Below are 115,343 nucleotides of genomic sequence, written 5' to 3'. Positions count from 1 at the left end.
CTGTAACCGAATAGATACTACTTTGCATCCAAATATATATCTGATCCATAATCTCTGTAACTGGATGGAGATAATCACTATAAACCTCCGCGTAATGACGAGAAAAATTTTCTTAGTAGGTTATTTTTAAAATCATTATTTTTCATGCCTCCCTTAAATTATCAAACTCAGCAAAAAAACTTTCTTATTGTCTTGAGCGATAACCTTCCCTATAGCTTTGAAGTTCAATCCACTTTCATTTAAGATTTGTTTTTATTAAAAATCATAAAACACTCACATCGGTTATCCACGCTTAGGATAACCTGATAGTAACAACATTTATCTACTCGATTTGAGATATCTTTCTCTTTGAGAAAATTGATTACTAAAAACCCTGCATTTATTATTAAAAAGCAAGCTTAGCCTTCTCAATTCATATTAGCAACCAGATCTACCCATAGAAATAATCATAAAAGGCATTGAAATTATCCTTCCCTATTATTGGGGAGATATTTAACTTTAGACTCTCGATAAACTCAGGTTTTATTTCATCATTATTATCTGCAATATCAAAAATTTCATAAGAACCATATACTAGATCAATTAATCTTGTTATCGACACAATAAAATCGCAGAAATTATCTGCTATTTTAAATGGTTCTCCAACGTCATAGTTAGCATAAATAGGTGTGTTTTCAATATCTACAACAGCAATTATTGGCTTCCCCCCACCTAAGTCATCACCGATGATCAGAAACTCATCAGGATACCCCTCGTAACCAATCTTTCCTTTTCCTAAATCAGTAACAGAATAAATTTTTATTGGTGTAAAGCCGGTCTCAATTTTCAATCCTGTTGGATTATAATTTTTATAAAAAAAATTCAGCTCAGCAGATTTTGACATGCTAGCCGTGAATGATTTAGCCAAATCATCAACCGTATCAAAATTTCCAGGAATGGAGTATTTATTACAAACCGTTACGAAGTCATTTAGTACATTTTCAATATTTCTCATGATCTACCTCACATAATTTTGACTTATGGACAACTTATCAGGTTCTTACGGGTGCGACTACGGTCTATTAATCGTCCTCTGCCTGGATTCTCATAGCTGCCACGATGTCCTTGATTTCCATTTAAATGTTCATCATAACCACTAGGATGATTAGCATTCTGGAGGAAAACGATATTCCTTGGATCACCTTGCCACTTTCCACCCAGGGCACCATTACCCTTAACACTATTAATATGGTGCCCAGTATATCCCATCTCGGACATTACCGATGAAAGTTGGCGATTGTTCTTTGTACTAAGAATTACTTCACGTTCGGCAGCATTCCATTCTCTGCTCCCTCCCCCAGCAGCAACCAACTCTCTTTCTTCACCCCATGCACGGCTAATTGCAGTCGCTCTCGCCCCTGGCTCGGCACTTAGAGTAGGAGCTGGTTTGTATCGAACTAAATCATCAGCAGCCAACCCCAACGGATCCACCCACCCCAGCGGATTCGGCGCATACTGGTACAGGTTCAGCCCGCCGTTTAACCCTATCGGATCCTGAGTGGTAAAACGTCCCACGCCCGGGTCGTAGTAGCGGAACAGGTTGTAGTGTAGACCTGTTTCACTATCGGCGTACTGCCCGGCATAGCGCAGCGGCTGGTTGATGGTCGGTTTGCCCTGCCGCAGCGCCCAGCTTTCCGCCGTCTGGTGGCTGACTTCGCCAAAGCTGCCGTACTGGCCGCTCCAGCGCACGGCGCCATCGGCGTCGGTGACTTCCAGCGGCGCGCCGTTAAGATCGGCAGTAAACCAGTAGCATTCCCCGTCCTGTGCCTGAGCAGGGTGATCGACCCGCGCCAGCGGACTCCAGGTTTCGTTCGGATCGTACAGATAAGTGGCGCATCGCTCCCCTTCCCGGCTTTGCAGCAGACGCCAGCCTTCCCACAGGAAACGGGTTTCCACCGTGCCGCACCGGGTGGTGATCGTTTTCACAATGCACCCGACTGCTGCTGATACAGGCCGTGACGGAGCTGAATCAGATTGCCGTGCACAGTATAGAGCTGCTGATCCAGAATAATTAAGTGAGATTACCCAGCGTAATTAACCCCCCATGCAATAGTCTCATACTAAGTTTAACTACGCCTAAACGTATTAAAACCTTATCCCCATGCTTCATCTTCTGTAATGATTTTAGAGAGAAAGCTATTCAGTGTATTATCTAAAAAAATGAGTTCATCAGACTCAATGTTCGCAAAGTAAATCTGTTCATTTACTTTAGATATACAAAAAGGGAACCCCCCATTAGTAATGGCGAATGGTATATAACCTTCCGGAATTATTTTTTTCCTCTCGACAAAAGAAAAATAGGCATGTTCAACAGTAAGATCCCCATCGAAACGAGGGTAGGTTATAGGAAGAAAATATTTTACATCTAATTCCATGCCATCATCAGATATGTAAATACAACGTTCATCAGATAACTCGCCACCATTCCCTGACAGATAAAACATTTTTATTTCGTTTGAGAATCTAACATTGACCACCCGTTCAAATTCATTATAAACTTTATCAGTCAATGCTTTTGATGTATTTACTGTTAAAAATTCCATATGATGCTCCGAAATTCATGGACATGTTTTAGGAAGTCGGCCCTTCAACCACCCTTTGCTATGTGATACTTTAATTGCTTCAGGCGTCTCATACTTAACACCAAAATGCTGTTCAAATTGAGATACAGATCCCCTATGAGGAAATGACTCAACATGAGTTTGTGTTTTTACCAACTGCATAGTGGTTTTCCCCGTTTCCGGATCGAAGTCATCCACATGATGCCAGGTATATGAAGCTGCATCAGATTTTTTAATTCCAGCAGTTTTATAAGCAACCGTAAAATCTCGTCCCCGACTTCCTTGCATCATAATCTGAACAATATTCCTCTGCCCATCCTTCACAGGAAATAAATCAGGGCTGCCAGCAAAATCCACCCCCGTTAACGTTAAGCCCATGGGGTCGATCCACCCCAGCGGATTCGGCGCATACTGATACAGGTTCAGCCCGCCGTTTAACCCTATCGGATCCTGAGTGGTAAAACGCCCCACGCCCGGGTCGTAGTAGCGGAACAGGTTGTAGTGCAGACCGGTTTCACTATCAGCGTACTGCCCGGCATAGCGCAGCGGCTGGTTGATGGTCGGTTTGCCCTGCCGCAGCGCCCAGCTTTCCGCCGTCTGGTGGCTGACTTCGCCAAAGCTGCCGTACTGGCCGCTCCAGCGCACGGCGCCATCGGCGTCGGTGACTTCCAGCGGCGCGCCGTTAAGATCGGCAGTAAACCAGTAGCATTCCCCGTCCTGTGCCTGAGCAGGGTGATCGACCCGCGCCAGCGGACTCCAGGTTTCGTTCGGATCGTACAGATAAGTGGCGCATCGCTCCCCTTCCCGGCTTTGTAGCAGACGCCAGCCTTCCCACAGGAAACGGGTTTCCACCGTGCCGCGTTGGGTGGTAACCGCTTTCGCAATACGGCGCCCCAGGGCATCGTAGCGGTAACGGGCAGTGAATTTTCCTTCCGGCCCGGTGCCGCTGGCAGAAATCAGTCGGTTATCGGCATCATAGCTATAGTGCTGCTGATGCAGACCGTGACGACGCTGAATCAGATTGCCGAGCGCGTCATAACGGAAGAACAGGTTTTGCCACTGGCCCAGCCGGGTATTGCTTACCGGCTATGACGTTGCACTCCAGAATATGTACAAGGTCGGCTATGTCAGTATCCGCCATGAGAGCCGCAGGGATATCACCGCCCCCCTCTATTCACGCAGCCCCAGCCTGCACCTCAAGGGGGACTGGCTCAGGGAAGCGGGGTTTGAGACCGGATGTCCGGTGACGGTAAAGATCGAAGCGGGTTGCCTGATCCCGGCGACGGAGCAGGCAACGGACGGCTAAAACAAAAAACCGGAAGGATCGGGGCTCTCGCCGGCTTAATGCGATCAGGAACGGTTTAATTCAATTATCCATTCTTTAAAATCCTCCTCAGTATATAAATAATTTCTATCTGAGGATGGTAAATCTACCGCGCCTAATATCTCCAGGTAGTTAGAGATCACTGGATCAGATATTCTTAAAGAATCATCATTATAAATATCAAACGCCCAATCAGATACAGCCTTCCTATCTTCAAGTCCTGATAGTAAATTTTGTATCTTTTTGATTAAGTCACTTTTTCCAGGGATTTCTCTCATATTTACCTTCGCCCCATATATTCACCATTCGAACCAAATCGGAATACCACCTTAATTGCTCAAAAAACCACCACATTAGTTAGTGACTGGTTTCACCGAAACAGCATGCTGAGCACTGGAGCACTCCAATCCATTAACGAAAAGCCCTTCCCACCTTAACTGGTCAAGAGCAACTAATACAGGTTCATTCCATCACTGTCACTTCTATCTAATATCAGAAACGCTAATATTATCGATAACTAAAGCCAGCATTCGACCCGATTATATAAAAATCACCCCCATCGCTCGTCGATATATGGCTCAATGCTTTCTATTGTTAAAAATTTAGAGCGGCAGTATAATTCAAGATCGTTTTCATTTACTATGATCTCAGAAAAATCGCTCATCGAACTTATTTTTGGAGAACAAAAGAAACCAACTTTTGAACCTGATAATTTTAATTCAACCATATCACCAAAAGTAATGATAAAACTAAGTGCATTATACCCTTTCCCATCCCATTTTTCTGGGTGATTTTGGGGTAGCCCCTTGTGAAAAAAGTTAATTTTCAAATCTGAAAACCTTTCCAGAGTAATACTACCCAATTCTATATTCTTAATATCAAAATCACCACCAAACATAAATCTTATTTTGTCCCCACCCATTGCATTTTGAAACCACATATCAACCTCCATTTTTAGAAATTATAATGACCGTGCGTTCCCGGCACACTACCGGTATTTATATTTTCAGGCGGCCTAATATTAAAATGAGGCTCAAACCCATGGCCGATGGTCGCCTTAGCATGCCCCAAACTATGCTCCTGGATAAAAACAGTCTTGCCATTTTCATCAGTAAATTCATACTGTCTAGTTTTTACTGGTAGCCCCTTATCATCTAATATTTTCTTACCACTGCCATCTAATAAATCAGGCCTTGTAATCGCACTTGGTTGTTGTCTCATAGGTATTCCTGCATCACGCTTAGCCTGCCTAAATGCATCTCTTCGACTCGTACCTTCATACGTTGTTTTCTTATTTGGACTACACGCAGCCAACCCCAACGGATCCACCCACCCCAGCGGATTCGGCGCATACTGGTACAGGTTCAGCCCGCCCTGCAGCCCTATCGGATCCTGAGTGGTAAAGCGTCCCACGCCCGGGTCGTAGTAGCGGAACAGGTTGTAGTGCAGACCCGTTTCGCTATCAGCGTACTGCCCGGCATAGCGCAGCGGCTGGTTGATGGTCGGTTTGCCCTGCCGCAGCGCCCAGCTTTCCGCCGTCTGGTGGCTGACTTCGCCAAAGCTGCCGTACTGGCCGCTCCAGCGCACGGCGCCATCAGCGTCGGTGACTTCCAGCGGCGCGCCGTTAAGATCGGCAGTAAACCAGTAGCATTCCCCGTCCTGTGCCTGAGCAGGGTGATCGACCCGCGCCAGCGGACTCCAGGTTTCGTTCGGATCGTACAGATAAGTGGCGCATCGCTCCCCTTCCCGGCTTTGTAGCAGACGCCAGCCTTCCCACAGGAAACGGGTTTCCACCGTGCCGCGTTGGGTGGTAACCGCTTTCGCAATACGGCGCCCCAGGGCATCGTAGCGGTAACGGGCAGTGAATTTTCCTTCCGGCCCGGTGCCGCTGGCAGAAATCAGTCGGTTATCGGCATCGTAGCTATAGTGCTGCTGATGCAGACCGTGACGACGCTGAATCAGATTGCCGCGCGCGTCATAACGAAAGAACAGGTTTTGCCACTGGCCCAGCCGGTTATTGCTTACCGGCTGCGGCGGCATCATGGCGTCACGCTCCAGCAGATTGTCAGCGTCGTCATAGCTAAATTTCAACACCGTCAGCCCCTGACGCGGCTCGTTATGTTTCAGCAGCCGCCCTTCGGCATCGTACCCGAAATGGAGTTCGCCGCGTAGCCGGTCGCTGACGCTTGTCAGCTCGCCGCGGCCGCTGTAACGGTACAGACGCTCCAGTAGCTGCTGTTCCGGCAGTGTGACTTCTCCGGTGAGCTGACTACGCTGGCTGGTCCTGCGCCCAAGGGCATCGTAGCCGCGGGTCTGCAATCGGGCGCCCTGGCTGCGGCTCAGTTCACGGTGCAGACGGTCACGGGTAAATTCACTGACCAGCCGCTGGCCAAATTTAACCGCGCTGACGTGGCCGGAGCCATAGCGCAGCCAGCTTAGCTGCTGACCTTCCGGCAAGGTCAGGACGCTGAGGTTGCCAAGCACGTCATAGTCGTAACCCAGCGCCCCTCCGGCACCCGCCTCTTCGCACAGGTTCCCCGCTTTATCATAACGTAGCGTCACGCTATCGAACTCAATGCCCAGCGCCGCACCGGCATCAGTGGGGCGTCGCTCTACCCCAATCAACCGGCCAAGCTCGTCACGGGTGTAGTGGAATCCGGCATGATCGTGAGCGCGCCAGATCAGTTGACCCGCAGCATCATGACGATAGAGATGCACCTCTACCGGCTGTTCGCCGTCGGCGTCCGGCTGGCCGCCATGGCGCACCATGCTGAGCCAGCCTGCTTCGTCGTAGCTGAACTGGCGCGAGGTTTCATCCGGGCGGATCTCACGCTGGGGGCGCCCCAGCGGATCGTATTCAAAGCGGTAGTCGGCACCGTTGCCATTTTCCAGGCGAATCAGGTTACCGCGTGGATCGTAATGCCAGCGTCGGGTGCGGTTCAGGCGATCGGTCATACTGACCGGCTGCCCCAGCGCGTTCCAGCGCAGCCGGACTTCGCTTTCCAGCGCATCGCGCCAGCGCTCTATCTGACCGTGGGCGTTCCAGCGCAGAGTTTCACGGCTACCGTCCGGCAGTTCGATGGCGACTAACTGCCCGGCAGCGTTCCATTCGCGGCGGGTGGTGTTGCCTTCGGCATCGGTGGAGGACAGTAGCTGCCCAAAGCGGTCATAGTCGAAGGTGGTCACGCTGCCGGAACAGTCGGTACGTTGGGTAACCAGCCCCTGGCGATTCCAGCGAAGCTGCACTTCGCCGCCAAGCGGGTCGGTGATACGTTCAGGCAGGCTGGTCTCAGCATTCGGATAGTGATAACGGGTGATCGCGCCTGCGGCATCAGTTTCGCTGATCAGCCGCAGCCGTTCGTCCCACTGCGCACTTTCGCTGGCGCCGTCCGGCCCGGTAATGCGTGCCATCCGGTCGCTCTGGCGGTGCCATTGATACAGGGTGGTATGCTCCAGCTCGTCGGTTTCACTGAGCATACGGCCGTAGTCATCCCACTGGCTTTTACGCATGGCGCCGCCGGGCAGCAGTACCGCGTTCAGTTCCCCCTGTTCATACAGCAGGTGGGTCTGACGCCCGTCAAAGTCGGTATAGCAGGCGACGTTATCATCGTCGTCCACCAGCCAGGCCGCGCGCGCGCCGTCTTCACGCTCCACGCTGCGCACCCCGGTTTCAAAGTTGTAGCTAAAGTTCAGGCGTTCACCGGCGCTGTTGCTGTAAACCACCACCCGGGGCAGAGAGTCTATCTCCTGCCACTGGTAGTCGCTGCGCAGGCCGTTGCCGTCTTCGTGGCTGATCATCAGCCCGTCGGCCCAACCAAAGCGGCGGAGCACGCTACCGCCGCGGCCCGTTACCGTGATGAGTTGCCCTTCGCCGTCATAATCATAGCCTGCCAGACAAATTTCATCGTCCAGCCAGGCGCCGCTCAGACGTCCGTCGCGATAGCGGCAAATCACCCGCTGCCCGGCGCTGTCGGTCAGAGCCTGTAGGCGTCCGTCGTCGCGCCATTCAAAATCGGTGCGATTACCGCAGGGATCGGCGATATGGGTCAGCGTAGCGCGCCCTTCGCCAGAAAGGGCCGAATAGTGCCAGACTTCACCGCTGATGTCATACACCGTCCAGTGGCCGTCCCGGTGGTGCTCCAGCCAGCGTTTTTCCGGCTGGCACCAGGTCCGATGCCCCTTTTCCACCAGCGGAAACGAAATATAGTCACCTTCTGGCGAACGCCAGACCAGCCCCTCTTCATGGCGTTCGAGCGACGTTTCCCAGAACAGATTCCAGCCGCGGCCCAGTACGCTGTCGCCGGGATTACCGCTGCGCCAGTAGCGCTGCCAGCGTACCGGCAGCGCGGAAGGCAGCACGAAATCGAGCTCATCGTCGTCGCTCAGGAATTTTTGCCCGGAGATAATCTCTACCGGACGCGCGACAATCCCCACCGCCGTGGCGCCAATCAGCAGCGAGCTACCGCGGCAGAGAATGCGCGACAGCTTGCCGATGCCCGGCATTTTCTGGATAAGCTTCGCCAGCTTACCGGCGGCGGCACCCGCACCGCCAAAGCCTGCCAGACTGGCGAAAAACAGCGTCAGATCGGAGGCTTTATACCAGTTTTCAGAGACCTCCGGGGTAATGGGCAGCGTGGTGACCGCTTCCCCGCCGATAATGACATTCGCAGAGCCTTCCATTACCTGCGCGTCGCAGTTGGTTTTATCCCCCTTACGGGAAGCAGGCATATCGTTAATGATCACCTTCGAGGAGCCCTGCGCCATCTGCATACTGGGGCCATCGCGCCCGCAGGCCACCATGCTGGTCGTGGCGATGGCGGCAGGTTTATCGTTGATGAAGACGTCGCGGGCGCCGGTGACGATCGGCCCTTCCGGACTGAGACTGTCGGCACCGGACTGGGCCATACTGTCACGAGCCGAGGTGCCCAGTTCAAGCGACGCCCACCCCACCAGCAGAGCAGCCCCAACCAGCAGAAGGCCCACGCCAAGGCAGGAGGCCCCCATTCCGGCTATCAGCAGCGCCCGGGACGCGAACCCTCCTGCCGCGGCAAGTAACCCGCCAACGATAGTGCCGCCGATCAAGCCGGCCAGGGCATGGGAGTGTCCGATTTGATCGTCGACGCGCGCCGCTTCAAACATTCAGGGGATCCTTACTTCTGTGGGTGTGAGTGAAAACTGGCGAGCAGCTCGCTGAAGGCTTTTTCATCCTGAGCGCTCAGTTCGGTATTTTTCGAGAGCGTAAAGACCAGCACCTTATCGGGCCCGGTTAAAAATACCGCCTGACGCTGCCAGATTCGCTCGGCGCCGCGCAGATAGCTGGCGTGCAGGCATTCTCCCTGCGGCCCATCATGGCCCAGCCTGACCGCTTCACGCGCCAGGGTTTTCCAGCCTTTAAGATGCGTCTTCATCAGCCCAAGCTGGCGTTCGATATAGTCAGCCAGTGCCTCGTTGGGTTCCGGAGTATCGCGTGAGATATTGAATGCCGCATCACCCGCCGCGGGCGGAGGAAAGATGTTGACCGTGCGATCCTGGTAGCCTTCAGGAAGCGCCACGCTCCCTTCGCTGAACAGGCAGCGCGCTGTTTCTGAAGTCATAAGGTATGGCTGTCCCTGTTAGTTATGAACAAGGGCATCAGATTGCCACAAACTTTTAACATTTTCTACTGCGGGCTGATGGTGCGGGGCCTGACGGGAAAACGGGGGGGTAAAAAACAGCAAATGCGCCATACAGCGGGCGCATGAATCCGGCAGCATCGGAACAGGTCCGGTGAGCTGAAAGCGAGAACAGCCCCGCCGCCGCGTACCGATGCCAGAGCACCCGTACGCGGCGCAGGAAAAAGGCCGCAGTGCGGCCTTTTTAGTCAGGACTGAGTTAGTCGTTTTTCGGCGTTGCGTTCTCGACGCGACTCTTAAGCTTCTGCCCGGGGCGGAAGGTCACCACACGGCGTGCCGTAATGGGGATATCTTCACCGGTTTTCGGATTACGTCCGGGCCGTTGGTTCTTGTCGCGCAAGTCAAAATTACCAAAGCCAGAGAGCTTCACCTGCTCACCGTTCTCCAGTGCGCGGCGGATCTCTTCGAAAAACAGCTCCACCAGCTCTTTGGCATCCCGTTTGCTAAGCCCAAGCTTATCAAACAGATACTCTGACATTTCAGCTTTTGTAAGCGCCATAGGTTCAATCCCTCAATGATGCCTGGAATCGCTCTTTTAATGCCGCTACGCATTTAGCTACGGTGGCGGCAATCTCCTCTTCCTCGAGTGTACGGGTGGTATCCTGAAGGATCAGGCTAATGGCCAGGCTCTTATCACCTTCGGCTACGCCCTTACCGCGGTACACGTCAAACAAGTTTACGCCAACTACCTGATTTACGCCAACTTTCTTACACTCATTGAGAACATCTGCTGCGGGGACGCTTTCAGACACCACAACGGCGATGTCACGACGGTTCGCCGGGAAGCGCGAAACCTCCTGCGCCTGCGGTATGCGACGGTTTGCGATCCGCTCCTGAAGCAGCTCAAACACCAGCGTGCGGCCGTTCAGATCCAGCTTACGTTCCAGCTCCGGGTGGACAACGCCAATGAAACCAATGCGTTCGCCTTTTAAATAAATGGCAGCACTTTGGCCAGGATGCAAGGCCGGATTAGCTTCTGCGCGGAATTCAATTTCAGACAAATCTCCGGTAAGTTCCAGAACCGACTCCAGATCGCCTTTCAAATCGTAGAAATCAACGCTGCCTTTCGCCAGGTCCCAGTGCTCTTCATAGCGGTTACCGCAGATAACGCCAGCCAGCATAAGATCCTGACGAATCCCCAGGTCTGCCTGAGTATCAGGCACAAAGCGCAGGCCGCTTTCAAACAGACGCACCCGGCTCTGCTGACGATTCTGGTTATACACCACCGCACCCAGCAGGCCGGTCCACAGCGACAGGCGCATCACCGACATTTCGCTGGAGATCGGGCTCGGTAGCATCAGCGCCTCTTCGCCCGGATGCAGCAACTGCTGAATTTTCGGGTCGACGAAGCTGTAGGTGATAACTTCCTGGTAGCCTTTGTCTACCAACATCCCTTTCATACGCTTCAGGGAAAGATCGGCCTCACGATGATTGCCCATCACGAGGGAAGCCTGGACCGGCCTGTCAGGAATATTGTTGTAGCCATAGATACGGGCCACCTCTTCCACCAGATCCTCTTCGATTGAAATATCGAAACGCCAGGACGGCGCTACCGCGTACCACTCCCCTTCGCCTTCGGTTACCTCACAGCCAAGATGACGCAGGATATCGCCAACCTGAGCGTCAGGAATCGGGTGACCGATCAGGCGATCCAGCTTACTGCGACGCAGGCAGATAGTGGACGGCTTCGGCAGATGCGCTTCATGGGTCACGTCGATAATCGGGCCCGCTTCACCGCCGCAGATATCCGTCAGCAGACGGGTGGCGCGCTCCATGGCTTTATACTGCAGCTGGTAGTCCACGCCGCGCTCATAGCGGTGCGAAGCATCGGTGTGCAGACCGTGACGGCGAGCGCGGCCGGTAATCGCCAGCGGATTGAAGAAGGCGCTCTCCAGCAGCACGTTACGGGTTTCGCCATTCACACCAGAGTGTTCACCACCGAAGATACCGCCCATAGCCAGGGCCTGTTGGTGGTCGGCAATCACCAGAGTGTCAGCACTGAGCTGAACTTCGTTACCATCCAGCAGGGTCAGTTTCTCGCCCTCTTTCGCCATACGCACCACAATACCGCCTTCGATCCTGTCTTTATCGAATGCATGCATCGGCTGGCCCAGTTCGAGCAGCACGTAGTTGGTCACGTCCACGACCGCATCAATGGAACGAATGCCGCAGCGGCGCAGCTTCTCTTTCATCCACATCGGGGTCGGCGCGGTCACGTCGATACCTTTGACTACCCGGCCAAGATAACGCGGGCAGGCTTCGGCGGCATCTACCTGAATCGGCAGAGTCTCATCGGTGGCGGCCGCGACGGGGGCGATTTCCGGCTCGACCAGCGGCTGCTGATTCAGCACCGCCACATCGCGCGCCACGCCCATAATGCCAAGGCAGTCAGCGCGGTTTGGGGTCACGCTGATTTCGATGGTGGTGTCGTTCAGCTTCAGATAGTCGCGGATATCGGTGCCGATGGGAGCATCGGCCGGCAGTTCGATAATGCCGCTGTGATCGTCGGAGATCCCCAGTTCGGAGAAGGAGCAGAGCATCCCTTCTGAAGGCTCGCCGCGCAGCTTCGCCGCTTTGATTTTAAAGTTACCCGGCAGTACCGCGCCCACGGTCGCCACCGCCACCTTCAGGCCTTTGCGGCAGTTAGGGGCGCCGCAGACGATATCAAGCAGACGATCGCCGCCCACGTTCACCTTAGTGACCCGCAGCTTGTCAGCGTTAGGATGCTGTGCGCACTCCATCACTTCACCGACTACCACACCGGTAAATTCGCCCGCCACCGGCTCTACGCCGTCCACTTCCAGACCGGCCATGGTGATCTGTCCGGCCAGCTGTTCGCTGTCCAGAGCCGGGTTCACCCATTCGCGTAACCAGAGTTCACTGAATTTCATTAGCCAGTCCCGCCTTATTTAAACTGTTTGAGGAAACGTAAGTCATTTTCGAAGAAGGCGCGCAGATCGGTGACGCCGTAGCGCAGCATGGTCAGACGTTCCATCCCCATGCCGAAGGCAAAGCCGGAATAGACTTCAGGATCGATCCCCACGTTGCGCAGTACATTAGGATGCACCATACCGCAGCCCAACACTTCCAGCCATTTGCCGTTTTTACCCATCACATCCACTTCGGCGGAAGGCTCAGTAAACGGGAAGTAGGAAGGACGGAAACGCACCTGCAGATCTTCTTCAAAGAAGTTGCGCAGGAAGTCGTGCAGCGTCCCTTTCAGGTTGGTGAAGTTGATATCTTTATCGACGATCAGCCCTTCCATCTGATGGAACATCGGGGTGTGGGTCTGGTCGTAATCGTTACGATAGACGCGGCCGGGAGCGATAATGCGGATCGGCGGCTGCTGTTGCTTCATGGTGCGGATCTGCACTCCGGAAGTCTGAGTACGCAGCAGGCGAGTGGCGTCGAACCAGAAGGTATCATGGTCGGCACGCGCCGGGTGGTGACCCGGAATATTCAGGGCATCGAAGTTGTGGTAGTCATCTTCAATCTCCGGGCCGGTCGCCACGGTAAAGCCCAGTTCGCCAAAAAAGTGTTCAATCCTGTCAATGGTACGGGTCACCGGATGCAGGCCGCCGTTCTCAATGCGGCGCCCCGGCAGGGAAACATCGATGGTTTCCGCCGCCAGACGGGCATTCAGCAACGCACTTTCGAGCGTCTCTTTGCGGGCATTCAGCGCCTGCTGGACCTGCTCTTTGGCCTGGTTGATCACCGCACCGGCCGCCGGACGGTCAGCAGGCGGCAGGTCACGCAGGGTGGTCATCTGAAGGGTCAACTGCCCTTTCTTCCCCAGGTATTCAACGCGAACGTTATCTAACGCCGCAATGTCCTGGGCCTCGTTTATGGCCGCCTTCGCATTGGCAACCAGCTCTGCGAGATGTGACATGGTTTTCCTCTTATGCCGGCGGAGCCCGCCGGAGTCATGGGTCTGAGTGCGAATAATCTGTAAAAAAAAAGCCTCCATTCAGGAGGCCTTTTAGCGTACTTTCCGTTTCTTTTCTTACGCGTAAAGCCCCCCTGAGTCAGGCGCTAAAGTAAAAAAAGAAGCGGAAAATAGCAGCGTTCATGCTTGCAGTTACCTTGTCATAAACTGTCTTACCGCGCCTATTGAACGGCTTGCGGTATGAAATGTCAATGAATTGATTCGCTTAGAGACGAAAAGAGGGAGACAGGCTCCCTCATCTCACTGGACTTATGCCAGCGCTGCTTTCGCTTTTTCGACCAGGGCGGTGAAAGCCACTTTGTCGAATACGGCGATGTCAGCCAGGATCTTACGGTCGATCTCAACAGACGCCTTCTTCAGGCCGTTGATGAACTTGCTGTAAGAAATACCGTTCTGACGGGCTGCAGCGTTGATACGTGCAATCCACAGCTGGCGGAACTGACGCTTACGCTGACGACGGTCGCGGTAAGCATACTGACCAGCCTTGATAACAGCCTGGAAGGCAACGCGGTATACACGAGAACGTGCACCGTAGTAGCCTTTGGCCTGCTTCAAGATTTTTTTATGACGTGCACGTGCAATCACACCACGTTTTACGCGAGCCATGTGCTCTCTCCTGTATCTATATTCTTAAAAAAGTTAAACGTTAACGGCTTATGCGTACGGCAGGCACGCGATTACCAGACCCAGATCGCCTTTGGAAACCATGGCTTTCGGGCGCAGGTGACGTTTACGCTTGGTCGCTTTTTTGGTCAGAATATGACGCAGGTTAGCGTGCTTGTGCTTAAAACCACCTTTACCGGTTTTTTTGAAGCGCTTAGCAGCACCGCGTACGGTTTTGATTTTTGGCATCTTATTGACTTCCACTTCGCATTGTTAATAAACGAAATACAGGCGAACTAATCCTGCGAAACCCGAAGGTTTCACAGGATTAAATTACTTGAAGGCCCGTTATTTCTTCCTGGGGGCGAGCACCATGATCATCTGGCGGCCTTCGATCTTCGATGGGAAGGACTCAACGACTGCCAGTTCACTCAGATCTTCTTTCACGCGATTAAGCACTTCAATACCGATCTGTTGGTGGGCCATTTCACGCCCGCGGAAACGCAGGGTGATTTTGGCCTTATCGCCATCTTCGAGAAAGCGAGTCAGGCTGCGGAGTTTTACCTGATAATCGCCTTCATCAGTACCAGGGCGGAATTTGACTTCCTTCACCTGGATGACTTTCTGCTTTTTCTTCTGTTCTTTAGAAGACTTGCTCTTTTCATAGAGGAACTTGCCGTAGTCCATAATACGGCATACGGGCGGTTCGGCGTTAGGGCTGATCTCAACCAGATCTACCCCGGCTTCTTCAGCCTGTTCAAGAGCTTCTCTGAGGCTGACAATACCTATCTGCTCGCCTTCCAGACCTGTTAAGCGAACCTCTTGAGCGCGGATTTCGCCATTGATGCGATTCGGACGCGCGGTTTGAACTCGTTTTCCGCCTTTAATACCTTATTCCTCCAGTTGATGAAGACTGCGGCTGCGAATCTCTTGCTGCAGCTTTTCTATTACGTCGTTCACAATCAGGCTACCGAGGTCTTTACCCCGGCGGGTACGCACCGCTACTTTGCCAGCCTCGACTTCTTTGTCACCGCAGACCAGCATGTAAGGAACACGACGCAATGTATGCTCGCGGATTTTAAAGCCTATCTTCTCGTTTCTCAAGTCCGCTTTTACACGGATGCCCGCATTCTGCAATTTACGGGTCAATTCATTCACATATTCGGACTGCGCATCGGTGATATTCATCACCACAACCTGCACCGGCGCCAGCCATGTCGGGAAGAAACCAGCGAACTCTTCGGTCAGGATACCAATGAAGCGCTCCATAGAGCCCAGGATGGCGCGGTGAATCATCACCGGTACCTGACGCTCGTTGTTTTCGCCGATGTAAGAGGCGCTCAGGCGCGACGGCAGCGAGAAGTCGAGCTGCACGGTACCGCACTGCCAGGCGCGATCCAGGCAATCATAGAGCGTAAATTCGATCTTCGGCCCGTAGAAGGCGCCCTCGCCCGGCTGGTATTCGAACGGAATATTGTTCTCTTCCAGCGCCACTGCCAGATCCGCTTCGGCGCGATCCCACATTTCGTCGGTACCGATACGCTTCTCGGGGCGGGTGGACAGTTTCACCACGATCTTTTCAAAACCGAAGGTGCTGTACATATCGTAGACCATACGAATGCAGCTGTTCACTTCATCGCGCACCTGATCTTCAGTACAGAAGACGTGCGCATCGTCCTGGGTGAAGCCGCGCACGCGCATCAGGCCATGCAGCGCGCCCGAAGGTTCGTTACGGTGGCAGCTACCGAATTCCGCCATACGCAGCGGCAGATCGCGATAGGACTTCAGCCCCTGGTTGAAGATCTGCACGTGGCCCGGGCAGTTCATCGGCTTGATGCAGTATTCACGGTTCTCGGACGAGGTGGTGAACATGGCATCTTTGTAGTTGTCCCAGTGACCGGTTTTTTCCCACAGGACGCGGTCCATCATAAAGGGACCCTTCACTTCCTGATACTGGTACTCTTTCAGTTTGGTGCGGACAAAGGTTTCCAGTTCGCGGAAGATGGTCCAGCCGTCGTTGTGCCAGAACACCATACCCGGTGCCTCTTCCTGCATATGATAGAGGTCAAGCTGCTTACCAATCTTACGATGGTCACGCTTTGCGGCCTCTTCCAGACGCTGCAGGTAGGATTTCAACTGTTTCTTGTCCGCCCATGCGGTGCCGTAAATGCGCTGCAACATCTTATTGTTGCTGTCGCCGCGCCAGTACGCCCCTGCGGTTTTCATCAGTTTAAAGTGATGGCAGAAGCGCATATTGGGCACGTGGGGCCCACGGCACATATCTACGTACTCTTCATGATGATAAAGACCCGGCTTATCATCATGGCTGATGTTCTCGTCAAGAATGGCAACCTTATAGCTTTCACCGCGCTCAACAAAAGTGCGGCGCGCCTCTTCCCAGCTCACCTTGTTCTTAACGACGTCGTAATTGGTCTCTGCCAGCTCGTGCATACGCTTTTCGAGCTTGTCGAGATCTTCCTGGGTCAGAGTGTGATCGAGCTCCACATCATAGTAGAAACCATTGTCGATCACCGGGCCGATAGCCATTTTGGTTTTTGGCCACAGTTGCTTGATGGCATGACCAAGCAGGTGCGCGCAGGAGTGGCGGATAATCTCCAGACCCTCTTCATCCTTCGCGGTGATGATCGCAAGTTTTGCGTCCTTCTCAATAGGATCGCAGGCGTCTACCAACTGGCCGTCTACGCGACCGGCAATGCAGGCTTTAGCCAGTCCAGGACCGATATCCTGCGCCACATCCATTACGCTGACCGCATGGTCATAGGCGCGCTGGCTACCATCAGGAAGAGTAATAACAGGCATTCATAAATCCTTATTTGCAGTGGTGAGCCACACGCAAGCTCACATACAAAGTTTGCTGAAACGAAAAACGCCGCGCATCCGTCTCGCCAACTATTGCGAGGACGGCCTGGCGGCCGAATTACCCGCGCCCCCGAATTCCCCGGGCCGGCGCGTCATCGATAGTAACACTTCTGAGCGCGGCTGTCGCGCCAGCTCACTAAAATGGGGATGAAAAAGAATAGCTAAATGAAGGTGATGGCCGGCTGTTTTACACGACTCAATAAAAAAACCGGACGCAGTACAGGCCCGGTTTTATTTATCGATGATAAGATTATTATTAATTCGCCGATACTGCAAAACTCGTGAATCGCCAATAACCATGGTTATGACCAGTCGCCAGCGACCAGGGTATGGACATCAAATGCCTGATCCATTGTCTGACCGGTAGATAACGCGCCGGGCATAATATTTGAGCCCGCTTCAACGTCACTTGCGCGCTGGGCGGTCAGGGTCTGATCGGCTACTGGCTGTGCAGGCTGCGCGGCAAACGCCCCAAAGGAAAGGGCCGAAAGTACGATTGCCGTTGCGGTTGTCTTAATCATTTTCATATGCTTTTTCTCTTATTCTTTGGTATCAAACAAAATAACTGGCCTCGGTTTCAATACTAGATCCAGATCACACTTTTGACCAGTCAAATTATTTGCTTGTTGACATCAAATTTATTGACCCTGAAGTCTGACAGACAATTAAGGAGGAAGAATGAAGGGATACCGCGGAATATAAGTTCGGGCAGTGAAAGATCGCACATTAAATTAAAAAACGCCATTTTTGTAAAAACGGGCCGGGGGTCCCCCGGCCTGTAATTACAGCTTATACCCTAACGAAATAGAGGTGCGGGTATCGGTATGTTCCGGCGCGCTGGACGGCGGATCTGAGTTCCAGGTAACGTTATAGGCCAGCTTCAACCCAAAGTGCTCGTTAATCGCCACATTCAGGGCGGTTTCCGAGTTAACAGTGGTGTCCTCGCTCCCCAGAACCGAGACTCCCTGAGTAAAGGTGGCGGTGTCTGTCATCTTCCACGCCCAGGTGCCGGATGCATAGCCCAGCGGCTGGGTTTTATCGCCACCGTCGGTGTACTCGTCGTAACGTACCCCAGGGCCGACTTCCAGCCGCAGCTTATGCGTCGGTCCATTCAGCAGTTGGCGCCCGTAACCGGTCGCCAGGACATCTCGCTGGCGATAGCCGTTATAGCGGTCTGACAGCCAGCTTGCCTGGCCAAACAGGTAATCATGAGAGCTCAGGTTATAGCGACTACGCCCGCCCAGCGAATACTTTTCGGACGAACGCTCATCGTTAGAGGAGGTGTTGCTGGCATTGCCCCACAGCGACCAGGCGGTACTGGTCTGATACCAGGTCAGGGTCGAGTCGGCCGTCAGCGATGAGTTGCGGCTGTTACCAGACTGGGCCAGGTAGCCCGCATTTACATTGCCTTCGAAAGGTTTCGTCGCACTGGCCGGATCGTCCATCACGGTAAACACCGAGTCGTCGGCCATCACCAGCGACGGAAAGATAAAACTCCCCGTCAGCGCCAGCGCGACAGGAGTACGCGTTAATAAATTCATTATATCCGAATATCCATACAACAAAGAAAAACCCAAATAGCGCTAAAGTAACCTGCGAATCATACGCCGAATTTATCAGAACAAAAGCCCGTCAAAGGTTACTAATTATAAAAAATGAGCGCTGACAGCGTAATAAATAACCATTTAATTTAATGAATAAGAGGCCTCTTAAAAGGCATTTAAATTCAGATAGATAGAGTCTTCACATTTTGCAGGGTAACGCCAGGATTATCCCTGATTTTAATATGACAATCTTTTTTAACGCTGCTAATCTTTTAGGGTTAAACGGAATAACCGCAGCGGCAATAAGATAAATATATAGGTTGACTTTCGCGCCCATCGGGATAGCGCCAGCCGGTTATCAAACGTTAATCGCTGATCCCTTATTGCGAGGAATCGGGAGCTTCCCGGGGAATCAGCTATGCTGAAAGCTCTTATACTTCAGAGAGGTGAACCATGAGCGGCGACATTAACCGCTATATTGTAACCATCAGCCACCAGGTCAGCGGCCTGACGCCGGTCAATGAGCTCAATAATGAGATGACCCGCGCAGGCTTTTCTCTCACGATCTCTGACGAAGAGGGCAAACTTCACGAGACTGGCCCGGGCAGTTGGGGCATGACCACTCCACTATCGCCTGAAGAGGTCACGGAGCTGGCCCGGGGCTTAAGCAAGCTGGCACTCGGCGAAGAGCCGGAGATCGAACTCGTCACGCTGGAATCATGGTTACAGGCACGCGAGCATCCCGAATAACGTAACGACAACTTCCGTCCGGGGTTGTGCAGCAGGTCTGGTTTTTAACCCCGGTATCAGCGCTAAGCTAATGATTGATCTGGAGCATCAGGCAACGGGGGACCGTCTATGTGGCAAGCTATCAGCCGTCTGTTAAGCGAGCAGTTTGGTGAGGGAGAGATTGAACAGCGCGCGGAACTTCCGGGTGGAGAAGTCCATTCCGCCTGGCGCATCCGTTTTGCCGGCCATGATATCTTCGTGAAAAGCGACCGGCGCGATATGCTGCCCTGCTTTACCGCGGAGTCGGATCAGCTGGCGTTACTGGCGCGCAGCGGCACAGTCAAAGTGCCGAAAGTACGCGGCGTGGCCAGTACTCGCGACTACAGTTTCCTGCTGCTGGACTATCTGGCGCCGCGTCCGCTGGATGCGCACAACGCCTTCCTGCTGGGTCAGCAGCTGGCCCATCTGCACCAGTGGAGCGATCAGCCTCAGTTCGGCCTCGATTTTGACAATCATCTTTCCACCACGCCGCAGCCCAACCAGTGGCAGCGGCGCTGGGCCACCTTTTTCGCCGAGCAACGCATCGGTTGGCAGCTGGAGCTGGCAGCCGAAAAAGGGCTGGAATTTGGCGATATCGATAAGATTGTCGAGGCGGTACAGCGGCGGCTGGTTAACCATCAGCCCCAGCCTTCTCTGCTGCACGGCGATCTGTGGTCGGGAAACTGCGCGCTGGGACCGGACGGCCCCTTCCTGTTTGATCCCGCCTGTTACTGGGGCGACAGAGAGTGCGATCTGGCCATGTTGCCGCTACACAGCGAACAGCCGCCGCAAATCTACGACGGTTATCAATCCGTCTCCCCCCTGCCCGTCGATTTCCTGGATCGCCAGCCGGTCTACCAACTCTATACCCTGCTGAACCGGGCTAACCTTTTTGGCGGTAAACACCTTACAGAAGCCCAGCGCACTCTGGAGCTGGTACTGGCGGTCTGATACCCTCCACAACCCCAAAAAACGCCCCGTGGGGCGTTTTTTGGGGCGCGGAAAAGCGCTACAGAAAGCCGAGCAGTTTAAAGAAGAAGTAGCCCAGTACAATCAGGATAATCGGCAGAATATACAGCGGGAAGAACTGCAGAAAAATGGTGTGGCGCGGCACCACCACCCGGGCGTCAAGCTGCGCGCGGCTCAACCCTTCGTCACCCTTTGCCTGTTCCAGTATGAGCTGGTCTTCCACCCCTTCACGCAGAAAGCGCGCCTGGCGCGCCATACGGGCACCGCTGGCCTGCAGCGCCATGCCAACAAAAATCAGCGCATAGATAATCCAGAATCCCGGATTCATTTGCTGATGAAAGTCGGGTAGCGGCGAGTTGTGCCAGAAAAAGTTCAGAAACGGCGTATTAAAGCGCACCATATCGATCATCACATGCGCAAAATCCATCATCACCGCATCAATGCCCGGTCGCTTCTCGCTGTGCTCATACATAAACTTAAGCAGCGATATCACGGTAGATACCAGCGCCGGAATAAAAATCACCCAACCGGCGACGCGTTTTAACAGCGCAACGCGCCCAGCTTGTTGATACGTCATCCTCTCCCCTTGTGCTTATGAGGCTATCCTGAATCCTGATTCTAACCCGTCCGCCGGTTTTTCGCCTGATTTTTGCCGTGAGTTCGGGTAAATCACTGGTAAGCCCCGCCGTTCCAGGCTATTGATATGCAGAACTTTCGTTATATTTGCCGTTAACAGGAGTGGTAACCATGCCGAACCAACGTCGGGTACTCGCCGCAATTTTTGATATGGATGGATTGCTGATCGATTCCGAGCCGCTATGGGATCGGGCCGAACTGGAAGTCATGGCCGGGTTGGGCGTTGATATTACCAGGCGCGGCGAGCTGCCGGATATTCTGGGACTACGCATCGATATGGTGGTGGATCTCTGGTACGCCCAACAGCCCTGGCAGGGCATCTCTAAAGCACAAGCCACCGCGCAGATCATCGAGCGCGCTATCGCACTGGTCGAAGAAGAACGCCCCCTGCTGCCCGGCGCACGCGAAGCCGTGGCGCAGTGTAGAGCGATGGGGCTAAAAGTAGGGCTCGCCTCAGCCTCGCCAATGCGCATGCTGGAGCGGGTATTAGCCATGTTCGAACTGCGCGATCAGTTTGATGCCCTGGCCTCCGCCGAAGGGCTACCGTTTAGTAAACCTCATCCCCAGGTTTATCTGGATGCCGCCAGTAAGCTGGATGTGGCGCCAGTTAACTGCGTATCGCTGGAAGATTCGGTCAATGGGATGATCGCCTGTAAAGCGGCGCGTATGCGTTCAATCGTGGTACCGGCCATTGAAAATCGCGGCGACCCACGCTGGGCGCTGGCCGACGTGCGCCTGGAGTCGCTTAACGCCCTGGCTCCCCACCATCTTCGCCCCTGATAGCCCACCGGGTGTGGGAAACGCCCGGTTGCATAATTTTTGAAACATAATTTCATTTTATTTGTTATTTCCCTTTCCCACGCCTATGATTGATCCCATCAGAGCAGAACCAAATCCATGCCAGACAGGAGCAATCTATGATTCTCGATGCATTTTCTCTTCAGGGCAAAGTGGCGATCGTCACCGGCGGCGACACCGGGTTAGGCCAGGGAATGACCCTGGCACTGGCAGAAGCTGGCTGTGACATCGTGGGCGTCAGCCGTAAAGATCCCATTGAGACACGTGAGAAAGTGACCGCGCTGGGCCGTAAATTTATGGCTATTCAGGCCGACCTTAGCACCACCGATGCCATTGAGGATATCGTCAGCCGCACCGTCACAGAGATGGGTCACATCGATATTCTGGTCAATAACGCCGGAACCATCCGCCGCGCCGACTCGCTGGAATTCAGTGAAAAGGCGTGGGACGAGGTGATGAACCTGAACCTGAAATCGCTATTCTTCCTTTCCCAGGCCGTGGCCCGCCAGTTTATCCGCCAGGGGAGTGGCGGCAAGATTATCAATATCGCCTCCATGCTGTCGTACCAGGGCGGCATCAGGGTTCCCTCTTATACCGCATCGAAAAGCGGCGTTCTGGGGCTGACCCGACTGCTGGCTAACGAGTGGGCGCCTCACGGTATTAACGTTAACGGCATCGCGCCTGGCTATATGGCCACCGACAATACCCAGGCGCTGCGCGATGATGAAAACCGCAGCCAGGAGATTCTGGAGCGTATTCCGGCCGGTCGCTGGGGCACGCCGGAGGATCTGCGCGGCCCGGCTGTATTTCTGGCCTCTTCGGCTTCTGACTATGTCAACGGCTTCACGCTGGCGGTCGATGGCGGATGGCTCGCCCGTTAATCCCTGTTACTACAGTGACGTTGTGATAAAGTGTTACAACGTCACCACTTCCTTCTACTGTATAAAAACCCTATACTGGATGAATTGACAGTTACCCCAGGTTTTATCATGACGGCGGAAGGCCACCTCCTCTTTTCCATCGCCTGCGCAGTATTTGCAAAAAATGTGGAGCTGACGCCGGTCCTGGCCCAGGGTGACTGGTGGCATATTGTGCCCGCTGCGGTGCTGAGCTGTCTGATGCCGGATATCGACCACCCTAAATCCTTCCTGGGGCAACGCATTCCCTGGGTGTCGCGTCCGGTGGCCAGAGCCTTTGGTCACCGGGGATTCACCCACAGCCTGCTGGCGGTTTTCGCGGCGCTGACGCTGTTCTATCTGAAGGTGCCTGAAAGCTGGGTGATTCCCGCCGACGCCATTCAGGGTATGGTGCTGGGCTATCTGAGCCATATTCTGGCCGATATGCTGACCCCGGCTGGCGTACCGCTGCTCTGGCCCTGCCGCTGGCGTTTCCGTCTGCCCATCGTCCGGCCGCAAAAAGGCAATCAACTGGAGCGTGCGCTGTGCATTCTGTTTTTCTGCTATGCGCTGTGGCTGCCCCAGTCGGCTCCGGATAATGAAGCGGTACGCTGGTCATCCTGGGTCATTTCCAGTCTGCAGACAGGCTTCGACCGTTTTATTAATCACCAGATGGGCCAATAACCCCGCACGTTATTCCATTTAAGAATATTCAATTCCTTTTGGGTATAATCTCCCGTTTTTTAGTGCTGTTACACTTGGCGCCATACCTATAAGGCCGCGCAGTTATACGCGGTCATAGACAAAACTCAGGAGTAAACGGGGATGAACTTTCCACTTATAGCGAACGTTGTGGTGTTCGCTATTCTGCTGCTGGCGCTGGCGCAAACGCGGCACCGTCAGTGGAGTCTGGCGAAAAAAGTGCTGGTCGGTCTGGTTCTGGGCGTGCTGTTTGGCCTGGGCCTGCATCTGGTCTACGGTGCCGACAACCCGGTAATGAAGCAGTCGATTGAGTGGTTTAATGTGGTCGGTAATGGCTATGTCAAACTGTTGCAGATGATCGTCATGCCGCTGGTCTTTGCCTGTATCCTCAGTGCCGTGGCCCGCCTGCATAATGCCTCTTCGCTGGGCAAAATTAGCGTACTGACCATCGGCCTGCTGCTGCTGACCACCCTGATCGCCGCCCTGGTCGGTGTGCTGGTCACCAATCTGTTCGGTTTGAGTGCCGAAGGGCTGGTTCAGGGCAGCGCTGAAACCGCACGCCTGAACGCTATCCAGAGCAACTATGCCGGTAAGGTCGCCGACCTGTCGGTACCGGAACTGCTGCTGTCGTTCGTACCGAAAAATCCGTTCGCCGATATGACCGGCGCCAGCCCCACGTCAATTATTAGCGTGGTGATTTTCGCCGCCTTCCTGGGCGTGGCCGCGCTGAAGCTGCTGAAAGATGACGCCCCTAAAGGCGAGCGGGTATTGATCGCCATCGATACTCTGCAAAGCTGGGTAATGAAGCTGGTACGCCTGGTGATGCAGCTGACGCCTTACGGCGTGCTGGCCCTGATGACCAAAGTCGTCGCCAGCTCTAATCTGAATGACATCGTGAAACTGGGTAGCTTCGTGGTGGCTTCCTATCTGGGCCTGGCCATTATGTTTGTGGTGCACGCTCTGCTGCTGTCGCTGGCTGGCGTCAGCCCGCTGCGCTTCTTCCGCAAGGTGTGGCCGGTACTGACCTTCGCCTTTACCAGCCGCTCCAGCGCCGCCAGCATTCCGCTGAGCGTTGAAGCACAGACTCAGCGTCTGGGCATTCCGGAATCTATTGCCAGCTTTGCCGCTTCCTTTGGGGCAACCATTGGTCAGAACGGCTGCGCCGGACTTTACCCGGCGATGCTGGCGGTCATGGTCGCGCCGACCGTGGGGATTAATCCGTTGGATCCGATGTGGATTGCCACCCTGGTGGGTATTGTTACCGTCAGCTCCGCCGGTGTGGCGGGCGTGGGCGGCGGCGCGACCTTCGCCGCGCTTATCGTCCTGCCAGCCATGGGGCTTCCGGTGACCCTTGTGGCCCTACTGATCTCGGTAGAGCCGCTGATTGATATGGGTCGTACCGCCCTGAACGTGAATGGCTCTATGACGGCAGGCACCATCACCAGCCAGCTACTGCGTCAGACCGATAAAGCAGTGCTTAACAGCGACGAGGAAGCCGAACTGGCTCACCGCTAACCTCCTCCGCGCTAAATAAAAAACCCGGTACTTTTTCAGTACCGGGTTTTTTTATACCTCCTCCTGACGCAGCTGGTCGGCCCAGCGCTGCGCCGCCTGAGGCATATCAAATGCAGGGGAACGCCGAAAGGCATTCTCCACCAGCACAAACGCCACATACTTGCCACGCAGCACCCAGACATCGCGATACTCTTCAAGACGTCTGGCATGTTCCGGCGGCGCCGGCTCATGCCTGGGGGTGTAGCTAATAACCGGGCGATTCTGATGACGAAGAGGTTTCATAAGCGCTGTTTAATCGATCCGTTACGAAAACTGGCAAACCGTTATGATAGCGGATTTGTCGCGGCCGCGTCGCGCATCCCGTGCGCGACGCGGCTGTCCGGTGAGTGTTCCGGGAAAACGGGGCGAGGCCGACGCAAAACCTCGCGGTGGCCTGGAACACCCCTTTTATCCATAAAAAAACCGCCGTTTACCGGCGGTTTTGAGGATCCGTCAGGATGCAATTACAGCACTTTTTTCTGCGGAGACTGCGGATCGGTATCGTATTCGGCACAGGTCTGATAGCCGGAGTTAATCACGTGGCCGGTCTCATTCAACGCCACAAAGTAGGTTTCGATCTTGTTGCCGCGCTGGCCCAGGATATAGGTCTGGCAGGTACCTTTGGCGTGAACCATAGAGACCTCAGAAGAGGGCTGACCTGCTATCTGGCGAACCTGCTCGCGGGTCATCCCCTTTTTCACATCCTTAACCACCGGCTGAGTAAACTGATCGGCGGTACGATCATAAGCCGTACAACCTGCCAGCATGGTTAAAACAGCTGCTGCGCCTAAAAATCCTGTGAACTTGTTCATTTTTCATCCTCTGTTTTATCTCGGCGAGTCCAATAATCCTGGAATATAAAACAATTTTTTTCAAGTTGTTAACAGGCGACGCGCACTTTAAGAAAACTCTAAATAGAAATGCAACCCACTGATCTGCCGAAAAACGCGCCATTTACCCGCCCCCTCGCCCCCCCTCTCTTGTCGTTTGGCGTCCAACGGGTTAGTTTAAAGCAGCATTTTTTTGCATCCGCCGTCGCGGATGATTCATTTTTATGGAGGGGGAGATGGGCCTACAGCAAGAGATTATTAAGGCACTTGGCGTAAAACCGGTAATCGACGCCAGGCAGGAAATTCGCCGCAGCGTCGATTTTCTGAAGTCTTATCTGCAGCGCTATCCGTTTCTGAAAACCCTGGTTCTCGGTATCAGCGGCGGGCAGGATTCCACCCTGACCGGCAAGCTGTGCCAGACCGCCATCAGCGAACTGCGTAAGGAAACCGGCAACGACGAATACCAGTTTATCGCCGTACGTCTGCCGTTTGGCACCCAGGCCGATGAACAGGACTGCCAGGACGCCATCACCTTTATCCAACCGGATCGGGTACTGACCGTCAATATTAAGGCCGCGGTACTGGCCAGCGAGCAGACGCTGCGCGAGGCAGGTATCGAACTAAGCGACTTCGTGCGCGGTAACGAGAAAGCCCGCGAGCGCATGAAAGCCCAGTACAGTATTGCCGGCATGACCCACGGCGTGGTCGTCGGTACCGATCACGCCGCCGAAGCGGTAACGGGCTTCTTCACCAAATACGGCGACGGCGGCACCGACATTAACCCGCTGTTCCGTCTGAATAAACGCCAGGGCAAGCTGCTGCTTAAAACCCTGGGCTGCCCGGAACATCTGTATCTGAAATCCCCAACCGCGGATCTGGAAGACTCCCGTCCCGCCCTGCCAGATGAAATCGCCCTGGGCGTTACCTACGATCAGATCGACGACTATCTGGAAGGGAAAACGGTCGGCTCTGAAGCGGCACAGATTATTGAGAACTGGTATCAGAAAACCGAACATAAGCGTCGCCCGCCCATTACCGTCTTTGACGACTTCTGGCACCGATAACTTTCAGCGCCCGCCATTCGTGCGGGCGCCCTTCCTCACCCCTTTTTCTGGATTAATGACAGGCGCCATGATGGCGAATTTTTGACAATGGACGTAATCACCCGGCGCGCGACCCTGTTTGGGCTACTCGCTATACTGCTGTGGAGCACCTCGGTCGGACTGCTGCGCAGCATCAGTGAACACTTTGGTCCTGGCGGCGGCGCGGCACTCATCTACACCCTGAGCGCATGTCTGCTGTGTCTGACCCAGGGACTGCCCCGCCCGACGGCGCTGACGCGCCGCTATCTGCTCATCGGCGGGGGACTGTTTGTCTTCTACGAAATCGCCCTGGCGCTGGCGATCGGTCTGGCCCATACCCGAACTCAGGCGCTGGAGCTTGGAATGATCAACTACCTGTGGCCGGGACTGACGGTGGCCCTGGCGCTGCTGCTTAACGGCCAGCGCGCGTCGTGGTGGCTGTGGCCCGGACTGCTGCTGGCGGTAGCCGGTGTGGGGCGGGTGATGAGCGGCGATGGCGCCTGGAGCCCGGTGCCGCTGTGGCGAAACGTGCAGGACAATCCGCTGGCCTATGGCCTGGCCTTTAGCGCCGCCGCCGTCTGGGCACTGTACTGTAACCTCACCCGCCGCTGGGGCGGCGGCAAAAGCGGCGTGCCGCTGTTTTTCTGCGCTACCGCGCTGATTCTGTGGATAAAATACAGTCTGGGCGACGAGCCGCCGCTGCGTTTTGCGCTTTCCCCGGTGCTGCAACTGCTGTTTATGGGCGGCTCTACGGCGCTGGCCTACGCCGCATGGAACTTCGGGATCCAACGCGGCAATATGACGCTGCTGGCTACCGCCTCTTACTTTACCCCGGTACTTTCCGCGCTGATCGCCAGCCTGTGGCTGGGTCTGATGCCCGGCTGGCCTTTCTGGCAGGGGGTGATGATGGTGGTAGGCGGTTCGCTGCTGTGCTGGCTGGCGATCCGTCGCTATTAATAATAATAATGACAATGACAAAATGGCCCGGCACCTTCCTTCCGGGCCATTGCCATCATCCCCAATTTTTTTACGCCTTTAACTAAAATACTTTATTTATACATTCATATTAGTATTAAAAATAATGCGTTTAAGTATGAACCTATACAATATAAATTACATTTAATTGTGTGGTAAACATCACTAAAAAAAGCCTACCAATCTCGCCACATAATCATTATTTTAAATCACCATATTCTCAACACTCAATATTCCCCAGTCATATTTCGCCTGGGAATTATTTCTTACTGTCATTTTAATACCGGCCCGTGCCAGGGATAATAACTATGTACGACTTAATCGTTAAAGATGCGCTGTTAGTATTAACAGAGGGCACTTTTCACACCGATATCGCCGTCGATAAGGGGAGCGTCGCTGCATTACTGACCCCAGGCTCGACGGCGCCAGCCCGGCGGATCATCGACGCCCGCCACCATAAGGTGTTACCCGGCTTGATCGATGCCCATATGCATGTGCAGGCGCCTTTTCAGGGCATCACCGGCAGACTCTCTTTTTATCAACAAAGCCTCTGCGCCGCTTTTGGTGGCGTAACCACCCTGTTCGATTTTACCAATACCCGACGACAACAATCGGTATTGCAGGCACTACATGAAAGGCGGGAAGAAATGGCGGAGTGCGCGGTGGATTACGCCGTACACGGTAAATTTATCGAGGCATCTGCCCGCCATTGTGCAGAAATTCCCGCGCTTATTCGCGCCGGCTGTCCAACGTTTAAGTTATTTATGACCTATAGCAGGGAAGGCGTCATGGCCAACGACGCGACGCTGGTCCGAATTTTCACTTTGGCCCGCCAGCACCCCATTTTGCCGATGGTCCATGCCGAGTCCGATGCGCTCGTCGAGCATTTTTACCAACATAAGGTTGCAGCGGGACAGCTCACATGGCGCGACTTCGCCGAACATAAACCGAAGCTTTGTGAAAGCGAAGCCTTCCAGCGCGCCGTATCGCTGGCTACCGGGCTGGGGAGCCCGCTATTGATCGTGCACACCACCCACGGCGAGTGTCTTGATATCGCCGCACGGGCGCAGCGCCGCGGTTTTCCCATTTATGTCGAGACCTGCCCCCACTATCTGACCCGGTTTGACGATCTGTATCAGGATCCCGCAAATGGCCATCTCGCTATTTGTTCTCCTCCACTGCGACGACCTGAGGATGCGGCGGCGTTATGGCAGGGGATCCAGCAGCGGGTCATCTCCGTCACCGGTTCAGATGACTGCGCATTTAGCCGCGAAGAGAAAGAGCGCCAGCTACAGCGCGATGCCCGGGGCAATTTGATTCAGGACTTTCGTCTGGTCGTCAACGGCGTGGCAGGAATGGAAACTCGTCTGCCCATTCTGTTAACCGAAGGCGTTGCTGCCGGACGCATCACCCTTAACCAACTGGTGGCTATCACCAGCACCAACGTCGCCCGACTGATGGGCTGCTACCCGCGGAAGGGTACCCTACTCCCCGGCAGCGATGCCGATATGGTGATTCTTGACGATAGCGAACACTGGACTCTGCGTCAGCAGGATCTGCATAACGGCTGTGATTACAGCCTGTATGAAGGGTTCCAGGCGACAGGCAGGGTTATCGCCACCCTGTTACGTGGTGAAACCATCGTTCATCGGGGCCAGTTTCTTGGCAACCACGGGCAGGGCCAGTACCTGCACCGCAGCCTTGATACCGCGATCATTCGCCACTTTTACCCTTTTGCCTGATCGGGCGCCGCCTGGCCCACGCTGACCGGGTTCGGCAAGTACACATCTTTTAGTCAGGGAGCAGACCATGAATAACAGAATGAGTCCGGAGCTACTACCCAGCACGGCACAGCAAAGAACCCTTACCACCTTCGATCTCGCCATCCTGTGCGCCGCCATGGTGGTGAACGTTGTCGGATTGATTATTCCCACCCAGATCTTTTTTGCCGGAACGCTCAGTCCGCTGGCAATTTTACTCTGTGCGCTACTCGGGTTTTCACTGGTCGCCTGCCTGATTACCCTTACCGGCGATATTGGTACCCGTTATGGCGTCCCCTTCACCCTGTTTATCCGCGACTGCTTTGGACTGCGGGGCGCCATTGTCGGTTCGCTGGCCCGCGCCGCCGTTTGTGTCACCTGGTGTGGCATCATCACCTGGCTGGGAGCGAGCGCGATTAATACCATCCTGGAAACCTGGCTCGGTTTTTCCCACTTTTGGATAGTCTTCGCCATTTTCGCTGGCTGCCAAATCGTTAATGCCAGCCGGGGGGTCAAATCCATGTCGCGATTTGGCTGGCTGGCTATCCCGCTACTGGCACTGATGCTGTGTGCCATGGTGCTGTGGCTGCTGAAAACGCACGATATTACGGTGCTGACGGTTTTTGAACGTCCCCCAGAACCGCCAACGCCGGACAGTTTCACCTTATTTGGCGCAATTTCCGTTTTCGCGGGCGGCTGGCTTTCCGAAGCCCTGAACGGCAGCGATCTGTCACGTAAATTACGGTTAGCACCCAATGGTCCTGAAGCCTCATTTTTCATGCGCAACCGCGCGATGATTATCGCCTTTTTTACAGGGTTTATTATCAGCGGTCTGGTGTTGTCGGGTACCGGTCTTATCTCCGGCGTACTGAGTGGCCACTACGATCCGGTAGAGATGATGAAGGTCTCCTTCAGAGAACAACCGCTAATACTGGTCATCGGCTGTCTGACACTGGTGGTTGCCCAGTGGAGCACCAACACCTGCGCCAATATCTTTCCCGCAACCCTTGTGCTGCTGAATCTGTGTCCGCGCCTCTCCTTTGCCGCTGCGACCTGGATTGTAGGCCTGCTCAGTATTCTGCTGATGCCCTGGTTGCTGATGGCGCATCTGGCATGGGTGCAGATTCTGTTTTCCGCCTGCCTGGCCCCGATTCTGGGCATTATGCTGGTGCACTATTATATTATCTTACGCGGTCATGTTGATGTCACCGCACTCTATGACAGTGGACAGCGTCGCTGGCGGGTCAACGGGATGCTCGCCCTGGCGATTGGCATTATCAGCGGCATCGTTTTTCGCGATCAGGCTTTTTTTGTCGCCTTTCCGGTAGCCAGCCTCAGCTACGGATTACTGGTACGCATCAGAGGGCGTGAACGATAAACGGCAAAAACCGCCGGCGAACTTCGCACGGCGGTTTTTATTATGATGGCCAAAGGGGCATCGTCGTTTATTCAGCAGCCGCTTTATTCATGCGATCCTGCTTTTTGGTCAGGTGCTTTTCAAAATTGGCGTTGTACTGCTTTTTCTGCTCCGGAGTCAGCACATTATAAATCTTGTTCTGGGTTTCCATCATCGACAGCATGCGCTGCTGATTCTGTTTCTCCCCTTTTTCAATCATCTGCTCAGCTTTGGCCCGGTCAAAGGTATCGCTGGCGACCAGGTTGTGCATGGCGCGGCGCTCATCCAGATTCGGGCGCGGCATTTTCTGACGCTCGGCCTTCATAATGTCGCGAACCTGCTGCTTCTGGGCATCGGTCAGGTTAAGGTCTTTAAACATCATCATATGATGCGGACCACGCGGGCCTTTATGATGATGCATCTTCACTGCGTCTTCCTTTGCGGAGGTCGTGGACGTATCGGCTGCATGTGCCAGATTCGCCGCGCCCAGAGCCAGAGATGAAGCAACAATAATCGCAGTTAATTTACGCATAGTATCTTATCCTTATTCAGTTATTCGGCGACGTTACTTTGTCGCGTTGACGGAAATGAGTTTAGGGCTTTCGGAGTCAAGTAACCACAGGTGTCGTAAAGTAATGAAAGCCTGATTGCGAAATTTTCGCCAATTATGAAGGAAATAAGGAGAACAGATGCAGACTGGTAACAAAAAATAAAATTCCGGGGAATCGCCAGAAATTATGGAGAAAGGGTAACCGATTTATTTGGTGAAATAAAGCCCGACATCAGGAACAGTCTGAATATTTAATATTTTGCGGTTAACTGAATAAATTCCGGCCACTCGGGCCGGAATGTTACTCCGCATCTATCAGCATCAAACCGGCACGTAACCCCGGCGCCACTCGGGGGTTGGGAAACAGCACATACTCGGTAGGATACCTGGCCAGATAGCGCCTTCCCGACTCTTCCGCCAGTAGGTCACCGGCGTGAAAGGCGGTAAAATTAGGCGTCTGGTCCGCCATATGCAGCACAAACGCCTCGCTCTGTTTAGTCAACTGACGCACCACCCGATAGCGCCGGGGCGGTCGCTCAGGCATCACGGGCGTCTCACCACGTAGCAGCGCACGCAGGGCCATATCCGCCAGCCTGAACTGCGTCAGGTCATTGTCACCCAATGGCCGGGCCTTACCCAGCTCCAGGGTGGCGCTCAGGGCGCCGCAGCAGGCGTGGCTGAAGTGACTGAAGGTGCCCGCTGGCGACTGATGGAATACCAGCGCCTCCAGCCCCGCGGCCCCCAGCCAGGCCAGAAATCCTTCATCCCACGGAGTCTGACTGGCGGGCAGCACTCCAAAGCGCGAATGCAGCGATTCTCGCAGCGCGGTGTGTAGATCCAGATGCCAGCGCCGCGGCGCGCGATAAAATTCCGTCAGCCGCTGCTCCAGCAGCCTGGCGCGCTCCCTCTCCGTCCCCTCAGGAAAGCGCTGCCAGCCTTGCGAAAACAGACGGTTGAGATCCTGAGCCTGGTAGCGACGCCCGGCGCGCAGGGCACCGGGATTGCCCAGGAGAACCAGCAGTCGCCAGCGCAGCGGCAATTCCCCCGCCGCCAGGGCCTGGATAATGGCATCCAGTAACTCTACCGGCGCGGTCTCGTTACCGTGGATCGCCGCAGAGATGACCAGATCGCCCACCGGTTCGGCATCTGGCGTTATGCTCAGGATCCCCTCCTCCCGCCACTGCCACGAAAAACCGCCCTGCTCGCCGCATTGCGCTTGCGGCGCCCTGCCGTTTAGCGTCCGGGCCAGAAAATCCCTCATGCCGTTACCTCCCGCTGAAAATCGTATAGCGCCCCAAGGCTGAGGATGCCGGTCAGCTCATCCAGCGCCGTTCTGCTCTCTTCCAGCAGTTGCGGATCCCGTAAATCATCGGCGATCAAACGGTCCCGGTAGTGGCGCTCAATCCAGGCGTCGAGGCGGTTAAACAGCGCCTCGTTCATCCAGACCCCGGGATTGACCGCCGACTGCTCCGCCTCGTTCAGCACCACTCTTAGCCTCAGACAGGCCGGGCCACCGCCGTTAGCCATGCTTTCACGCAGATCGAACACCCGCAGCCGGGTGATCGGGTTATCCTCCGCCAGCAGCTCATTCAGATACTCCCACACGCCCGCATGACGTCGGGCCTCTTCAGGCAGCACCAGCGTCATTCCGCCATCGGACGTCGTTAGCAACTGGCTGTTAAACAGGTAGGTCTGCACCGCATCCGCCACTGATACCCGACGCTCCGGCACCTCGATGAGCTGAAAACCGGGCAGCCGCTCGCCCAGCGCCTGCCACAGCGGCTCCGCCTCCACAAAGGCCCGCTCATGACACAGCATCAACTGCTGGTTGCTGACGGCAATCACATCGTTATGAAACACGCCGCAGTCAATAACCTCTGGATTCTGACGCACAAAATGCGCCTGATGTGACGCCACCCGATTCAGTCGGGCCACCGCCTGACTGGCCGCCAGCGTCTGGCGGGCCGGGTAGCGCTTCGGTCCCTCGCCCGGTTCGCCATCGCCCCGCCCCCAGACAAAAATCTGGATGCCTGGCGCGCCGTGAGCCACGGCGAGTCGATTATGGTTGGCGGCGCCTTCATCGGCGAAAGCGGCCACCTGCGGCAGCGCGTTATGAATCTCAAAGTAACGGGTATCCCCAAAGATGGCGCGCAGCGCTCGCCCGGTGACGCGAGCTTCGACAGCCCGGTGAAACTTGCTGTTCAGATTTGCCACCGTAAAGTGCACCCGCCCATCCTGACTGTCCGCTGACGGCGATACCGTGGCGGCATTGGCAACCCACATGGCCGAAGCCGAACTGGCCGCTTCCAGTAACCCCGGCGCCTGACGCCAGACCTGCTCCAGCACCGCGCCGTCATTGCCGCTGAATCCCAACTGGCGCAGGAGCGCCACGCCGGGGCGCTCCTGAGGTGGGATGACCCCCTGAAGGAAACCGGCATCCGCCAGCGCCTTCATCTTGAGCAATCCCTGACGTGCCGCCAGCCGCGGGTTAGCGACCCGATGACGGTGACGCATCGAAGCCTCATTGCCCAGCGACAGTCCTGCGTAATGATGAGTGGGCCCCACCAGCCCATCAAAGTTGGCTTCACGGGCGTTCATCGTCACCTCCGGAAAAGTCCAGCCCCGGACTGAGCTGTTGCGGCAGCGGACAGCGCTCGCTCTCCAGGCTCGCCATCGGCCAGGCACAGGCATCTGCCATATACCAGGCTCCCGGGCGATGGTTACCCGACGCCCCCATGCCGCCAAAGGGCGCCGTGCTGGCGGCGCCGGTCAACGGCCGGTTCCAGTTGACGATACCGGCTCGCGCTTCCAGCAACAGACGGTCAAACAACGCCCGATCCGGTGAAATCAGCCCCGCCGACAAACCGTAGCGGGTCGCATTCGCCAGAGCGATAGCCTCATCGAAGTTGTCATAGCGCCAGACGCCCAGCAGTGGGCCGAAGACCTCCTCGTCCGGAACCCCGGTCACGCCGGTCAGTTCCACTATCCCCGGCGCGACAAGCGAACTGTGCTCATCCAGCAGTGCCGGAGCCAGTAACGGTCGACCGCCCCGCGCCAGATGCTGGCGCCAGGCCGTCATCACCCGCTGTGCCGCATCACGGCTAATGACGCCGCCCATAAAGGGTTGGGGCTCGGCATACCAGGCCGCCGGACGCAGCCGCTCTGCCACCGTCACCAGCCGTTCAAGAAAGCGATCCCCCGCCGCGCCGCGTTTAACCAGCAGGCGGCGTGCGCAGGTGCAGCGCTGCCCGGCGGTAATAAAGGCCGACTGAATGGTCAGATGCACCGCGCCATCGATATCGTCGGGCTGGTCGACAATCAGTGGATTATTGCCCCCCATCTCCAGTGCCAGAATCTTTTCCGGCTGACCGGCCAGTTGACGATGTAACTGATAGCCGGTGGCGGCGCTGCCGGTAAACAGCAGGCCATCGATACCCGGATGTCCCGCCAGCGCCTGACCGGTTTCTGACCCGCCCTGCACCAGATTCAGCGCCCCGGGCGGCAGACCCGCCTGCTGCCAGAGTTTCACCATTTCGGCGCCGCTGCCCGGCGTCAGCTCGCTGGGCTTAAATACCACGCAGTTGCCCGCCAGCAGCGCGGGAACAATCTGACCATTCGGCAGATGACAGGGGAAGTTATAGGGGCCGAACACTGCCAGCACCCCGTGCGGCCGGTGACGCAGGCTGGCCGCTGTGTCGTCACCCAGCAGCGTACGCTGTTCGCCGGTGCGGGCATGCCAGGCTTTTAGCGAAATGGCAATTTTATTAACCGCAGCCGTCACTTCGGTGAGCGCCTCCCAGCGGGGTTTCCCCGTCTCCCGGGCGATGGTCTGGGCCAGTGCATCTCTTTGCTGCTCCATCAGCGCGGCAAAGCGTTCCAGAATCGCAAAGCGGGTTTCCAGCGGACGGCGGGCCCAGTCGGGAAAGGCGGCCCGCGCCGCATTGCAGGCCGCTTCCACCTCTGGCGGACTGGCGCCGTTTCCCTGCCACAGCGTCTCTCCCGTTACCGGGTTCGTTTTGTGAAATGGCGTGCCGCTACCCGGCAGCCAGCGACCGTTAATCCAGTGTGTCATCCGCGTTTCTCCTGTGGGACGAGACGGACCAGGCGCACCCGGTCACCGCTACTGCATTTCAGGGCATCGGCCGTTGCGCCATCCAGTACGATGCGCGACGCCCGGGGATTAGCCGCCACCAGCAGGGCACGAAAATGGTGATAGTTTTCATTCGCCACCAGGCACAGCGGCTGGGAATCGCGGGCGGGCTGACCGACCGCCACTTCCACCATCCGGCTGTCGCGGATGGCCCTCACCTGATCCAGGTCGCACTCCAGCGTTGGCCCGCCGTCGAAGATGTCGATGTAGTGGCGATAGCGGAACCCTTCAGCCTCCAGCACCGACCGGGCCGGTGCCGTCTGAGGATGCACTTCGCCAATAACCGCCCGCGCTTCGGGGGAGAGAAAGTCGGTATAGATTGGATGCTTCGGCATCAGTTCAGCGATAAACGCTTTCTGTCCGGTTCCGCACAGATAATCCGCCTTAACGAAATCCATAGCGAAAAAGCGGCTGCCAAGGCTATCCCAGAACGGTGACTGGCCCTGCTCGCTACTGACGCCGCGCATTTCCGCCACCAGCTTGCTGCTGAAATGCTCCGGAAATGCGGCCATAAACAGAAAGCGGCATTTAGAGAGCAGATAGCCGTTGCCCGCATGGCGCCATTTCGGATCGAGAAACAGTGAACAGAGCTCGCTGCTGCCGGTGTGATCGTTACTGAGAAACAGGGTCGGCAGCGCTTTATAAACGTTAAGCTCTTTCGAGGCGTGCACCAGAGTCCCCACCCGGTAGTTATACCAGGGCTCGGTCAGCCCCACGGCGACTTCTATGCCGCAGATCCCTACCGGTTTACCGCTCTCCAGCTCTTCAAGGATAAAAACATAGCCCTGCTCCCCACGCGGCAGCTCGCCGCGCCAGGTCTGGAGCGAACGTTCGATACGCGCCGCGATGGTCTCTTCATGGGCGGGAAGCGATGTCAGGCCGCTACCGGCACTGCCCAGCATCGCTATTAACCCGCCCAGATCGGCATGGGTGGCGGGACGGATCGCTATCACAGGCGGCCCTCCCCAACCACGTTGCGGCAGGCATGCTCAAAACGTTCCAGCCCTTCGTCGATATCCTGTTCGTCGATAATCAGCGATGGGGCAAAGCGCAGCACATCCGGACCAGCCACCAGCATCATCAGACCTTCTGCGGCAGCGGCCCGCAGAATCGTCTTCGCCTGACCGGCATATTCCGGTCGCAGTTCGCAGCCAATCAGCAGCCCCAGTCCGCGGATCTCGCGAAACAGCGCCAGTCGGGCATTGATGGCCTGCAACCGGGTGATAAAGTGCTGGTGGCGCTGTCTGACGCCCTCCAGCAGCTCCGGCGTGTTTACCAGTTCCAGCACCCGACCGCCCACCGCTCCCGCCAGCGGATTACCGCCCCAGGTGGTGCCGTGGGTGCCCACTCCCAGCGTGCGGCCGATAACGTCGGTGGTCAGCATCGCTCCCACCGGGAAACCGCCGCCCAGTGCCTTGGCGCTGGTTAAGACATCCGGCGTCACGCCGTAGTGCATATAGGCGTACAGCGAACCGGTACGCCCAACGCCGGTCTGAACTTCATCAAAAATCAGCAGCGCATCGTGGCGATCGCACCGCTCGCGCAGCCCCGCCAGGAATTCACGCCGCGCCGGTATCACGCCCCCTTCCCCCTGGACCGGCTCCACAATCACCGCGCAGGTCCGGTCATCGATAAGCTTCGCCGCCGCCTCTAAATCGTTATAAGGCACATGGTGGATATCAGGCGGCAGCGGCGCAAAATCACGGGACCAGGCAGGCTGACCACCCGCAGATACGGTAAACAGGGTACGGCCATGAAAAGCGCGATCGAAGGCGAGGATCGCGCTCTTTTCCGGGCCACCGCGATCGTGACCATACTTGCGCGCCAGCTTCAGGGCAGCTTCGTTAGCTTCAGCCCCGGAGTTACAGAAAAAGGCCCGTTCCGCAAAGGTGGCGTCAATCAACTGCTTCGCCAGACGCAGAATGGGTTCGTTGGTGTAGCCATTCCCGGTGTGCCACAGTTTTGCGGCCTGCTGTTCCAGCGCCTGACGCAGCGCCGGATGGGCGTGCCCCAAAGCATTCGCGGCAATGCCGCCCGCAAAATCGATATACTCTTTTCCTTCTTTGTCCCACAGCCGTGAGCCGAAGCCCCGGTCAGGAATAAACGGGGCCGGCGCGTAAAGGGGAACCATCCAGGTATCAAAGTCTTCGCGGGTAACGGACTGGGTCATAGTGGCCTCGTGAAATATTAGTTTGGATATTGTTAATAAAAAGTATCAACTCACCTTCTGACTGTAGATTGCAGACTTTATGCCAGCCAGCCGAAAAAGTGCATAAACCCCAGGCGACAACGGAAAATCAATAAGTTAAACGCCGGTGATATGCATATAAAGCGCATAAAAAGTGCATAAAATAATGAAGAGAGCTATTTGTAGAATGATGGGAAAGAGAAGTTATGCATTTTCGGAGCATTATTCTGTAATTGTGATCAGCAATAGAATTTCAGATTGGTTAATGCGTTTTTTTGGCGCAGCCTGCACCAGCAAGTGGCAGATTCAGGTATCTGCCACTTGCTGACACTTAGCGCTGTTTACCTACATCGTCCAGCGCCTCCAGCATCGGGCTCAGCAGGTAGCTCAGTAGCGTTCTCTTACCGGTTTTAATCTCGGCGCTGACCGACATCCCCGGTTCCAGTTTTTTTAACGCTCCGTCTATGGTCAGTTCATCACTATCAAGCTCAATCACGGCCCTATAAATCAACCCGTTTTCCCGGTCTTCGGTGGCATCGGCCGCCAGATAGATAAGCCGCCCCTTTACCCAGCCATAGCGCGTAAAATCGAAAGTATCGAGCTTAACCGTGACCAATTGTCCGATACGTAAAAAACCGACATCCTGATTACTGACCCACACCTCTGCGCCAATTTTTTCGCCTTCCGGTACGATCTTCAGAACCTCCTGCGCCGCCTCGACGGCCCCTCCCGCATCTCTGAATGCCAGGGCATCCACTTTACCGCCGACGGGTGCCTTCAGCGTATACTGGGCCAGCAGTGCATCTAACTGCTTCAACTGCATCCGCAGCAAGGCATTTTCATTCAGGCGTTCGCTGCGTTCCTCTTCGGCTTTGCGCACATTTCCAGCCGTCCGGGCGGCCTGCTCCGCCACTTGCTGCTCATATCCCGAGCGGGACTCTCGCACCTTCGCTTCCATGGTGCTGACGTTATATCGGGACTCCAGCCAGGTCTTACGTAACTCAAGCAGACTGTCATCGCTGGTCATTTTCTTTTTATTGAGCTGCTCCATAGCCTGATACTGTCGATGATGGATAGGCAGCAACGCCTGCGCCATCTGATGCTGCTGCTGATACGAATCCAGTTGCGCCTCAAGCGTTGTCAGCGTGGTACGATCGATACGTTTTTGCTGCCTGTCGGCCTCTATTTCTGCCGCAAGACGAGCCTGTACCGCCAGCACTTCCGGCGATTTGTCTTGCTGCAATTCAGCCGGCAGCACCGCTTCACCGTTATCCTTCGTATACTGACCAATCAGTACATCAAGCCGGGCGATATGCAGGCGATTAAGGCGCTGGCGTAACAGGTTCTCCTGATGCTGGGCCTGCAGTGACGCATCGTTAAGTTTTACCAGCGCCTGCCCTTTGTTGACCCGCTCCCCTTCACGAACCAGTACCGCGGCAATATCGGCCGTGACGGCGGCATGAACGGGCCGCGAGAGCCGGGTTACCGCCAGCTTACCCCGGGTCACCGCAACGATATCCACCTCATTAAAGGCGGCCCAGCAGACCGAGGTAGTCATCAGTGCTATCACCACCCAGATTATCAACCTGCCAAGCGGTGAAGGCGGTGTCTCCTGAACTTCCAGCACGGCGGGTAAAAAGTCGTGATGTTCACTCTTCATACGCGATCGCCTCACTCTGTAACCGATACAGATGGCTGTACGTTCCCTGCTGCATTAAAAGCTGCTGGTGCGTGCCCTGTTCGATAATATTCCCTTTATCCATCACCACGATCCGGCTGGCATGTCGCACGGTAGAGAGGCGATGGGCGATGATAAACACCGTCCTTCCCTGGCAGATTCGCGCCATATTTTGCTGAACCACCCTTTCAGATTCATAGTCAAGCGCACTGGTCGCTTCATCAAAAATCAGAATGGCAGGGCGAGCCATTAGCGCACGCGCAATACCGATGCGCTGCTTCTGTCCCCCTGACAGCTGGCCCCCATGCTCACCTACCGGGGTGTCATAGCCGAGGGGAAACTCACTGATAAACTCATGAGCGCCTGCAAGCTCCGCCGCCGCGATAACCTGTTCAAGCGACGCATCCGGTATCGTGAGCGCAATATTTTCCCGCACAGTACCGTTAAATAGCTGCGTCTCCTGCAACACCACGCCAATCTGCCTGCGCAACCACTGCGGATCGATATGGGCAATATCGATACCGTCGATAAAAATCTGCCCCTCGGTGGGGACATAAAGCCGTTGAATAAGACGGGTAAGCGTGCTTTTACCCGACCCGGAGCGCCCAACAATACCGATAACCTCTGCCGGTCTGACCGACAGATCCACGCTATTCACCACCCGGGCGGCATCCTGCCGGTAGCTAAAAGCCACGCCGGAAAAACGAACCGCGCCCTTAATTTCCGCCAGGGTATTACCGCTGCTCTGCTGATGTTCCGGCACCACATTGAGAATATCGCCCAATCGCTTTACCGAAATGGATACCTGCTGAAAGTCCTGCCACAACTGTACCAGGCGTAATACCGGTGCGGTTACCTGCCCGGCAAACATATTAAAGGCGATGAGCGCTCCGACAGTGAGATCACCGTTAATGACCAGTTGCGCGCCGTACCACAGAATAGCCACACTGGTAACCTTACTGACCATCTGTGATATTTGTCCGGCGATATTACCCAGATTCTGCGTTTTAAAACTGCTGGTCACAAAGGCGGCAATCTGTTCATCCCAGCGGCGGGTCATATGATTTTCCACCGCCATCGCTTTTACTGGCTCAATACCGGTAATACTTTCCACCAGGAACGCCTGGTTTTTGGCTCCCTGATGAAACTGTTCATCCAGCCGCTTTCGAAGAATCGGCGTAATAAAGATGGATAGCAGGATATAAGGTACCAGCGAAACCACCACAATCAGCGTCAGCGGAATGCTGTAAAAAGCCATTACGACAAAAAAGACCAGAGTAAACAGAATATCCAGACACAGCGTTAACGCACTACCGGTCAGAAACTCGCGCACCGTTTTCAGCTCATGAACCCGGGCAACGGTAATTCCCGTCTGACGCTGTTTAAAATAAGCCAGCGGCAACGCGAGAAGGTGCTTATAGAGTAACGAACTTAGCGTAACATCAATACGCTGTGAGGTATGCGCCAGCAGATAATTACGTAATCCACCGAGGACAACGTCGAAAAGAGCGATAAACAACATACCCAACGCCAGCACATCCAGGGTACTCAGACTCTGGTGTGCCAGAACCTTATCCACCACTACCTGAAAAAACAGTGGTGACACCAGCGCCAGTATCTGCATGAAAAACGAGGCCATCAGAACTTCACCGACCAGTTTTTTATAACGCAAAAAAGCCCGGGCAAACCACTGTATGTTAAATTCCCGCTCCAGAGATTCCAGCGATAAACGGCGGGTGAATAAAAACGCGGGATATACGGTTCCTGGATCAATAGTGATAGCTTCGGGCTGTCTGGCACCCGGCTGTTGAATTAGCCATTGTTGATCTTTTATGGCTGCCAGGACTACATAGCCTCTGTCTGGCAGGTAAACCACGGCGGGAAGCGGTATTTTTCGCCGTAGTGCATTGATATTCTTTATATGACGACACTTCAGGCCGCTACTACGTACTGCACGAATAAATTGAGTCTGGCTGTCATGTCGTTTATCGACATAGAACTGTTGCTGTAAGCTGTCAATATTTACTGACACTTCCCAGTATTGAGCAATTAACTCGAACGACTGCCATAATCCATTCTGCTCCACGGACATCCTTATTCCTTTTTTGGTCCTGTAAAACGTAAGGAAACACTCCCTTTAATAAAAGGGAGTGTTCCTGGTTCAGATGACTAAATTAGATCAGATGAAAGCCTGCGCTCTGCCTACGGGTAGCGTCTGCGCTGCGGCCAGCATCAGCTCCCCTCCGGACTCAGCAACATCACCGTCATCGTCCCCCGCAAAAGTGCTCATCGCCTGGCGCAGCAGGCTGACGCTATCCTCCTGCGAGGCGACCGGCAGTGGAATCCCCTCTTCAAGGTGACTGCGGATATCCTCGAACAGCCAGTTTGATCCATCGGCGAAGGTGATTTTATCCAGACGGTAACTTTGCTTGTAGAAATAGTAATTAACCGTTACCCTGTCCGTGCTGTCGGCAAAGTGGATAACCAGATGATCGCCACTGCGTGACAGTCTGACCTGCTCCGCCGCAACATCCTCGCCAAACTTCAGCACGTCCTGCCGGTTACTGCTGCTGTCGTAGTTATAAATCACATCCTGACCGTCACCGCGGTTAAACAGGTAGGTGTCGTTGCCCGAGTAGCCTTCCAGATAGTCATTGCCCGTTCCACCGGCCAGTACGTCGTTACCGTTACCGCCGTACAGGGAATCGTTGCCCGCACCGCCTTCCAGCACATCGTTACCGTTATCACCACGCAGGGTATCGTTGCCCTCGTCACCGTAAAGCCGGTCTTCCCCCTTGCCGCCGTACAGCACGTCATTACCGCCGCCGGCGTGAATTTCACTGCCTTCTTTATAGGCCCGCAGCGTCTGGGCGACCTCTGTCCCCTCCAGCAGCTTCGCCTTGATCTCCGCCAGGCTCCACACCGTGCCGTCGGCAAACACAATCTGCTCCAGCTGCCGCGCGCTGCTGCTAAAAAAGCTCTTAATGGTCATACGATCGTCACTGCCAGCCAGCCCGATAACCAGACTGTCTGTACCGTACAGGCCTGTGGTCACCTGACGCGCCAGCCACACCTGCTCTGCCGTGATATCCGGCCCCAGCTGCAGCGTATCGCTACCGCCGACTTCATAAATCGTATCGCTGCCGTCTCCGCGGTTAAACAGGTAGGTGTCGTTGCCCAGGCCGCCTTCCAGATAGTCATTGCCCGTTCCACCGGCCAGTACGTCGTTACCGTTACCGCCGTACAGGGAATCGTTACCTGCACCGCCTTCCAGCACATCGTTACCGTTATCACCACGCAGGGTATCGTTGCCCTCGTCACCGTACAGCCGGTCTTCCCCCTTGCCGCCGTACAGCACGTCATTACCTCCACCGGCGTGGATTTCACTGCCTTCCTCATAGGCCCGCAGCGTCTGGGCGGCTTCTGTTCCCTCCAGCAGCTTCGCCTTGATGGTCTCCAGACTCCACACCGTGCCGTCGGCAAACACTATCTGCTCCAGCTGCCGCGCGCTGCTGCTAAAAAAGTTCTGAATGGTGATGCGATCGTCACTGCCAGCCAGCCCGATAACCAGACTGTCTGAGTCTGTACCGTACAGGCCTGTGGTCACCTGGCGCGCCAGCCACACCTGGTCTGCCGTGATATCCGGCCCCAGTTGCAGGGTATCGTTACCACCGATTTCATAAATCGTATCGCTGCCGTCACCCCGGTTAAACAGGTAGGTGTCGTTACCGTAACCGCCTTCCAGATAGTCATTACCTGCCCCGCCGGACAGCACATCATTGCCGCTACCGCCATACAGGGAGTCGTTGCCCTCATCACCGTACAGCCGGTCTTCCCCCTTACCGCCGTACAGCACATCATTCCCCCTACCGGCGTGGATTTCACTGCCTTCCTCATAGGCCCGCAGCGTCTGGGCGGCTTCTGTTCCCTCCAGCAGCTTCGCCTTGATGGTCTCCAGACTCCACACCGTGCCATCTGCAAACACTATCTGCTCCAGCTGCCGCGCGCTGCTGCTAAAAAAGTTCTGAATGGTGATGCGATCGTCACTGCCAGCCAGCCCGATAACCAGACTGTCTGAGTCTGTACCGTACAGGCCTGTGGTCACCTGGCGCGCCAGCCACACCTGGTCTGCCGTGATATCCGGCCCCAGTTGCAGGGTATCGTTACCACCGATTTCATAAATCGTATCGCTGCCGTCACCCCGGTTAAACAGGTAGGTGTCGTTACCGTAACCGCCTTCCAGATAGTCATTACCTGCCCCGCCGGACAGCACATCATTGCCGCTACCGCCATACAGGGAGTCGTTGCCCTCATCACCGTACAGCCGGTCTGCCCCTTTGCCGCCATACAGCACGTCATTGCCGCCACCGGCGTGGATTTCACTGCCTTCCTCATAGGCCCGCAGCGTCTGGGCGGCTTCTGTTCCCTCCAGCAGCTTCGCCTTGATGGTCTCCAGACTCCACACCGTGCCGTCGGCAAACACAATCTGCTCCAGCTGCCGCGCGCTGCTGCTAAAAAAGTTCTGAATGGTGATGCGATCGTCACTGCCAGCCAGCCCGATAACCAGACTGTCTGAGTCTGTACCGTACAGGCCTGTGGTCACCTGGCGCGCCAGCCACACCTGCTCTGCCGTGATATCCGGCCCCAGTTGCAGGGTATCGCTACCGCCGATTTCATAAATCGTATCGCTGCCATCACCGCAGTTAAACAGGTAGGTGTCGTTGCCTGAGCCGCCTTCCAGATAGTCATTACCTGTTCCGCCGGACAGCATATCGTCACCGCTACCGCCATACAGCACATCATTACCGCCACCGGCGTGGATTTCACTGCCTTCCTCATAGGCCCGCAGCGTCTGGGCGGCTTCTGTTCCCTCCAGCAGCTTCGCCTTGATGGTCTCCAGACTCCACACCGTGCCATCTGCAAACACTATCTGCTCCAGCTGCCGCGCGCTGCTGCTAAAAAAGCTCTTAATGGTGATGCGATCGTCACTGCCAGCCAGGCCGATAACCAGACTGTCTGTACCGTACAACCCTGTGGTCACCTGACGCGCCAGCCACACCTGGTCTGCCGTGATATCCGGCCCCAGTTGCAGGGTATCGTTACCACCGATTTCATAAATCGTATCGCTGCCGTCACCCCGGTTAAACAGGTAGGTGTCGTTGCCTGAGCCGCCTTCCAGATAGTCATTACCTGTTCCACCGACCAGTACGTCGTTACCGTTACCGCCATACAGGGAGTCGTTGCCCTCATCGCCGAAAAGAACATCATTACCAGCACTCCCTCGCAGTACATCATTTACGCGGCTACCAATAAATGTATTCTCTGCTGGTATTCCAAGGTTTTGTCGGACATCGTTTAATGAGGGGCTATATTCAAGGTATCCATAGAATACGTTGCTTAACTGTAAATAACGGACCATATCCGTATTTTTCAGCGAAGCAAGGTGTGCCTCAAAGTCGTCAAAATTGATTTTCACTCCACTAAGGTCATCTTTTAGCTCAAAATGAATTAACTCAAATTCATTTTCAAACTGCGTCTGCGCCAGTAACTGAGCCTCAATATAACCGGCAAACTGGCTAAACTCTTTCTTGAGTAACAATGCCGCATTTGCTAGTGGGTTTTGACCGTTATATTTATTATTATAGCCCTCACCGGTAGCTGTTTCCAACACGGCTAACTGACGCGCATCAATAGCATTACCGCGACTCTTCGGATCCATATCAGACACACCTGCCCAGGCGTAAATAATATCCTGAATCAGTGATGACTGTGGTTCTGACACATACATTTCGATGAGCTTCTGCAATTCTGAGTTTTGACTCATCGCAATATGCAGATCGGCCAGATTACCAAATCCACGAATATAGGGGAGTTCGCGAAGAGCTTCCGGGATATAAACTTCACCAATATAGCGTGAGTTGCCTTTATTACTGTTAAACCAGACATCAGCGCTTTGCCCCGTCGAACCATCCTGCCAGGTGATTTTACCGGTCTGCTTATGGGTATTGCTCTGATTATCGATATATTTAGAGTTTGTATAATCCGTACCAATACTGGCAATACCAGTTTCATCCAGCGAAAGCAGCTCTCCTTCATCAACCTGACCATTGCTGTTACTATCCTGCCAGATTTGCAACTTTTGCCAGGCAGAATCCAGATGGTCAATCACACCATCCTGGTTTTCATCCAGCTCCTTTAGCGCCTGGTAACCATTCGCTGCCCGCTCTCCACTCTGCAAAAGCGTATTGTTACCAAACAGTTCCCTGCCTGAATCAATAACGCCATCACCATTGCGGTCATGTACCAGCAGTCCGTCATCTGGCGCTACCCAACCGGTACTCTCGGCAAAGCGGTTACCATCATGATCGAAAAATACGCCATGGTTAATGGCAACCGTTTCGACCCCATCACCATCAAGATCGATAATAATCGGACTGGACTCTGCCTCGGCACCTGATTTATCCGGTCCGCATCCCTCTGTTGAGGCAGGGTCATCAGGATCGGGGCCATCAAGGGGATAATTGGGGGGTAACAAAACCTGCCCTGTTGTAGGGTCGACAATACCATTATTTATTATCGCATTGAGGATCTTATCACCCCATTCTTTGCCAACTTCAGAGGTAGCAAAAGAAGCAAGCCCTAATGCAACCCCAACCCCTGCAATAATAGGATTACCAGTATAGCCCGCCAATAGAATAGCCGAATCGGAACCCACTGCAAGCCAGTCACTAATAGAGTCAGTTCCATTTTTATATTTATAGGCAAGGTTTGCTAAAGAAGTAACGGCACCCAATTTACCACTAATAACTCGTAAAAATTGCTTATTATTCTTGCCAAATTTAGTTGTATAACCCATGGCAGTCAGAGCCATCTGAATGCCATTTGCCACCCCATTCGCAAACCCAACATCCTTACCCTTATCTCTTTCAGCCATTTATATAACCTCTACATTAATTAAATTAACAATATAAAAATCATTACAAAAAAGGCATGGTCAAATAATATAAATTTGATAATACTATCAGCAAAGCAGAGAGCCAAAATTCAACCCCCTCCCAAAAACCCTCTTCCCTGCGCAATGCATCGTCAGGAACATCCTCCCTCCCATACTCTTCCTTAAGAATACCCGGAAAATATCGCATAAATACCGCAAAAGAAAAATTTGCTAATGCAAAAATACATAAAATAGCGGCCAGATAACTCAGCCAGGGATTTATGGGAATGAATTTCACTTCATGGATAACGAAGACAAGTACATCTAAAACAAAAAAGGTGATCAAATATCTAATTTTCTTCCTGTCACACTCCTCGATCAAATCCGCTGTCGTTCTGTTCTCAATATTTTTTATCCTTACCACGTCGTTCTCTCCCTGGGCAGACTCCAGGCTATGCCTGCCATGTACAGTGCGTACAATAAGCCCATCCAATAAATCAAAGCTCACAGATATACAAGCTTACCTCATTAATAGCCATGAAAATCATTTTACTACCAACAAGTTAATTATCAGGATGCAATTCCATAAATCAGATTGATATAAGATATTTCAAGAGGAATTACACATCAAACATCGACAAAATCACTATTCAGCCCATGACAATATTTAAGAATAACATTCATTTTTCTATGTAAAATCCTAATGAATATCAGTCATGAAGCAAAGCGCTACCCTTAACATCCCCCTGGCGCATTATCTGACGTTTTCTGCTAACATCCCTGCCACATTCACCTGACTGCGGCAGCGATTTATGAAATTTGTCTCTTTTAATATCAACGGACTGCGCGCCCGCCCCCATCAGCTGGCGGCGATTGTCGAACAGCACCAGCCGGACGTTATCGGCCTGCAAGAGACCAAAGTACACGACGATATGTTCCCCCTGGAAGAGGTGGCGAAGCTCGGGTACAACGTGTTTTACCACGGCCAGAAGGGCCATTACGGCGTTGCGCTCCTCACCAAAGCCTCGCCGCTGGCGGTACGCCGCGGCTTTCCGGGTGACGGGGAAGAGGCCCAGCGCCGTATTATTATGGCGGATATCCCCTCACCGCTCGGCACGCTGACGGTGATCAACGGTTACTTTCCCCAGGGCGAAAGCCGCGACCACCCGCTGAAGTTCCCGGCTAAACAGAAGTTCTACCAGGATCTGCAAAATTATCTGGAAAGCGAGCTCAGCAACCAGAATCCGGTGCTGATTATGGGCGATATGAATATCAGCGCCACGGACCTCGATATCGGTATTGGCGAAGAGAACCGCAAGCGCTGGCTGCGTACCGGTAAGTGCTCCTTCCTGCCGGAAGAGCGTGAATGGATGGAAAGGCTGCTGGGCTGGGGACTGGTGGATACCTGGCGCGCCGCCCATCCGGAGACCCAGGATCAGTTCTCGTGGTTCGACTATCGCTCTAAAGGGTTTGATGATAACCGCGGGCTGCGTATCGATCTGCTGCTGGCCACGTCGCCGCTGGCCGAACGCTGCACAGAGACCGGCATCGATTATGAAATTCGCGCCATGGAGAAGCCCTCCGACCATGCGCCAATCTGGGTGAAATTCGATCTGTAATCCGATGAATACCCTGGATGTGGTGGCAGCCATTATTCACCGTCGCGGCGAGATTCTACTGGCGCAGCGTCCACTGGGCGGCGATCAGCCGGGGCTGTGGGAGTTTCCCGGCGGCAAGGTGGAACCGGGTGAAAGCCAGCCTCAGGCGCTGGCGCGTGAACTGTGGGAAGAGCTGGGGATCCGGGCGACGGTGGGCGACTATATCGCCAGCCAGCGTCAGCAGGTGACTGGCCGTATTATCCACCTGCACGCCTGGACGGTGCCGGACTACCAGGGCGAAATCCAGCTTCTGAACCACAGTGCCCTGGTCTGGTGCCGACCGGAAACCGCCAGGGATTATCCCCTTGCCCCGGCGGATATTCCGCTACTGGCGGCCTTTATGGCTTCACCCGCCGCCAGACCAGCGGATTAGTACCGACCGCTCCCTGTTCACGCTGGCACTGTAGCAGTATCCCTTCGCTTTTAATCACCGCCCCTTCACTGTAGTTGCGATCCTCAAACAGGCAGCAGCGGCTACAGTTCGCTGTTCGATCCCGGGTGCGCTCCAGGCTTTGCGCGGGGATTTTCACCTCAACATCGGGGGCCGGGCGGGCCCCTGCGGGCAGTACCACGACCATCGCAAACGCGGCGAATAACAGTCGGCTTTTCATACCTCTACACTCCGTTCCGGTATTTTCATTGCGGGTATTCTGGCCCCAGCAACGCATGACGGCAAGCCCTGTTTATTTTGGCCCGGGCGGTGATATAGTCAAAAAATAACCATAATCCCGCCTGCGGGCTTTTCCTTTATTTCTAATGACAGGAGTCACTCTATGACCACAATCCCTTCCCTGGAGACCTTTCTTGACCGCGTGCTGCAACGCGACCCCCACCAGCCGGAATTCGCCCAGGCAATGCGGGAGGTATTCGCCACCCTGTGGCCCTTTCTGCAACAGCATCCCGACTATTTTGACAATGCCCTGCTGGAGCGCCTGGCAGAGCCGGAACGCGTCATTCAGTTCCGGGTCGCCTGGACCGATGACAGCGGCCAGGTTCAGGTCAACCGCGCCTGGCGGGTACAGTTTAACTCCGCCATCGGTCCCTATAAGGGCGGTATGCGCTTCCACCCTTCGGTCAATCTGTCGATCCTGAAGTTCCTGGGCTTCGAGCAGACCTTTAAAAATGCCCTGACCACCCTGCCGATGGGCGGCGGTAAAGGCGGTAGCGACTTCGATCCCAAAGGCAAGAGCGACGGCGAGATCATGCGTTTCTGCCAGGCGCTGATGAGCGAGCTGTGGCGCCACCTGGGGCCGGATACCGATGTTCCCGCTGGCGATATCGGCGTCGGCGGTCGGGAGGTGGGTTATATGGCCGGGATGATGCGTAAGCTGAGCAACGCCAACAGCTGCTCCTTTACCGGCAAAGGATTAAGCTTCGGCGGCAGCCTGATTCGCCCGGAAGCCACCGGCTACGGTTTGATCTACTTTACCGACGCCATGCTCAGGCAGCACGGTATGGCGCTGGAAGGCATGCGGGTCGCGGTCTCCGGCGCCGGTAACGTAGCGCAGTACGCCATTGAAAAAGCGCTGGAGTACGGCGCCCGGGTCATCACCGCTTCAGATTCCGCTGGCACCGTGGTGGATGAAGCCGGTTTTACCCCTGAGAAACTGGCGCGACTGAAAGCGATTAAGGCCAGCCATAACGGTCGGCTGGTGGATTACGCCCGGGAGTTCTCGCTCCCCTGGCACGAAGGCGCCAGGCCGTGGCAGGTGGCGGTCGATATCGCCCTGCCGTGCGCCACCCAGAACGAGCTGGATGTCGATGACGCCCGGCAGCTTATCGCCAGCGGCGTCCGGGCGGTGGCGGAAGGCGCCAATATGCCGACCACTCTGGAGGCGACCATGCTGTTCCAGCAGGCTGGGGTACTGTTTGCGCCAGGCAAAGCGGCCAACGCCGGCGGCGTGGCAACGTCGGGACTGGAGATGGCTCAGAACGCGGCGCGCCTGAGCTGGGACAGTGAAGAGGTCGACGGGCGGCTGCATGCCATTATGGAAAAAATCCACGCCGACTGCGTCACCTGGGGCAGCGACGACGCCGCGCAGGTAGATTACGTGCGCGGCGCCAATATCGCAGGCTTTGTCAAAGTGGCCGATGCCATGCGCCATCAGGGCGTTATCTGAGTCAGACGCCGGTGGCGGCCTCTTTACCGCCGCCTTTACCCCGGCGTTTCCCCTTCATCGCGCCGCCTTTACGGGCGGCGCGTTTTTCCGACTGGGGCTCGGGAGCCGCCAGACCGCGAAACTGGCGCACCGGGGCACTGCGCGCCAGGCCGATCAACTCATGCAGGGTGTCCACCAGCGGATGCATAAAATCCTGATAGCGGCACTGCTTTTCGCTGATGCGGGTCAGCGTCGATTCCCAGTGGGCGGTCATATCTGGCCGTCCGGCAATCTCCGGCAGCGAGTGAATCAGCGCCCTGCCGGGGTCCGAAGAGTGAATATAGCGCCCCTTCTTAACCAGAAAACCGCGCCGGAACAGCAGCTCGATAATTCCGGCCCGGGTGGCTTCGGTACCCAGTCCGTCGGTCGCGCGCAGGATCTTCTTTAAATCTTTATCCTGCACAAAGCGCGCGATACCGGTCATGGCCGACAGCAGCGTAGCATCGGTAAAATGGCGCGGCGGCTGGGTCTGACGCTCCACCACCTCACCCTTTTCGCACAGCAGCTCGTCACCCTTCGCCACCACCGGCAGCGGCGTACCGTCGTTATCTTCATCGCGCTCTTTGGCCCCCAGCAGGGTGCGCCATCCGGCTTCCGCCAGAAAACGCGCCTTGGCCACAAAGCGGCCACCGGCAATATCGAGATCGATAACGCACTTACGGAATACGGCATCCGGACAGAACTGCATCAAATACTGGCGGGCAACCAGCTCGTAGACCCGGCTCTCGTTTTCGGTCAGCTTCACGGCGCTGCCGCGGGCGGTCGGGATGATGGCATGGTGGGCATCCACCTTTTTGTCATCCCAGCAGCGGTTGCGGATTTCGGGATCCACCACCGGCTGCGGCAGTAGATCCGGCGCGTGAACACCGATAGCGTTAAGCACCGAATGACGCCCGGCGTAGTGCTCTTCCGGCAGATAGCGGCAGTCAGAACGGGGATAGGTAATCAGCTTATGGGTTTCATAGAGCTTCTGGCAGGTGTCCAGCACCATCTGGGCACTCAGGCCGAAGCGTTTTGCCGCCTCAATCTGCAGGCTGGAAAGCGAAAACGGCAGCGGCGCCGTCTCTGACTCGCGCTTATCGTTATAAGCCGTTACCGTGGCTGGCTGACCGTTAATACGTTTAACCACATGCTCCGCCAGCCCCCGGTGCAACAACCGCCCCTCTTCATCCTGATAAGGCTCGCAGGAATCGCTGGGCTGCCAGACCGCCACAAAGCGTTCATCCTTCGGGGTGACGATATGGGCGCGCACCTCAAAAAAGTCACGCGGGACAAAGTTTTCGATCTCTTCGTCACGGCGCACCACCAGCCCCAGTACCGGGGTCTGTACCCGCCCGACCGAAAGCACTCCCTGATACCCGGCGTTACGCCCCAGTAGGGTCCAGGCCCGGGTCATATTGATGCCGTACAGCCAGTCGGCGCGGGCACGAGCCAGCGCGGAAACGCACAGCGGCACAAATTCGCTGTTGGCGCGCAGCCTTGCAATGGCGCGCTCCACCGCCTGCGGGTTGAGATCGTTGATCAAACAGCGCTGAACCTGGCGCCGCTTTTCCGGCGCCAGTTCCAGGTAGTCGAGCACCTCATCCACCAGCAGTTGCCCTTCGCGATCCGGGTCACCGGCGTGCACCACTTCGCTGGCCTGCTCCAGCAGCTTACGGATGACGTTAAGCTGTTTGGCGACCGACGGCCGCGGCTGTAGCCGCCACTTTTCCGGGACGATGGGCAGATCGGCCAGATTCCAGCGCGCGTAACGCCCGTCGTAGACATCCGGCTGAGCCTGTTCCAGCAGGTGGCCCACGCACCAGGTCACCACCTGGCCGTTGCCACACTCTATGTAGCCATCGCCGCGGCGATGGGGTTTGGGCAGCACATCGGCAATGGCTCGCCCAAGGCTTGGCTTTTCCGCGATAAACAGCCGCATGGAATCAGCGCACCTCGATCATCGGGCGCCCGCCCCGGGCCTCGCGCAACTCGCCGATGGCCGTTAATTCCAGCCCCAGCTCAGCCGCCTGTGCCAGCACTTGGGCTTCGGCTTCCGGCGTCACCGCCAGCAGCAGACCGCCAGAAGTCTGGGGATCGCACAGCAAATCGCGCCACGCCTGCGGCATTTCGCCCATCAGGTGGCCGTAGCTGGCAAAGTTACGGGCGGTGCCGCCAGGCACGCAGCCCTGGTCGATATAGGCCTCGACGCCGGGCAGTTTCGGTATCCGGTCGAACCAGACTTCGGCCTGAACGCCTGCGCCCTGGCACATTTCGCTCAGGTGTCCCAACAGACCAAAACCGGTGACGTCGGTCATCGCCTTCACGCCGTCGAGCTGCGCCAGCACCGCGCCCGGCTTATTCATTCGGCACATCACTTCGGTGGCCAGTCCCTGGTGTTCCGGCAGCAGACGCGATTTTTTCTCGGCCGTGGTCAGAACGCCAATGCCCAGCGGCTTGGTAAGGTAGAGTTTGCAGCCCGCCTGTGCCGTACTGTTTTTCTTGATCCGTTCGGTGGGCACCACGCCGGTCACCGCCAGACCGAAAATCGGCTCAGGGGCGTCGATGGAATGGCCGCCCGCCAGGGCGATTTCCGCCTGACGGCAGGCTTCACGCCCCCCTTCGGTAACCTGACGGGCAATTTCCGGGGCCAGTTTATCCAGCGGCCAGCCCAGGATGGCTATCGCCATAATCGGCTTACCGCCCATCGCGTAGATATCGCTAATAGCGTTAGTGGCGGCAATGCGGCCAAAGTCGAAGGGATCGTCGACAATCGGCATAAAAAAATCGGTGGTACTGATAATGCTGGTGCCGTTCCCCAGATCGTAAACGGCCGCATCATCGCGAGTCTCATTGCCCACCAGCAGGTTCGGGTCGATAAACTTCGCCTGTTCGCTGTGCAGGATGGTTTCCAGCACCTTCGGGGATATTTTGCAGCCGCAACCAGCTCCGTGGCTATATTGCGTCAAACGAATAGCTTGCTCACTCATGGACCTCTCCTGTCATTGGCAATGGCCCATATGGTAGCGCCAGAATGCGGGAGTGGTAAGAGTGGCCATCCGAATTGCGCTGCTTTTGCTCACAATCCGGACAGCTGAGGGGAAGTTTCAGAATCGTTGCACGAATGGCGTGATGTCCGGCACGCTGATGGAGGTGGCGGCTTTGAGCTGGGGCGTGCCCAGATAGAGGAAGCCGACAATCTGATCCTGCTCGCGACACTGGAAGGCGGCGCGAACGGCCTGGTCGCCGGTCCAGGGGCCGCTGCGCCAGATGCCGTTAAAGCCCTGGGCCTGGGCCGCCATCTGCATCGCCATCACCGCGCAACCCGCAGAACAGAGCTGCTCCCAGTGCGGTACCTTCGGATGATCGCTGCAGTGGGCCACCACGGCGATAATCAGCGGCGCGCGAAACGGCGAGGCGCGCGACTTTTCAATCGCCTTTTCGTCCAGCCCTTTGGCCTTCGCCGCCTCTTCCAGCAACAGGCTGAAGCGCGCGCGGCCTTCCCCTTCAATCAGGAAAAAACGCCAGGGTTGCAGACCGCCGTGATCCGGCGCTCGCATTCCGGCCTGCAGAATATTCTGCAACGCCTCGCCTTCCGGTGCAGGCTCCGCCAGGCGGGAAGCGCTGCGTCGGTTGATTAACAGTTCTAATGCATCCATTTATTAACTCCAGTAACGATGCCTGCTCAAGAAATTAACACAGCATGGCAGATTGTTACAGTACAGTGCCGATTCCTGCTGACAATCCGGCCCCGGATATTTAGGATAAACAGCATGACTTGCTGCCACCGGATCGCTGGCGGTGATATTTATCTGGTTATGGAGAAGACATGCACACCCTTTGGCGAATCTTTGCCGGCTTTTTTAAATGGAGCTGGCGTCTGCTGAATTTCATCAGGGAACTGGTACTTAACCTGTTCTTTATCTTCCTGGTTCTGGTTGGGGTAGGCATCTGGATGCAGTTCAGCAGCCTGACATCCGACACTAACCGCCCGGCCGAACGTGGCGCGCTGCTGCTGGATATCACCGGTGTCGTGGTCGATAAGCCTTCGGTCAACAATAAGCTGGGTATGCTGAGCCGCCAGCTGTTTGGCGCCAGCTCCGATCGGTTACAGGAAAACTCGCTGTTCGATATTGTCGATGCCATTCGCCAGGCGAAAGGTGACACCAATATCACCGGCATCGTGCTCGATCTGAAAAACTTTGCCGGCGCCGACCAGCCTTCAATGCGCTATATCGGCAAGGCATTACAGGAGTTCCGCGCCAGCGGTAAGCCGGTTTATGCCCGGGGCGCCAGCTACAGCCAGGGACAGTACCTGCTGGCGAGCTTCGCCAACAAGATCTGGCTCTCTCCGCAGGGCGTGGTGGATATGCACGGCTTTGCCACCAACGGCATGTACTATAAATCACTGCTGGAGAAGCTTAAGGTCAACACCCACGTGTTCCGTGTAGGAACCTACAAATCTGCGGTAGAGCCGTTTATCCGCGATGATATGTCCGATGCCGCCCGCGAAGCCGACGGCCGCTGGATTGGCGAGCTGTGGGGCAACTATCTCGACACCATCGCCGCTAACCGTAAGATCCCGGCCAGCCAGGTCTTCCCCGGCGCCCAGGGTCTGCTGACGCAACTTACCGCGCTCAAAGGCGATACCGCGCAGTATGCCCTGAAGAACAAGCTGGTAGATGAACTGGCAACCTCAGACGTGGTTGACCAGGCGCTGGGCAAGCAGTTCGGCTGGGACAACAAGCAGAAAACCTATAAAGCCACCAGCATCTACGATTACAGCGTGAAGCCCGCCCCGCAGCAAGGCGGCGCCATCGCAGTCATTCTGGCGAGCGGCGCCATTATGGACGGTGAAGATTCTGCCGGTAATATGGGCGGCGATACCACTGCGGCGCGCATTCGCGAAGCCCGACTCGACCCCAACGTGAAAGCGATTGTGCTGCGGGTCAATAGCCCCGGCGGTAGCGTCAGCGCCTCTGAGGTGATTCGTGAAGAGCTGGCCGCGGCCAAAGCTCAGGGCAAACCGATCGTGGTTTCAATGGGCGGAATGGCGGCCTCGGGTGGTTACTGGATCTCGACGCCAGCGAACTACATCGTGGCTTCCCCCTCCACGCTCACCGGCTCTATCGGTATCTTTGGGGTTATCACTACCCTGGAAGAGAGCCTGAAGAGCGTGGGTGTGAATACTGATGGCGTGGCAACCTCGCCGCTGGCGGATGTCTCCAGCACCAAAGCGCTGCCGCCGGAAGTACAGCAGATGATGCAACTGAGCATCGAGAGCGGCTATCAGCGCTTTATTAATCTGGTGGCGAAGTCGCGCAACAAGACGCCGGAGCAGATTGATCAGATTGCTCAGGGCCACGTCTGGACCGGCCAGGACGCCAAACAGAACGGCCTGGTAGACAGCCTTGGCGACTTCGATGACGCCGTGAATAAAGCAGCCGAACTGGCGAAGCTGAAGCAGTGGCACCTGAAGTTCCAGCTGGATGAGCCGGGTCTGTTCGACCAGTTGCTGAATCAGATGGGCGCCTCGGTCCAGGCCTCGTTACCTGACGCGCTACAGGCTTATCTGCCAGCACCGCTGGCGCAGGCCACCAGCGAATTGAAGGCTCAGGGCGACAAATGGCAGTCGCTCAACGATCCTCAAAACCGCTACGCGTTATGCCTCACCTGTGGTGATGTGAAGTAACACCTCCCCCAACAGCCCGGCGCCTGCCGGGCTGTTTTTTTCCCGGATCCCTGGCTATATTGCGGCTGTTTATTTCAGCCCAGAGTCCTCTGATGCAAAAGAAATCGATTTATGTCGCTTACACCGGCGGTACCATTGGTATGCAACGCTCCGAGCAGGGGTATATTCCGGTTTCCGGCCACCTGCAGCGTCAGCTGGCGCTGATGCCGGAATTTCATCGCCCGGAGATGCCGGACTTTACCATCCACGAATACCAGCCGCTGATGGACTCTTCGGATATGACGCCGGAAGACTGGCAGCATATCGCCGATGATATTAAGGCCCACTACGACGACTATGACGGCTTTGTGATCCTGCATGGTACCGACACCATGGCCTTTACCGCTTCGGCGCTCTCCTTCATGCTGGAGAATCTGGGTAAACCGGTGATTGTGACAGGGTCACAAATCCCGCTGGCGGAATTGCGTTCAGACGGACAGACCAACCTGCTGAATGCGCTTTATGTGGCGGCCAACTACCCGGTTAATGAGGTCTCGCTGTTTTTTAATAACCGCCTGTACCGCGGCAACCGCACCACCAAGGCCCATGCCGACGGCTTCGATGCCTTCGCCTCCCCCAACCTGGCGCCGCTGCTGGAGGCCGGTATCCATATCCGGCGTCTGAATACTCCGGCGGCCCCCACTGGTCACGGCGAACTGATCGTTCACACCATTACGCCACAGCCGATTGGGGTAGTGACCATCTACCCGGGCATTTCTGCGGATGTGGTAAGTAACTTTCTGCGTCAGCCGGTGCGGGCGCTGATACTGCGCTCTTACGGCGTGGGCAATGCGCCCCAGCATGCCGACTTTCTGGCGGAACTGCGGGCAGCCAGCGAGCGCGGTATCGTGGTGGTTAACCTGACCCAGTGCATGTCGGGGCGCGTCAATATGGGCGGCTATGCCACCGGTAACGCCCTCGCCCATGCCGGCGTGGTCGGCGGCGCCGATATGACGGTAGAAGCGACCCTGACCAAGCTACACTGGCTGTTAAGTCAGGGACTGGAAGCCCCTGCCATTCGCGCGGCGATGGCGCAAAACCTGCGCGGTGAACTGACCCCGGACCACGAAGGAGCAATCTGATGACCCAAAGCGCACTGTTACTGATCGACCTTCAGAATGATTTCTGCGCCGATGGCGCCCTTGCGGTACCGGACGGCGATAGCGTGATTGCCGTCGCCAACCGGCTGATTGATGCCTGCAAGACCAGGGGGATCGCAGTGTTGGCCAGCCAGGACTGGCACCCGGCGAATCACGGCAGCTTTGCCAGCCAGCAGGGAGAGCCGCCTTACACTCAGGGTGAACTGGCGGGCCTGCCCCAGACCTGGTGGCCGGATCACTGCGTGCAGAACAGTCCGGGCGCAGCGCTGCATCCGGAGCTCCATCAGCAGGCCATCGATGCGCTGTTTTATAAGGGGGAAGATCCGCTGGTAGACAGCTACAGCGCCTTCTTCGACAACGGCCAGCGTCGCCAGACCGAACTGGACGGCTGGCTGCGTCATCATGAAGTCACCGAACTGATTGTAATGGGGCTGGCGACCGACTACTGCGTGAAATTCACGGTAATGGACGCTCTGAAGCTGGGCTACCGCGTCACCCTGGTCACCGACGGCTGCCGCGGCGTGAATCTTTCCCCCCAGGACAGCGAGCGGGCACTGGCGGAAATGGCGGCGGCAGGCGCCACTCTTAGCACTGAAGCTGAAGCGCTTCAGTAAGTGCATGACGGCCCGGGAAATCCCGGGCCACCGGTTACTGCTGCTCCGGCTTCAATGTAACGAAAGGCGCCGGTTCAATACCGAACTCCTGCTTCAGCTGCTGCTTGCTCTTCATCACGATCTGACCGTCGGTGCCCAGCGACATATGCTCGGGCTGATGGTTATTGCGCGACTGCCACAGCATCACCAGCTGTAAGGTGTTCTCTTTCTGCTCCGGCGTCAGCGCCACGCCATCGGGCCATTTCCCCAGCTCTACCGCCGTAACAAGACGCTGGTACACTTCCGGCGTCATAGCGGCAAGAATCTGCTCTATCTCCATACTCATAGTTATTACACTCCCTGGGAAGGTAGCTGAATCGATTTATCAACCTTTGGTGCGTTCATCGCTGCTGCCATCGCTAAAGCTCAGGGAAGCAGAGTTAACGCAGTAGCGTTCACCGGTGGGCTGCGGACCGTCCGGAAATACGTGCCCCAGATGGGCATTGCAGTTACCGCAGCGGATCTCAATACGCTCCATACCGTGGGTGAAATCCTTCAGATAGTGGATGGCGTCTTCGCTGACCGGCTGGTAAAAGCTGGGCCAGCCGCAGCCGGAATCGTACTTGGTACCGGCATTAAACAGCGGCGCATCGCAGACCAGACAGTGGTAGATGCCGTCGCTCTTGTTATGCAGCAAACGCCCGCTAAATGGCGGCTCAGTGCCCTGTTGCTGGGTCACGTAGTACTGCATTTCAGTCAGGGATTGTTTCAATTCTTCAGTCGATTTTGAGTTAGCCATAAACAGCGCTCTCTGTGTGCGTATCGGGGGAGTTCCTCAGTTCAGATTCTAACAAAACATTAACAGCGAGGATGCCGGTTTTGTTCTAAACTCAGCCCATAATGGCGGATGCCCCCTCATTTGTGATCAAATTCACACTTTTGTATCCAGGGCGCTTTAAAATCTGCCGCATCACCCCCATATGGGTGGCAGCAGAATGGAAACGTGGAGGCAAATCTGCCCCTCAGCGGTTTGATTTGTCGCAATGATTGACACGATTCCGCTTGACGCTGCGTAAGGTTTTTGTAATTTTACAACCAACCTTTTATTCACTAACAAATAGCTGGTGGAATATATGACTATCAAAGTAGGTATCAACGGTTTTGGCCGCATTGGCCGCATTGTTTTCCGTGCCGCTCAGGAACGTTCTGACATCGAGATCGTGGCTATCAACGATCTGCTGGACGCGGAATACATGGCTTACATGCTGAAGTACGACTCCACTCACGGCCGTTTCAACGGTACCGTAGAAGTGAAGGACGGCCATCTGGTTGTTAACGGTAAAACCATCCGTGTTACCGCTGAAAGAGACCCGGCTAACCTGAAGTGGAACGAAGTTGGCGTTGACGTTGTTGCTGAAGCAACCGGTATCTTCCTGACCGACGAAACTGCACGTAAGCACATCACCGCTGGCGCGAAAAAAGTGGTTCTGACTGGTCCGTCTAAAGATAACACCCCGATGTTCGTTCGCGGTGCCAACTTTGAAACCTACGCTGGCCAGGATATCGTTTCCAACGCTTCCTGCACCACCAACTGCCTGGCGCCGCTGGCTAAAGTCATCAACGACAACTTCGGTATCGTTGAAGGCCTGATGACCACCGTTCACGCCACCACCGCTACCCAGAAAACCGTTGACGGCCCGTCTCACAAAGACTGGCGCGGCGGCCGTGGCGCGGCTCAGAACATCATCCCGTCCTCTACCGGTGCTGCTAAAGCGGTCGGTAAAGTACTGCCGGAACTGAACGGCAAACTGACCGGTATGGCATTCCGCGTTCCGACTCCGAACGTATCCGTTGTTGACCTGACCGTTCGTCTGGAAAAAGCCGCTTCTTACGAAGACATCAAGAAAGCGATCAAAGCCGCTTCTGAAGGTCCGATGAAAGGCGTTCTGGGCTACACCGAAGATGACGTGGTTTCCACCGACTTCAACGGCGAAGTTTGCACTTCCGTGTTCGATGCCAAAGCCGGTATCGCCCTGAACGACAACTTCGTGAAACTGGTTTCCTGGTACGACAACGAAACTGGCTACTCCAACAAGGTACTGGACCTGATCGCTCACATCTCTAAATAAGGTGTGTTGAATCAGCGTTCTGCAAAAGGCCCCCACGGGGCCTTTTTTATTGGATCAGACAAGGAGATACCTATGAGTGCCGATATCTATACGCTGTCCGTCGTTAATCAGATAAGCGATGCTGTCTCCCGCCGTAAGCTGGACGAACTGGACCTGATTGTGGTGGATCACCCCAGGGCGCGCGCCGCCTTTGCGCTGCAGGGCGCTCACCTGCTCTCCTGGCAGCCCGCCGGAGAAGAAGAAGTCATCTGGCTGAGCAGCAATACCCCGTTTACCACCGGTAGCGCGCTGCGCGGCGGCGTACCTGTCTGCTGGCCCTGGTTTGGCCCGTCGGCGCAGCCGGGATTCCCGTCCCACGGTTTTGCCCGCAACCTGCCGTGGCAGCTTAAAGAGCACCAGCAGGATACCGATGGCGTTAATCTCACCTTCGAACTGCTGAGTAGCGACGAAACCCGCCGCTTCTGGCCCCACGACTTCCAGTTGCTGGCGCACTTCCGGCTGGGCGCCGAATGTGAAATGGCGCTGGAAGCGCACGGCGATTTCGAGACCACCGCGGCGCTGCACAGCTACTTCCGGGTGGGCGATATCGCACAGGTGCGCGTTGCCGGTCTGGGCGAGAGCTATCTCGATAAGGTGAATAACGGCGAGGAAGGCCGGCTTTCCGACGGCGTACAGACCTTTTCGGACCGGACCGATCGGGTCTATCTGGCACCGGAAGCCAGCAGTCTGATTGAAGATGGTAAACTGGGCCGCACCATTGAGGTGGCACACCGTTACAACAGTAACGTCGTTGGCTGGAATCCGGGCCCTGCCCTTTCCGTTAGCATGGCCGATATGCCGGATGACGGATACCGGACCATGGTTTGCATCGAAACCGCGGCCGTTACCGTACCTCAGCGCGCCCGCCCCGGTCAGCCTTCGCGTCTGGCCTGCACCCTGAAAGTGCTGAAAGGTTAAAGTCCCTGTTCGGGCGCCGCCACGCAGCGGCGCCCGGTATCATCGTCAGACAATATCCAGCGGCGTCTTGCGCGTCGGGGCCGGGAAAGCCTTATCAAGGCGCTCGAGCAGCGTATCGCTCAGAGAGATCTCCAGCGCGGCGGCATTATCCCGCACATGAGCCAGGGTCGCGCTTTTGGGGATGGCAATCACCCCGGGACGACGAATCACCCATGCCAGCAGCAGCTGCGCCACGCTAATACCCAGCGACTTAGCCTCTTCCACCAGCAGCGGATGCTGCATCAGCCCCCGACGCTGTCTTCCTGCCTGGGCCAGCGGGCAGTAGGCCATCACCGGAATCTCCCTTTCCTGACACCAGGGCAGGAGATCCGTTTCGATACCGCGCGATGCCAGATGATACAACACCTGATCGGTCGCGCAGGCTTCCCCACCCGCCAGGGTCCACAGCTCGTGCATCTCATCGATATCCAGATTAGAGACGCCCCAGTGGCCAATCTTGCCCTGACGCTGAAGCCCGGTCATCAATTCCAGCGTCTGTTCCAGCGGGATATCGCCAGACCAGTGCAGCAAATAAAGGTCGATATAGTCGGTGCCTAACCGCTTCAGACTGGCTTCACAGGCCGCCATACCGAGTGCGCCGCCGGCATTCCACGGATAAACCTTCGATACCACAAACACCTGTTCGCGTCGCCCGCGAATGGCTTCTCCCACCACCTGTTCCGCTCCGCCCTCGGCGTACATCTCGGCGGTATCGATAAGCCGCAGGCCAAGGTCGATACCCGCCTGTAACGCGGCCACTTCCTGGCGCCGCTGGCCGGGGTCTTCCCCCATATACCAGGTTCCCTGTCCCAGGGCTGGCAGCGTTTGTCCGGCCAGATTGATGCTTTTACCCATATCATGCCTCCCTATCGCAGATAAGCGAACGGGGTGCCTGAGCACCCCGCGAGACTGATGACAAACCAGGGCCGAATGTATTCGGCCCTGAATCACCAGGAAAATAAACACGGAAAATCAATCTATTGATTTTCGGCCGATTGCCACAAAGAGGGAAAAACCACGTTTTTTCCCTCTTTGTCATCAACCTGACGGGGTGCCTGAGCACCCCGCTATTGACCCTGATGCCGCTTTAATTAACCTCAGAAGCGGTAGTTAACGCCGGTGAGCAGCATACCCATCCAGCTGCGATCCACCATCGGGCTGTCTTTCACTTCATCGCCAAAGCGAATATAGCGGCCCATTCCGTAGATGCTCCAGTTATCGGTCAGGTTATAGTTAACCGACAGCTCCACGTACGGGTTCCAGTCGCTATCCGCGTTGTAGTGACGAATGCCGCTACGCGACGACTCGCTGCGACGTACGCCATAGTAATACTGGTTCTGATTTTCACTGTTCCAGGTAGCGCCGATACCCGGGGTGATGGTCAGACGGCCATTGGTATAGCGGTACAGCCACGCCAGATCCCAGGTCACGCCGTTGCTTTCACCCAGGACATCGCCACCCAGCCAGGTACGCAGGTAGCCGTACTGAGTGTAGTGGGCATAATTCAGCCCGGCCATCATCGTGGACTTACGATAGTCCAGACGACGCATTTGATGATCGCCGCTATCCTTGGGGCGGAAATGCAGCGGTGAATACCATGCGGCGATCGACAGCTTATCGGTCTTATCATTCCACAGGTAGTAGCCGCCGTTAAAGCCGCGCAGATAGAAGTTTTTGCCTTCATACCCCACCATCGGCGCCGGACGGGTCTCGGTATTGGTGCCTTTATAAGGGCTGTTCTGAATATAGGCCGCCGCCCCCAGCGACCAGATCCCCTCGTCGGCGAACGCGGTGTTAGCGGTAGCCGCCGCCAGGACTGCCACTGCAAGAAGTTTGAATTTGGTCACAGTATTTTAATCCTTTCATCTTGTGTTCCCGCGGGAAGTGTACCTGCACGTTGAGCCGAACCAAAACATTTTCACAACCCCCATCGCACAATAAGAAAACATCACAGCATCACCTGGTTAGATGACATTGTGCTGACAGCGGGATGAAGGAGATGCGAATAGCGCATCGGGCTTTCAGACGTCAATAAAGCGATATCAGATGAGTTATTGATATGTCGTTGAAATTTACTCAGGTCCCAATGCAAGTTTCCCAAATGCATCTACGCTTAAATTTTAGAAGGTGGATAACCCTGAAACGCAGTAGCACAGTTACCGGACTGATGAGATCGCCGGTATCGGGGTTGCAGTTATCAGATTACGTCTTCCGGAGCCTCCATTATTCATACCAACGGCTCTTATCACCTGTGCTAAAAAACGAAAGGACGGCATGCCATGAATATATTCGATCACTATCGCCAGCGCTATGAAGCTGCCAAGGACGAAGAGTTCACACTGCAGGAGTTTCTTACCACTTGCCGGCAAGATCGCAGTGCCTATGCCAACGCGGCGGAGCGGCTATTGATGGCTATCGGTGAGCCTGAAATGGTCGATACCGCCCAGGATCCACGGCTGTCCCGTCTCTTTTCGAATCGGGTGGTTGCACGCTACCCGGCTTTTGAAGAGTTTTACGGCATGGAGGAGGCTATCGAGCAGATTGTCTCTTATCTGAAACACGCCGCCCAGGGACTGGAGGAGAAGAAACAGATCCTCTATCTGCTGGGGCCGGTCGGCGGTGGTAAATCCTCCCTTGCCGAACGCCTGAAAGCATTAATGCAGAAGGTGCCCATCTATGTGTTAAGCGCCAACGGCGAACGCAGCCCGGTGAATGACCACCCGCTGTGCCTGTTTAATCCCCAGGAGGATGCCCAGATTCTGGAGAAAGAGTATGGCATCCCCAACCGCTATCTCGGCACCATTATGTCGCCCTGGGCCGCCAAGCGGCTGCGCGAATTCGGCGGCGATATCACTAAATTCCGGGTGGTGAAGGTCTGGCCGTCGATTCTGGAACAGCTGGCGATTGCCAAAACCGAACCCGGCGATGAGAACAATCAGGATATTTCAGCGCTGGTGGGTAAGGTGGATATCCGCAAGCTGGAAGATCACGCTCAAAACGATCCGGATGCCTATGGCTACTCCGGCGCCCTGTGCCGCGCCAACCAGGGGATTATGGAGTTCGTGGAGATGTTTAAAGCGCCCATTAAGGTGCTGCATCCGCTGCTGACGGCCACCCAGGAGGGGAATTACAACGGTACCGAAGGGATCTCCGCCCTGCCCTTTAGCGGCATCATCCTTGCCCACTCCAACGAATCGGAATGGGTACAGTTCCGTAATAACAAAAACAATGAGGCCTTCCTCGATCGCGTTTATATCGTGAAGGTGCCTTATTGCCTGCGAATCTCCGAAGAGATCCGCATCTACGAAAAACTGCTTAACCACAGTGAGCTGACCCACGCGCCCTGCGCCCCCGGAACCCTGGAAACGCTGTCGCGCTTTTCGGTACTGTCACGCCTTAAAGAGCCGGAAAACTCCAGCATCTATTCGAAAATGCGGGTCTATGACGGCGAAAGCCTGAAGGATACCGACCCGAAAGCGAAGTCCTACCAGGAGTATCGCGACTATTCCGGCGTCGACGAAGGCATGAACGGTCTTTCCACCCGCTTCGCGTTTAAGATCCTCTCCCGGGTCTTCAACTTCGATCACGCCGAAGTGGCGGCTAACCCGGTGCATCTGTTCTTCGTGCTGGAACAGCAAATCGAGCGCGAGCAGTTCCCTCAGGAGCAGGCAGAGCGCTATCTGGAACATCTGAAGGGCTATCTGATCCCCAAATATGCCGAGTTTATCGGCAAAGAGATTCAGACCGCCTATCTGGAATCCTATTCGGAGTACGGTCAGAACATCTTCGATCGCTACGTGACCTACGCCGACTTCTGGATTCAGGATCAGGAGTATCGCGATCCGGACACCGGCCAGCTGTTTGACCGCGAAGCGCTGAACGCAGAGCTTGAGAAAATCGAAAAACCGGCGGGGATCAGCAACCCCAAAGACTTCCGTAATGAGATAGTCAACTTCGTGCTGCGCGCCAGAGCCAACAACAATGGCCGCAACCCTAACTGGACCAGCTATGAGAAGCTGCGCACGGTTATAGAGAAGAAGATGTTCTCCAATACCGAAGAGCTGTTGCCGGTCATTTCGTTTAACGCCAAAACCTCGACCGACGAGCAGAAGAAACACGATGACTTTGTCGATCGCATGATGGAAAAGGGCTACACCCGCAAGCAGGTGCGTTTGCTGTGCGAATGGTATCTGCGAGTACGTAAGTCCTCTTAACGGCCTGCCGGTCGCGGTGTGATGCCGCGGCCTTTACCTGTTTTATGACAGACGAAGTCAGGGGGACCTATGACCTGGTTTATTGACCGACGCCTGAACGGTAAAAACAAGAGCATGGTAAACCGCCAGCGCTTCCTGCGTCGCTATAAGTCGCAAATCAAGCAGTCGATCTCCGAGGCCATCAATAAGCGTTCGGTCACGGATGTGGAGAGCGGCGAGTCGGTATCCATTCCGACAGACGATATCAACGAACCGATGTTTCATCAGGGGCGCGGCGGTCAGCGTCAGCGCGTCCATCCCGGTAATGACCACTTTGTGCAGAAAGATCGCATCGAACGCCCCCAGGGCGGCGGCGGCGGTTCCGGTAGCGGCCAGGGCCAGGCCAGCCCCGAAGGCGAAGGTCAGGACGAATTTGTCTTTCAGATCTCCAAAGACGAATACCTGGATCTGCTGTTCGAGGATCTGGCGCTGCCCAATCTGAAGAAGAATCAACAACGCCAGCTAAATGAGTTTAAAACTCACCGCGCCGGATACACCGCCAACGGCGTACCGGCTAATATCAGCGTGGTGCGTTCGCTCCAGAACTCGCTGGCGCGCCGTACCGCCATGAACGCCGGTAAGCGCCGCCAGCTACGGGAACTGGAAGCCAGCCTGGAACAGGTGCAGCACAGCGAACCGGCCATGCTGCTGGAAGAAGAGCGCCTGAAGCGTGAAATCGAAGCGCTGCGCGAACGCATTGCCAGGGTGCCCTTTATCGACACCTTCGATCTGCGCTACCGCAATTACGAGAAGCGCCCTGAGCCTTCCAGCCAGGCAGTGATGTTCTGCCTGATGGACGTCTCCGGATCGATGGATCAGGCCACCAAGGATATGGCCAAGCGTTTTTACATCCTGCTCTATCTGTTCCTGAGCCGGACCTATAAAAACGTGGAGGTGGTCTATATTCGCCACCATACCCAGGCCAAAGAGGTGGACGAGCACGAATTCTTCTATTCCCAGGAGACCGGCGGCACCATTGTCTCCAGCGCCCTGAAGCTAATGGATGAGGTCGTGAAGGCGCGCTATGACCCGGCCCAGTGGAATATCTACGCCGCTCAGGCTTCGGATGGCGATAACTGGGCCGACGACTCCCCGCTGTGTCACGAACTGCTGGCGAAAAAGATTCTGCCGGTGGTGCGTTATTACAGCTATATCGAGATCACCAGGCGCGCCCATCAGACCCTGTGGCGCGAATATGAGCACCTGCAAACGATGTTTGATAACTTCGCCATGCAGCACATCCGCGACCAGGAGGATATCTACCCGGTGTTCCGTGAACTGTTTCATAAGCAGAGCAGCGAAAGTCACAGTTGATATCAAAAAACAGCCAGCAGAGCGCCTCCTGCTGGCTTTCTTTACCCGTTTGATTCCATCTCCAGACGCCATACCGGAAAACTGAGCGATTTCGCAATGTGGTCAGATCCGCCCCTTGACGAGGTCTGTCGCGAAAGGCACTCTCTTTCCCCTTAATTCATTCCCTTAGCGATTCCGGAGACCTTCACAATGCGCAAAACCACCCTTATTCTGATCCTCGTCGCCATCGTGGCCTGGGTGGGGAGCTATCTGGGCTGGTGGTAACCGTCATTTTAAGGAGAACGCCATGACCGTAGCCCCCCCGCTTAACGATATTCATCAGCGCCTGGTCGCATTGCTCACTGCAGAAGCGGCAGACTTTCGGGTCATGTCCCACGAAGCGGTCGGCAAATGCGAGGCGGTCTCTGAACTGCGCGGCACCGCGCTGGGCCAGGGCGCCAAAGCGCTGGTCTGTAAGGTAAAAGGCAACGGATTAAATCAGCACGTACTGGCGGTACTGGCCGCAGACCAGCAGGCGGATCTCGCCATTCTGGCGCAGCGCATCGGTGGTCTGCGCGCCTCGCTGGCAAGCCCGGTGGAAGTCGAACAGCTCACCGGCTGCGTGTTTGGCGCCATCCCGCCCTTCAGTTTTCACCCGGCCCTGAAGCTGGTGGCCGATCCGCTGCTTTTTGAACGTTTTGACGAGATCGCCTTTAACGCCGGACGGCTCGATCGCTCCATGGTGCTCAATAGCGCGGATTATCTGCGTATTGCCAGGCCGGAACTGGTCGAGTTCCGTCGTATGGCCCCATGATTCGGGCAGTTGCCCAACGCAAAATTCTCCCCTGACGGCCATGAGCCATGTAGAGTAATGGTTTTGTAACTTTTATTCCGGCAGGGGAAGGACCGTCCCGATGTTTGATAGTACGCTTATTATCCTGGTGGCGCTGGCCGCACTGGGCCTGGTTAGCCACAACACCACCGTGACCATCTCCATTCTGGTGCTGATTGCGATTAAGATAACGCCCCTTAACCACTACTTCCCCTGGATTGAAAAACAGGGACTCACGCTGGGGATTATTATCCTGACTATCGGCGTGATGGCGCCAATCGCCAGCGGCTCGCTCCCCTCATCCACCCTGATCCACTCCTTTATGAACTGGAAGTCGCTGCTGGCGGTAGCGGTTGGCGTTTTTGTCTCCTGGCTGGGCGGGCGCGGCGTCAGCCTGATGAGCAGCCAGCCAACGCTGGTAGGCGGACTGCTGGTAGGCACCGTCCTGGGTGTGGCGCTGTTCCGCGGCGTGCCGGTGGGCCCGCTAATTGCCGCCGGATTGATTTCGCTGGTGGTGGGTAAACAGTAGGGATTTTTAATAACCGATCGTTCTATGGGCCATCGCGGCCCGTAACACCAGAAAGCTATACAGCAAAAAGCCTTTTCAGTCCACATTTTTAGAATTTTATCCATGAAGATACTATCCAGATTATCTTAAGTAATTGTACGATTTATGCACTCAAAAATAGATTGGGTGGTGATAATGGCTCTACATGGAAGGTTTATAATCAATAATGCTGACTACTCACCTTTAACTCTCGATGGTATCGGGGTTTTCCTGGCCTTTTCTGGTAATGGCATTTACCGTAACCGTGGAGGGTGTGGAATGATTCCAGGAAAAGGGCCAATCCCAGCAGGTAAATATTGGATTGTTGATCGCCCCCCAGGTGGACTTAGATCACAGATTAATGCAGGTATCAGCGACATATACAATCACTACGCCAGTGGAGCTACATTTAAACATTCGGAATGGTTTGCACTATACCGTGATGACCTGAGGATTGACGATTACACATGGATTGAAGGCGTTAAACGCGGTAACTTTCGTTTGCATCCTGGTGTTTTATCAGAGGGTTGCATCACACTCCCACATAATTCAGATTTTGCTGCATTGCGCAATGCACTGTTAAGAACCCAAAAAATCAATGTTCCTTGCATGAAGAAATTACAGGCATACGGCTCGATTGAGGTGATTATAAATGGCAAAACCTGCCCTTAGCTTGTTCATCAAAATAATACTGTTTACTGTAGTTATGCTGGTTGTTGCTAAAACTGTCCCTTATGATAGATTGATTAATTCTATTACAGGGCTTTTCGATTTCCAGAATGCCATAAAATTTACCAGCTTTATTTTGGGCGAGCCCGATTTAGAAGTTTGGGAATCGTTACGCAATTACTTCAGCATCCTAATCAACACTCTGATCAGCATACCTATCCTCAGTGCAGTTACTACTACTTTCGATACAATTATACGCAAAATACATCCTGCCGGGATTCTAAAAGAATGGACTTCTTCCACACTACGACGGTTTGCGAAGATATTCGGTTTCACTTTCCTGTTTTGGGGGCTGTTCCGCTTCCTACCTTATCAATCTGTTTTCCCGGACGGAGAAACGTATTCAAATTTTACTATAGCGGCAGTTATAGTTTTCAATCTGCTATTAACAATTGCTTGCTATTGGAGCATCACAAAGAACATTACAACCAAAAGGAGCGAGTAAAATGCCTATTCCTTTATATATGTGGCTTAAAGATGATGGTGGTGCAGACATCAAAGGTTCTGTAGATGTCCAGGACCGTGAAGGAAGTATTGAGATCATTGGGATGAGTCATGGTCTGAATCTCCCTGTAGACCCTTTGAATGGGAAGATTACTGGAACCCGCTCACATTCCCCGTTCAACTTTGAGAAAGAAGTGGATTCATCCAGCCCGTACTTGTACAAAGCCGCAGCGACTGGTCAGACACTTAAAAGTGCTGAAATTCGCTTTTACCACATCAACGATGCAGGGCAAGAGGTTTGTTATTACGTTATTTTGATGGAAAACGTCAGGATTACAGGCGTCAATGCAGGTATGCCGAATGTAAAACTGGCTGAAAATTTAAAACTAAATCACGTAGAGAACGTCAGCCTGCAATACGAAAAAATCACCTGGCGTATTGTTGACGGAAACATCCAGTACACCGATGCATGGAATGAAAGAGCGACAGCATAATAAAAAACGCCCCTGTAGCCTTATTCAGGATACATCGACGCCAGATAACGCCCCGGCGTCTGCCCCAGCCCCTTTTTAAACATGGTGATAAAGGCGGTCGTGGAGTCATAGCCCAGCGCACCCGCCACCTGCTGTACCGTCTGGCCGCCAATCAGCAGGCGCAATGCCTGGATCAGCTGCAGCTGCTGACGCCAGCGCCGGAAGCTGAGCCCGGTTTCCCGCAACACCAGGCGCGCCAGGCTGCGTTCGCTCATGGCAAGCTCCGTCGCCCATTCCGCCAGCGTGCGGCGCGAGCCCGGCTCCTGCACCATAGACGCCACCATCGAACGAATCCGGGGATGCTCAGAGACCGGCAGACAAAACTGCTGCTCCGGCTGTCCCGGTAGCTCATCGAACAGCACCTGGATCAAACGTCGGGTGGCCTCCTCCTCCAGTTGCTCCATCGGACGGCGAGCCAGCGCCAGGATAAGCTCCCGCACCAGCGGAGAAATGCGCAGCGTACAGCAACGATCCGGCATGAGCACCGCACCGGGCTCGATAAACAGAAAGCAGAGACGGGCACTGGCGGTGGCCCGGTTGCTGTGGGGCATGCCCCCCGGGATCCACACGGCGGAAGTCGGCGGCACCATCCACATCGCCTGCGCCACTTCGCAGGTAATACCGCCGTGCAGCGCCAGAATCAGCTGGCCCTTACGGTGGTGGTGGAACGGAATCTCGCGATCGCTCTCCTGTACCCGAATATGAAACGCCACAGCGGGATCGCGGCGACTGTCCGGGTTATATCCTGCCAGCCCCAGGTCTCTTTCCATCATTTTGTCCGAATTTAGCGATAATCTGTCATTTTAGCCTGTTTCATCACTGTGAAGTACGGCGTACCCTGTGCAACCGGTAAATTATCTGAGATTCGAATAATGACATCCTCCCGCACCTCCGGAAACTGGCGGCTTTTGCTGACCATTCTGGTGACCGCGATGACGCTGCGCGTTAGCTTCACCGCCGTGGCTCCGCTGCTTGGCCCAATCGGCGACAGCTTCCAGCTTTCTACCACCGCCGGAGGATTGTTAACGACCCTGCCTCTGCTGGCTTTTGCCGTGGTCTCGCCGCTGGCTGCCAGCCTGGCGCGTCGGCTGGGTATGGAGCGCAGCCTGGGGCTCGCGATGCTGATTATCACCCTGGGCATTGCGCTGCGATCGTCCGGCGCTGAAAGCCTGTTATGGCTGGGCACCCTGATTATCGGTGGCGGTATAGCGCTGGGTAATGTGCTGCTGCCGGGGCTTATCAAGCGCGATTTTCCGGGCAAGGTTGCTAAGCTGACCGGCGCCTATTCGCTGACCATGGGCGTGGCGGCAGCCTGCGGCTCGGCGCTGGTGGTGCCGGTGGCGCTTATGGGCTGGGGCTGGCAGGGTGCGCTGCTGGCGCTGGCGCTGTTCCCCCTGCTGGCTGTACTGCTGTGGTTGCCGCATCTGCGCCAGCACCAGAGCGCAAACGTAAGCAGCGGGCCAGGTTCCATGGCGCGTAGCCTGTGGCGCTCGCCGCTGGCCTGGCAGGTGACCCTGTTCCTGGGGCTAAATTCGCTGATCTACTATGTGGTGGTGGGGTGGCTACCGGCGATTCTGGTGAGTCACGGCTTTAGCCCTCGCCAGGCGGGCTCCCTGCATGGCCTGATGCAACTGGCTACCGCAGCACCGGGGCTGTTTATCGGTCTGGTGCTGGCGCGGATGAAAGATCAGCGCATTATCGCTCTGCTGGTGGCCCTGCTGTGCGCGCTCAGTAGCCTCGGCCTGTGGCTGGTGCCGACTCTGGCCTCGCTGTGGGTGGTGCTGTTCGGCTTCGGCTCTGGCGCTACCATGATTCTTGGCCTGAGCTTTATCGGCCTGCGCGCCAGCTCCGCCCATCAGGCCGCCGCCCTGTCGGGTATGGCTCAGAGCGTCGGTTACCTGCTGGCGGCCTGCGGGCCGCCGCTGATGGGGAAACTGCACGATATCTCCGCCAGTTGGGCTCTGCCGTTACTGGTCTGTACCCTGCTGGCCAGCACTATGGCGCTGTTTGGTTTGTGCGCAGGGCGCGATCGCGAAATCGACGAACTGCCTCAGCGCGCAACCGCCCGCAGTAGTTCATGAACCAGCGGTACCGGGCGACCCGATAACGCTGCCCGCTCCGGCTGGAACAGCGTGGCGACGAAGAAGGGATGTTCGGGGATCTCCAGAATCCTCGGCGCCCCCTCTTCATCCCAGCCGCTGACCTTCAGCGGTTGGTCCGCCAACGCATCGATAAATGAAGGCGCAATCTGATAGCTGCAGTTATAGAGAGCCACAATCTCCGTTTTCCCCCAGGCTCTGGCGGCAACAGTATGGGGCCGAAGCTCCACCACCTGCTCCACATTATTTAACGGGCAGACCGCAGGCGCAATAACCACCCTCCCCTGGTCAGAAACCTCCGCATGGGCCGCATCCGGCCATTCCAGAACATGGCGGGCATACTCCAGTACCGCATACTGAAAGCCGGCACAGGTTCCCAAAAACGGCAGCGCATTCTCCCGGGCGTAACGGATAGCCATCAGCGCTCCCTGCATATTCTGGTACGGGCTGTGAGGCACCGCCCAAATGGCGTCGAACGACTCCAGGCTTTCCCCTTCGGCAATCGCCGTGGTAGCCAGCCAGCGATATTCCAGCGTCAAATCCAGGACCGCCGCCGCATCATCCAGCGCCAGTGGAATCGCCTGATGAGCGGGAATATCCGGGTTGCGATCGCCGACCAGTGCAATACGAAAAACGCGTTGTGACATAGAGCCTCCTGTGTGCAAAGCGCCATAGCATGGACCGGCCGTGCGCGAAGATCAACTCACGTGCCCCCCGGCTTTGCCAGACGGCCAGCGCGGGTGTAGGGTGAATACCGGAAGCCATGACTGGAGGGAGTATGATTCAGTGTAAACGAGTCTATGAAGATGTCAGCAAGAGTGACGGGTATCGGGTGCTGGTAGACAGACTCTGGCCACGGGGCGTGAAAAAAAGCGAACTGCAATACGATGAGTGGTGTAAAGCCATTACGCCCTCGCCGGAGCTGCGTAAGGCGTTCCATAGCGAGGTGATCGACTTCGCGACCTTTAGCCAGCGCTACCGCACCGAGCTGGCGCAGGAGCCAGAAGATACCCGGCGGCTGGCGGAAATCGCCCGCAAGGGGCCGCTCACCCTGCTCTATGCCGCAAAGGATACGGCGCAGAATCACGCCCTGGTGCTGGCCGACTATCTGCGCGGTCTGCCCGATTAATTCAGGGCGTCGGCCAGTGACTGCGACGGAGCCGGCTCGCCATCCAACGGCATCAGAAACTCAGGGCGCACAAAAGCAAAACCGGGCTGGCCGTCGAAAGCGACCACATCCCCGGTGACCAGCCACAGCGGACGGGCGCCGGGCGGGAGCTCAGTCACCACGCCGTTAACCGGGTTAATAAAGCGCTCTCCGGCCCGACACAAACCGAACAGCTCCACCGACTTTCCAATATTCTTGCGACCGACCGCCGTTTTCGCACCGACAATCAGCGCCAGCGCACCGGGTTTTAACTGATACATCTTTGCTACCCATTGAATTTTGACGGCAGCGATCTGACCATTTTTACGGCGAAAAGTAAATATTTAAGATTTATCTCAACCACAATTCCTCAAACACAAGTTGCAAACTGGCAGCTATAGTTAAATTACCGTTAACAGACGGAGAGCCTCTATGTCTCTTTCTCTGACAGGTGTTGATCACATTCATGTCTACGTGCCAGATATGGCACTCGCGCTGGGGTGGTATCAGAACGCCCTGGGATTCACCCCGGTTGAAAAACTGCGTCACTGGTACGACGAAGGGGGGCCGATGACAATAAGCAACGGCGGTGTGGCGCTGGCGCTGTTTGAACGACCGGATAAGGGCCAGGGGCACACCGTTGCCTTTCAGGTGACCGGAGCCGGTTTTATTCAGGCCATGGCCCATCTGCAACAGCAGAAAGTCCCGTTTACCGAAACGGATCACCGGCTGACCTGGTCGCTGTACCTGAGCGATCCCTGGGGCAATCCCTGGGAGATCACCACCTGGGATTACCGGGAGGTGGCGGCGGCACTGGCCGCGCAGCCGGTTTATGATTAGGAAAAATTACTGGGGATGATCGCGGCGCCACAGCGCCCATTCGTCCAGCACTTCACCGTTGGGCAGTTTACAGTCGGTGCGTACCCCCTGCGGGCTCTGAATCGGCACCTGAACGCCGCCTTTCTCTTTACACCACACGGAGGCGGGGTTCGCCATTCCTGCCTGTGGCCCATTGCCCTGCGGGGAATTCGACTCGGTGGTACATCCTGCTAGCAACACCGCAGCAAGGGCGGCAAAACAATATTTCATGCTATTTTTCTCCGTAATATCTTCATCCTAATGATCCCGCCCGGCGGGATCAATACGCTTCTATGCCTGTCCATCAATGTTGCCACTTAAAAATGTCTCCAGCACGTGGTTAAACTCATCAGGCACTTCAAAATAGGGGGAATGGCCTGCACGCTCAAATGTGTAGCTTTGCGCACCAGGAATCAGAGTCACCACATGCAGGTGGCTGTCCGGCGTCAGAAAATCATCATGTAAACCACCGCCAACCAGCGTCGGCACGCGATAGGCTTTAAAATCCTCCGGATAAAGCTTGAGCTCATCATCCTGCATCGTCCTGGCATCAAAAGGTCCGTTCAGTAACCTGATTTGCGAATATAAAAAAAATCGTTGCGGATTTTTCTCCATAAATTCCCGATTCCAGCCGACACCGCCGCTCCCAAGCTTCCCACTATTAAAGGTATCCCCTCCTCTACGTAAAACCTGCCAGTTTTGCTCTGACCAGGCTGGCGTTGGCGATCCGGTAATAAACAGGCAGGCAACGCATTGCGGCTCTCTGACCGCCAGCGGCAAACCGGCCCACGCGCCAAGCGACTGGCAGACAAACGCCGCACGCGTAATACCTTCCGCATCCATAATGGCGCGAATATCATCAGGGTAATAACGGGGATGCGCATATTGTGGATCACAGCGTGAATTTTTAAAACCGCGCAGATCAACAGTAATCACTTTATAGCGACGCGAAAAATACGGCACCTGCTGAAACCAGCACAGCGTATTGCCACCTCCACCATGAACAAAAATAACAGGAAACCCTTCCCCATGCACTTCATAATAAATCGTTGCATCTTCTTTTTGAATAAAAGGCATATTATTCTCCAGCGTTGGGTCGGCGATAAAAAGCAGGACAGGTCATTTTATTCAATTCAGCCTCATCCTGATGTGAAGGTCTACATTTATGTAGTATCAGCAGCGCGGCTATCGCTATTAAATTACAGGCCAGCAAATACCACGCGGGTGCAAAAACATTTCCGGTTTCGGCAATCAGGGCTGTAGCGATAAATTGCGCCGTTCCACCAAACAGCGTATTAGCTAACGCATATGAAATAGCGAATCCGGTGGCACGCATTTGTGTCGGAAAAAGCATCAGAATCAAAATCAGGGTTGCAACCACCCCCATCCCCAGCACCCCGGCCATAATCATCGGAACGACAACTATCATGATGCTATTACTTGCGTGAATAATGATGCCAAAGGCAGGTAAACAACACAACGCAGTTAATGTAAAAGCAGCCAGAGAAATGGTTCTTAATTTAGCGTACCGATCCACAATCCAGCCCCCTAAAAATGCACACACCGCAAAGGCGAATGAAGCCAGTACCGCAATAATAAAACTTAATTCGGCAGGATAAGAGAGCAGATGAATAAGGTAACCCGGCATATAAAAAACCATAATATACATCGTGACTGACTGCCCGACAGTCAGACAGCTTCCCACAACAACTGGCAGCGCATAACGGCGCAGTAGCTGTTTCGCCAGGGGTTTTGGCCGCAACTGTCGCGGCAGCGTTTCGGGCAGGCTCCGACGCAAATAGTAGCCCAGCGGGGCAATAAGCGCGCCAATAACAAAAGGCACCCGCCATCCCCACTCCGTCAAGGTGGCGGAGTCGAAAGCGTGGCTGACGCCAAAGCCACACAGTGCGCCAGACATTGATGCCCCACCCTGACTTACCATTTGCCAGCGAACACGGCGCCCCAACCGGGTCGATGGCGCACTCTCAAGTAACCAGGCCGTTGTGGCTCCCACCTCCCCACCCGCGGCAAATCCCTGAATAAGCCTGGCGCAGACAATCAGCAGCGGCGCAAACCAGCCGATAGACTCCCACGTTGGACACAAAGCAATGGCAGCAGTACTCACCGCCATTAACAAAATACTGAGCGACATTGCTGCTCGTCGCCCCGCCCGATCGGCATAGCGACCAAGAACCAGTGCGCCAATCGGGCGGGCCAAAAAACCTACGCCAAACACACCGACCGCATACAGCAGCTCCGTTAATGCATCATCACCCGGGAAAAATGCCTGACCAATCCAGATAGCAAAGAAGCTATAAACCGTGAAATCAAAAATCTCCAGACCATTACCCAACACCACGGCAAAAAGCGTTTTCCCCGAAACGAGAGAATGGTCAGCACGGTGTTCGGCTCTAACTGTCACGATAGCCTCGCTATCTTTTTCAGGGCAAATAAAGAGTGTTGACCAGACATTGATAAACGGCCAGGCGCAGGTTTGAACATTTACGATTTAGATCACCTTCAAAAAGAGCGATACCGACAATGCCCGCGCCATCATGGTCATACATGTAACCTAGTCAGATAAGGAGTGTGAACACTTCGGGATAAGCGGGATAAACGCCTTTCATATTGAACGCTATTCTGGCTATCGACCCCTCCACCAGTTTTGGGAAGCAGTCTCCCCTATAGCATATTGCATCCCTGGCCGGGGTTTAGTGGCAGTACCGGGAAACAGTGAAAGGGCAACCATTCTGGTCAATGTTCATAATGTGGAACTGAGGCAGAGTGCCAGGGGTTTTATAAGGTTCAGACCTTTTTCTGCGAGGTAAGACTGACAATGCCAGCGAAAGCAAAGGGCCCCATGTCAATACATGGGGCCCTTTGACACCCGTCGCCGGGCCTTAAACGAGCGCCATTAACGCGCTCGTATATGCATTTTACGCTATTCCCGACATCAGAAGACGTTAAACGGGTAGTCGACAAAGACGCGGATCTCATTACCGCTGGAGTTATAGTCGCTGGCGCTGTTCGATACCCGTAGTACCGAGTAGCGAACCTTAAGCGACAGATCCTTCGCCGGACCGCTCTGCACCTTATACTGCAACTGGTTGAACAGTTCACGCTCTTTACCGTTGCTGCTGGCGGCGGTGTGGATGTTATCCCCGCGCACATAAGCGATATCCCAGGTCAGACCCGGCACGCCCAGACCGGCGAAGTCCAGAGAGTAAGCCGCCTGCCAGGAACGTTCGTCTTCGGCGTTAAAGTCAGACCAGTAGGAGTTAGCCAGCCAGATACTGTTGCCGCCGTCGCCCACGCCGCCCTGATCGCGGTAGCCGCCGTAGTTATAGCCGGTGCTGCCGCTGCTCTGCTGGTATGCCAGCTTAAAGGTATGGACGTACCAGGTATAGCTGGCCGCCAGGCTCCAGATGGTGTTGCTGCGACCGGTATCCAGGCTTTCGGCATAACCCCGATCCAGGCGGGAATTATAGCCGTTAAAGTCCAGTACCAGCTTCTGATCGCTGGCGAACGGCTGATTAAAGTTAAGATTCAGATACTGGCGGTTCAGCACATCTTCCACGTCCGAGGCGTAGAAGGCCGCGCTGAAGCGATCGTTAAACTGATAGCTGGCGCCGCCAAAACTGATGCTGCTCAGCCCGCTGTCGTGGCGATCGTCGCTCTTACGCTGTTCATCGGTAAAGTAACCGGCGTTCACTTCCAGACCGTCGATCTCGCGCGACGTCAGCATAAAGCCGGTATAGGTTTCATACAGCAGTCGGGAAGTATCGGCGCTCAGAACCGGCAGTTGCGGCAACTGGGTACCGTAGCTCAGTTCGGTATTGGAAAAACGCATCTTCACCCGGGCGCCAAATTTGGCGAGCTGCGAACGCGCCTTACCGTCGTTATCCTGGGCAAAGAAATCGATACCGCCAGCGCCGCTACGGCCACGACCGCCGTCAAGGCGCACCGCGTACTGGGCGATACCGTCCACCCCAAAGCCCACCGGCCCCTGAGTATAGCCGGACTCGAAATTGGCAATAATCCCCTGCCCCCATTCGGCGCGATCGCGCATACCCGGCTCTTTATAGTCGCGTTTAATGTATGCGTTGCGTAACAGCACATCCATATGGCTGTCGTCGATAAAACCTTTGCTCTGTGCCTGATCGTTTGCCACTGCCTGGGTCGCACTCAATAACCCCAGCGCGATCGCTGATAATCTTTTTTTCACTGTACAAAATCCCACTCTATTATTATTTCGAACCGCGGACCGGTTCTTATCCAGGTCAGAGCCTGAAGGGCGATAGTAGCCTGAATGCAAATATCAGCGCCTTAACAATTTGTGACATATAGACATTTCAGGTGCAACCACTCATTTAGGATTTTGCTTAATAATTCGGCGAAGCTGGTAACTATTTTTCTGCCTGCTCAACCGCCCCGCTGTCAGTTCTGGTCAGGCAGAGCCCGTGCAGCGACCAACCGACGCTAACTGAAATAGTCGGTAATGATATTAAATTCGATAATTGCAGAATGTAATTCCATCTTAAAAACTAATAATGGAATATAAATCCATAACTGAGGGATAAGTAAAAGCAAAGTAAGGAAGGTTTTGTAGGGGATGTTATTAGCGCGCAGAAATCCAGGCAAAAAAAAGCGGCACCAGGTAGCAATGGCGCCGCAAACCCACGTGCATGTGTCGCGTCGTTCGGGCCGTTTTGTCACCGCCCTGTTATCCTTCGAGCGTATCGACAACGGCCGCGATTAACCATACTTATTAGGTGGGTATATCAAGGAGAGAAAGGGTTAGTCATAGCGCCATCAATATAAAACCTTTGTGTGAGCCAGCTGGCATGGTTCCACTTTTACCTTCGGCGTCAACAAACACCCACTCAGCGATAGTCGCTCCCAGGCCCTACGCACAGTACCGGTTCCTCCCTTCTGCCTACGATGAAAGCAAACTGCCATGCAGCCACGATTGGCTTTTGGGAGGGTATTATTGCATTCCGCTTGTATAGACCAGGAATCGATTAAGCCCCTCCTTAGTATTCTCATCCTACGTGTTTTTTATTAAGAATTTTTCCTAATCAGACCAGGATTATGTATCTCAATCGACAAAAAATATTAACTGAGTGTTTTTTATACACATTCTGTAGCCAGAAATGTTTACCATTTACCTTGTTATTCGTTTATCATTTCTTAGTAAATTCCTAACCCAGCCTCGTGATAAACATGGAACTCACATTTTTAAAGGAGTGTATAAGAGTCGAAGTTATTGGACGCACTCATCCTTTTTCATGGCGTAAAGCGTTAACCCGAACCCGACACAACCGTAGGAAACGCTTTACGTTCTGGTGGCGCCTGGCCAGCTATTTTTATGCAAGAGGCGGTCTCAGGAGGCGTCTGGCTCGTCGTATAGAGTACAAGCTATTACGGTGTTACGACATAGACATTCCTTTAACGGTAAGTATCGGCCCAGGTCTCAATCTTGCGCACCTTTCCGGTATCGTGATCACTGAAAACTGCGTTATCGGCGAGCGATTACACATAAAACAGGGAGTGACCATCGGTCTGAAGACGAAGCCTGAGGATGCCATGATCGTTATTGGCAATGATGTTGATATTGGATGTAACTCTTCAATCCTGGGCGGGAAAATAACCATTGGTCACAATGTCACTATTGGCGCTCACTCCCTGGTGCTTAATGACATTCCTGACAACAGTATATACATGAATAAAATCACTCCCGTGATGAAAGCGAAACAATTAAACAGGTGATATTGTGAATCAGTCTTTTTTAAAAGAATGTCTTCTGGATGAGGTGATTGGAAAAGGACGGAAATTCACATGGGGCCGAGTCTTTCGGCACTACTATCGCCAACCCAAAAAACGTTTTTTATTCTGGTGGCGTATCGCATCCTGTCTTCACCAGAAGGGAAATAAACGTAGTAAAAAAATTGCGGCCATGATAAACAGAAGGTTAATTCGTAATTACAACACTGAAATTAGCCTTGATGCAAAAATAAAACCAGGCCTGAGAATCGCACATTATAATGGTATTGTTATTTCCGGATACTGTCAGATAGGAAGAAACTTTCTAATTCGACAAAATACAACCATCGGAATCCAAAACATTGATTCATCAGAAAAATCATGGAAAATAACAATAGGTGACAATGTAACTATCGGTGCAAACAGTTGCATTATAAGTGACCAAATCAATATTGGTGATAATGTTACTATTGGGGCCATGTCTTTCGTCAATAAAGATATTTTATCTAACTGTGTCTTTTATACCGAAAAAACAAGTCGTGTCTTACCTGCTAACATTGAGAATAAAAATGTTCCCGATTCTGAAAGTTAACTATATAAATTGTATTACCTTCGCTACTTCAGGAGGAGCCAGTGAGCTTCGAACCTATTGGCAAAAAGAAATTCTACGTGGTAAAAATTTTTCATGGCGCAGAATCATCACCCACAAATACAATCGTCGACGTGCTTTTCTGTTCTGGTGGAGACTGGCCAATGAAATGTATCTGAATGGTAGTCGAAGCCAGAGGAAAACAGCGAAAAAAATCAACAGATTACTAAAAGAAAAATACACCACGGATATTGCCCTTGGCGCCCGTATTGGTGCAGGTCTACATATCCCACATCATACTGGAGTCGTAATCACCGATAAAGCGATCATCGGAGAAATGCTAACCATCCGACAAAATACTACCCTGGGCTGCCGTAAAGACACCTATGACACAGGAAACCTTGTTATAGGTAATAATGTTGATATCGGGGCTAACAGCTGCATCATTGGTGACATTACCATTGGCGACAATGTTAATATTGGCGCAATGTCTTTCGTCATGCAGGATATTCCGTCCAATGGCACCTACATTACACGAAAACATTCCGAGTTCAGGAGTAATTCGTAGTAAAATATAGATAAACGCTTATCCCTGCGTGATGAATACCGCACATCCAGGTGATGTATACCCAATGTGCGGTTATCTCCCATCCCTGATGCACGGTTCCCTCCCGTCGTGATAATGCCAATAACCAGACCCGGCTTGTGGTTCTGGAATCTCCCTTCCCTGATTATCCTGCTTCGCCGCTTTCCTGTCCGGTGCCAGACCCGGTGATTCTGCACACACTCTCCCGACAGATATCGTGTTCTGCAGGTTTCAATAAAATGGATTGCCTGGCGCAGCCCATAACGGAAAGGAAATAAAGAGGTGAAACTCACCCGATTCCCCCTCCCGGTGCTGTGCATGAGCAGCTTATTGTTCGCAGGCCCGTCTTATTCAACAATGGCCGCCCATACTCCGGTCACCGCAGCCGCGAAAACGACGTTTGACGGCGATATTCAAAATAATTCGCTGGCGATTAGCCCGGATGAAAAACTCGCGGTGGTATCGCTCAGCGGGCAACCTGAAATCATTGTCTACGATTTAACAACCTGCCAGCGAAAGGCGGTTTTAAAAAACTTTATTACTCCTCGCAATATCGTCTTAGCGCCGGATGGCGCCAGTTTATATATTTTTGATAGCAGCCTGGGGGTAGTGAAACAGCTTGATGCCAGAACGCTCAAAACTCTGGCGCAATATGCCATCGGCCCCGGCGCATTCGGCACCGCAATCAGCAAAGAGGCCACAGTCTGTATATTGATAATCAGGCCAGCAATTCCGTTACCCACATGGATACCCGATCCGGCATCGCCCACACTATCATCACCGGATTCGCGCCCCCCGACAGGGCGTAACCCTCAGCCATGACGGCAAACGCCTGTATGTCACTAACTTCCTGGGCGACAAAATAGCGGTAGTCGATAGCACAACGGACAAAATTAGCGGCGAAATGACCGGATTTAACAAAATTCGCGCAATCTCCGTCTCCGGGGATGGTAAAAACGCTGTTTGCCGCCAACAGCGGTAACAACACAATCTCTGTTGTCGAGATTTCCACGGGCAGGATTACCGATACCATTCCTGTAGGCCAACAACCTTATGGCGCGACCCTGTCATCGGAAGGTAAACGGGTTTACAGCGGCAACCTGGCCGACAGCAGCGTTTCGGTTATTGATGTTGCAACGCGCAAGGTCTTTGCCACTCTTCACGACGTTAATAACCCCCGCCAGGCCATCGTATTTACCCGGGATAATCGCTATGTCTACGTGCTTAATAAAGATCTGAGCCTGTCAAAAATCGACCGTCAGACTCAGCGCATTGTTACGACTATCGGGTGCCGGTAGCTTTTAATCACCCTCATTTTGATTTCCCGTATTTTGCCCGCCATCCGTGGCGGGACTTTTTTACGCTTTTACCGGCATCGCCAGAACCGCCTGCGTGGTTTTTATTTCGGCAAAGACGTCGGCGACCCCCGCAAGAGCCGAACGCTGCAATACGCGATGGTCAATGACCCGATTATCCCAGGTCGCCAGATCGCGAGTTGCGGTGGCATCTTCCGGAATAATCACGCTATAGCCCAGCGGAACGGCATCGCGCGCCGTCGAAGAGACGCACATATGGGTCATCAGCCCGGCCACCAGCAGCGTTTTAATACCTTTGTGCTGAAGCTGCTGGTGAAGATCGGTCCCCACAAAGGAGCTCGGCGTCGCTTTGGTAATAACGCTGTCTCCCTTGCCTGGCCGCAGATCTTTATGAAATTCGGCAAATGGGCTCCCCTGGGCGAACAGCGGGCCATCGGCCGGACCGACATGACGCACGTAAAATACCGGCATCTGATGGCGATGAGCGAAATCGACCAATTGCCTGGCCTTATTCAGCGCCTTAATACCATCCGGTATCGGCATCCTGCCGCTAAAATATTCATTCTGGAAATCGATAACGACTAATGCCGTTGAATTTCCTCCCAGCTCCCGGGTTTGTGGGATCTGACTCATTGTTCTGATAGTCGGGGCCTGTTCGGCGGTTTTAGCCACGGCATCCTGGCTGATAGCCAAGGTAGCCATAGAGAGTGCCAGCGCGCTACAGGCGATAGTTTTTCTCATTTTGATTTTCCTTCGTCATGTCGGTGGCGGCAGGTTAATCTGCCGGTGTGCGGGATAAATAGTGCCCCCATCCCGTTAGGCGAAACAGAATGCGATATGACAAAAAACGGTACTTTTAGGCCAAAATAGGGCCTGGGATTTATGGAGTAACAAAATGTCAGTTATCAGGGTGGGCATCGTCGTTTTTAATGACATCATTCCCTTCCATCTTTCCGTGCCCTGCGCCGTATTCGAAAAAGCGCTCGATAGTCGGAATCAACCGCTGTATCACATTAAGGTCTGTGCAACGGAGCCGGGCATGCTGCGCACCAACGCGGGTTTTTCCATCATGGCTGAGCACAGTTTGTCGGCGCTGGACGATCGTGATTTGGTTATCGTCCCCAGTTGGCCCAACCCCGAAGTGCCACCGCAGGAAGCGCTGATTCAGGCGCTACAGCGGGCCCATTTACGGGGCGCGCGCATCGTAGGGCTATGTATGGGGGCCTTTGTGCTGGCGGCCTGTGGATTGCTTGATGGCCGACCGGCCACCACGCACTGGCGCTGGATTCCGGCTTTTGCCCGACGTTATCCGTCGGTTATTCTGGATAACGACGTTCTGTACGTAGATGATGGCGATATCGTCACCTCCGCGGGGACCGCGGCCAGCATTGATTGCTGTCTGCACCTTGTCCGTCAGCAGTGCGGCGCGCAAGTGGCGAATAGTGTCGCCAGGCAATTAGTGGTGCCGCCGCACCGCCAGGGAGGACAGGCGCAGTTTATTGAACAGCCGGTCTATAACAGCCGCAGCGGGGATCGATTCACAGAAGCGCTCAACTGGGCTTCCGGCAATCTGCATCATCCGCTCACCCTGGAAATGCTGCTCGACAAAGCCTGTATGAGCCGCCGAACCTTTACCCGTCGCTTTCAACAGACGACCGGCACCACCTTCACCCGTTGGCTGTTAAACCAGCGTCTGGCGCTGGCCCAGCGTTTTCTGGAAACCACCGACCATGGAATTGAGCAAGTTGCCCGGGCTTCGGGGTTCAGTTCGGATGTCTCTCTGCGCCGCCATTTTCATCAGCAATTAAGCACCACGCCAGCTAAATACCGGCGCGAGTTCCGAATACAGGGGAAATAGCCTCACCGACGAACGTCTGCCGCTCTGACAATTAACAGGAATAATAATGCGGGGATTTTATCTGAATGTTCTGAATAGCCAGAGAACGAGAAAGAAAGCAACCACCGGCAAGTGATTCCGGTGGTTGTTAAATATTAACCAGTAATTTTCAACTGGCTGATTTGATAGTCGTTGCCATTACTGTCGCTTTCATGGCTGATCACTTTCAATTCGGCCTTGTCGCTTTTTGCGATAAATTTCCCGGTCAGCGTGACCCACACATCTTTCTCTTTCAGATTGGTCACCGGAACGATTGTCGCACCGTCTGCTTCCAGCGACAGGCGCGGCTCTTTATAAAGTCCGATAATCCGTTTGGTCACAATGGAGAAATGATACTCTTTCCCGGCCTGTAACCCGGCCAGCGTCTTGTGAACCACAGTTCCGGCATTTTTTTCGCCCGGGTAGGTCATCAGTTGCAGAACCCGACACGGGCACTGGCTGTTTTCCAGCGTGGCGCGGGTGGTGGCATCGCCAGTTTTCCAGTTATTCCAGTCATTGCCGATAAAGTTGGTCAGATCTTCAAAGCCGCTACCGTCATTGCCGGCAGGCAGAAACACTTCTGCCTTAAAGCTGCCGCTATTATCCGCATATTTCGTCGGGCCATCGGCGATATACAGTAATAATTCACCATCGGCAGGCGCCTCAAAATCGATAAGATAATTACCGACAATAAACTCCACGCCGCCAATTCTGCCTTTAAGCACGGCAACACCATCGTTTTTTCCCGCCACGCCCTGGGGCCCCGCCAGGGTATAATCCTCTTTACCGCGTTTAACCCATCCGCTGGCGCCAATGGTTATTTTCTGTCCTTTTTTAATAACCAGCCCGGTATTGCTACCTTCAGGTTTTTTCGCGTCAATATCTCCGGCCCATGCAGGTGAAATAGCCATAATATAACTCCCGTATTGTCAGTTTTAATTCTGGATGGCGAGTGTTTTTTAATCGCCAGAAAGTTTCTGGCTGTGAATAAATAAAAATTACGCCACATTAACCATTTGGTTACTCAGGTTGCTGATTTATTCCTCCATGAAAAATGGAAATAACCACCCGATAATCTCTCTGTGAATAAACCAGACCACAAAATCATAGACCATAATGGATAGAAATCATCTTCATAAGCGTAAATAAGATTTTACTTATATCAAAATATTATTTTTGCGCGAAAAATCCTGTTACCAATAGCCCATAAAACACAGAAAATTCTCGTAAAAAATCCATAGCACAACTACAGTAAACGTGTCCGTTATTGCACAATAAGTAATTACCTACAGATCATTCTGTACAGAAGCCGCTATGGTAGCCGCCCTGTACGTTAATGCGTTTTAAGGACACCACGGTTACATGAAGAAAGTGATCATTGTTGATGACCATCCCGTTATCCGTTTTGCGGTAAAAATGCTACTGGAGCGTAGCGGTATGGAGGTGATCGCTGAAACGGATAACGGCGTCGATGCTTTGCAAAAAACCCGCGATCTGGCGCCGGATCTGGTGCTACTGGATATCGGTCTGCCCAAAGTCGACGGTTTCCAGGTGCTGCAACGCCTGCGGGCGCTGGATATGCCGCTGAAGATCCTGATTCTGACCTCTCAGCAGAGCGCCCACTTCGCCCAGCGCTGTCAGAAGGCCGGGGCCGACGGTTTTGTTACCAAATCCGACGATCTGAGCGAACTGCTGGATGCCATCCGCATTGTGATGCGCGATTACAGCTTTTTCCCTCAGCCCGCATACGCCACGAGTTCCGCCCAGATCGCCACCGATGACGGCCAGTTGCTTAGCCAACTGTCCGATCGCGAGCTGAGTGTGCTGATCTTTATCGCCGAGGGGCTGGGCAACAAGCAGATTGGTGACCGGCTGCTGCTGAGCGAAAAGACCATCAGCACTTATAAGCACCGTCTGAAGACCAAACTCAACGCCCAGACGGTTATTGAGCTCATCGACTTCGCCCGCCGCAATCAGTTGATCGGATAACCCCATGCGTCGCGCCCTGCTCTGCCTGGTTATGGTGATGTTGCCGCTATTCAGCACGCTGGCGCAGGATAGCGATCTGCACCTGCTCACCCGCGTCTCCAGCCAGGGGGTTGCCCCACTGATACCGTCATCCCGGGAGCGAACCTTTCTGCAGCACAAGCAGGTCCTGACGGTCGGCATTCCCCCCGGCGAACTTCCCCTCTACTGTATGTGCAATATTCGCAATGAATATGAAGGACTAAGCGCCGACTATCTGGGCCTGATCGCCCATCAGTTAAATCTGCCGGTGCGCATTCAGCGCTTCGCCTCTCAGGAGGCCCTGTGGGCCGCGCTGGCGGAAGGAAAGATCGATGCGGTTCCTTCGGTCGATAACTTTATTGATACCCACAACGTTGCCCTGACCAATAGCTACGCCAGCGAAAAGCCGGTGCTGGGCGCCGATTTTACCCGCCGGGTTGACCTGCCGGACGATCTGGCGGGCCGGGATATCGCCATGGTTCGGGACTACCTGCCGCTGTCGCTGCTGCGTCAGTACTATCCCCGGGCCCACTTTCGACTCTACGATAACGACAGGGATGCGCTCAGCGCCGTGGCCTTTGGCCGGGCGGATGTCTATCTGGGTAACAGCTTCGCCCTTAACCGTAACTTTCTGAATAACCTACGCCTGATTCGGTATAGCGCCCTGCCGATCAGAGAGATCGGCTTTGCCATCAACCGCAACCGCCCCGAGCTGCTGTCGCTGTTCAATAAGGCATTGAAAGCCCTCCCCGAAGAAAAAAAGCAGGCGCTGAACCGCTTCTGGCAGTCGGATATGGTGGATATCACCCGCTCCGTGCGTCCGCTCAATTTCACCCGGGAAGAGCAGCGCTGGATGGCGAGCCACCCCACCGTCAGCGTGGTGCTATATAGCCAGGATAAAGCGGCGCCGGTCACCATTATCGACCAGGCGGGCACCCTGCGCGGAATTGCAGGGGATCTGCTGTCGGTGGTCAGCCTGAAAACCGGCCTGCGCTTTCAGTTCTCCACCGTCGATACCACCGCAGAACTGTTGCACAAGGTTAAAACCACCGAAGCCGATATGTTCGCCTCTATGACGCCCAGTATGCAGCGCGCCCAACAGATTCTGTTTACCCGCCCTTATCTGAGCAGTGCCTTCGCGCTGACCACCCGAGCGGATCGCAACGATATTCACTCATTGCCGGACCTGCGCGGCAAACGGCTGGCGATGGTCAGGGATACCGGCGTGGAAAACCAGGTACGCGCCCGCTATCCGGAAATCGCCATTGTGCCGATGGAAAACGAGACCGAACTGATGAACAGCGTGGCGCAGGGCAAAGCCGACGCCGCCGCCAGTATTCTGATGATGGCCGACTACCAGATAAAAACCCACTATCAGGGTAAGCTTAAAATCGTCGCCACCGTAGGCGACAACCCCGCATGGCTCTCCTTTGGCGTCGGTCGTTCCGATCCGCAACTGCTGTCGATCCTGGATAAAGTACTGCTTAGCATTCCACCCGCCGAGATCGAAAGCCTTGCCAACCGCTGGCGGCCCAGCGATTTTGTGGTGGTGGACAGCTTCTGGAGCCGCTACCGCGATGTGCTGATCGCCAGCGCTATTTTTAGCGGGCTGATGATTCTGCTGTCGGTGGGCTGGGCGCTCTATCTGCGTCAGCAAATTAAGCGCAAAGCGGCGCTGCGCCGTCAGCTTAACGATCAACTGTTCCAGTTGCGGGCAGTGGTCAGCAGTATGCCGTTCCCGGTTTCGCTACGGGATCGCGACGGCAGGCTCACTTTTTGCAATCAGCGCTATCTGGTGGAAACGGGCGTGCTCTATGAAGAGGTGGTCGGCAAAACCATGGTCGAACTGCCCGGTCTGCGCACGCCGGAACAGGCGGCGTTTTATCATCGCCAGGTGATGGAAGTGATCGCCACCGGCCAGCCGGTGCTGGAAGACCGGCGCTACGACCTGTGGGATAACCCCGACTCGGCCATCGGGATTACCGTCTATCAGTGGATCGAACCCTGGCACGACAGCGAAGGCAATGTGCTGGGGGTGATTGGCGGCTGGATGGATATCTCCGAACGTGAGGCGCTGTTTGCCGAACTGCGCGAAGCCAAAGAGCGCGCCGAGGATTCCAGCCGCGCCAAATCGGTATTTCTCTCTACCATGAGTCACGAAATCCGCACCCCGATGAACGCCATTATTGGCATGCTCGATATGGCGCTAAAAAAGGGGCGCAGCGGCGAACAGGATCTGCAGGCCCTGGAGGTAGCGTACGAATCTGCCGAAAGTCTGGTGGGGCTGATTGGCGATATCCTTGATATCTCACGCATCGAGGGCGGGCAACTGGATTACCATCCGCAGCCGGTCGAACCGGTCGCACTTATCGATAGTCTGCTCAGGGTATTCCAGGGACTGGCCATCGATAAAAATATCACCCTGAGCAAACACTTCCCTGGCGAACCGCAGCCCCGGGTGCTGGCCGACCCGCTGCGCATCAAGCAGGTAATCTCCAATCTGCTCAGTAACGCGATCAAATTTACCGATCGGGGCGGCGTTTCATTGACGGTACTTACGCGCAGCGAGCCGGGCGACGATACGCTGACCTGGATCATCGAGGTGCAGGACACCGGGATAGGAATTGATGACGCCCAGCAAACAGCGCTATTCCAGCCCTTCAGCCAGGCGGATAACCGTCGGGCGGGCACCGGGCTGGGGCTGTATATCAGCCGCACCATCTGCGAAAAGATGGACGGCACCCTGACTCTGACCAGCCAGAAAGGGGTTGGCACCTGCGTGAAAGCGGTGATGCGCCTGCCGCGGGTCCGGCACAGCGAGGAAGAAGCCCCGGCCCACGCCGACAGCCTTCAGGAGCTGCCGGAGCGCAAAGTGCTGGTAGTGGACGATAACGCCGCCAACCGCATTCTGCTGGCTAAGCAGTTAGCCTGGCTGGGCCAGAAAGCGCAACTGGCGGCGGACGGCTACGAGGCGCTGCGCCTGTGGCAGCAGCAGCGCTTCGATATCATTATCACCGATTGCAATATGCCAGGGCTGAACGGCTATCAACTGACCCAGATTCTGCGCGAAGCGGAACAGGAGCAAAATCGGGAGCCAGCATGGATTATCGGCTTTACCGCCAATGCCACCCGGCAGGTTCTGGAACGCTGCCTGGCCGAAGGGATGAACAGTTGCCTGTTCAAACCCTGCTCCATAAACAGCCTTTCCGCTGCCCTGAGTAATGCCAGCGCCGCACCAGTTCCCCTGCCCGTCGCAGCCGAAGAGAGCGATATTGACCAGCAGATGGAAGACTCCCTGCGCGCACTGATGATCGCCACCCTGGATGAGGATCTCAACCGGCTGGCCGAACTGCGGCTACCGGACGACAGGCCCGATATCGCCGATCTGGCGCACCGCATTGCCGGTAGCCTGCGCATTGCCCGGCGCCATGATCTGGCCGAAGCCTGTCTGCTACTGGAAAAGCAGTGCCGGGAAACGCCGGATCTGGCGCAGCAGCCACAGGTGGACAGTCTGTATCAGGATCTCCGGCGCTATTTAACCGAACTCAAAGCATCTCCTCTCTTTAGCCCGGGAGAGGATGCCGACCTTTAAAAGCCATTACGTACCGCAAAATCCACCACATCGCTGACATTACGGGTCACCATCTTATTCATAATATTACGGCGGTAGGTACTGACCGTTTTATTACTGAGTAATAACTCCCGTGCGATCGCATTATTGTTCTTGCCCGCCGCCAGGTAACGTAGCACCTGCATTTCCCGGCCGGTTAAGGATTCAATCAGCGCCATATCCCGGTAAACCCGGGAGTGATTCTCCGGCGAGGAGCGAATCACCACCGCGTCATCGTCTTCGATTTTACTCATTACAAACTGGAGCACATTGAGATTACAGGCCTTGCTCAGATAGCCCTGAATATCCATTTGCAAACTGCGCAATATAAAAAAAGCGCTATCGCTTCCGGCATAGGCAAACAGTTTTAACGAACCCAGGATCGCTTTCAACTGACACAATTTATCGAGATCGCTGTGAGTCAGGGACATAGGATCGAATATCGCCAGATCGGGTTTGTAGCGAATAATATTAAAAATAAAATCCTGCGCCGACGCGGTGGCGGAAACAACCTGATGTTTTCTCCCGGTCATCACACTGGTTAAGCCAGCCAGCATTAACGGATGGCTATCGAAAAGAATGACACGCATAAACCTTAATTCCTTATGTCATAAAAGTACGGGCCGCAGAGCAGACGCACTCTCTCATAAAATTGAGTGATAAATATCCAGGCCGGGTCTGTGAATCATGCGTGATCAGCCAGGGGACACATCACCGCCCGGCCCTGGGTAGCGCGCCAGACATCGCGCCAGGGTATCGGGAGCAATGGGCTTGGTCAGACATTCGTTCATTCCAGCAGCAAAGCAATCCCGGGCAGCGTCATAGCGGCTCATCGCCGTCAGCCCAAGAATGGGTACCGGCGCCAGCCGTTGTGCCCTTTCCTGTTCGCGAATCCGCCGGGTCATGGCGAAGCCATCCATCACCGGCATGGTGCAGTCGGTAATCACCAGACCAATCTCCTGACGTCGCTGCTGCCACAGCGTCAGCCCCTCCTGGCCGTTGCTGGCGATCAACACTTCACGCCGTAAATCTTTTAGCTGCTGGCGCAACAGCCAGCGGGCGGGCGGATAATCTTCGACAATCAATACCCAGGCGCCATCGGAAGCAGGCTGCGGCTGAGCGACCCGGGCCGGGTGCAGGCTAAGATGCAGGCAGACCGTAGTGCCTTTCCCGACGGTGCTTTCAAGCGTCAGATCGCCGTCGGCACTCCGGGCCATACGGCGGCAGACCGCCAGGCTGAACCCGGTTTGCGCCTGGAGATGCGCCTGCGCTTCGGTACCGTTCAGCACCCGCTCCGGTGCGGCGATGCCCTCGCCGCTATCGCCCACCTCAATCACCAGCGGCAGGCGCCCGTCTTCCAGACGCTGCCCCTGGTAAACCGCCACAGTGATATCGCCCCGCCCGGTATGGCGAATGGCATTACGCAACAGGCTGGAGACAATACGAATCAGCAGCAGCGGGTCGCATTCGAATAACGGCGACGGTAGCGCGTTATCCACCCGAATCTGGCGCCCCTTCTCTTCGGCCTGCTGCTGGTAGAGCGCCACGATACTGTGCAGCAGAGAGGGCATATCCACTGTCCGCATACTACTTTGGTCGTCGCGTGCCTCGGCGCGAAAAATATCGAACACATCCTCGACCCTTGAGAGTAGCGCACAGGCTGACTCCCATGCTGTCTGGATATTGCCGTTACCCCCGCCCCGGCGACGCAGCGCCGCCAGCTCCAGTTCCAGCAGCCCGATCACGGCATTAAGCGGCGTACGCACTTCATGGCCCATGCTCTTCATAAAAGCGTTATGGGCTCGCAGGGTCTGTTCGTTTTCCGATTTCGCTGCTTCCAGTTGCGCCATCAGGGTCTGGGTGGTTTGCAGGCGTTCGGCGAACGCCCGCACCCGGTGGCGTAACTGTTTAATCCACAAGGCAAACAGAGCCACCAGCAGAACAATGCCCGCCAGAGTCGCGAACACCGCTTCTGAAGAGGGCAGCGGCAGTATCGGCGACGGGGCCGCCGCAGGGGCTTCGAGCCAGGCACCCGCCAGCGTTAGCAGGCGCTGGGGGGAAATCTGCTGCAGCGCCTTATCCATTATCGACCGGGCTTCGGCTTCCCCCTGGGGAAAGGCGAAGCCGACATTTAGCGGCTTAACCGGCAGCGACAGCGCCTGGTAAAGCCCCCCTTCGCCTTCCCGCTGCAGGTAGTAACGGGCGGTAAACTGCGAGGCGATGGCGCCGCGCACCTGGCGGGCGCGCAACTGCTCCATGGCAACGCTCAGGCTGGGTACCGGCACCAGTTGTAACAGCGGGTACCAGGTCTCCAGCCACGGCAACAGCGGATTATGCTGCTCAATGGCGATCTTTTCGCCGTCCAGATCGTGTAGCGACAGCGGTTTTTCATAGTCACGCGCCATCATCAGCACTGCCGGGGTAATCAGCCAGGGCGTACCGGTTCGCAGCGTCGCCTGAGCCGCTTCGCCTTCGCCGGGCACGCTCAGGGCATGGCTGAGCATCGCCCGAGGATAACGCCTTTTAAGCTGCTCCAGCGCCTCGTCATCGCTGGCGATTTGATACTCTAATACCAGCCCGAACTGGTCGTTCAGTAGCTCCAGCAGCCGGACGGCCAGCCCGTCCGGCTGCCCCTGGGGATTGATAAAACTGAATGGCGCGCGGCGCGCATCGAGGATCACCGTTATCGGCTGGTGCTGCTGCAACCAGCGGCGCTCCGCCGCGGTCAGACTCAGGCGCCGGGCTGTCTGCTCTTCGTCGCTGTCCACGCCCCAGCCGTGAATAATGCGCAGGCGGCTGACCAGCGACAGCCGCCGCAATACCTCATCAATCGCGGTCAGCAAATGCGGCGCGTCGCGATTAACGCCAAAGCTGAAATTGATGGCGCCCAGATCCCGTTCCGGAATCAACCAGACGTTATCCGCCTGACCGTCGCGGGTCAGGTAGCGAGCGGTAATATGATTAAGCGCCACGGCCTGCGCCTGCCCCGATGACACCGACTGAATAGCGTGATAGTAATCCTGAAACGCCCGGGGCGAAGGTCCGTCAGGATCAGGGTTTGGATCCTGACCCCGCATTAGCGCAAACAACCTCATATCGATATCCCGCTGCCGATCGTGGGCGGCGGAGGCGCTGACGATCACGGCGCTGTCCTGTAGCCACGCCGCCGAGGCCGCGACCCGCCCATCGCTTTCCAGCTCCGGTCGCCAGACTGCCAGCATGGCGATATCGCCGCGATTCAGAGCCGCGATGGCCTGCTCCCGGGTGGCGAAATAGCGCAAATTAAAGTGGAGTTTAAGGGCGGATTCGATCACCGCCAGGTAGTCGGCATCAATGCCCGCCAGCTGACCCCGCTCCATCCACAGAGTGACCGGAGGTTGCGAAGGCCCCCAAATTCCGACATTGATATAGGAATGATTCTGTAACCAGTGGCTGACCGCGGGCGACAGAAACAGCGCGGGCGGATTCACCACCATACGCGGCGCCAGCTGTAGCGGCAGACCTGCCGCTACGCCCGAAGGTACCAGCGCGCACAGCATCAGCCACAGCGCCATTATCACTCCACCGCGTTTTATCACCACCCGCCCCCGGTCAGCCATCTGGTTATCGATTAACAGGCCAGCAGCAGCGCCATATCATCCAGCTCCACCGACGGCACGCTGTAAACGCTCATTTCAATGCCGCAGGTCGCGGTGTCGCTATAAGTGTTCCAGTCGCTTTCCCCCTGTTCGCCCACCAGTTCCGCCAGGGTAAAGCGCTGAGCGGATGGTGCCAGCGTCTCCTGCTCTGCCGCTGTCGTAAACAGCCCGGGCTCGGCGCTTAACAGCAGCTCATCGATAAGCGGCGAAGGAACGGATGTTGCCGCGATCTGCGACTCGCTGGCGGCACTCAGACCGCGCGATGCATCAGCGCCTGCGTCATCGTCCAGTAGCGTAGTGGGGAGTTCGTCGTCCTGCTGACCGCGTGCTGCCTGCGAATCGTCGCTGGCCGCCTGGCTCATCCCCTCATACCGGGTCTCCTCGCTATCGATATCGCCAGGTACCGGCTGACCGCCGGTTGCTTCGTCCACCTGTGCTGCCTGTTGTAGGGGGAGATCGACTATCTCCGCCATGGCATAGCCGGGGGCCTGATGAATCACTTCCGGCGCGCTGTCGTCTTCTGGCGCAACATCGGACGACTGAGCGACGGATTCGCCCTGCCAGTCTGCCGCCAGCCCGACGCTGTGCGGCGGCGCCAGCGAAACCGTAGTGACTTCGTCAACGCAGGTGCGGCTTTCATCGGTGCTCAGCGCCTGCGGCGCAGCGGCGCGAGATGCCGCTTCCGACGGAGACTGGGGGATGTGGATCAGCGGGGCGTCGTTAACCAGATAGACCAGCTCATGGCTTACGTCAGTACCGGTATAGACCGCACGCGAATGGTTGTGCGCGTGAGTCATCCGGCTGAAACGCTCTTCTTCGTCAATCAGTTCGCCATCGCGGTTTAGCCATTCATGGTCGATCGGTGGGGATGAAAGAGGCTGAGATTCCCGCAGGGTGAAATCTTTGGGCCAGGGATATTGCATCGGAGATACTCCTTATCAAAAAAATTAAGCAGTCTGGTAAACCCAAAATGCCCACAAATTCTGAAGGAGTATCCGTTAAATAAAGCCAGGCCGGGTCTTGTTTTAAGGCGTGTGATAAAAATGAATAGGATTACTAAGCGATATTGAAAAAATCCCGCAGTGCGTTACTGCTACCGGATCTGAATGGGGTCTGTACCTGTCAGAATCGCCATAATGGTCATTACTTCATCAATCCCCACAATCAGTAACAAAGCCAGATATGATAAAAATGCCGTGGTTCCCAAAGAAACGCACCTTCGCAAACCTCCAGTTTCTGATGCCTTCCTCATGTGGATAAAGAGACAGAACGGATCTGCCTCTTTTTACAAATTACTTCTTCACTTTTATCTTCGGAAAATGGCTGGAGGAGAGATCGCCATAGGAACCGGACATAGGTCCGCCATCATAAATTACGTTCAGGGGTTTATCGTCCAGCACCGAACCACGGGCAATAAACCGGCGGCAGGAACTGTTATTCTCTTTCTGCCCCCCACACAAATAGACATTCCCGGTAGAATCGAAGGCAATACCAATAAATCCACTTTGGCCTGGTAAATCGAGTTGCGGGAACTGTTTCACAAAACGAGTCTGCCATTCACTGGTCGAAGAAGTATCATCAACGACCCATAGATTCCCCGAGCGCCCAATAAGCCATGCGCGATCGTTACCATCGAAGGCAATATCCGTCACTGCCTGATTCTCATTTTTCCCAAATGGAATAATACTCTCTCCCGGAGCAGCGACAATTTTCAATACACTTTTGGGAGGGTTTGGATTAGCGGGATCGTGTTTAAAGAGGCTGACATGATTGTCTGATGCATGAAAAAAGTATCCCATCCCATCCTGGCGAAAACCGAAACTATCAATAGTGGGATAACCTCCGGACAAGCTGGTAGAACGGGTAAAATGTTCTCCCGGACGTCCCATCCACATATTACTCTGGCTTTCCACAACATAATGCGTACCATCAGGCGCAATGGCATTACTCTGCCCATAATGGTGATCGGCATTATTGAGCTTTGCTTTCAGCTCGCCTGTTTTTGCGCTATGTGAATAGAGGTCACCGTTGTCATCTTTATTCCCAAGCCACCAGTAACGATCCTGCAAAACGATGGCATAAAGCTCATCCTTCTGGGGCGGCGGTAACGGTTTCTGATCTTCCTGTAGCGCAGGTTGCTCATCATGCTGGACAGGATCGGATTCTGGCTTCTGCACGGGTGGAGTTTCTGGTTTTGCCTGCTCCGTGTCTTGCGTCATTTCTGAATATTCATGGCACCTGCAGTGGCCTTGTTTTTCGCTACCCGGCCCACAAGCATCCACCAATTTATCCAGCACGCCAGCCAGTGTATTTACGGCCTGAATGATGCCTCCGGCGTGCTCGCAGATATTGCCCGATGCGCCGGAAGAGCCGATGACCTCCAGTTTATCCGCTTCTCCTTTTTTACTTGCCACGCTTTCATCCTGCGACACGCGACTGGCGCAGATGGTCTGCTTAAGCACGGCAGCGAAATCAGGTACCCCTTTCGTATAAATGTAGTGCTCGCCGCCGGTGCGTAACGCCAGACGCTTATATTCTTTCTCCATGGCAGCTTCGTCGGCAGGGGTAGGGTAAGGAGAGTCTTCGAAAGGGGTACCCAGGTAGGTATGGATCTTTACTCCATGACGCAGTGCGCTGGCTATTGCTTTATCGCAGGCCTGAATTTTCCCAGAATCAAGCGTCATTTCCCCACCTTCCAGGCTTTCATCGCCAAGAACGAACAGATTGCGTTCCGCATCCGGGCGCCAGTCGAAATGCATGCTAATATCTTCAACCGCCCTGGCGATATCTTCCTGCGCACCTGAATTCGCCACGCTGTCCTTGACCCGTCCACGCAGAGCATCTTCCGTGACGCCTTTTCCGGTAAGATACTGACGAACAGTCGTTGTAAATTCACTGTTGGCAAAAGCGCCTTCAATTCCCAGGAATTCTACCCGTAAATCAGAAGGGCAGGAACGCCTGGCATTTTCAACGGCGGCATCAAGCGCCTTGCTGAGCGCTTCCGCTTCATCTCCCATAGAAAGACTGGTATCAATCACTATAACCAGATCTACCGGCTTTAGTTTTTCGGTCATTAATCACGCTCCTTCATGGTTACAATATATTTTACATCGCGTCAGTCAGCCACTCGTGCAGTACTGATGATTTTGCAATGGCATTCATGAATAAGAAAAAGCAAGTCAGTAATGTAGCTAAAAGAGCATAGTTAATAAATTCAGGGTAAATAGCCAATCCGGTGCGGCCTGCCCCCTTCCGTCCGTAATTAATTGTTTTAAACGATATTGTTAAAAAATTTTAGGAAAATCCCCAACAACCCATTACGCTCACTCTCTTTTCCTTATCAGGAATCAGGTTTTATATCATCACAGCGGTAATTTTTTGTTCGCAGTTACGATAAAGAATGGCCGCAACCGCGGCCAAATAACCTGCCCATAATGCGTCAATCACTCCCTAATATTTTCTTTTCAGGAGCATAGCTTGTCTGCCTTACCAGTATTGCCTTTAAGTCCTTCATCAAGTCATTCTGTTCTTTTATCTGGATTTCAAGTTGAGAAACTTTAGCCTGTAAATCCACCACCTGTTCAGACATGAGCCCTTTTCCACCAGAATTCATTTCTTCCATTTTTTCACCTCATATTATTCAATGAAAATATGCCGCTTAGCTGGCTAAAACTAGAAACAGAATTTTTTGACAGATACTGCACTTTCATATCTCCTTACGTTTATTCTTATAATAAATTATATAATCCTCAAGACGCATGCATGCTTCGGTCAGATAACTATTAATTTTATCTTTCACAACGTCAGGCAAGTAGTGAAGTATCATCCTTGCCTCCCAATTGTCGATAGCCTTTAGGTTACAGAGCCTCCTGGTCTCTTGATTAACGGTAGTTTCCAGAATAAAACTCGCGACCTCCAGCCCATCAATAAGCTGCTCAGGTGTATTATTCCTCTCCCTCCCAATCGCCTTATCCCAATCACTTTCCAGTTCCATACCACTCTTCATCTCCTTCTCATTTTTAATAACATTATCTAACTGCAATTTAAGATGTAATAACTCCACCACCTGTTCCTTACTCAGTCCAGGTGATTCATAGGAATATCTGGTACGGGGGGGTAAATTTCTATTCATAATATTTCCTGCATGATCAGATATCAGAACTAACATTTATGCCTTCGGCATGTCGATCAGGTACATTTAAATAAAAAAACACTCTCTACCTCAGCTATTTAAAACTGACACCATCGGATTCAATTATATTACAACAGTCATAATAAACCTCCTTCACCTGACTATTAGCAATAGCGTCTCTGGTTCCCACTTTTATTTTTCTATCGAATTGTGATATCGAATAGAAAAATAATCCCGATATATATTACTCCCTACAAAAACACTCAAAAATCAGAAAAAATATGAACGAAGCGTTAACCACCAGTATAGATTATTTTTCATATACGCCACGATATTTACCAAAATGGAATTACACAACACGCTATCATGCTGATAATGAAAGCATTCGCTCACGAAGTATAGGATTTATCTCAGATAAAAACATATGACATCACATACCACAAAAATTTACCCCAGGCATTATTAAAACAAATAAACCTGTTATACAAACACTCTCACAATCACTGTATCCGGCTTCCCATATCGCCAGATCACTTCCAAACCCTTGTTGAAAACCTAAGGATATTCCTAATAAAGCAAAAGCATTAGATTAACGATTATAATATTACAGACTTGCAGTGAGCTGTTTGAATTATTGTCACAGACAGTGTCACTGTACGTCTGAACGGACCAGTTCTCTGTTTTCACCGACTGCTTACTCAGAAAGGAGCATACACATGAAAGTATTTTTTCTGCTCACTGGTATTGTGTCATTCAGCGCCCCGGTACTGGCGTCATCCGCTCTACCGAAAATACAAAATAATACCCAGTCAATGTTATCCAATAATACTCAACTCCATAAAGCGTTTAGCCCAAACAAATCGCCAGTTAATGATAATCTTAATGCCAGAGCACGCTGTGGCACTGAAGACCACCCCTGCCCTAAAAGGCAATAACTAAATCGTTATTAATCCGCTCACCTGTTCCTGGCTAAAAAGAAAAAAGAACAGATAGCTTTCAGGAGATTAACCACTATCAGCCTGAATGTTACGTGAACGCCAGGGAATTCGCTTAGAGGGTTGATGTCCTGGTCGTAAAGAGATGCCGATATCAGTAAAAAACCCCCTTGCGAAGGCAAGGGGGTTTTACCAGAAAGGAAGATTACGCACTATATTACTGCTGCTGGATTTGAATTCCTTGTTGGATCAGCAGTTCCACGTCGTGGCTATCACTCTGGTAGACGTTATAAACGGTGCCATTAACATTGACTTCGCCCAGCGCGTTCCAGCTTTCAATACCCTTATCGCCATTAATGGATTCCAGATTAACAATATCCTCCTTATCGCCGTTAATCATCAGCTGCTTACTGCCGTCCTGGAAATAGAGATCCTCTTTCCCCAGGGTCAGCACATCATTGATACTGATATTCAGGGTATTAGCGCCATGCCCTTCCAGCGAGACGCTATTCACGTCCTGCACCTGGTCGGCGACCTTTGACAGATCCAGCACCGCTTCATCGTGGTTAAGCAGCAGTTCGTGGCCGGTTTGGGTGAAATCCTCATCTGTAACATTATTTATTCCTGTTAATACACCGGCACTCGACAGCGAGTTATCGACCAACTTAATATTACTGATATTAAAATCATTACCAGTAACGCTTGCCGTATCATTAAAAATAGAAAAGCGTGACTGACCATCTTCTGTTGCAGTAAAAGTTACCGTATATGTTTTATGAACATTACCACCAGGTAAAACTTCACTATTCAATACGATATCGCTTCCAACCATCAGACCCAATTGTGCTAAATTACTACCTGCCCCCCATGACTCAAAGCTAAAAGTATAAATATGCCCTTTTACCAGCTCCATTTCTCGATAGAGAACTTCACCCTTAGGATCAGAATCAATGCCAGTACCTAAATACATATTACCAGATATCCAATAGTTATTACCGGGGTCCTTCGCATATCCTCCCCCTAAATCCCACCCCAAATTATTTTTATCAGAAAAATCCCACCCTGCCGATAACTGGTTATACGCTAAGGAAGCAGTTTGCACACTCGTGTTGCCTGCATTATCGGTCTGGGATGCACTAAAATTATAACTTCCAACATCAAGGGCTGAATCCGGCTCCCACTGCCAGCTACCATCCGCGTTTGCCTTAACGGTATCTACCGGAACGCCATTCTGATAAATCGTAACGTCGGCTTCAGCTTCCACACTACCAGCCGCACCACTTAATACAGGCGTACCCGTTGAGAAATCCAGAGTGACATCAGATGGTGCCAACGCCTCAGTATCCAGCTCAATACTAACCGGTACCGGCTGAATAGTTTCATTCGTCGCGCTGTCGGTATAGCCAACTTTCAGATCGTAGGTTGCATCATCCTTTAAGTTAACAGGTGTTGACCAAACACCACCGGATCCGGCAACAACGCTGGCTATGGGTATCGTGCCATTATAAATAATGACAACATCCCCTTCTTTTTCTGCGGTACCGCTAAACACAAGCTCATGTTTATTAGTCAGCCCACCAGAAGAGAGGTCCTGGCTACCATCGCTAATCACAATGTTAGTTGGCGCAGAAGGCTGTGTAATATCGTAGCCAATCGTCACCGGCGGGGTAGTCGGCCCCTCGGTATCCATCGGATCCTTAAAACCCACGCTCAAATCGTAGTTTTGCTCATTCGGCAATGTTACCGGCACGGTCCAGTTGCCATCCTTATCCACCACGGCTTCACCCAACGGGGTAGTTCCATCATAGACGATAACTTTGTCTCCCGGACGCGCCCCTGAACCGCTAAAGCGTACCGGGTTAGTGTTTGTGTCGCCGCCCTGACTCAGATCGCGGCCTTTATCATCCACAATGGCGATATCGTCCGGATTCGGCGCAGCCGGCGGGTTTTCATAAAAGCCCACATCGTAAACCGGAGAAGGATCGCTTTCATTACCCGCTGGATCTTTAAAACCCACGCTCAGATCATGTTTTCCGTCATTTTCTAACTCTACCGGCACGTGCCAGCGGCCATCCTCACCGACAACCGCACTACCTACCGGTTTATCGCCGTCATAAACAATGACGGTATCGCCCGGCGTCGCGTTCTCGCCGCGAAAATCAATCGGGTTAGTTTTACTGTTGCCACCGGCCGAAAGATCCTGCCCAGCGCCGTCGGTCACGGTCATATCCGCCGGATTCGGGGCTGTCGGTGGCTGTTTATCATAACCAATACCGACTTCCGGTGTACGCTCGCTCTCATTACCTGCCGGGTCTTTAACACCGACACTCAGATCGTGCTTCTGGCCGTCTTCCGGCAAAGTCACCGGAATATGCCACTTGCCGTCTTCGCCGACGATCGCACTACCTACCGGCTTATCGCCGTCGTAGACAATCACGGTGCTGCCCGGTTCCGCTGTACCACTGAAGTCAATGGGATTCTTATTGGTATCGCCGCCCAGCCCCATATCCTTACCGTTACCGTCGCGGATCGTCAGATCGCCGACCATCTCCGGCTGCGTTGCATCATAGCCAATACCTACTGGCGGTGTACGCTCGCTTTCATTACCGGCCGGGTCTTTAACGCCGACGCTCAAATCGTGTTTCTGTCCGTCTTCCGGCAGGGTCACCGGAATATACCACTTGCCGTCTTCACCGACGATCGCACTACCTACCGGCTTATCGCCGTCGTAGACAATCACGGTGCTGCCCGGCTCCGCTGTACCGCTGAAGTCAATGGGGTTCTTATTGGTATCGCCGCCCAGCCCCATATCCTTACCGTTACCGTCGCGGATCGTCAGATCACCGACCATCTCCGGCTGCGTACCGTCATAACCCACCCCTACCGGCGGTGTACGCTCGCTCTCATTACCGGCCGGATCCTTAATACCCACGCTCAGATCGTGCTTCTGACCGTCTTCCGGCAGGGTCACCGGGATATGCCAGCGGCCGTCTTCGCCGACGATCGCACTGCCAATGGGCTTATCGCCATCGTAGACAATCACGGTATTGCCCGGCGTGGCGTTCTCACCGCGAAAATCGATCGGGTTAGACTTACTGTCACCACCGGCCGAAAGGTCCTTGCCATCGCCATCGACAATAGTCATATCCGCCGGATCTGGCGTGGCAGGCGGGGTGGTATCGTACCCCACGCCTACCGGTTCGGTGCGCGGCCCTTCGTTACCCTGGGGATCTTTAAAGCCCACGCTCAAATCGTGCTGCTGGCCATCTTCCGGCAGGGTCACCGGAATGGTCCACTTACCGTCTTCACCGATAATCGCCTCAGCAATCGGCTTATCGCCATCATAAACAATGGCGGTATCCCCGGGGCGACCGGTACCGCTGAATACCAGCGGCGAGGTATTAAAATCGCCGCCCTGACTCATATCCTTACCGTTACCGTCACGAATGCTCAGATCGCCCGGCTGCGGCGGCGTATTGTCGTGGTGATCGGAACCCTTATCGTTACTGTTTTTAACCGCCACCGCCACGCCGGTAATAGCCGCCACCGCCGCCAGCGCGCCAGCAGCCAGCATTCCGGCAGACATTCCCGCCAGCAGACCGCCAGCGGCGCCTAAGCCTACCAGGCCAGTGGTGGCAGTATTGCTCAGCAGCAAGGTGGCGCTGGCGCCATCTTCCAGCATAGAGAAGGCTTCGCCGTCGCCCGCCGCCGCGTAGGTGTGGTAAGTACCGTCTTCGGCCATTCCGGCCAGTTCACCCTGCTGGGTGTAGAAATCTTCAATAATCAGATCCGGCTGCTCTGCGCCTTCCTGAGTGAATACCTGCAGATCGTCACCGACGCGCTTCACCGTAATATGCTCAGGGGCCGCGCCGTCCTTTCCCTGGGTAATTAAATATTTCTGGCCTTTGGCCGCTTTAATATATATTGCCTGGCCCTGAGGCGGTAATTCGCTGCTGCTAATTATTTCATTACCGTTAACGACCATAATATTGAGTGGTGTGCTGTTCATAATTCGCTTCCTGAATCATTAAAGGTGAGGCAAGTCGTTTTGCCAGTATGCGTAAGCGAGTATGTCGATATTTGCAGAAAAAAAAGCCAGGCCGCGTCCTGGATAAAACGCGTAAGCATTCTCCTACAACTCGCTAAGCAGTCGATGATTCAGAAATGTCTCGCCATTTTTTACCATTCCTCCCGAAATAAAAAATCGCCAGGCTGAGAGCGCTTATTAATTTACTGCACAGCGCCATCTTGATGGTTCGCTAATAGCCGTTTTGCATCCGGTCTGACACCCCTTCGTTTAACAGAGACGCCCTGAATGAACGCCACTTTATCGACAGACAGTGAACAGGATGCGCAGCAGCCGCCCGTCGACGCGCGCACCCGCATTGACGATACCCTGCTACAGAGCGCGGCCTGGCTGTGCCGCCACTACGGCGCCGGTCGTACCCAGGAAGCGCTGGTGGCGGGGCTGCCAAAAGATGTGCTGCTCTCCCCTTCTCTTGCGCTAAGCGCGCTGGAAAATGCCGGTTTTAGCGCCGGGCTGGTCGAACGCCAGTTATGGGAGCTGCCGCTGCAGGTAACCCCGTTAATTCTGGTACGTAACGGCTCCGGCGGCTGCATTCTGCTGGACAGGGTCCGTAAAGAAGGCGCTGAAGGCAGAAGCGACTGGTGCTATCAGTTGATTATGCCGGAAGTGGGACCGGAGCCGGTGGAGCTCAGCCAGCAGGAGGTCAACGCCTGGTACAGCGGCTACGCCATTATGGCCAAGCCAGAAGCGAAGGTGGATCGCCGGGTGGTGGAAGGTCTGCCGCAAAACCAGAAGCACTGGTTGTTCAGCACCCTGTGGCGCTATCGCCGCTACTATCGCAGCGCGGCGGTAGCCTCGGTACTGATTAACGTGCTCGCCCTGGCTAGCATCTTCTTCACCATGAACGTTTATGACAGAGTCATTCCTAACCAGGCCTTTACCACCCTGTGGTCGCTGGCTATCGGCGTTACCGTGGCGATGCTGTTTGAAGCCAGCACCCGCTTTATCCGCGCCCATCTGCTGGATAGCGCCGGGAAAAAGGCCGATCTGATCGTCGGCAGTATTTTGTTCCGTCAGGCGCTATCGGTACGTATGGAGCATAAGCCGGCTTCATCCGGCACCTTTGCTAACCAGTTGCGCGAATTCGAATCGGTGCGCGAGTTCGTCTCTTCCGCCACCCTGGCGGCGCTGGCCGACCTGCCGTTTGTACTGCTGTTTGTCACCGTTATCTTTACCATCGGCGGAGCCCTTGGCTGGGTGCCCCTGCTGCTGCTGCCCGCCATTCTGCTGGTCAGCGTGGCGATTCAGTGGCCGCTGGCCAAAATCATGAAGGCCAACCTGCAGGAAGCCTCGCTTAAGCAGGGGGTGCTGATTGAATCCGTTGAAGGTATGGAGACGCTGAAAGCGGTGAACGGTCATGCCTGGATGCAGCGCCGCTGGCAGAACTTTAGCGCCATGCAGGCCGACAGTTCCTCGAAATCCAAACGCTATTCGACCCTGGCTACCAGCACCGTCACCTTTTTGCAGCAGTTTCAGACCGTAATGCTGATTGTGATCGGCGTTTATCTGATTGACGCCGGGGATCTCACCATGGGAGCGCTGATCGGTACTGTCATGCTGGCCAGCCGCGCCACCGCTCCGCTGGGCCAGGTGATTGGCCTGGCCACCCGTTATCAGGCGGCCAAAGCGGCCCTGACCTCGCTGAATACGCTGATGGCGATGCCCACCGACCGCGACGACGAGCAGGCCTATATCGCCGAGCCGAAACTGGAGGGCAATATCAGCCTGAAAAGGGTGGGTTTCAGCTATCCGGCGCCGCCGATGCGCCCTAATCCTAAGGTGCTGGATAACGTCAACCTGGAGATTCATGCCGGTGAGCGGGTCGCGATTCTCGGCGCCATCGGCAGCGGAAAATCGACCCTGCTGCGCATTATGGCGCGGCTCTATTCCCCCACCGACGGGCAACTGTTCGCCGCCGGTCTGGACGTAAATCAGATAGACCCCGCCGACTGGCGTCACGCCGTGGGCTTCGTCAGCCAGGACGCGCGCCTGTTCTACGGCTCGCTGCGTGAAAACATCATGCTGGGGATGCCGGACGCCTGCGCCGGTGAATTTATGCGGGTACTGCAACTGACCGGACTCGACCAGATTGCCGCGCGTCATCCCCAGGGGATCCACCTGCAGGTGGGCGAGCACGGCGGCAACCTTTCTGGCGGTCAGCGTCAACTGGTGGCGCTGGCCCGCACCCTGCTGACCCGCCCTAAGCTGCTGCTGCTCGACGAACCCACCAGCGCCATGGATGCCCAGACCGAACAGCAGTTCCTGCGTCATCTGCAGATTGCCACCCGCCAGCAAACCCTGGTGGTGGTCACCCACCGCCCCTCACTGCTGGCGCTGGTGGATCGCATTATCGTTATCGACAGCGGAAAGGTAGCGATGGACGGCCCCAAAGAGCAGGTGCTGGCGCGCCTGCGGGGTGAGAAAACGCCCCGCCCGGCGGCGACTGCCCCTGCGGCAAACGGCGCTGTCGAACAGAAATCGCCTACCGAGGAGACAGCATAATGGCGAAATTCGCATTGCGTCGTAAACCTGCCCTGAGCGCCGCCGACGCCGCGTTTATGAACGATATTCAGGCCTCTCTGCTCAGCCAGAAAACCCCGGGGTCGCATCTGGTGATGCTGCTGTTTATTGCCGTGGCCGTCTGCTTTGTCACCTGGGCGCACTTCGCCCGGGTAGAGGAGATTACCAAAGGCGAAGCCAAAATCGTCTCCCGCAGCCATGAACAGGTGATTCAGAGCCTGGAGGGCGGCATCCTGGCCGCCATGGAGGTGAAAGAGGGTCAGCAGGTGAAAAAGGGCGAGATTCTGCTGAAGATCGACCCCACCCGCGCCCAGGCCAGCTACCGGGAGATCCTGAATAAAGTGCTGGGCCTGAAGGGCACCATTTCGCGTCTGCGCGCCGAAGCCTACGACCTGCCGCTGACCTTTGACCCGCAGGTGCACAAGGACAGCGCCATTATCGAACAGGAAACCCGCGCTTATCAGGCGCGTAAAAAGGCGCTGCAGGATTCGGTAGAAGCGCTGCAGCGCAGCTATCAGCTGTCGATGCGCGAGATTCACCTGGCCGAGCCGCTGGCCGCCCGGGGCCTGCTTTCCGAAGTCGAGCTGCTGCGTATGCGCCGACAGGCCAACGAACTGCAGTCGCAGATTGTCGAACGCCGCAACCGCTACCAGGCCGATGCCAACGCCGAGCTGAATAAGCTGGAACTGGAGCTGGCCCAGACCACGGAAAATCTGGTCGGTAAGGCCGACGTGGTGGATCGCACCACCATTGTGGCACCGGTTAACGGCACGGTGAAAAACATCCGGGTCAATACCATCGGCGGGGTTATCCAGCCGGGGGAGCGGATTCTGGAGATTATTCCCTCCGAAGATCAGCTACTGGTAGAGACCAAAATCCGCCCCTCCGATGTGGCCTTTCTGCGCCCTGGGCTACCGGCCACGGTCAAGATTACCGCCTATGACTACGGCATTTACGGCGGCCTGAAGGGCAACGTGGAGATGATAAGCCCCGACACCCTGAAGGATGAAACCAAAGCCGCCTCCGGACGGCCGGACGACACCTACTACCGGGTGATGGTGCTGACCGAAAACAGCACCCTTAACGTCGGCAATAAACAACTGCCGATTATTCCGGGAATGGTTGCCACCGTGGAGATCCGTACCGGTGAAAAAACGATTCTCGATTATCTGCTGAAGCCGGTATTTAAAGCCCGCGAAGCCTTCCGTGAGCGTTAATTGCCGGAGATAACCCAATGAACCCGTTACTGTTTATATTTCCGTTGCTGGCAGGGCTTGCCCTGAGCCTGTCGGCAAAAGCTTCGACCTCAACAGACAGCGTGAGTGAAAGCGAATTACGCACCCTGTTTAGCCGGGCTACCCATACCGCCATTCAGCGCAGCCCCCAGGTGCGGGGCGCGCAATTCTCTGCCGAAGCCGCGCGCGAGGATGTCAACAACGCCAAAGGCGCCCGCCTGCCCCAGGTAGACGTCACGACCGACTCCCGTAGCTGGCAGTTTGGCGACGGAGACCGAAACGCCAGCCGGGATAATGTTCCCGCCTTTGGCGTCACGGTCTCCACCACCCTGTATGACTTTGGCCAGACCCGCCATACCATCGACAGCCGCGAGCATTCCGTTAACGCCGCGGATCACCAACTGGCGGCGCAATATGAAGATCTGGCCTGGCAGGTGAGCAGCGAGATGATCGAACTGACCAAGCAGCGGCTGATTATCGAGATGAGCCAGCAGTACGTGGCGCGGATGCAGGAGCTGGTGACCATGCTGAGCGGCATTGTCGAACAGGATCCCGGCCGACGCAGCGAACTGACTCAGGCCCGGGGCCGCTTTCTGCAGGCCCAGTCGGCGCTGGATAACGCCACCGCGCGCCTGCGCGACAGCGAAATTAAGCTGCAGCGCCTGACCGGCGGCGTCAAAGTCGCCCTGCCCCCTGCCCGCCGCTGGCAACTGAAGCCCGGGGAGCTCACCCGCCTGCTGCAGCAGTTGCAGCAGCACCCGACGCTGGCCCAGGCCCGCTCCCGGGCGCAGGCGGCGCTGGCCGAAGCAGAGGCCCTGAAATCCTCCAACCTGCCGAAGGTGAACTGGGTAATCAGCAAGAGCACGGCGAAAGACTACTACGGCCGTCGGGAAGCCTGGCAGACTGGCGTTAACGTCAGTTGGAGCGTGTTCCGCGGCGGTTCATCCCAGGCCGCGGAGCGTGCCGCAGTGCAGCGCGCCTGGGCCCAGAGCGAAGAGGCGGAAAATCAACTGGACGATCTGCAACAGCGGGTAAAAACCGCCGACCAGGACGCCCACTCAATGCTGCAGCGCGCCGGGCTCTACCATAGCCTGACCTTCGAGTCGGACCGCATCCGTAAAGATTTCTTCGATCAGTGGTACCACCTGGGGAAACGCACGCTGCTGGATGTGCTGAGCGCCGAGTCGGACTACTACAACAACCGGGTGGCCGAAGTGACCAACCGCTATGACGGCTACAGCGCCATTTTACGCGGCTACGCGGGCGCAGGGGAGTTAACCCACTGGCTTAACCCCTCTTCCTGACAACCTGGTACCTGTTTCTGATAATGAGGCCCGATATGACGCTGTTATCCAATAAAAAAATCACCGTTGCGTTACTCGACGATCACCCGATGATCCGCCACGCCTTTGAAATGGCGGCCGCTAAAGAGCGCGATATCGATCTGACCGGCAGCTTCGGCCACAGCCGGGAGCTGCTGAACTGGCTACAGAAAAATCACGCCGATGTGCTGGTGCTCGACTACATCCTCGGCAGCGATGAAATGGATGGGCTGTCGCTTATCAAACATATTCTGGCCCGCCACCCAAAACTGAAAATCCTGCTCTCTTCTTCAATGGAGAGCCTGGCGGTGATTCGCGCCGCCTTTATTTCGGGCATCCGCGGCTATATGAGCAAGCGCGAAGAGACTCAAAGCTACTTTAAGGCGGTTCGCATGATCGCCAGCGGTCAGCGCTTTATTCCGGCCACTATCGCTATGGAGCTGACCCGGCTGCCGGTACAGAAACGCCACGGCGATGTGCTGAGCCTCAATCCGGGCGCCAATAGCGGCAATGAAGGCAGCGATTTTGCTCAACTGACCAAACTGCTGAGCCCGCGGGAAGCTGAAGTGATTCGCTGTTTCCTGGACGGTATGCAGATTATAGATATCGCCGCCAAGCTGAAGCGCAGCCGTAAAACCATTAGCGGCCATAAGCAGGCGGGTATGAAAAAGCTGGGTATCGCCTCCGACCTGGAACTCTTCAAGTACCGTAGCGACCTGTTTAAATAAACCTTCAAGGAAAGCATCATGAAAAAATATTCCCTGTTACTGGGCCTGGCGATCGCCACCGGTTCTCTGAACACGGCGCTTGCCGCGGAAGATTGCGCGACCCGAAGCGCCGCACTGGAGCGGGAACTCCACATCGCCGAACAGTACAACCATCACCGCAAAGCTGCCGGACTGCGCCAGGCATTAGCCGAAGTGAAAGCCCACTGCACGCCCGAAAGCGTGACGGCGGAAAACCGCGCTGAGATCCGCAAACTGAAACGTAAAGTCGAAGATAAGCAGCGCGCTCTTCGTGAAACTGAAGAGGACCTTGCTGAAGCCCGGCATAAAGGCGACGGCGAGAAAATCGTGAAATATCGCCGCAAGCTGGCGGAAAAGCGCGGTGAGCTGCGCGAGGCGCAGATGCGATTAGGGGAGGCGCGTGGGGATCGGGGTTGGTGGGAGTGACGATAAGCAACTTGTAAATGCTGCATAGAAAAAACGGGAGCCCTCAGGCTCCCGCTTTTATCAACCAGCAATGCTGATTACATATTCGCGATAATCGCGTCGCCAAACTCTGAACATTTCAGCAGCTTAGCGCCTTCCATCAGACGTTCGAAGTCATAGGTCACGGTCTTGTTGGCGATAGCGCCTTCCATGCCTTTAACGATCAGGTCTGCGGCTTCGAACCACTGCATGTGGCGCAACATCATCTCGGCGGAGAGGATAACGGAGCCCGGGTTTACTTTGTCCTGGCCCGCATACTTCGGCGCGGTGCCGTGGGTGGCTTCGAACAGCGCGCACTCGTCACCGATGTTGGCGCCAGGCGCGATACCGATACCACCCACCTGGGCTGCCAGGGCGTCGGAGATGTAGTCGCCGTTCAGGTTCATACAGGCGATAACATCATACTCGGCCGGGCGCAGCAGGATCTGCTGCAGGAAGGCGTCGGCAATCACGTCTTTAACCACAATCTCTTTGCCGTTGTTCGGGTTCTTGATCTTCATCCAGGGGCCGCCATCGATCAGCTCGCCGCCGAACTCTTCTTTCGCCAACTGGTAGCCCCAGTCTTTGAAAGCGCCTTCGGTGAACTTCATGATGTTGCCTTTGTGCACCAGGGTCACGGATTCGCGATCGTTGGTGATGGCATATTCGATGGCCGCACGTACCAGACGCTTGGTGCCCTCTTCGGAGCAGGGCTTAACGCCGATACCGCAATGTTCAGGGAAGCGGATGTTCTTCACGCCCATCTCTTCACGCAGGAATTTGATCACTTTGTCTGCGTCTGCGCTGTCGGCTTTCCATTCGATACCGGCATAGATGTCTTCAGAGTTTTCACGGAAGATAACCATATCGGTCAGCTCAGGGTGTTTCACCGGGCTCGGGGTGCCCTGGTAGTAGCGAACCGGACGCAGACAGATGTAGAGATCCAGCTTCTGACGCAGCGCCACGTTCAGGGAACGGATACCGCCACCAACCGGGGTAGTCAGAGGGCCTTTGATCGCAACGCGGTAGTCGCGAATCAGATCCAGGGTTTCATCCGGCAGCCAGGTATCTTTGTCGTAGATCTGGGTGGATTTTTCACCGGTGTAGATTTCCATCCAGGAAATTTTCCGCTCGCCCTTGTAGGCTTTTTCCACGGCGGCATTCACCACTTTCAGCATGGCAGGCGTGACGTCAACGCCAATGCCATCCCCTTCGATGTAAGGGATAATCGGATTGTTCGGCACGTTCAGTTTGCCGTTATCAAGGGTGATTTTTTGGCCTTCCGCCGGAACAACTACTTTGCTTTCCATTCACCTCTCCTTCGAGCGCTTCTGTTGTTACTGATTTTTGTTAATGATTTGTGATCGATGTGTCAATACTACCTGAATGTCGGGCGCCATGAAAGGCTGCCGTGATTCCGCTATAATGCGGCAATCGCCAACGCCTGAAAATACTATGCACAAAACTTCTGTTAGAAATCACGGAACTAAACGATTCAGCCATAAAAATAGCGCACGGGACAGTAAAAGAGCGCGTGGACCACGGCGGGTCATTTTGTTTAACAAACCCTTCGATGTGCTGCCGCAGTTTACCGACGAAGCGGGGCGCGCCACCCTGAAGGACTATATTCCGGTGGCCGATATCTACGCTGCCGGGCGTCTGGACAGAGATAGCGAAGGCCTGCTGGTGTTAACCAACGATGGCGCCCTGCAGGCCCGGCTGACCCAGCCTGGCAAGCGTACCGGCAAGGTCTACTATGTTCAGGTGGAAGGCGAGCCGGACGAGGCGGCCCTGGCCGCGCTGCGCCACGGCGTGACGCTAAAGGATGGCCCCACCCTGCCCGCCGGGGTGGAGCAGGTAGAAGAGCCCGCCTGGCTGTGGCCGCGTACCCCGCCGGTACGCGAACGCAAGAGCATCCCCACCGCCTGGCTGCGCATCACCCTGTACGAAGGGCGCAATCGCCAGGTCAGAAGAATGACCGCCCATGTCGGCCACCCTACCCTGCGCCTGATCCGCTACGCCATGGGCGACTGGAGCCTGGATAATCTGGCCAGCGGCGAATGGCGCGAACTGCCACACGAGGAGCCAAAATGAAACTCACGTTAGCGCTACTGTTGATGAGCTGCGCCCTGGGCGCTCAGGCCGCCAGCTTTGACTGCGCGAAAGCCAGCGCCGCGGATGAAAAAGCCATCTGCGCCAGCCGCGAGCTGAACGATAAAGATGTCACCATGGCGACCCAGTACCGTCTGCTGAAAGGGCTGTTCGCCATGGGCGGCCAGGGCGCCATGCAGGGTCAACAGCAGGCATGGCTGAAATCGCGCCAGGCCTGCGGCGGCGATGTCGCCTGCCTCAATCAGCGTTACGACCAACGTCTGAAGCAGCTGGACGCCACCTGGCAGCGCATCGACAAGCCGCTGTAAACCAGAGGAGTGAGGATGTTTAAACCCCATGTTACCGTCGCCTGCGTGGTGCAGGCTCAGGGCCAGTTTCTGGTGGTGGAGGAGACGATTAACGGCAAAGCGCTGTGGAATCAGCCCGCCGGGCATCTGGAAGCCAATGAAACGCTGCTTCAGGCGGCCAGCCGCGAGCTGTGGGAAGAGACCGGCATTCGCTCCGGGCCCCAGAGCCTGCTGCGCATGCATCAGTGGATAGCCCCCGATAATACGCCGTTTCTGCGTTTTCTGTTCGCCATCGATCTGCCGACTCCCCTGGCCACCGAGCCCCACGACAGCGATATCGACTGCTGCCACTGGCTGGAGCCTGAGGCGATTCTTAACGCCGGGAATCTGCGCTCTCCGCTGGTGGCGGAAAGCGTGCGCTGCTACCAGCAGGGCGAGCGTTATCCGCTGTCGGTGCTGACCGCCTTTCACTGGCCTTTCACGGGGGGTGCCTGAGGCCGCGACGCGTGCTAGAATACGCCGCCTTTGAAGTTCAATGCGTGAGTGTTTCCATGTCTGCCAGTAATAAAAAAGTGATCGTCGGCATGTCCGGCGGCGTTGACTCCTCCGTTTCTGCCTGGCTGCTCCAGCAGCAGGGTTATCAGGTGGAAGGGTTATTTATGAAGAACTGGGAAGAGGACGACGGCGAAGATTATTGCACCGCCGCTTCCGACCTGGCGGACGCCCAGGCCGTGTGCGACAAACTCGGCATTGAGCTGCATACCATTAATTTCGCTGCCGAATACTGGGATAACGTGTTCGAACACTTCCTGGCCGAATATCAGGCCGGGCGTACCCCCAATCCCGATATTCTGTGCAATAAAGAGATCAAATTTAAGGCCTTCCTGGAGTTCGCCGCCGAAGATCTGGGCGCCGACTATATCGCCACCGGTCACTACGTGCGCCGCCAGGACGTGGACGGTAAGAGCCGCCTGCTGCGCGGTCTGGACGGCAACAAAGACCAGAGCTACTTCCTGTATACCCTCAGCCACCAGCAGGTCGCTAAAAGCCTGTTTCCGGTGGGCGAGCTGGAAAAACCGGAAGTCAGACGCATCGCCGAACAGCTGGAGCTGGTGACCGCGAAGAAGAAAGATTCCACCGGTATCTGCTTTATTGGCGAGCGCAAGTTCCGCGACTTCCTGGGGCGTTATCTGCCGGCCCAGCCGGGGAAAATCGTCTCGGTCGATGGCGAAACTCTGGGCGAGCATCAGGGGCTGATGTACCACACCCTGGGCCAGCGTAAAGGTCTGGGCATTGGCGGTACCAAAGAGGGTAACGAAGATCCCTGGTACGTGGTGGATAAAGACGTCGCCAACAATATTCTGGTGGTGGCTCAGGGCCACGAGCATCCGCGTCTGATGTCGGTGGGGCTGGTTGCCCGCCAGCTACATTGGGTGAATCGCGAACCGCTACGCGCCTCGCTGCGCTGCACGGTGAAAACCCGCTATCGCCAGGAGGATATCCCCTGCACCATCACGCCGGTGGATGATGACTGCATCGAAGTGCGCTTCGATGAACCGGTAGCCGCAGTTACCCCGGGCCAGTCAGCGGTCTTTTACCTGGGCGAGGTCTGCCTCGGCGGTGGCGTTATTGAGCAGCGTATGCCGCTCTGATTCAGCGACAGCACAAAGGAGTTTGCGTGGCGAAAAATTATTATGACATCACGCTGGCGCTGGCTGGCATCTGCCAGTCCGCCCGACTGGTACAGCAACTGGCGCATCAGGGCCACTGCGACTCAGACGCGCTGCGCGTCATGCTGAGCAGCGTTATCGATCTGAATCCCGGCTCTACCCTCGCGGTTTACGGCGGTAGCGAGTCCGGGCTGAAGATGGGGCTGGAAACCCTGCTGGGGGTGCTGAATGCCAGCCAGCGACAGGGGCTGAACGCCGAACTGACGCGTTATACCCTGAGCCTGATGGTGCTGGAACGCAAGCTCCACAATAATCGCCAGGCCATGAATACCCTGGGCGAGCGTATTAACGGCCTGCAGCGCCAGCTCGACCATTTCGACCTGGAGTCAGAGACGCTGATGAACGCCATGGCGGGCATCTACGTCGACGTGATCAGCCCGCTGGGCCCGCGTATCCAGGTGACCGGCTCCCCGGCCGTGCTGCAAAGCCCCCAGGTGCAGGCCAAAGTCCGTGCCGCCCTGCAGGCCGGTATCCGCTCCGCAGTGCTCTGGCACCAGGTGGGCGGCGGTCGCCTGCAGCTTATGTTTTCCCGTAATCGCCTGTGTACGCAGGCCAGACAACTTCTTGCACACTGTTAATCTCTCAGGAGTAACCGATGGAATTATCCTCACTGACGGCCGTTTCCCCTATCGATGGACGCTACGGCGATAAAGTCAGTCCGCTGCGCGCCATCTTCAGCGAATATGGCCTGCTGAAGTTCCGCGTTCAGGTCGAAGTCCGCTGGCTGCAGCAACTGGCCGCGCACCCGGGCATCCAGGAGGTTCCTGCCTTTGACAGCAGCGCAAACGATTTCCTTGATGCCATAGTCGCGAACTTCAATGAAGAGGACGCCGCGCGCATCAAGACCATTGAGCGCACCACCAACCACGATGTGAAGGCGGTAGAGTATTTCCTGAAAGAGAAAGTGGCACAGGTTCCTGCGCTGCACGCGGTGTCTGAATTTATCCACTTCGCCTGCACCTCTGAGGATATCAATAACCTCTCTCACGCCCTGATGCTGCAGACCGCCCGTCAGGAAGTACTGCTGCCCTGGTGGCGTAAGACTATCGATGCCGTTAAGAGTCTTGCCAACCAGTACCGCGATATCCCCCTGCTCTCCCGCACCCACGGCCAGCCCGCCACGCCGTCCACCATGGGTAAAGAGATGGCCAACGTGGCTTACCGCATGGAGCGTCAGTACCGCCAGCTGGAGCAGGTTGAGATTCTGGGCAAAATCAACGGCGCCGTGGGCAACTATAACGCCCACCTGGCGGCCTACCCGGAAGTGGACTGGCACGCCTTTAGCGAAGCCTTTGTGACCTCGCTGGGGATTCAGTGGAACCCCTACACCACCCAGATCGAGCCCCACGACTATATCGCCGAACTGTTTGACTGCGTGGCGCGCTTTAATACCATCCTGATCGACTTCGATCGCGATGTCTGGGGTTATATCGCCCTTAACCACTTCAAACAGAAGACCATCGCCGGTGAAATCGGCTCTTCCACCATGCCCCATAAGGTCAACCCCATCGACTTCGAAAACTCCGAAGGCAACCTGGGGCTGGCGAACGCCGTCTTCCAGCATCTGGCCAGCAAGCTGCCGGTCTCCCGCTGGCAGCGCGATCTGACCGACTCCACGGTACTGCGTAACCTGGGCGTGGGAGTGGGTTATGCGCTGATCGCTTATCAGTCCACCCTGAAAGGGGTCAGCAAGCTGGAGGTCAACCGCGATCGCCTGCTGGACGAACTGGATCACAACTGGGAAGTGCTGGCCGAGCCGATCCAGACCGTGATGCGCCGCTACGGTATCGAAAAACCCTACGAAAAGCTGAAAGAGCTGACCCGCGGCAAGCGGGTGGATGCCGAAGGGATGAAGCAGTTTATTGATGGTCTGGCGCTGCCGGAGCACGAGAAAACCCGCCTTAAGGCCATGACCCCGGCCAACTACCTGGGTCGCGCTACCCAGATGGTCGATGACCTGAAATAGGTTGAATTAGCGCCGCCTGCGGGCGGCGCTATCGCACTCCACTTTCACTCCGCCCTGGGGCGCGCTACAGTATGTAGCACACCTTAGCAGGGAGCCCGTCATGAAACGCTTTCTTGATTGCAGCGCCTCTGAGCTGCGCGACATCACCAAATCCCAACTACTATTCGCCCTGCGCGCCAGCGAAGGTCGGATTGTGGTCAGTGAAACCATCGGCGCCACCGCACCGCTGCTGAACGGAATTACCAACGCCGAACTGGCCGCCAGCCAGGGCGCCGATATTCTGCTGCTGAATCTGTTCGATGCCGAACAGCCGCAGATTGCCGGTCTGCCGCATAGCGTTGCCGCCGACGACTGCCTGCGCGAGCTGCAACGCCTGACCGGCCGGGTGATTGGCGTTAACCTGGAGGCGGTAGACCCCGCTTACGCCAGCGATAACCGCGAACTGTGGGGCATGACCCGCGGTCGGGCCGCCACGGCGGAAAATGCCGAAAAGCTGTGGCAGATGGGGGCGCGCATTCTGGTGCTGACCGGCAATCCCGGTAACGGCATCAGTAACCAGGCGCTGGCCGACGCCCTTAAGCAGATTCGTGATGCGGTGGGCGATCGCATGGTGCTGGTCACCGGCAAGATGCACGGCGCAGGCGTGGTGGATGAGAGCGGCCGCCAGCTAATTACCTCCCGGGATATCGCCCGCTTTATTGATAACGGCGCCGATATCGTGCTGGTGCCCGCCCCCGGGACCGTGCCGGGCATGAGCCAGCAGCGGGTCAGCGAACTGATTGAGGAGATCCAGCGCCGCGGCGCGCTGGCGATGACCGCCATCGGCACCTCTCAGGAGGGCGCCGATCGCGAAACCATCCGCCAGATAGCGCTAATGAGCAAAATGGCCGGGGCCGACCTACAGCACATCGGCGATACCGGCTGGAT

General features: G+C 55.1%; 103 protein-coding genes, 2 pseudogenes and 1 other annotated feature (1 of these 106 cut by a window edge). Of the genes and pseudogenes, 49 read left to right on the top strand and 56 right to left on the bottom strand.

Features of this window, described 5'->3' with window-relative positions; genetic code table 11:
- Positions 1-430 precede the first annotated feature (430 nt).
- From SCU88_RS10290 to SCU88_RS10275, 4 genes and pseudogenes are all read right to left on the bottom strand, one after another.
- A complete protein-coding gene (locus tag SCU88_RS10290) occupies positions 431-994 on the bottom strand; it encodes a hypothetical protein (RefSeq protein WP_175342338.1) in 564 nt (187 codons plus the stop codon).
- A gap of 23 nt (positions 995-1,017) precedes the next feature.
- Positions 1,018-1,962: pseudogene (locus tag SCU88_RS10285) on the bottom strand (RHS repeat-associated core domain-containing protein); the annotation flags it as partial.
- 170 nt (positions 1,963-2,132) lie between these two features.
- Entirely contained in the window at positions 2,133-2,582 is a 450-nt protein-coding gene (locus SCU88_RS10280) for an SMI1/KNR4 family protein (protein WP_175342339.1), read from the bottom strand.
- Between the two features lie 15 nt (positions 2,583-2,597).
- Positions 2,598-3,686, bottom strand: a pseudogene (locus tag SCU88_RS10275) (RHS repeat-associated core domain-containing protein); the annotation flags it as partial.
- A gap of 22 nt (positions 3,687-3,708) precedes the next feature.
- On the opposite strand from SCU88_RS10275, the gene SCU88_RS10270 reads away from it, so the two are divergent.
- The gene (locus tag SCU88_RS10270) at positions 3,709-3,906 is read left to right on the top strand and encodes a SymE family type I addiction module toxin (protein ID WP_175342346.1); all 198 of its coding nucleotides are present in this window, start codon (positions 3,709-3,711) and stop codon (positions 3,904-3,906) included.
- Positions 3,907-3,950: 44 nt separating this feature from the next.
- Here the strand turns inward: SCU88_RS10270 and SCU88_RS10265 are convergent, their stop codons facing one another.
- The 14 genes from SCU88_RS10265 to SCU88_RS10200 form a co-directional block, all read right to left on the bottom strand.
- Positions 3,951-4,202, bottom strand: a complete 252-nt coding sequence (locus tag SCU88_RS10265) for a hypothetical protein (RefSeq protein WP_175342343.1) — start codon at positions 4,200-4,202, stop codon at positions 3,951-3,953.
- Positions 4,203-4,474: 272 nt separating this feature from the next.
- A complete protein-coding gene (locus tag SCU88_RS10260) occupies positions 4,475-4,864 on the bottom strand; it encodes an Imm50 family immunity protein (RefSeq protein WP_175342344.1) in 390 nt (129 codons plus the stop codon).
- A gap of 14 nt (positions 4,865-4,878) precedes the next feature.
- Positions 4,879-9,063, bottom strand: a complete 4,185-nt coding sequence (locus tag SCU88_RS10255; RefSeq protein ID WP_431810125.1) for an HNH/endonuclease VII fold putative polymorphic toxin — start codon at positions 9,061-9,063, stop codon at positions 4,879-4,881.
- 11 nt (positions 9,064-9,074) lie between these two features.
- On the bottom strand, positions 9,075-9,518 hold the full coding sequence (locus SCU88_RS10250) for a DcrB-related protein (RefSeq protein ID WP_138097222.1): 444 nt from the start codon (positions 9,516-9,518) through the stop codon (positions 9,075-9,077).
- A 277-nt stretch (positions 9,519-9,795) separates the two neighbouring features.
- On the bottom strand, positions 9,796-10,095 hold the full coding sequence (gene ihfA / locus SCU88_RS10245) for an integration host factor subunit alpha (RefSeq protein ID WP_138097221.1): 300 nt from the start codon (positions 10,093-10,095) through the stop codon (positions 9,796-9,798).
- 4 nt (positions 10,096-10,099) lie between these two features.
- Positions 10,100-12,487, bottom strand: a complete 2,388-nt coding sequence (gene pheT / locus SCU88_RS10240; RefSeq protein WP_175339940.1) for a phenylalanine--tRNA ligase subunit beta — start codon at positions 12,485-12,487, stop codon at positions 10,100-10,102.
- A 14-nt stretch (positions 12,488-12,501) separates the two neighbouring features.
- Positions 12,502-13,485 (bottom strand): phenylalanine--tRNA ligase subunit alpha, encoded by a 984-nt coding sequence (gene pheS, locus SCU88_RS10235; protein WP_175339939.1) that lies wholly within the window; start codon positions 13,483-13,485, stop codon positions 12,502-12,504.
- Between the two features lie 61 nt (positions 13,486-13,546).
- Positions 13,547-13,671 (bottom strand) — a sequence feature (Phe leader region).
- Positions 13,622-13,666: a pheST operon leader peptide PheM gene (pheM, locus tag SCU88_RS10230; RefSeq protein WP_106120997.1), complete on the bottom strand. Its 45-nt coding sequence runs from the start codon at positions 13,664-13,666 to the stop codon at positions 13,622-13,624. (Overlaps the previous feature by 45 nt.)
- A 120-nt stretch (positions 13,672-13,791) precedes the next feature.
- Complete coding sequence (rplT, locus tag SCU88_RS10225; RefSeq protein ID WP_000124850.1) at positions 13,792-14,148, bottom strand: 50S ribosomal protein L20; 357 nt, start codon at positions 14,146-14,148, stop codon at positions 13,792-13,794.
- A gap of 48 nt (positions 14,149-14,196) precedes the next feature.
- Positions 14,197-14,394 carry a 50S ribosomal protein L35 gene (gene rpmI / locus SCU88_RS10220; RefSeq protein WP_001124225.1) on the bottom strand — a complete coding sequence of 66 codons (198 nt, stop codon included), beginning with the start codon at positions 14,392-14,394 and terminating at the stop codon, positions 14,197-14,199.
- A gap of 99 nt (positions 14,395-14,493) precedes the next feature.
- Positions 14,494-15,033, bottom strand: a complete 540-nt coding sequence (gene infC, locus SCU88_RS10215) for a translation initiation factor IF-3 (RefSeq protein ID WP_138097218.1) — start codon at positions 15,031-15,033, stop codon at positions 14,494-14,496.
- 3 nt (positions 15,034-15,036) lie between these two features.
- Positions 15,037-16,965 (bottom strand): threonine--tRNA ligase, encoded by a 1,929-nt coding sequence (thrS, locus tag SCU88_RS10210; protein ID WP_175339938.1) that lies wholly within the window; start codon positions 16,963-16,965, stop codon positions 15,037-15,039.
- A gap of 362 nt (positions 16,966-17,327) precedes the next feature.
- Positions 17,328-17,552, bottom strand: a complete 225-nt coding sequence (locus tag SCU88_RS10205; RefSeq protein WP_138097216.1) for a hypothetical protein — start codon at positions 17,550-17,552, stop codon at positions 17,328-17,330.
- A gap of 255 nt (positions 17,553-17,807) precedes the next feature.
- Positions 17,808-18,497: a DUF481 domain-containing protein gene (locus SCU88_RS10200; RefSeq protein WP_241666648.1), complete on the bottom strand. Its 690-nt coding sequence runs from the start codon at positions 18,495-18,497 to the stop codon at positions 17,808-17,810.
- Between the two features lie 525 nt (positions 18,498-19,022).
- Here SCU88_RS10200 and ghoS point away from each other — a divergent pair.
- Together ghoS and SCU88_RS10190 are read left to right on the top strand one after the other, a co-directional pair.
- Positions 19,023-19,319: a type V toxin-antitoxin system endoribonuclease antitoxin GhoS gene (gene ghoS, locus SCU88_RS10195; RefSeq protein WP_175339937.1), complete on the top strand. Its 297-nt coding sequence runs from the start codon at positions 19,023-19,025 to the stop codon at positions 19,317-19,319.
- A 108-nt stretch (positions 19,320-19,427) separates the two neighbouring features.
- A complete protein-coding gene (locus SCU88_RS10190; protein ID WP_175339936.1) occupies positions 19,428-20,288 on the top strand; it encodes a fructosamine kinase family protein in 861 nt (286 codons plus the stop codon).
- A gap of 58 nt (positions 20,289-20,346) precedes the next feature.
- Here SCU88_RS10190 and SCU88_RS10185 read toward each other — a convergent pair whose 3' ends face one another.
- Positions 20,347-20,883 carry a YniB family protein gene (locus SCU88_RS10185; protein ID WP_138097212.1) on the bottom strand — a complete coding sequence of 179 codons (537 nt, stop codon included), beginning with the start codon at positions 20,881-20,883 and terminating at the stop codon, positions 20,347-20,349.
- A gap of 170 nt (positions 20,884-21,053) precedes the next feature.
- Here SCU88_RS10185 and hxpB point away from each other — a divergent pair, with 170 nt between their 5' ends.
- From hxpB to SCU88_RS10165, 4 genes are all read left to right on the top strand, one after another.
- The gene (gene hxpB, locus SCU88_RS10180) at positions 21,054-21,722 is read left to right on the top strand and encodes a hexitol phosphatase HxpB (protein ID WP_175339935.1); all 669 of its coding nucleotides are present in this window, start codon (positions 21,054-21,056) and stop codon (positions 21,720-21,722) included.
- A 137-nt stretch (positions 21,723-21,859) separates the two neighbouring features.
- Entirely contained in the window at positions 21,860-22,621 is a 762-nt protein-coding gene (gene kduD / locus SCU88_RS10175; protein WP_175339934.1) for a 2-dehydro-3-deoxy-D-gluconate 5-dehydrogenase KduD, read from the top strand.
- Between the two features lie 108 nt (positions 22,622-22,729).
- A complete protein-coding gene (locus SCU88_RS10170) occupies positions 22,730-23,320 on the top strand; it encodes a metal-dependent hydrolase (RefSeq protein WP_138097209.1) in 591 nt (196 codons plus the stop codon).
- 141 nt (positions 23,321-23,461) lie between these two features.
- Entirely contained in the window at positions 23,462-24,853 is a 1,392-nt protein-coding gene (locus SCU88_RS10165; protein WP_138097208.1) for an L-cystine transporter, read from the top strand.
- A 51-nt stretch (positions 24,854-24,904) separates the two neighbouring features.
- Here SCU88_RS10165 and cedA read toward each other — a convergent pair whose 3' ends face one another.
- Together cedA and osmE are read right to left on the bottom strand one after the other, a co-directional pair.
- A complete protein-coding gene (gene cedA / locus SCU88_RS10160) occupies positions 24,905-25,135 on the bottom strand; it encodes a cell division activator CedA (RefSeq protein ID WP_138097207.1) in 231 nt (76 codons plus the stop codon).
- A 221-nt stretch (positions 25,136-25,356) separates the two neighbouring features.
- Entirely contained in the window at positions 25,357-25,704 is a 348-nt protein-coding gene (osmE, locus tag SCU88_RS10155) for an osmotically-inducible lipoprotein OsmE (protein ID WP_138097206.1), read from the bottom strand.
- A 254-nt stretch (positions 25,705-25,958) separates the two neighbouring features.
- Here osmE and nadE point away from each other — a divergent pair, with 254 nt between their 5' ends.
- The 4 genes from nadE to SCU88_RS10135 all read left to right on the top strand — a co-directional run bounded on the left by nadE (position 25,959) and on the right by SCU88_RS10135 (position 30,917).
- A complete protein-coding gene (gene nadE / locus SCU88_RS10150) occupies positions 25,959-26,786 on the top strand; it encodes an ammonia-dependent NAD(+) synthetase (protein WP_138097205.1) in 828 nt (275 codons plus the stop codon).
- An 87-nt stretch (positions 26,787-26,873) separates the two neighbouring features.
- Positions 26,874-27,761: an aromatic amino acid DMT transporter YddG gene (yddG, locus tag SCU88_RS10145; protein ID WP_175339933.1), complete on the top strand. Its 888-nt coding sequence runs from the start codon at positions 26,874-26,876 to the stop codon at positions 27,759-27,761.
- Positions 27,762-28,087: 326 nt separating this feature from the next.
- Entirely contained in the window at positions 28,088-29,521 is a 1,434-nt protein-coding gene (locus tag SCU88_RS10140; protein ID WP_175339932.1) for an amidohydrolase family protein, read from the top strand.
- A 67-nt stretch (positions 29,522-29,588) separates the two neighbouring features.
- Positions 29,589-30,917, top strand: coding sequence for a cytosine permease (locus SCU88_RS10135; RefSeq protein ID WP_175339931.1), 1,329 nt, complete (start codon positions 29,589-29,591; stop codon positions 30,915-30,917).
- Between the two features lie 67 nt (positions 30,918-30,984).
- Here SCU88_RS10135 and spy read toward each other — a convergent pair whose 3' ends face one another.
- From spy to SCU88_RS10085, 10 genes are all read right to left on the bottom strand, one after another.
- Entirely contained in the window at positions 30,985-31,467 is a 483-nt protein-coding gene (gene spy, locus SCU88_RS10130) for an ATP-independent periplasmic protein-refolding chaperone Spy (RefSeq protein ID WP_138097201.1), read from the bottom strand.
- 319 nt (positions 31,468-31,786) lie between these two features.
- Complete coding sequence (gene astE, locus SCU88_RS10125; protein ID WP_175339930.1) at positions 31,787-32,746, bottom strand: succinylglutamate desuccinylase; 960 nt, start codon at positions 32,744-32,746, stop codon at positions 31,787-31,789.
- Positions 32,743-34,083, bottom strand: a complete 1,341-nt coding sequence (astB, locus tag SCU88_RS10120) for an N-succinylarginine dihydrolase (protein ID WP_175339929.1) — start codon at positions 34,081-34,083, stop codon at positions 32,743-32,745. The genes astE and astB overlap by 4 nt, the downstream gene beginning before the upstream one ends.
- A complete protein-coding gene (gene astD, locus SCU88_RS10115; RefSeq protein ID WP_175339928.1) occupies positions 34,070-35,557 on the bottom strand; it encodes a succinylglutamate-semialdehyde dehydrogenase in 1,488 nt (495 codons plus the stop codon). The genes astB and astD overlap by 14 nt, the downstream gene beginning before the upstream one ends.
- Positions 35,554-36,588 carry an arginine N-succinyltransferase gene (astA, locus tag SCU88_RS10110; RefSeq protein ID WP_175339927.1) on the bottom strand — a complete coding sequence of 345 codons (1,035 nt, stop codon included), beginning with the start codon at positions 36,586-36,588 and terminating at the stop codon, positions 35,554-35,556. Before astA ends, astD begins: the two co-directional genes overlap by 4 nt.
- On the bottom strand, positions 36,585-37,805 hold the full coding sequence (locus tag SCU88_RS10105) for an aspartate aminotransferase family protein (protein ID WP_138097196.1): 1,221 nt from the start codon (positions 37,803-37,805) through the stop codon (positions 36,585-36,587). The genes astA and SCU88_RS10105 overlap by 4 nt, the downstream gene beginning before the upstream one ends.
- Before the next feature lie 349 nt (positions 37,806-38,154).
- The gene (locus SCU88_RS10100) at positions 38,155-39,483 is read right to left on the bottom strand and encodes an HlyD family type I secretion periplasmic adaptor subunit (RefSeq protein ID WP_175339926.1); all 1,329 of its coding nucleotides are present in this window, start codon (positions 39,481-39,483) and stop codon (positions 38,155-38,157) included.
- Positions 39,473-41,593: a type I secretion system permease/ATPase gene (locus SCU88_RS10095; protein ID WP_175339925.1), complete on the bottom strand. Its 2,121-nt coding sequence runs from the start codon at positions 41,591-41,593 to the stop codon at positions 39,473-39,475. Before SCU88_RS10095 ends, SCU88_RS10100 begins: the two co-directional genes overlap by 11 nt.
- A gap of 87 nt (positions 41,594-41,680) precedes the next feature.
- Positions 41,681-46,036, bottom strand: coding sequence for a calcium-binding protein (locus SCU88_RS10090; protein ID WP_431810124.1), 4,356 nt, complete (start codon positions 46,034-46,036; stop codon positions 41,681-41,683).
- Between the two features lie 442 nt (positions 46,037-46,478).
- On the bottom strand, positions 46,479-46,943 hold the full coding sequence (locus tag SCU88_RS10085; RefSeq protein ID WP_175339923.1) for a hypothetical protein: 465 nt from the start codon (positions 46,941-46,943) through the stop codon (positions 46,479-46,481).
- A 304-nt stretch (positions 46,944-47,247) separates the two neighbouring features.
- Between SCU88_RS10085 and xthA the strand changes: the two genes are divergently transcribed.
- Positions 47,248-48,054, top strand: a complete 807-nt coding sequence (gene xthA, locus SCU88_RS10080) for an exodeoxyribonuclease III (protein WP_175339922.1) — start codon at positions 47,248-47,250, stop codon at positions 48,052-48,054.
- Between the two features lie 4 nt (positions 48,055-48,058).
- Positions 48,059-48,466: a pyrimidine (deoxy)nucleoside triphosphate diphosphatase gene (locus SCU88_RS10075; RefSeq protein WP_175339921.1), complete on the top strand. Its 408-nt coding sequence runs from the start codon at positions 48,059-48,061 to the stop codon at positions 48,464-48,466.
- On the opposite strand, the gene SCU88_RS10070 is transcribed toward SCU88_RS10075, so the two are convergent.
- A complete protein-coding gene (locus SCU88_RS10070; protein WP_175339920.1) occupies positions 48,432-48,704 on the bottom strand; it encodes a DUF1496 domain-containing protein in 273 nt (90 codons plus the stop codon). The genes SCU88_RS10075 and SCU88_RS10070 overlap by 35 nt on opposite strands.
- Positions 48,705-48,866: 162 nt before the next feature.
- Here SCU88_RS10070 and gdhA point away from each other — a divergent pair, with 162 nt between their 5' ends.
- On the top strand, positions 48,867-50,213 hold the full coding sequence (gene gdhA / locus SCU88_RS10065; protein ID WP_175339919.1) for an NADP-specific glutamate dehydrogenase: 1,347 nt from the start codon (positions 48,867-48,869) through the stop codon (positions 50,211-50,213).
- A gap of 1 nt (position 50,214) precedes the next feature.
- Here the strand turns inward: gdhA and SCU88_RS10060 are convergent, their stop codons facing one another.
- The 3 genes from SCU88_RS10060 to SCU88_RS10050 form a co-directional block, all read right to left on the bottom strand.
- Positions 50,215-52,173, bottom strand: coding sequence for a DNA topoisomerase III (locus tag SCU88_RS10060; protein ID WP_175339918.1), 1,959 nt, complete (start codon positions 52,171-52,173; stop codon positions 50,215-50,217).
- 4 nt (positions 52,174-52,177) lie between these two features.
- Positions 52,178-53,221, bottom strand: coding sequence for a selenide, water dikinase SelD (gene selD / locus SCU88_RS10055; RefSeq protein ID WP_138097190.1), 1,044 nt, complete (start codon positions 53,219-53,221; stop codon positions 52,178-52,180).
- Positions 53,222-53,338: 117 nt separating this feature from the next.
- Entirely contained in the window at positions 53,339-53,890 is a 552-nt protein-coding gene (locus SCU88_RS10050) for an NAD(P)H nitroreductase (protein ID WP_138097189.1), read from the bottom strand.
- A 170-nt stretch (positions 53,891-54,060) separates the two neighbouring features.
- Here SCU88_RS10050 and sppA point away from each other — a divergent pair, with 170 nt between their 5' ends.
- The 3 genes from sppA (at position 54,061) to pncA (ending at position 57,676) form a co-directional block, all read left to right on the top strand.
- Complete coding sequence (gene sppA / locus SCU88_RS10045) at positions 54,061-55,923, top strand: signal peptide peptidase SppA (RefSeq protein ID WP_175339917.1); 1,863 nt, start codon at positions 54,061-54,063, stop codon at positions 55,921-55,923.
- Between the two features lie 92 nt (positions 55,924-56,015).
- Positions 56,016-57,044, top strand: coding sequence for an asparaginase (gene ansA / locus SCU88_RS10040; protein ID WP_138097187.1), 1,029 nt, complete (start codon positions 56,016-56,018; stop codon positions 57,042-57,044).
- A complete protein-coding gene (gene pncA, locus SCU88_RS10035) occupies positions 57,044-57,676 on the top strand; it encodes a bifunctional nicotinamidase/pyrazinamidase (protein ID WP_175339916.1) in 633 nt (210 codons plus the stop codon). The genes ansA and pncA overlap by 1 nt, the downstream gene beginning before the upstream one ends.
- Positions 57,677-57,710: 34 nt before the next feature.
- Here pncA and SCU88_RS10030 read toward each other — a convergent pair whose 3' ends face one another.
- Positions 57,711-57,995: a YeaC family protein gene (locus tag SCU88_RS10030; RefSeq protein WP_138099231.1), complete on the bottom strand. Its 285-nt coding sequence runs from the start codon at positions 57,993-57,995 to the stop codon at positions 57,711-57,713.
- Positions 57,996-58,040: 45 nt separating this feature from the next.
- Complete coding sequence (gene msrB / locus SCU88_RS10025; RefSeq protein WP_138097185.1) at positions 58,041-58,454, bottom strand: peptide-methionine (R)-S-oxide reductase MsrB; 414 nt, start codon at positions 58,452-58,454, stop codon at positions 58,041-58,043.
- A gap of 334 nt (positions 58,455-58,788) precedes the next feature.
- Here msrB and gapA point away from each other — a divergent pair, with 334 nt between their 5' ends.
- Both gapA and SCU88_RS10015 read left to right on the top strand, forming a co-directional pair.
- Complete coding sequence (gene gapA / locus SCU88_RS10020; protein ID WP_138097184.1) at positions 58,789-59,784, top strand: glyceraldehyde-3-phosphate dehydrogenase; 996 nt, start codon at positions 58,789-58,791, stop codon at positions 59,782-59,784.
- 72 nt (positions 59,785-59,856) lie between these two features.
- Positions 59,857-60,741 carry a D-hexose-6-phosphate mutarotase gene (locus SCU88_RS10015; RefSeq protein ID WP_175339915.1) on the top strand — a complete coding sequence of 295 codons (885 nt, stop codon included), beginning with the start codon at positions 59,857-59,859 and terminating at the stop codon, positions 60,739-60,741.
- A 45-nt stretch (positions 60,742-60,786) separates the two neighbouring features.
- On the opposite strand, the gene SCU88_RS10010 is transcribed toward SCU88_RS10015, so the two are convergent.
- Positions 60,787-61,635 carry an aldo/keto reductase gene (locus SCU88_RS10010; RefSeq protein WP_175339914.1) on the bottom strand — a complete coding sequence of 283 codons (849 nt, stop codon included), beginning with the start codon at positions 61,633-61,635 and terminating at the stop codon, positions 60,787-60,789.
- A gap of 242 nt (positions 61,636-61,877) precedes the next feature.
- Entirely contained in the window at positions 61,878-62,627 is a 750-nt protein-coding gene (locus tag SCU88_RS10005) for a MipA/OmpV family protein (protein ID WP_138097180.1), read from the bottom strand.
- A gap of 432 nt (positions 62,628-63,059) precedes the next feature.
- Between SCU88_RS10005 and yeaG the strand changes: the two genes are divergently transcribed.
- From yeaG to SCU88_RS09970, 7 genes are all read left to right on the top strand, one after another.
- Positions 63,060-64,994, top strand: a complete 1,935-nt coding sequence (gene yeaG, locus SCU88_RS10000; protein WP_138097179.1) for a protein kinase YeaG — start codon at positions 63,060-63,062, stop codon at positions 64,992-64,994.
- A 69-nt stretch (positions 64,995-65,063) separates the two neighbouring features.
- Positions 65,064-66,347 carry a DUF444 family protein gene (locus SCU88_RS09995; protein WP_175339913.1) on the top strand — a complete coding sequence of 428 codons (1,284 nt, stop codon included), beginning with the start codon at positions 65,064-65,066 and terminating at the stop codon, positions 66,345-66,347.
- Positions 66,348-66,633: 286 nt separating this feature from the next.
- On the top strand, positions 66,634-67,140 hold the full coding sequence (locus SCU88_RS09990; RefSeq protein WP_175339912.1) for a YbaK/prolyl-tRNA synthetase associated domain-containing protein: 507 nt from the start codon (positions 66,634-66,636) through the stop codon (positions 67,138-67,140).
- Between the two features lie 100 nt (positions 67,141-67,240).
- Positions 67,241-67,687: a DUF441 domain-containing protein gene (locus tag SCU88_RS09985; RefSeq protein ID WP_138097176.1), complete on the top strand. Its 447-nt coding sequence runs from the start codon at positions 67,241-67,243 to the stop codon at positions 67,685-67,687.
- Between the two features lie 174 nt (positions 67,688-67,861).
- Positions 67,862-68,377 (top strand): tlde1 domain-containing protein, encoded by a 516-nt coding sequence (locus SCU88_RS09980; RefSeq protein ID WP_175339911.1) that lies wholly within the window; start codon positions 67,862-67,864, stop codon positions 68,375-68,377.
- The gene (locus tag SCU88_RS09975) at positions 68,358-68,879 is read left to right on the top strand and encodes a hypothetical protein (protein ID WP_175339910.1); all 522 of its coding nucleotides are present in this window, start codon (positions 68,358-68,360) and stop codon (positions 68,877-68,879) included. Before SCU88_RS09980 ends, SCU88_RS09975 begins: the two co-directional genes overlap by 20 nt.
- Position 68,880: 1 nt before the next feature.
- Positions 68,881-69,372, top strand: coding sequence for a type VI secretion system tube protein TssD (locus tag SCU88_RS09970; protein ID WP_175339909.1), 492 nt, complete (start codon positions 68,881-68,883; stop codon positions 69,370-69,372).
- 20 nt (positions 69,373-69,392) lie between these two features.
- Here SCU88_RS09970 and SCU88_RS09965 read toward each other — a convergent pair whose 3' ends face one another.
- Positions 69,393-70,181, bottom strand: coding sequence for an AraC family transcriptional regulator (locus SCU88_RS09965; RefSeq protein WP_431810160.1), 789 nt, complete (start codon positions 70,179-70,181; stop codon positions 69,393-69,395).
- Positions 70,182-70,283: 102 nt separating this feature from the next.
- Between SCU88_RS09965 and SCU88_RS09960 the strand changes: the two genes are divergently transcribed.
- On the top strand, positions 70,284-71,492 hold the full coding sequence (locus SCU88_RS09960) for an MFS transporter (protein WP_277752964.1): 1,209 nt from the start codon (positions 70,284-70,286) through the stop codon (positions 71,490-71,492).
- On the opposite strand, the gene SCU88_RS09955 is transcribed toward SCU88_RS09960, so the two are convergent.
- Positions 71,462-72,157, bottom strand: a complete 696-nt coding sequence (locus tag SCU88_RS09955; RefSeq protein WP_175339907.1) for a CTP synthase C-terminal region-related (seleno)protein — start codon at positions 72,155-72,157, stop codon at positions 71,462-71,464. The two genes, SCU88_RS09960 and SCU88_RS09955, sit on opposite strands and share 31 nt — an antisense overlap.
- Positions 72,158-72,288: 131 nt before the next feature.
- Here SCU88_RS09955 and SCU88_RS09950 point away from each other — a divergent pair, with 131 nt between their 5' ends.
- A complete protein-coding gene (locus SCU88_RS09950; protein ID WP_138097170.1) occupies positions 72,289-72,639 on the top strand; it encodes a DUF488 domain-containing protein in 351 nt (116 codons plus the stop codon).
- Here SCU88_RS09950 and SCU88_RS09945 read toward each other — a convergent pair.
- Positions 72,636-72,938 (bottom strand): hypothetical protein, encoded by a 303-nt coding sequence (locus tag SCU88_RS09945; protein WP_138097168.1) that lies wholly within the window; start codon positions 72,936-72,938, stop codon positions 72,636-72,638. The two genes, SCU88_RS09950 and SCU88_RS09945, sit on opposite strands and share 4 nt — an antisense overlap.
- Positions 72,939-73,089: 151 nt before the next feature.
- Between SCU88_RS09945 and SCU88_RS09940 the strand changes: the two genes are divergently transcribed.
- A complete protein-coding gene (locus SCU88_RS09940; protein ID WP_138097166.1) occupies positions 73,090-73,497 on the top strand; it encodes a VOC family protein in 408 nt (135 codons plus the stop codon).
- A 6-nt stretch (positions 73,498-73,503) separates the two neighbouring features.
- Here SCU88_RS09940 and SCU88_RS09935 read toward each other — a convergent pair whose 3' ends face one another.
- The 4 genes from SCU88_RS09935 to SCU88_RS09920 form a co-directional block, all read right to left on the bottom strand.
- Positions 73,504-73,746 (bottom strand): putative hemolysin, encoded by a 243-nt coding sequence (locus tag SCU88_RS09935; RefSeq protein WP_138097164.1) that lies wholly within the window; start codon positions 73,744-73,746, stop codon positions 73,504-73,506.
- A gap of 60 nt (positions 73,747-73,806) precedes the next feature.
- On the bottom strand, positions 73,807-74,592 hold the full coding sequence (locus SCU88_RS09930) for an alpha/beta fold hydrolase (protein WP_175339906.1): 786 nt from the start codon (positions 74,590-74,592) through the stop codon (positions 73,807-73,809).
- A gap of 1 nt (position 74,593) precedes the next feature.
- The gene (locus tag SCU88_RS09925; RefSeq protein WP_175339905.1) at positions 74,594-75,937 is read right to left on the bottom strand and encodes an MFS transporter; all 1,344 of its coding nucleotides are present in this window, start codon (positions 75,935-75,937) and stop codon (positions 74,594-74,596) included.
- A 531-nt stretch (positions 75,938-76,468) separates the two neighbouring features.
- The gene (locus SCU88_RS09920) at positions 76,469-77,740 is read right to left on the bottom strand and encodes an OprD family outer membrane porin (protein WP_175339904.1); all 1,272 of its coding nucleotides are present in this window, start codon (positions 77,738-77,740) and stop codon (positions 76,469-76,471) included.
- 998 nt (positions 77,741-78,738) lie between these two features.
- Between SCU88_RS09920 and SCU88_RS09915 the strand changes: the two genes are divergently transcribed.
- The 5 genes from SCU88_RS09915 (at position 78,739) to SCU88_RS09895 (ending at position 81,751) form a co-directional block, all read left to right on the top strand.
- Positions 78,739-79,284 carry a serine acetyltransferase gene (locus SCU88_RS09915; RefSeq protein ID WP_175339903.1) on the top strand — a complete coding sequence of 182 codons (546 nt, stop codon included), beginning with the start codon at positions 78,739-78,741 and terminating at the stop codon, positions 79,282-79,284.
- Between the two features lie 4 nt (positions 79,285-79,288).
- On the top strand, positions 79,289-79,870 hold the full coding sequence (locus tag SCU88_RS09910; RefSeq protein ID WP_175339902.1) for a DapH/DapD/GlmU-related protein: 582 nt from the start codon (positions 79,289-79,291) through the stop codon (positions 79,868-79,870).
- Entirely contained in the window at positions 79,848-80,435 is a 588-nt protein-coding gene (locus SCU88_RS09905; RefSeq protein WP_175339901.1) for a serine acetyltransferase, read from the top strand. Before SCU88_RS09910 ends, SCU88_RS09905 begins: the two co-directional genes overlap by 23 nt.
- 336 nt (positions 80,436-80,771) lie before the next feature.
- The gene (locus SCU88_RS09900; RefSeq protein WP_431810123.1) at positions 80,772-81,275 is read left to right on the top strand and encodes a YncE family protein; all 504 of its coding nucleotides are present in this window, start codon (positions 80,772-80,774) and stop codon (positions 81,273-81,275) included.
- Positions 81,276-81,400: 125 nt separating this feature from the next.
- Entirely contained in the window at positions 81,401-81,751 is a 351-nt protein-coding gene (locus SCU88_RS09895; protein ID WP_431810122.1) for a YncE family protein, read from the top strand.
- 60 nt (positions 81,752-81,811) lie between these two features.
- Here the strand turns inward: SCU88_RS09895 and SCU88_RS09890 are convergent, their stop codons facing one another.
- Complete coding sequence (locus SCU88_RS09890) at positions 81,812-82,510, bottom strand: isochorismatase family protein (protein WP_175339900.1); 699 nt, start codon at positions 82,508-82,510, stop codon at positions 81,812-81,814.
- A 154-nt stretch (positions 82,511-82,664) separates the two neighbouring features.
- Here SCU88_RS09890 and SCU88_RS09885 point away from each other — a divergent pair, with 154 nt between their 5' ends.
- Complete coding sequence (locus SCU88_RS09885; RefSeq protein ID WP_138097154.1) at positions 82,665-83,627, top strand: GlxA family transcriptional regulator; 963 nt, start codon at positions 82,665-82,667, stop codon at positions 83,625-83,627.
- Between the two features lie 134 nt (positions 83,628-83,761).
- On the opposite strand, the gene SCU88_RS09880 is transcribed toward SCU88_RS09885, so the two are convergent.
- Positions 83,762-84,556 (bottom strand): LecA/PA-IL family lectin, encoded by a 795-nt coding sequence (locus tag SCU88_RS09880; protein ID WP_175339899.1) that lies wholly within the window; start codon positions 84,554-84,556, stop codon positions 83,762-83,764.
- Positions 84,557-85,007: 451 nt separating this feature from the next.
- Between SCU88_RS09880 and SCU88_RS09875 the strand changes: the two genes are divergently transcribed.
- Together SCU88_RS09875 and SCU88_RS09870 are read left to right on the top strand one after the other, a co-directional pair.
- Complete coding sequence (locus SCU88_RS09875) at positions 85,008-85,634, top strand: response regulator (RefSeq protein ID WP_175339898.1); 627 nt, start codon at positions 85,008-85,010, stop codon at positions 85,632-85,634.
- A gap of 4 nt (positions 85,635-85,638) precedes the next feature.
- On the top strand, positions 85,639-89,244 hold the full coding sequence (locus tag SCU88_RS09870; protein ID WP_431810121.1) for a transporter substrate-binding domain-containing protein: 3,606 nt from the start codon (positions 85,639-85,641) through the stop codon (positions 89,242-89,244).
- Here the strand turns inward: SCU88_RS09870 and SCU88_RS09865 are convergent.
- From SCU88_RS09865 to SCU88_RS09835, 7 genes are all read right to left on the bottom strand, one after another.
- Positions 89,241-89,852, bottom strand: coding sequence for a response regulator transcription factor (locus SCU88_RS09865; protein ID WP_138097148.1), 612 nt, complete (start codon positions 89,850-89,852; stop codon positions 89,241-89,243). The genes SCU88_RS09870 and SCU88_RS09865 overlap by 4 nt on opposite strands.
- A gap of 105 nt (positions 89,853-89,957) precedes the next feature.
- A complete protein-coding gene (locus tag SCU88_RS09860) occupies positions 89,958-92,816 on the bottom strand; it encodes a response regulator (protein ID WP_175339897.1) in 2,859 nt (952 codons plus the stop codon).
- A 56-nt stretch (positions 92,817-92,872) separates the two neighbouring features.
- Positions 92,873-93,823: a hypothetical protein gene (locus tag SCU88_RS09855; RefSeq protein WP_175339896.1), complete on the bottom strand. Its 951-nt coding sequence runs from the start codon at positions 93,821-93,823 to the stop codon at positions 92,873-92,875.
- Positions 93,824-94,192: 369 nt separating this feature from the next.
- Complete coding sequence (locus SCU88_RS09850) at positions 94,193-95,974, bottom strand: hypothetical protein (RefSeq protein ID WP_175339895.1); 1,782 nt, start codon at positions 95,972-95,974, stop codon at positions 94,193-94,195.
- Positions 95,975-96,339: 365 nt separating this feature from the next.
- Complete coding sequence (locus SCU88_RS09845; protein ID WP_175339894.1) at positions 96,340-96,522, bottom strand: hypothetical protein; 183 nt, start codon at positions 96,520-96,522, stop codon at positions 96,340-96,342.
- 84 nt (positions 96,523-96,606) lie between these two features.
- Positions 96,607-97,032, bottom strand: coding sequence for a hypothetical protein (locus tag SCU88_RS09840; RefSeq protein WP_175339893.1), 426 nt, complete (start codon positions 97,030-97,032; stop codon positions 96,607-96,609).
- 1,152 nt (positions 97,033-98,184) lie between these two features.
- Positions 98,185-101,976: an Ig-like domain-containing protein gene (locus SCU88_RS09835; RefSeq protein WP_175339892.1), complete on the bottom strand. Its 3,792-nt coding sequence runs from the start codon at positions 101,974-101,976 to the stop codon at positions 98,185-98,187.
- Between the two features lie 306 nt (positions 101,977-102,282).
- Between SCU88_RS09835 and SCU88_RS09830 the strand changes: the two genes are divergently transcribed.
- Genes SCU88_RS09830 through SCU88_RS09810 form a run of 5 tightly spaced genes read left to right on the top strand, consistent with a single transcriptional unit; the run spans position 102,283 to position 108,303 of the window.
- Entirely contained in the window at positions 102,283-104,556 is a 2,274-nt protein-coding gene (locus SCU88_RS09830; protein WP_175339891.1) for a type I secretion system permease/ATPase, read from the top strand.
- Positions 104,556-105,791, top strand: a complete 1,236-nt coding sequence (locus SCU88_RS09825; protein WP_175339890.1) for an HlyD family type I secretion periplasmic adaptor subunit — start codon at positions 104,556-104,558, stop codon at positions 105,789-105,791. Before SCU88_RS09830 ends, SCU88_RS09825 begins: the two co-directional genes overlap by 1 nt.
- A gap of 17 nt (positions 105,792-105,808) precedes the next feature.
- Positions 105,809-107,113: a TolC family protein gene (locus SCU88_RS09820; protein WP_175339889.1), complete on the top strand. Its 1,305-nt coding sequence runs from the start codon at positions 105,809-105,811 to the stop codon at positions 107,111-107,113.
- Positions 107,114-107,148: 35 nt separating this feature from the next.
- Positions 107,149-107,859, top strand: a complete 711-nt coding sequence (locus SCU88_RS09815; protein WP_138097131.1) for a response regulator transcription factor — start codon at positions 107,149-107,151, stop codon at positions 107,857-107,859.
- An 18-nt stretch (positions 107,860-107,877) separates the two neighbouring features.
- The gene (locus SCU88_RS09810) at positions 107,878-108,303 is read left to right on the top strand and encodes a DUF1090 family protein (RefSeq protein ID WP_175339888.1); all 426 of its coding nucleotides are present in this window, start codon (positions 107,878-107,880) and stop codon (positions 108,301-108,303) included.
- 77 nt (positions 108,304-108,380) lie between these two features.
- On the opposite strand, the gene icd is transcribed toward SCU88_RS09810, so the two are convergent.
- The gene (icd, locus tag SCU88_RS09805; protein ID WP_175339887.1) at positions 108,381-109,631 is read right to left on the bottom strand and encodes an NADP-dependent isocitrate dehydrogenase; all 1,251 of its coding nucleotides are present in this window, start codon (positions 109,629-109,631) and stop codon (positions 108,381-108,383) included.
- 115 nt (positions 109,632-109,746) lie between these two features.
- Between icd and rluE the strand changes: the two genes are divergently transcribed.
- The 7 genes from rluE to SCU88_RS09770 all read left to right on the top strand — a co-directional run.
- Positions 109,747-110,415: a 23S rRNA pseudouridine(2457) synthase RluE gene (rluE, locus tag SCU88_RS09800; protein ID WP_175339886.1), complete on the top strand. Its 669-nt coding sequence runs from the start codon at positions 109,747-109,749 to the stop codon at positions 110,413-110,415.
- On the top strand, positions 110,412-110,741 hold the full coding sequence (locus tag SCU88_RS09795; RefSeq protein ID WP_138097123.1) for a lysozyme inhibitor LprI family protein: 330 nt from the start codon (positions 110,412-110,414) through the stop codon (positions 110,739-110,741). The genes rluE and SCU88_RS09795 overlap by 4 nt, the downstream gene beginning before the upstream one ends.
- Positions 110,742-110,756: 15 nt before the next feature.
- Positions 110,757-111,215, top strand: a complete 459-nt coding sequence (locus tag SCU88_RS09790; protein ID WP_138097121.1) for an NUDIX hydrolase — start codon at positions 110,757-110,759, stop codon at positions 111,213-111,215.
- A 56-nt stretch (positions 111,216-111,271) separates the two neighbouring features.
- A complete protein-coding gene (gene mnmA / locus SCU88_RS09785) occupies positions 111,272-112,372 on the top strand; it encodes a tRNA 2-thiouridine(34) synthase MnmA (protein WP_175339885.1) in 1,101 nt (366 codons plus the stop codon).
- 26 nt (positions 112,373-112,398) lie between these two features.
- Positions 112,399-113,028, top strand: coding sequence for a high frequency lysogenization protein HflD (hflD, locus tag SCU88_RS09780; protein WP_175339884.1), 630 nt, complete (start codon positions 112,399-112,401; stop codon positions 113,026-113,028).
- 17 nt (positions 113,029-113,045) lie between these two features.
- Positions 113,046-114,416 (top strand): adenylosuccinate lyase, encoded by a 1,371-nt coding sequence (purB, locus tag SCU88_RS09775; protein WP_175339883.1) that lies wholly within the window; start codon positions 113,046-113,048, stop codon positions 114,414-114,416.
- A gap of 100 nt (positions 114,417-114,516) precedes the next feature.
- Positions 114,517-115,343: the 5' portion of a haloacid dehalogenase-like hydrolase gene (locus SCU88_RS09770; RefSeq protein ID WP_175339882.1), read on the top strand. It continues 97 nt past the right edge of the window; the window shows 827 of its 924 coding nt (coding positions 1-827); the start codon lies at positions 114,517-114,519; its stop codon lies off the right edge, out of view.

The sequence above is a fragment of the Jejuibacter sp. L23 genome, from assembly GCF_050815825.1.
In the GTDB taxonomy this organism is placed as follows: Bacteria; Pseudomonadota; Gammaproteobacteria; order Enterobacterales; family Enterobacteriaceae; genus Jejubacter; species Jejubacter calystegiae.
This window is presented reverse-complemented; position numbering and strand designations above follow the sequence as displayed.

Excerpts from the sequence above, each read along its gene's own strand:
- SCU88_RS09810 (WP_175339888.1), top strand. The coding sequence starts at position 107,878 with ATGAAAAAATATTCCCTGTTACTGGGCCTGGCGATCGCCACCGGTTCT.
- SCU88_RS10050 (WP_138097189.1), bottom strand. The coding sequence starts at position 53,890 with ATGGATGCATTAGAACTGTTAATCAACCGACGCAGCGCTTCCCGCCTG.
- SCU88_RS09995 (WP_175339913.1), top strand. The coding sequence starts at position 65,064 with ATGACCTGGTTTATTGACCGACGCCTGAACGGTAAAAACAAGAGCATG.
- gdhA (WP_175339919.1), top strand. The coding sequence starts at position 48,867 with ATGACCACAATCCCTTCCCTGGAGACCTTTCTTGACCGCGTGCTGCAA.
- SCU88_RS09905 (WP_175339901.1), top strand. The coding sequence starts at position 79,848 with ATGTTCCCGATTCTGAAAGTTAACTATATAAATTGTATTACCTTCGCT.
- SCU88_RS09965 (WP_431810160.1), bottom strand. The coding sequence starts at position 70,181 with ATGGAAAGAGACCTGGGGCTGGCAGGATATAACCCGGACAGTCGCCGC.
- purB (WP_175339883.1), top strand. The coding sequence starts at position 113,046 with ATGGAATTATCCTCACTGACGGCCGTTTCCCCTATCGATGGACGCTAC.
- SCU88_RS10095 (WP_175339925.1), bottom strand. The coding sequence starts at position 41,593 with ATGTCCGTGGAGCAGAATGGATTATGGCAGTCGTTCGAGTTAATTGCT.
- SCU88_RS09975 (WP_175339910.1), top strand. The coding sequence starts at position 68,358 with ATGGCAAAACCTGCCCTTAGCTTGTTCATCAAAATAATACTGTTTACT.
- SCU88_RS09985 (WP_138097176.1), top strand. The coding sequence starts at position 67,241 with ATGTTTGATAGTACGCTTATTATCCTGGTGGCGCTGGCCGCACTGGGC.
- SCU88_RS09790 (WP_138097121.1), top strand. The coding sequence starts at position 110,757 with ATGTTTAAACCCCATGTTACCGTCGCCTGCGTGGTGCAGGCTCAGGGC.
- SCU88_RS10060 (WP_175339918.1), bottom strand. The coding sequence starts at position 52,173 with ATGCGGCTGTTTATCGCGGAAAAGCCAAGCCTTGGGCGAGCCATTGCC.
- SCU88_RS09950 (WP_138097170.1), top strand. The coding sequence starts at position 72,289 with ATGATTCAGTGTAAACGAGTCTATGAAGATGTCAGCAAGAGTGACGGG.
- SCU88_RS09945 (WP_138097168.1), bottom strand. The coding sequence starts at position 72,938 with ATGTATCAGTTAAAACCCGGTGCGCTGGCGCTGATTGTCGGTGCGAAA.
- SCU88_RS10200 (WP_241666648.1), bottom strand. The coding sequence starts at position 18,497 with ATGGCCGACGACTCGGTGTTTACCGTGATGGACGATCCGGCCAGTGCG.
- SCU88_RS09820 (WP_175339889.1), top strand. The coding sequence starts at position 105,809 with ATGAACCCGTTACTGTTTATATTTCCGTTGCTGGCAGGGCTTGCCCTG.
- SCU88_RS09840 (WP_175339893.1), bottom strand. The coding sequence starts at position 97,032 with ATGAATAGAAATTTACCCCCCCGTACCAGATATTCCTATGAATCACCT.
- SCU88_RS09930 (WP_175339906.1), bottom strand. The coding sequence starts at position 74,592 with ATGCCTTTTATTCAAAAAGAAGATGCAACGATTTATTATGAAGTGCAT.
- nadE (WP_138097205.1), top strand. The coding sequence starts at position 25,959 with ATGGGCCTACAGCAAGAGATTATTAAGGCACTTGGCGTAAAACCGGTA.
- SCU88_RS10265 (WP_175342343.1), bottom strand. The coding sequence starts at position 4,202 with ATGAGAGAAATCCCTGGAAAAAGTGACTTAATCAAAAAGATACAAAAT.
- sppA (WP_175339917.1), top strand. The coding sequence starts at position 54,061 with ATGCACACCCTTTGGCGAATCTTTGCCGGCTTTTTTAAATGGAGCTGG.
- SCU88_RS09835 (WP_175339892.1), bottom strand. The coding sequence starts at position 101,976 with ATGAACAGCACACCACTCAATATTATGGTCGTTAACGGTAATGAAATA.
- pheS (WP_175339939.1), bottom strand. The coding sequence starts at position 13,485 with ATGTCACATCTCGCAGAGCTGGTTGCCAATGCGAAGGCGGCCATAAAC.
- SCU88_RS09850 (WP_175339895.1), bottom strand. The coding sequence starts at position 95,974 with ATGACCGAAAAACTAAAGCCGGTAGATCTGGTTATAGTGATTGATACC.
- pncA (WP_175339916.1), top strand. The coding sequence starts at position 57,044 with ATGACCCAAAGCGCACTGTTACTGATCGACCTTCAGAATGATTTCTGC.
- astE (WP_175339930.1), bottom strand. The coding sequence starts at position 32,746 with ATGAGGGATTTTCTGGCCCGGACGCTAAACGGCAGGGCGCCGCAAGCG.
- gapA (WP_138097184.1), top strand. The coding sequence starts at position 58,789 with ATGACTATCAAAGTAGGTATCAACGGTTTTGGCCGCATTGGCCGCATT.
- xthA (WP_175339922.1), top strand. The coding sequence starts at position 47,248 with ATGAAATTTGTCTCTTTTAATATCAACGGACTGCGCGCCCGCCCCCAT.
- SCU88_RS10140 (WP_175339932.1), top strand. The coding sequence starts at position 28,088 with ATGTACGACTTAATCGTTAAAGATGCGCTGTTAGTATTAACAGAGGGC.
- msrB (WP_138097185.1), bottom strand. The coding sequence starts at position 58,454 with ATGGCTAACTCAAAATCGACTGAAGAATTGAAACAATCCCTGACTGAA.
- SCU88_RS09915 (WP_175339903.1), top strand. The coding sequence starts at position 78,739 with ATGGAACTCACATTTTTAAAGGAGTGTATAAGAGTCGAAGTTATTGGA.
- SCU88_RS10280 (WP_175342339.1), bottom strand. The coding sequence starts at position 2,582 with ATGGAATTTTTAACAGTAAATACATCAAAAGCATTGACTGATAAAGTT.
- SCU88_RS10270 (WP_175342346.1), top strand. The coding sequence starts at position 3,709 with ATGTACAAGGTCGGCTATGTCAGTATCCGCCATGAGAGCCGCAGGGAT.
- SCU88_RS09845 (WP_175339894.1), bottom strand. The coding sequence starts at position 96,522 with ATGGAAGAAATGAATTCTGGTGGAAAAGGGCTCATGTCTGAACAGGTG.
- SCU88_RS10030 (WP_138099231.1), bottom strand. The coding sequence starts at position 57,995 with ATGGAGATAGAGCAGATTCTTGCCGCTATGACGCCGGAAGTGTACCAG.
- SCU88_RS09860 (WP_175339897.1), bottom strand. The coding sequence starts at position 92,816 with ATGGCGCTGTGGCTGATGCTGTGCGCGCTGGTACCTTCGGGCGTAGCG.
- SCU88_RS09970 (WP_175339909.1), top strand. The coding sequence starts at position 68,881 with ATGCCTATTCCTTTATATATGTGGCTTAAAGATGATGGTGGTGCAGAC.
- SCU88_RS09815 (WP_138097131.1), top strand. The coding sequence starts at position 107,149 with ATGACGCTGTTATCCAATAAAAAAATCACCGTTGCGTTACTCGACGAT.
- SCU88_RS10255 (WP_431810125.1), bottom strand. The coding sequence starts at position 9,063 with ATGTTTGAAGCGGCGCGCGTCGACGATCAAATCGGACACTCCCATGCC.
- SCU88_RS10290 (WP_175342338.1), bottom strand. The coding sequence starts at position 994 with ATGAGAAATATTGAAAATGTACTAAATGACTTCGTAACGGTTTGTAAT.
- SCU88_RS09900 (WP_431810123.1), top strand. The coding sequence starts at position 80,772 with ATGAGCAGCTTATTGTTCGCAGGCCCGTCTTATTCAACAATGGCCGCC.
- SCU88_RS09865 (WP_138097148.1), bottom strand. The coding sequence starts at position 89,852 with ATGCGTGTCATTCTTTTCGATAGCCATCCGTTAATGCTGGCTGGCTTA.
- ghoS (WP_175339937.1), top strand. The coding sequence starts at position 19,023 with ATGAGCGGCGACATTAACCGCTATATTGTAACCATCAGCCACCAGGTC.
- SCU88_RS10165 (WP_138097208.1), top strand. The coding sequence starts at position 23,462 with ATGAACTTTCCACTTATAGCGAACGTTGTGGTGTTCGCTATTCTGCTG.
- rluE (WP_175339886.1), top strand. The coding sequence starts at position 109,747 with ATGCGGCAATCGCCAACGCCTGAAAATACTATGCACAAAACTTCTGTT.
- SCU88_RS09890 (WP_175339900.1), bottom strand. The coding sequence starts at position 82,510 with ATGAGAAAAACTATCGCCTGTAGCGCGCTGGCACTCTCTATGGCTACC.
- SCU88_RS10010 (WP_175339914.1), bottom strand. The coding sequence starts at position 61,635 with ATGGGTAAAAGCATCAATCTGGCCGGACAAACGCTGCCAGCCCTGGGA.
- SCU88_RS10170 (WP_138097209.1), top strand. The coding sequence starts at position 22,730 with ATGACGGCGGAAGGCCACCTCCTCTTTTCCATCGCCTGCGCAGTATTT.
- SCU88_RS09885 (WP_138097154.1), top strand. The coding sequence starts at position 82,665 with ATGTCAGTTATCAGGGTGGGCATCGTCGTTTTTAATGACATCATTCCC.
- pheT (WP_175339940.1), bottom strand. The coding sequence starts at position 12,487 with ATGAAATTCAGTGAACTCTGGTTACGCGAATGGGTGAACCCGGCTCTG.
- SCU88_RS09960 (WP_277752964.1), top strand. The coding sequence starts at position 70,284 with ATGACATCCTCCCGCACCTCCGGAAACTGGCGGCTTTTGCTGACCATT.
- SCU88_RS09825 (WP_175339890.1), top strand. The coding sequence starts at position 104,556 with ATGGCGAAATTCGCATTGCGTCGTAAACCTGCCCTGAGCGCCGCCGAC.
- SCU88_RS10015 (WP_175339915.1), top strand. The coding sequence starts at position 59,857 with ATGAGTGCCGATATCTATACGCTGTCCGTCGTTAATCAGATAAGCGAT.
- osmE (WP_138097206.1), bottom strand. The coding sequence starts at position 25,704 with ATGAACAAGTTCACAGGATTTTTAGGCGCAGCAGCTGTTTTAACCATG.
- rpmI (WP_001124225.1), bottom strand. The coding sequence starts at position 14,394 with ATGCCAAAAATCAAAACCGTACGCGGTGCTGCTAAGCGCTTCAAAAAA.
- icd (WP_175339887.1), bottom strand. The coding sequence starts at position 109,631 with ATGGAAAGCAAAGTAGTTGTTCCGGCGGAAGGCCAAAAAATCACCCTT.
- thrS (WP_175339938.1), bottom strand. The coding sequence starts at position 16,965 with ATGCCTGTTATTACTCTTCCTGATGGTAGCCAGCGCGCCTATGACCAT.
- SCU88_RS10260 (WP_175342344.1), bottom strand. The coding sequence starts at position 4,864 with ATGTGGTTTCAAAATGCAATGGGTGGGGACAAAATAAGATTTATGTTT.
- astD (WP_175339928.1), bottom strand. The coding sequence starts at position 35,557 with ATGACACACTGGATTAACGGTCGCTGGCTGCCGGGTAGCGGCACGCCA.
- rplT (WP_000124850.1), bottom strand. The coding sequence starts at position 14,148 with ATGGCTCGCGTAAAACGTGGTGTGATTGCACGTGCACGTCATAAAAAA.
- hxpB (WP_175339935.1), top strand. The coding sequence starts at position 21,054 with ATGCCGAACCAACGTCGGGTACTCGCCGCAATTTTTGATATGGATGGA.
- SCU88_RS10190 (WP_175339936.1), top strand. The coding sequence starts at position 19,428 with ATGTGGCAAGCTATCAGCCGTCTGTTAAGCGAGCAGTTTGGTGAGGGA.
- SCU88_RS09830 (WP_175339891.1), top strand. The coding sequence starts at position 102,283 with ATGAACGCCACTTTATCGACAGACAGTGAACAGGATGCGCAGCAGCCG.
- SCU88_RS09795 (WP_138097123.1), top strand. The coding sequence starts at position 110,412 with ATGAAACTCACGTTAGCGCTACTGTTGATGAGCTGCGCCCTGGGCGCT.
- mnmA (WP_175339885.1), top strand. The coding sequence starts at position 111,272 with ATGTCTGCCAGTAATAAAAAAGTGATCGTCGGCATGTCCGGCGGCGTT.
- cedA (WP_138097207.1), bottom strand. The coding sequence starts at position 25,135 with ATGAAACCTCTTCGTCATCAGAATCGCCCGGTTATTAGCTACACCCCC.
- SCU88_RS10135 (WP_175339931.1), top strand. The coding sequence starts at position 29,589 with ATGAATAACAGAATGAGTCCGGAGCTACTACCCAGCACGGCACAGCAA.
- SCU88_RS10070 (WP_175339920.1), bottom strand. The coding sequence starts at position 48,704 with ATGAAAAGCCGACTGTTATTCGCCGCGTTTGCGATGGTCGTGGTACTG.
- SCU88_RS10075 (WP_175339921.1), top strand. The coding sequence starts at position 48,059 with ATGAATACCCTGGATGTGGTGGCAGCCATTATTCACCGTCGCGGCGAG.
- yddG (WP_175339933.1), top strand. The coding sequence starts at position 26,874 with ATGGACGTAATCACCCGGCGCGCGACCCTGTTTGGGCTACTCGCTATA.
- spy (WP_138097201.1), bottom strand. The coding sequence starts at position 31,467 with ATGCGTAAATTAACTGCGATTATTGTTGCTTCATCTCTGGCTCTGGGC.
- ihfA (WP_138097221.1), bottom strand. The coding sequence starts at position 10,095 with ATGGCGCTTACAAAAGCTGAAATGTCAGAGTATCTGTTTGATAAGCTT.
- SCU88_RS09990 (WP_175339912.1), top strand. The coding sequence starts at position 66,634 with ATGACCGTAGCCCCCCCGCTTAACGATATTCATCAGCGCCTGGTCGCA.
- SCU88_RS10100 (WP_175339926.1), bottom strand. The coding sequence starts at position 39,483 with ATGAAGAGTGAACATCACGACTTTTTACCCGCCGTGCTGGAAGTTCAG.
- astB (WP_175339929.1), bottom strand. The coding sequence starts at position 34,083 with ATGAACGCCCGTGAAGCCAACTTTGATGGGCTGGTGGGGCCCACTCAT.
- SCU88_RS10185 (WP_138097212.1), bottom strand. The coding sequence starts at position 20,883 with ATGACGTATCAACAAGCTGGGCGCGTTGCGCTGTTAAAACGCGTCGCC.
- SCU88_RS09940 (WP_138097166.1), top strand. The coding sequence starts at position 73,090 with ATGTCTCTTTCTCTGACAGGTGTTGATCACATTCATGTCTACGTGCCA.
- kduD (WP_175339934.1), top strand. The coding sequence starts at position 21,860 with ATGATTCTCGATGCATTTTCTCTTCAGGGCAAAGTGGCGATCGTCACC.
- selD (WP_138097190.1), bottom strand. The coding sequence starts at position 53,221 with ATGAGTGAGCAAGCTATTCGTTTGACGCAATATAGCCACGGAGCTGGT.
- ansA (WP_138097187.1), top strand. The coding sequence starts at position 56,016 with ATGCAAAAGAAATCGATTTATGTCGCTTACACCGGCGGTACCATTGGT.
- SCU88_RS10105 (WP_138097196.1), bottom strand. The coding sequence starts at position 37,805 with ATGACCCAGTCCGTTACCCGCGAAGACTTTGATACCTGGATGGTTCCC.
- SCU88_RS09880 (WP_175339899.1), bottom strand. The coding sequence starts at position 84,556 with ATGGCTATTTCACCTGCATGGGCCGGAGATATTGACGCGAAAAAACCT.
- SCU88_RS09980 (WP_175339911.1), top strand. The coding sequence starts at position 67,862 with ATGGCTCTACATGGAAGGTTTATAATCAATAATGCTGACTACTCACCT.
- SCU88_RS09895 (WP_431810122.1), top strand. The coding sequence starts at position 81,401 with ATGGTAAAAACGCTGTTTGCCGCCAACAGCGGTAACAACACAATCTCT.
- SCU88_RS09855 (WP_175339896.1), bottom strand. The coding sequence starts at position 93,823 with ATGCAATATCCCTGGCCCAAAGATTTCACCCTGCGGGAATCTCAGCCT.
- SCU88_RS09875 (WP_175339898.1), top strand. The coding sequence starts at position 85,008 with ATGAAGAAAGTGATCATTGTTGATGACCATCCCGTTATCCGTTTTGCG.
- SCU88_RS09955 (WP_175339907.1), bottom strand. The coding sequence starts at position 72,157 with ATGTCACAACGCGTTTTTCGTATTGCACTGGTCGGCGATCGCAACCCG.
- SCU88_RS10205 (WP_138097216.1), bottom strand. The coding sequence starts at position 17,552 with ATGAAAATGATTAAGACAACCGCAACGGCAATCGTACTTTCGGCCCTT.
- SCU88_RS09870 (WP_431810121.1), top strand. The coding sequence starts at position 85,639 with ATGCGTCGCGCCCTGCTCTGCCTGGTTATGGTGATGTTGCCGCTATTC.
- SCU88_RS09935 (WP_138097164.1), bottom strand. The coding sequence starts at position 73,746 with ATGAAATATTGTTTTGCCGCCCTTGCTGCGGTGTTGCTAGCAGGATGT.
- yeaG (WP_138097179.1), top strand. The coding sequence starts at position 63,060 with ATGAATATATTCGATCACTATCGCCAGCGCTATGAAGCTGCCAAGGAC.
- SCU88_RS10250 (WP_138097222.1), bottom strand. The coding sequence starts at position 9,518 with ATGACTTCAGAAACAGCGCGCTGCCTGTTCAGCGAAGGGAGCGTGGCG.